The following is a 115,343-nucleotide window of genomic DNA, read 5'->3' on the forward strand; positions in this document are numbered from 1 at the left end:
TTGAACCCATTTGCCTTGCTCAGACTGTGTGAACACCATTCGCAGCGCATCGTGGTGGATTGTGATGGCTTTTAACGTTTTGCGCAGCGCGTCTTCTTGAACGGAGGTGCTCCGATGCAGCATAACAGATTGATTAAAATGGTGTTTCTCTTTTATATCTTGAGAAAGGAACCATTTCTGAACAGGTGACCACTGTACTTCTCCCTCAACCGGAGCTTGGCTGGCACTAGTATTGGAATCACGGATATATGCTGCCAGTTCTTTAATTGTCGGATGACTGAATAAATCTTTAACTGACATTTGTTTCCCGATTCGATGAAGCCGTGCTGACACCTGTAACGCTTTAATGGAATCTCCTCCGAGCTCAAAGAACGAATCATCAATTCCGATTTTCTCTGCACCGAGCACTTCACCCCATATATCTGCCAGTTTTTGTTCCATCTCGCTGTTCGGTGCATGAAATGTACGTACTTGATTGAATGCCGGTTCTGGAAGTGCCCGGCGATCCAGCTTGCCATTTGGTGACAAAGGAAGCGAGTCCAGCGTTTGAATAAACGCCGGCATCATATATAAAGGCAGCTGTTTTTTTAATTCGGCACGCAGCATTTCTGTATTAAAGTCTTGCTCTGCCACAATGTAAGCACATATTTCGGTTTGAGCAGGCGCTGTTTCGCGAGCAAGGACAACAGCCCCTTTTACTCCGCTTATACGGCGGATAACCGATTCAATTTCTTTCGTTTCTACACGGTGGCCCCTGATTTTTACTTGATCGTCCATTCGTCCTAAGTATTCGATTGTACCGTCTGCCATCCATCTGGCTGCGTCACCTGTTCGGTACATGCGTTTTTCGGGCTGGAATGGGTGCTGAACGAACGTTTTTGCTGTCAGTTCCGGAAGATTGACGTACCCTCTCGCAAGCCCTGTTCCTGCTATACAAAGCTCGCCGGCAACGCCGATTGGCTGAAGCTGATCCCCGTTTAAAATCAGCACTTCAGTATTGTCGATCGGCCGGCCGATGCATACGTTTTTCTGCCGTTCCATATGTCTCATGGCTGTGGTTGCCACACTGTTTTCTGTCGGCCCATATTCATTTGCTAGCTCTGTATTCGGGCATATTTCCATGCTGCGGTCTATCAATTCCCGGTCAGCTGCTTCTCCTGCAAGCGTGACTACTCTAAGCGTCTTCACATCTTCCGGCTGTATGACGTCCAAAAGTGCCCGATATAAAACAGGGACGATAATCATATGTGTAATCCGATGATGAGATAGATCATGCTTAATGGACAAAATATCTTTCGCTTCGTTTTCATCAGGCAGCACTGTCTTTGCACCTGACAAAAGCGGTGTGAACATACTTGTTAAAAAGCCGTCAAACGAAAAAGAAAAGAGCTGAAGGACTGTGTCTGTCTCATTCAAAGCATAAGCATTTCGCCGCCACTGCAGGGTGTTGGCTATTCCTTTATGCTCGACCATCACGCCTTTTGGCTGGCCTGTCGTTCCTGAAGTATAAATGATATAAGCCAAATGCTGAGGGCGTGACACTTGCGGAAGCGGTGATCCGTCGTATGTCTCCGCGGTCTCTATAGCGAATATCTCACCTTCAAAATCTTCAAGTGCTTCTTGCTCCGCAGCAGGTAAAGTGATGAGCAGTTTGGTTCGGCTGTCGTCGAGTATATAGCGTTTCCGTTCCGCCGGGTATTCCGGATCAATCGGGACATAACAGCCGCCGGCTTTCCAAACGCCCAGAATGGCTGCAATCATGCTGAATGAACGAGGCATCATAATTCCGACTGGTGTGTCCGGCTTAACCCCGCGGTCTCGCAGGGCCCATGCAATGCCATTGGACCATTCGTCCAGTTCCTGATAGGTGAGCGTGTTTTCTTTGCTGACGAGTGCAGGAGCATTCGGAGTCAGCGTTGCTTGTTTTTCAAACAGCTGATCGATTGTTTGCACTTTATGTTCATTTTCTTGCCCGCTGTTAAACTCATTCAGCAGTTTGTTTCGCTCTTCATGAGTCAGAATGTCGATATTGTTAAGAAGTGTGTTCGGATTTTTGACAATATGACTCAGCAAATTTGTCAGGTGATATGTCCATTGTTTTATCGTTGCTTTTTGAAAAAGTGCAGTCGAATATTCAAATTGCAAATGAATTTGCTCGTCACCCTCAGAAGCCTGCAATGTGATATCAAACTTAGAAACATGATGAGAAACGCCGGCCGGCTGGAGTTGTATGTCATCCAGCTCCAAAGACTGTTGCTCTGTATTTTGAACGACTAACATGGCATCAAACACTGGATTTCGGCTCATATCCCTTGTTACGCCGAGCTTATCGACAAGCTCTTCGAACGGATAATCCTGGTGTTCGTAAGCTTCCAATGCGGTCTCACGCACTTCCTGCAAAAATTGCGCAAATGGCTTCCCGCCCTCCGGGCGTGTCCGAAGCGCCAGGGTGTTGACGAACATTCCAAGTATCGGCTCAAGGTCTTTGTGAGGACGTCCGGCAATTGGTGACCCGACGATGATGTCTTCCTGTCCGCTTAAGCGCGACAATAACGCTGTGTAAGCTGCCAGGAGCACCATGTACAGGGTGCTTCCGTTCTCGCGTGCGAGTTTGTGAAGCCCGGCTGTGAGTTCTTGATCGAGCGTAAATGAAACTTGATCACCCGCGAAGCTTCGCACCGGCGGCCGGGCGTAATCAGCCGGCAGGTCCAGTACGGGCAGCTCGCCTTCGAGCTGCTTCAGCCAGTATGCCTCCTGCGTCTTGTACGTGTCTCCTTTTTTAAAGGCCTCCTGCCATACGGCATAGTCTTTATATTGAATGTGAAGCGCAGGTAGCTCCTGATTGGCGTACAGCTCCCCGAATTCCCGAATGAGCGTATTGACTGACACACCGTCTGAAATAATGTGATGCATATCGACCAGTAATAGATGCCGCCCGTCTGATACCTTGACGATCCCCGCCCGGAACAGCGGAGCTTGGCTGAGGTCAAACGGCTGAATAAAAGCTGCCGCGGCTTCCTGTTCAGTTTGTCCGCCGAGCACAGAGGTGTGGAATGTAAACGGCACTTCGTCATGGATGCGCTGAACCGGCTCGCCGCCTGTGTCCGTTGTAAAGGACGTCCGCAGTGACTCGTGGCGTTTGATCAGCTTTTTGAATACGGCCTCCATTCTTGTAAGATCCAGCTTTCCTTCCAGCTCCAAGACTGCCGGCATATTGTAGCCTGTGCCTCCATCCTCCAGCTGCTGGAGCACATACATCCGCTTTTGGGCGGAGGAAACCGGGTAGGTCTCGCGTTTTTCAGCCGGCTTAATGGCTTCATACGGACTTTCCGTTCCTTCGCTGATGACAGAAGCCAAACCTTCTACCGTCGGATGGGCAAACACATCCTTCAGCGGCACTTGGACGCCGAATTCCTTAGCGATCCGGGAAACAAGCGCGGTGGCTTTTAAGGAATGGCCGCCCCGGTCAAAAAAGTTGTCGTGAATGCCGACAGGTCCGCTTTTCAGCACTTCCTCCCACAGCTGGGAAAGCTTCATCTCTGTCAGATTTCTCGGCGCTGTGTAGGTTTCCCGATCTGCCGCTCCGTCAGGAGCAGGCAGCGCTTTTCGGTCGAGCTTTCCGCTCGGGGTAACCGGCCATTGTTCCATTTCAATAATATGAGCAGGAATCATATAGCCCGGCAGCAATGCCTCAAGCTGCTTGCGCACTTCATTTCTTCCGAGCCCTTCCGCATATGCACATAATTCCGCCTCGCCGCTTTCTGTACGAACAGTTACAGCCGCTTCCCGCACGCCTTCTATGCTTCTGAGCACCGCTTCGATTTCTCCCGGCTCAATACGATAGCCGCGGATTTTCACCTGGTCATCCAGACGGCCGAGGAATTCAACCTGTCCGTCTGGCAGCCAGCGTGCTAAATCCCCTGTTTTGTACATGCGCTCTCCCGGATAAAATGGATCATCAAGAAAACGTTCTTCTGTTAATTCCGGCCGATTCAAGTAGCCTCTGGCAACCCCGGCCCCGGCGATGTACAATTCTCCGATACATCCAGCAGGCAGCATCCTCTGCTTCTGGTTCAGAATATACAATCTGACATGATGAATAGGTTTGCCAATGGGAATGCGGTCAAGTTTTTCATCCAGCGGGCAATCAAAGAATGCCGCTTCTACAGTAGCTTCGGTAGGCCCATAGGAATTGGTTAATGTAACATCTGGCAGCAATTCACAGAACCGAGAGACAAGATGTGCCCCCAGCTGTTCGCCTCCAGAAAACACCCTCTTCAGCCTGTTCGTTTTGATCGGTGCTGGGCCATTTTTTAGATATTCTAAAAACGCATGAAGCATAGAAGGCACAAAATGCATCGCTGTAATCTGCTGTTCTTCTATGACCTTCAATATCATGTCCGGTTCTTTTTCGCCTCCTTGAGGAAGCAGATAAACAGAGGCGCCAGCATACGGCCACCAAAACAGCTCCCATATCGAAGCATCGAAGGAATACGACGTTTTATGCAAAATGACGTCCGATTGGTTCAAAGGATAGCGGAACTGAAGGGAATTTAAAAAATTCACTGCAGATTGATGTTCAACCTGTACACCCTTAGGTCTTCCAGTAGAGCCGGATGTATAAATCACATAGGCTAAAGAATCCGGATAGACTTCAACATTTGGATTGGACAGACGACGTTTCAGCCCGCTGTTTAATTGACTGAGATGAACGATTTCTCCATCAAAAGCTGGAATTTCTAGATTGTCAGATTGAATAAGGAGAATGCCAGAATCGCTGTCCTTCAGCAAAAAGCGGATCCGTTCCTCTGGATAATCCGGGTCAATAGGAAGATAAGCGCCGCCTGCTTTTAGAATCGCATAAATCCCGATCAGCATTTCAGGGGAACGCCTACCCATAATGGCAACAGTCGTTTCGGCTTTTACTCCGCGGTCGATCAGCTCCCAGGCTACACGGTTAGCCTGTTCGTTCAATTCCTTGTAGGTTATCTCTCCGTCTTCAACGATCACGGCCGGTTGGTCAGGTGTTTTTGCCGCTTGCTGTTCGAGTGCATGGTGCAGGGTCTGTTTCAACGGATAGCCTGTCTCCTCAAGCGGATGGCACGAGTCAATGAAAGACCTTTCTTCTTCTATTGTCAGGATCGGGATATTGTCCAATTCCATGTCAGGACTGGAAGCTGTGTTTTCCACAAGTGTCATAAAAAGGTCGGCCCATCTTTGAACGGTATCTTTTTCAAACAAAGCGGTACTGTATTCAAACTGACAGTACAGCTCAGCCTCATGCTCTGTGACATACAGGGAAATATCGAACTTAGATATCGGATGCTGCAAATCGTTCCATCTAAGCAGCAAATCATTCATTTTCAGCGTTTGCTTTTCCATATTTTGCAGCACAAGTGTTGTATCAAACAGCGGATTCCGGCTCATTTCCCGCTGCACACCGAGTTGATCAACCAGCTCTTCAAACGGATAATCCTGATGCTCATAGGCTTCCAGTGCAGTCTGCTTGACTTCCTTGAGAAAATTTGTAAATGTCTTATTGCCGGCTGGGTGCGTCCGGAGCGCTAATGTATTGACGAACATGCCAAGGACCGATTCAAGATCGGCATGCGGGCGTCCGGCAATAGGCGAACCGATCACGATGTCTTCCTGACCGCTTAACCGCGACAAAAAAGCTGAATACAATGCGAGTAGCGTCATGTACAGCGTGCTCCCATTTTTGCGGGCTAGCTGTTTCAGGCGGGACGTGATTTCTTCATTCATTTGAAATAAAACTTTTCCGCCTGAGAAATTCCGTTCTGCCGGTCGGCGCTTGTCTGTTGGGAGCTCGAGCACCGGCAGCTCACCGCTAAACTGTCTCAGCCAGTAAGTCTCCTGCTTTTTGTATGTGTCTTGCTTTTGAAATTCCTGCTGCCAAACGGCATAATCTTTATATTGGATTCGTAACGGCTTAAGCGTCCGATCTGCATAGCGCTCAGTGAATTCGCGGATTAAAAGCTGAACGGATACACCATCGGAAATGATATGATGCATGTCCACCAGCAACAAATGCTTCTCGTTCGCCAGTTTCACAAGGCCAGCTCTGAATAACGGCGCTTGACTGAGGTCAAATGGACGGACAAATCCAGCAGCAGAGGCTTCTTCACTTAACGTAAACGGAACCTCATTGTGAATACGCTGTACGGGCTCGGCATCTTCTCCCGGCACAAAGGACGTTCGAAGCGGTTCATGCCGGCTGATCAGTTCCTTGAATACAGCAGCCAGTTTTTCGCGATCAAGCTTCCCTTCCAGTTCTAAAACTGCCGGCATGTTGTAGCCGACACCGCCATTATCTAGATGCTGGAGCACGTACATCCGCTTTTGAGCTGATGATACTGGGTACGTCGGTTGTTCTTTTGCCTGTGCAACCGATGCAAAGGGATTTTCCTCTGCATTTCGGACAATGAGAGCCAATCCTTCCACTGTCGGATGGGCAAATACGTCCTTCAGCGGGACTTGAACATGAAATACCTTGGCGATTCGCGACACAAGCACCGTTGCTTTTAACGAGTGTCCGCCGCGGTCAAAAAAGTTATCGTGAATGCCGATCGGGGTTTCCTTCAGCACATCTTCAAACAGCTGCGAAAGCTTTACCTCTAACAGGTTCCGCGGAGCAGCGTATGTATTACTGCTGATTGAAGCTTCCGGTTCTGGAAGAGCTGATTGATCGACTTTTCCGTTCGGCGTCAAAGGAATGCTGTTAACCCAGACCCATTTGGCCGGAATCATATATTCTGGGAGCTCATTTGCCAGATATTGTCGCAAAGCCGAGGCATCCAGCCTGTGCATACTGCAATAATAAGCGCATAACTCATGTTCTTCACCTTGATTTGGCCGGATAAGAATAGCAGCTTCTTTGACCTCTGGATGATTCATTAACGCGATTTCTATTTCTTGCGGCTCGATTCGATAACCTCTGATTTTCACTTGATCGTCGGCTCGACCGATATATTCAAAGCTGCCGTCTTCACGAATTCTCGCTACATCTCCCGTTCGGTACATGACCGCTCCGGGCCTGAAGGGATCGGGTAAAAATTTCTCTCGCGTCAGTTTATCGTTATTGATATAACCTCTGGCCACGCTTGAACCGGAAATATAAAGTTCTCCTGATACTCCCCGAGGCTGCAGCTGTTTTTGGCGATTTAAAATATACAGATCAGTACAATCAATCGGTTTTCCGATCGGAGGAAACTCCGGAATTTGGTCACCCGGATGTATGGTATATGCCGACACTACATGAGTTTCTGAAGGTCCATAATGATTGTGCAAGTACATGCTGCGCTGACGCAAAACATCTTTGAGGAGACTGGAAACGATTAATTGCTCCCCGGCTGTAATCAGGTGTTTTACATCATGAGGAAACGCGTTCGCAAATTCCTGTTCGCTGAAAATCATTTTGATAAAAGCCGTTGGGAGAAACACAATAGTCGTCTGATGCTCTTTTATAAATGCAAACAGCTGCGGCACGTCTCTTTTTATAGCTTCAGGCACGATATGAAGTGTGCCGCCTCCTAGCAATGTTGAAAATATTTCTTGATAGCAGACGTCAAAAGCAGGAGTTGCAAATTGCAAAACATCATTTTCAAAGTCAATGCCAGAGCGAGTGAATTCGAACTGCAGCAAGTTAGCCATATTTCGATGTTCAAATTGAACGCCTTTTGGTTTTCCCGTTGTGCCTGATGTGTAAATCATATAGAGCAGGTCGTCCGCACTATTCACTGAATGTAAGCAGCTGCCGTCTTCGATTTGAATATCTTCTATATAGGTAACATTCAGGCCAGTCTCAAGCAAAGGTGCAAAATGCGCTTGTGAAACGACATGAGAGCAGCCGCAGTCATTTAGAATATAATTTATTCTGTCAGACGGATAATGGGGATCGATTGGAACAATGGCGCCTCCAGCCTTCAATATACCGAGAATACCTGTAATGAACTCAGTTGAGCGTTCCATCATGATTGCGACAGGTTCCTGCCTCATAACGCCTTTTTTCCGCAAATGCTGTGCCAATCTGTTGGCGGATTCGTTCAATTCTTTATAGGTCAGAGAATGCGCTTGATCAATCACAGCCCGCGCGTCAGGCGTTCTTTCTGCCTGTTTTTCAAACATGGCATGGATGGTTTCATAAACTGGTTTGTGATCTTTGATTTCCCCAATCAGCTGCAGCTTTTCAGTGTCTGTTGTGATATCGATGTCTTCGGGTGAGAGGTGCGGATGATCTAAGATTTGGGAAACAGTGTTCAAAAGATGCTCCTTAACAGAAAGCACAAAGGATCGGTCGTGCAGTGCTGCATCATAGCTCATTTTTATATGGATTTCTTCCGCTGGCGCCACCATAAGATAAAAGCTGTAATTGGTTTCATCCGCTACTGTAAAGTTATGAATCTGAAAAAGATCTGAATCAGGCTCCTGGCTGTTCAGCATTTCTATTTCTTTCTGCACCGGATAGTTTTCGAATACAAGAATGTGATCAATCAAACCTTGCTTGACTGCTGAACGGGACTGTATCTCGTATAGAGGATGGTAGCTGTATGCTTCTGCAGCAAGGCGATCCTTTTGCATGTCTTTTACGAGCTGTAAAAATGGCGTTTTTGATCCATGCATCCGTATGGGAATCGTGTTGATGAAAAGCCCGACCATTTGTTCAATTCCTTCAATGTCTGAGGGCCTTCCTGAAATGACAGAACCGAATACCGCGTCATCACTATTGTTATATTTTTGAAGAAGAATTCCCCATAGGGTATGGAAAATTGTACTGAGTGTGACTTCTTCTCTTACGGCAAGCTCTGACAGCCTGCTGCTGTCTTCTTTTGAAAATGAAAATGTAATTTGCTCCTGCCTGCTTGTGCTCTTTGTTTTTTTCTGCTTCGGGAGCAAGGTTTGCTGCTTAATGCCGGAAAGATAATTGTCCCAATAGGAAACAGCTTTCTCTTTGTCTTGCTCCATCAGCCAATTGATATAAGTTCCGTATGGCTGAACGGGCTCCAATGATAATGGAGCCCCTTTTATTTTTGATGCATAAATCTGAAGGAATTCTTTTAGTACAATGCCGAGGCACCAGCCGTCCATCATGATGTGATGAAAGGTCCAAATACAAGTATATTGCCGCTTTCCGGTTCGAATAAGTGTGATGCGCATGAGCATATCTTTTTGCAGATGAAACCCTTTGGCGCGGTCCTTTTCTTTTATTTGTTCGACAAACGCAGATTGGCCCGCTTCATCTAAATGAGCAATGTCCTCCTCCAGTACACTGACAGTCCGTTCCCTCAGGACAACCTGCTGAGGTGAAGAGACATTTTGGCTGATGAAAATCGTTCTGAAAATGTCATGTCTTGCTACTAAAGCATTGATGCTCTCTTGGAAAAACTGCAAATTGACTTCTCCCTCTATTGTAAAAGAGGCTTGTTCAACATATGCCCGTGAATCTTTTTGCAGGAGGGAATGAAAAAGCATTCCTTCCTGCATATAAGACAGCGGATAAATATCCTGTATTGAATTCGCTTTTGTCATGTTCATATCTCCCTGTCACGATTTTCTACAAATCTTCCACCAAGCTGGATATACTGTCCAAATCCTCTGCCGTTAATGATTGGCTGCTGAAATCGCTCAGCGTCTTTTCTGTGTTCTGTTTTTCAGCACAGTGTTTCATAATATCCTGCAAATAGCATTCAATCATGGTGATGAGCCGCTCCATTGTACCCCTGTGAAACCGTGCCGGCGGATAGCTGAGCTGAAAATGAAGCTGATTTTCTGCTGCCATCGCACTCATCTCAATAAGCTGCTCCCGCTTCCAAGTAGGAGTGATGTCCTTACCGCTCCCAAGACCGGATGGGCGGAAACGGTCTTGACTTTCTATGTCGTTGAACTGCCCTAAATAGTTAAAGCCGATTTCAGGTGTTTTTGACAACACCATGCTTTTATGTTCGGGATGTGTAAGATATTTCAACATGCCGTACCCTACCCCTTTGTTCGGTATCCGGCCCAATGTATCTTTCACGGTTTTAACTGCGGTTCCAAGCTCATCCGCTTGATTTTCAAAGTCAATAAGGACGGGGTAAATGGATGTAAACCAGCCAACCGTCCGGCTGATGTCTAAATCCGGCAGAATGTGTTCTCTCCCGTGTCCCTCCATTGCCATACGGAGCTTGCTGCCCCCTGTCCAGTCACAAATCGCTAAGGAAGCCGCCGTCAATAGAATATCTTGTGTATCTGTGCCATAAGCGTGGTTTACCTTTTGCAGCAAGACCGCGGTGTCTGCTTCAGTGAGTGAAAAGCGCAATGTTTCCCTTACACTGCTGTTCATATTCTCCATATAAGGCATTTCGTATGGCAGTTCCGCTGCTTTTTCCTCTTCAACCGTCCGCCAGTACGTTTCCTCGCGAATCAGCTTGCTGCTTTGGGCATAATCTTGAATTCGCCGTGCGTATTCCTGATAGGAATCTGTTTTAGGCGGAAGCTGTATAGCCTGTCCTGAAGCTGCTTGATGATATGCCGCTGACAGGTCCTCCAGTAAAATTCTCCATGATACCCCATCAACGACCAAATGATGAATCGTGAGAAATAAATAATCTCCGGACAGCGTTTTAAACCAAGCGGCATGCAGTAATGGTCCTTGTTGGAGATTGATACTTTGCTGAAGATTTGCCACTTCTTCTTTAATGCTCGTTTCCCAATCGATTCCCGGATCTGAAAAATCAGAAATCCTTAAGCTGTACAGTTTGGATTCATGAATATCTTGGTTGATTTGTATCTGTTGTCCGCTATCATCCCGATAAATCATCCGCAGGGCATCATGATGCTCTGCCAGTTTTTTTAATGATGCGCGCAGTGCATTTTCCGACAAACAATCAGGACTAAACAGCATGACAGACTGGTTAAAATGGTGTCTATCTTCTATATCCTGAGAGAGGAACCAATGCTGAATAGGTGTCCATGGGACAGCTCCCTGAACAGATCCTTGGTCTATTACTCTTTCTGTCTTCCGGATGACTGCTGATAAATCTTTTATGTTCGGATGGCGGAATAAATCGCTTGCATGCAAGCTCCAACCATAACGTCCGAGGCGCGCGGATACTTGAAGAGCCTTAATTGAATCTCCGCCTAGTTCAAAAAACGAATCTTCTATTCCGATCCTCTGTGTCCCGAGAACCTCCTGCCATATGATCGCAAGCTGTTCTTCAAGGTCATTTCGAGGCGGGACGTACGTTTGTTTAGATGTAATATCTGGTTCAGGCAGTGCTTTTCGGTTCAATTTTCCGTTGGCAGTGAGCGGGAGAGCATCCATTTCTATCACATAGGCCGGCATCATATAGCCTGGCAGCATTTGAGAAAGGTGAGTACGCACTTGTTCAGCATCTGTCCCCTCTTTTACGCTTATATAGGCGTAAAGCTCCTTGCTGCCTAATTGTCCTGTTCGCGCCAATACAGCTGCTTCTTTGACACCGTCTATATGACGAAGCGCTGATTCAATCTCACCGAGCTCAACCCGGTACCCCCTTATTTTTACCTGATCATCGACACGGCCTACATATTCAATTGTGCCGTCCGGTAGCCAGCGTGCCAGATCACCGGTACGGTACATTTGTTCGCCGGGCGCAAATGGATTTGGCACAAATTTCTCTTTCGTCAGGTCTGGTCGACCAAGATAGCCTCTTGCCACACCATCTCCGCCGACACACAGTTCACCGACAGCTCCGATCGGCTGCAGCATTCCCCATTTATTTAAGATAAATGCGGTTGAATTACCAATCGGCCGGCCGATCGGAATGGAATGTTCATACAGTTTTTCAATGTGAAAACAAGTCGAAAATGTTGTATTCTCAGTCGGCCCATATCCGTTCCAGATTGACAATTCCGGGCATGCTTGCTTGATTCGATTGACATGACTGGCTGACAGAGCTTCTCCGCCAATAATCAGATTTATGAGCCGGGAAAATATTTTCTCATTCTGTTCTGTTAAATGGTTGAAAAGAGATGCAGTCAGCCACATTGTGGTGATTCCGTTTTGTTCTATGTATCTCTTAAGCTGATGAGAATCCAGAAATGTTTCTTTATCTGTGAGATGCAAAGCAGCGCCATTTAGCAGCGGCCCGAGTATTTCAAATGTAACGACATCAAAACCGAGTGAAGAAGTCAGCAGAAGCCGGTCTCCAGGTGTAAATTCAATGTAATTGCTGTTTTTGACAAGACGGATCACACTTCGCTGCTCAATCATGACACCCTTCGGTTTGCCGGTTGATCCTGAGGTATAGATGATATAAGCGAGTGAATGTGGCCCTGCTGGAGATTCAAAGTTCTTCGTTTCTCCTTGTCCTTGAATCTCTTCGATGACGATTTGCTCACATGTAAGCTCTAAGTCTAATCGTTGATTGTTTGCTTTTTCAGATTGAAGGAGTATTTTTGCACCGCTGTCTGACAGCATATATGATATTCGGTCAGCGGGAAGATCCTTAGCAATAGGCAGATAGGCTCCTCCAGCTTTCAAAATGCCGAGCATTCCTGCTGCAAGTTCTGGAGTTCGTGTTGTCAATAATGCAACTACAGTTTCAGGTCCGACTCCTTTTCTCCGAAGAACAGCAGCAATCCTGTTTGCCCGGGTGTTCAGCTCCTTATACGTTAATGTTTGTTCATCGCCGGCCACAGCTATGGCATCAGGCGTTTGTGCAGCCTGTAACTCAAACAGCCTGCTGATGGTTTCATGTCTCGGATACTCTCTTTTTGTGCAGTTGAGTTCATGGATAAGGAAATGGGTTTCATTCTCGTCCAATACATGTATTGTTCCAAGTGCTGCTTCGCTGTCTTGGATGATGGCGCGTAGCATATTCATTAAATAGTGAAGCCACATTTCAATCGTATTTTTCTGATAGAGATCAGTGCTATATTCCATTTGAAACATCATAGATCCATTGGCTTCCTCGTACGCATACAGGGTTAAATCGAACTTTGATACTTGATGTTCCACATTTGTTGCGGGCCGGAGACACAGGTCCTTCAGCTGCATGGATTCTTGGTCCATATTCTGAAGCACAAACATCACATCAAACAGCGGATTTCGGCTCATATCCCTCGTCATGCCGAGCTTGTCGACAAGCTCTTCGAACGGATAATCCTGATGTTCGTAAGCTTCCAATGCGGTCTCACGCACTTCCTGCAAAAATTGCGCAAATGGCTTCCCGCCCTCCGGGCGTGTCCGAAGCGCCAGGGTGTTGACGAACATTCCAAGTATCGGCTCAAGGTCTTTGTGAGGACGTCCGGCAATTGGTGACCCGACGATGATGTCTTCCTGTCCGCTTAAGCGCGACAATAACGCTGTGTAAGCTGCCAGGAGCACCATGTACAGGGTGCTTCCGTTCTCGCGTGCGAGTTTGTGAAGCCCGGCTGTGAGTTCTTGATCGAGCGTAAATGAAACTTGATCACCCGCGAAGCTTCGCACCGGCGGCCGGGCGTAATCAGCCGGCAGGTCCAGTACGGGCAGCTCGCCTTCGAGCTGCTTCAGCCAGTATGCCTCCTGCGTCTTGTACGTGTCTCCTTTTTTAAAGGCCTCCTGCCATACGGCATAGTCTTTATATTGAATGTGAAGCGCAGGTAGCTCCTGATTGGCGTACAGCTCCCCGAATTCCCGAATGAGCGTATTGACTGACACACCGTCTGAAATAATGTGATGCATATCGACCAGTAATAGATGCCGCCCGTCTGATACCTTGACGATCCCCGCTCGGAACAGCGGAGCTTGGCTGAGGTCAAACGGCTGGATAAAAGCTGCCGCGGCTTCCTGTTCAGTTTGTCCGCCGAGCACAGAGGTGTGGAATGTAAACGGCACTTCGTCATGGATGCGCTGAACCGGCTCGCCGCCTGTGTCCGTTGTAAAGGACGTCCGCAGTGACTCGTGGCGTTTGATCAGCTTTTTGAATACGGCCTCCATTCTTGTAAGATCCAGCTTTCCTTCCAGCTCCAAGACTGCCGGCATATTGTAGCCTGTGCCTCCATCCTCCAGCTGCTGGAGCACATACATCCGCTTTTGGGCGGAGGAAACCGGGTAGGTCTCGCGTTTTTCAGCCGGCTTAATGGCTTCATACGGACTTTCCGTTCCTTCGCTGATGACAGAAGCCAAACCTTCTACCGTCGGATGGGCAAACACATCCTTCAGCGGCACTTGGACGCCGAATTCCTTAGCGATCCGGGAAACAAGCGCGGTGGCTTTTAAGGAATGGCCGCCCCGGTCAAAAAAGTTGTCGTGAATGCCGACAGGTCCGCTTTTCAGCACTTCCTCCCACAGCTGGGAAAGCTTCATCTCTGTCAGATTGCTCGGCGCTGTGTAGGTTTCCCGATCTGCCGCTCCGTCAGGAGCAGGCAGCGCTTTTCGGTCGAGCTTTCCGCTCGGGGTAACCGGCCATTGTTCCATTTCAATGATATGAGCAGGAATCATATAGCCCGGCAGCAATGCCTCAAGCTGCTTGCGCACTTCATTTCTTCCGAGCCCTTCCGCATATGCACATAATTCCGCCTCGCCGCTTTCTGTACGAACAGTTACAGCCGCTTCCCGCACGCCTTCTATGCTTCTGAGCACCGCTTCGATTTCTCCCGGCTCAATACGATAGCCGCGGATTTTCACCTGGTCATCCAGACGGCCAAGGAATTCAACCTGTCCGTCTGGGAGCCAGCGCGCCAGATCACCCGTTTTGTACATGCGTTCATCCGGATAAAATGGATCATCAAGAAAACGTTCTTCTGTTAATTCCGGACGATTCAAGTAGCCTCTGGCGACCCCGGCTCCGGCGATATACAATTCTCCCGCTACGCCGACAGGCTGTACGGCTAAATGAGGATCTAATACATACAGACGCGCGCCAGGCACGGGTTTTCCGATCGGAAGGCGCAAGCGATCCTTGTCCAGCTCAGGATCACACGCGTAAAATGCGGCATCAACGGTTGCTTCTGTCGGCCCGTAGCCGTGAACCAGCGATGTCTCCGGCAGCAAAGAAGCGAATCGGGCTGCCGTATGGGGAGCAAGCGGTTCACCTCCGGCGAATACGCGCTTCAGGCTTCTCGGTGCTTCTATTTCCGCTTGATCCAAAAAGCTGTTCAGCATGGCCGGAATAAAATGGGCCGTTGTAACGCCTTCCTCTCGAATGGCTTTTACCATCAATGCCGGATCTTTTTCCCAGCCGGACGGAAGCAGATAGGCCGAAGCACCTGAAAGCGTCCACCAAAACAGCTGCCAGACAGATGCATCAAAGGAAAAAGACGTTTTCATCATAATGATGTCGTCTTCCTCTAAAGGAAACTGCATCTGCATGCCGGTCAGAAAGGAAACAGCCTGGCGTTGCTCAACGGCGACCCCTTTCGGCTGTCCAGTGGAGCCCGACGTATAGATCACATAGGCAAGAGAATCGCTGTCCGCTTGATGAAGAGAGTGATATTCAGATTCTTCATTCGCAAGAGCCGTCATATCCACTTCAAGTGTCTTTCCGGAAAAATCAGGTGCCTTTAATCCCGGCTGCGTCAGCAACAATGCTGCCCCGCTGTCTTTCAGCATATAGCTCAGCCGCTCCTCTGGATATGCAGGATCAAGAGGCACATAAGCACCGCCTGCCTTTAATACGGCGAGAACGGCTGTCAGCATGTCCGGCGAACGTTCGCTTAGAACACCGACAATGCTTTCCTTCGTGACACCATGCGCCGTAAGGCGCGCTGCCAGCCTGTTGGCGTACATGTCAAGCTGCGCGTAAGTCAGCGAGCCGCTAGAAAAGCGCAAGGCCGTCCGATCCGGCGTCAAAGCCGCCTGACGTTCAAACAGCCCGTGCAGCGTCGGAGCTAACGCTGAAACAGCTCCCGTCGTATTATATTCAGCAACCATTTTCTGTGTTTTGTCTTTATCTAGTAACGTCATCTTTGAAACAGGAAGAGAAGGATCAGAGATGACAGCTGAAATCATATGCTGTAAATAATCTTTTATCTCAGCAATTATGCCAGGCTCATATAAACCTGTATGAAAATTGATGCGCACGAACAATGTGCGGCCTGGAATCACTTTGACGCTGCAGCCATAATTAGTCTCCTCCGCCATCGCAAAGTTTTCCACTGAGAAACCGAACGATCCAGTCTGGTTTAGTCCTTCAATTTCTTGCTGGGTCGGCACGTTTTCAAACACGATAATATGATCAATGAGCTCTTGTTTAAGAGCACTCTGTGCTTGAATGTCATATAGAGGGAAATAACTGTATGCTTCTGCTTCAGTCATTTCCTTTTGTATCCGGCTGACCAGGCCAGAGAAAGAAAGAGCTTTGCTTTGGACCCGGATGGGAATGGTATTGATAAAAAGGCCGACTATATTTTCTACATCCTCCAGCTCAGAGGGCCTGCCTGAGACGACTGATCCGAACACGGCATCGTCACAGCGATTGAATTTTTGCAGCAAAATCCCCCACAAAGCTTGGAAAACGGTGTTAAGCGTTGAACCGGATGCTGCTGCGATTTTCTGCAAATCGGACGTTTCTTTTTCAGAGATGGTAAACGTGACCTGCTGTAATTCACCTTCTGATACTTGCTCGTTTCTTTTTGGCAAAGAAGAAGCTTTCTCAAAATGCTGCAGCCGCTTTTTCCAATACGCAGCTGCCTCTTCACGATCCTGCTGCATTAGCCATTTAATATACGTTCCGTACGGCTGAACTGGCTGCAAATATGGAAGCCGCCCTTCTCCCAGCGCTTGATAAATGTGGAGAAAGTCTTTAATGATGATGCCTAAGCACCATCCGTCCATTAAAATATGGTGATGGCTCCAGATGCACACGTAACGCTCAGGCGCCCATTTTAAAACGGATATTCTCATCAGTACATCCGACTGAAGATCAAAGCCCCTTTTTTTATCTTGTTCCTTGAATGCTTCTGTACAATGTTCTTTCTCTCTCTCATTAAGATGAGAAATATCTTCAAAATGAACATGGCAAGGACGGTTTTTAAGCACCACCTGACGAGGTTTGGCTACATTTTTGTAGATAAAAGTTGTTCGAAAGATTTCATACCTGTCAAAAACAGCGTCCATACTTTTCTGGAAACGGTCTAAGTCAAGCTGCCCATTGATTGTAAAAGACGCCTGTTCAAAATAAGCTCTCGACTGTTCATCATACAGCGAATGAAAAAGCATCCCCTCCTGCATAAAAGACAAGGGATATATATCCTGTATTTCGGGTTGCTGCGGCATCAATGAATCTCCTCTCCTATAGTTTGTTGACGGCCCCCATAATCTCACTTAAATCCTCCAGCGTTAAATCCTCATCAGTAAAATCAGCGGCACTCCATTCGCGGTTTTCTTTGCCCGCGCAATGCTGAATCATGTTTTCAAGCGCATGTTTAAGATGATCGGCTAATGCTTGTATGGTTTGTTTCTTAAATTGAAGACGGTTATAAATAATGTGCATGTGCAGGCATCCTGATGAAACGGCTCCGCTGATATCTAACACATAAGGCCGCTCCCAATCCGGGCTGATTTCATTCCCTGTCTTAATATCAGAAATCTCAAAAGCTTTTGATTGAACATCCTGATCAAACTGGCCTAAGTAATTAAAGCTGATTTCCGGGTCGCTGTACTCAGAATCCCAAATTTTGTTGATATATTTCAGCACTCCATAGCCTGCGCCTTTATGAGGTATGCGGTGCAGCATGTCTTTTGTCTGTTTAATGTGTCGTCCTAGCCGCTCACCTTCATCCGTATGGTCAGAATCACTCATATCAAGCCATACAGGATAAATAGAAGTGAACCAGCCTACTGTTCTGTTCATGTCAATATTGTCAAGATAATCTTCTCTGCCGTGGCCCTCCATACTGATTTTGAAATGGTCAAGTCCCGTCCATTCCTGCAAAGCTAGGCCTAAAGCAGTCAGAAGGATATCATTCGTTTCCGTGTTGTATGCATTGTTTGCACCAGTTAACAGCAATTCTGTATCTTCACGAGACAGCTCGAAATCAATTACTTCTGTATCTTTGAATGAGTTCGATGTGATCGAATGATCTTTGGGAATACGCTCAATATGCCGGTCCTCCCGCTCATTCCAATACGCGATTTCACGCTGCAGACGACGGCTTTTTGAATAGTCAGCCAATGTTTGTGCATAGGTGAAATATGAATCCGTTTTTTCCGGCAGTACGATGGGTTTTCCTGAGACTGCCTGTTCGTAAGCAATTGAAAAATCCTCAAATAAAATGCGCCATGAAACGGCATCAATGACTAAGTGATGGATCGTCAGAAACAAATGGTCTCCATCATCGGCTTTAAACAAACCAGCATGAAACAAAGGGCCAGTCTCCAATCGAATGGTTTGCTGAATTTGGTTTGCCATTTCTTCAATCTGTTTGTGTGCTTCGGCTGACAAGCCCTGTGCATTTCCGGCTGTATTTGAACGATGATCTCTTATATCAAACAGATCGAAGGCATATAGCTCCTCATCCGGAAGATCTGCTCCTCTGTTAACCTGTACAGGCTTGCCATCTTTGTAACGGCATATGATTCTCAGTGCGTCATGATGAGTCACCAAGCTTCTCAGCACATTTCTGAGTGCAATGTCATCAAATCGTTCAGCCCGGTAGAGCATGACAGATTGATTAAAATGATGGGCTTCCAATGATTGTGAAAAAAACCATTGCTGTACAGGTGTCCAAGGCAGCTCGCCTTCGACTGGCGTTTGGTCAATTACGCGTACGGCTTTTCGAACGCGGGCGGACAGTTCACCAAGCGTCTGATGCTCAAACATCTCACGCACTGTCGTTTCATAGCCTCGCTGCTTCAGCCGTGCACACACCTGCAACGCTTTTATTGAATCCCCTCCAAGCTCAAAGAAATTCGCGCTGACACCTATCTCCTCCGCTTCGAGCAGTTCCTCCCAAATGTCAGCCATCGCCTTTTCAATCTCATTTCTAGGGCTGATATCATTCTCAGTTTGAGCGCGCTTATCTGGTTCCGGCAGGGCTTTCTGGTCGAGCTTGCCGTTAACCGTCAGCGGGATGCTGTCAATCTGGATCAAGCGGGCAGGCACCATAAAATCAGGCAGAACGGCTCTCAGGGCAGCCCTGATATCTGCTTCATTTACGACCTGTCCATCTTCCGCAACCAAGTAAGCATATACAGCGGATTGGCCTTGTTCATCATCTCTTGTGATGACAGCAGCCTCTTTGATTATTGGAAGCTGAAGCAGAGACGCCTGGATTTCGCCGAGCTCGATGCGGTGTCCTCTCACCTTTACTTGATCATCAATGCGGCCCATATATTCCAGATCTCCACTTGCCAGACGCTTTGCAAGGTCTCCGGTTCGGTATAATCTGTCTCCCGGAAGATAAGGATTAGGTACAAATCGGGCCGCGGTCAGATCATCTCTGTTCAAATATCCCCGGGCTACCCCTTCTCCGCCAATATACAGCTCTCCTGGAACTCCTGTAGGCTGAAGATTCATATGAGCATCCATCACATAAGCCTGAAGGGTTGCCAGCGGTTTTCCGATATTGCTCTTATTTTTTTCTATATCAGCTGAGGACAATTTCTTATATGTCACATGTACAGTTGTTTCAGTAATGCCGTACATATTGATCAGATCAGTATCAGGGTATTTCTCGTTCCAGGTTACAAGCATGCCGGGCTGTAAAGCTTCTCCGCCGAAAATAACGTATCGCACATGTAATCGGTCCGTATGGTTTTCTTCTTCATGAATGAGTCCGTAAAAAGCAGTTGGAGTCTGATTGAGTACTGTGACGCCTTCGTTTTTTAACAATAAGCGGAATGCGTTTGGATCGCGGGCTGTTTCTCTGGAGACAAGAACCAGCGTACTTCCATTCAGCAATGCTCCGAACATTTCCCATACTGAGAAATCAAAGCAATATGAATGAAATAAAGTCCAAACGTCCTCACTTCCAAAATCAAAAGGCAGATCCTGATGCTTCAATAGACTAATCACATTGCGGTGCTCGACAACGACGCCCTTTGGCTGCCCAGTGGTTCCAGATGTATAAATCACATAAGCTGGCTGGTCTGCTAATGTTTCTTGCGCTTTCAAATCAGGCGAAATCAATTCGTTTTCGGCGTCATTCAGGTATAAAATTTGCCCATAGTAATCCGCCGGCTTGTTGTGTCCGTGCTCTGTCAGGAGAATTCTTGCCCCGCTGTCATTCAGCATAAAGCTGATGCGTTCTTGAGGATATTCAGGGTCAATCGGCAAGTATGCCCCTCCGGCCTTTAGAATAGATAAAACGCCAATCACCATATCAGGCGATCGATCAAACAATAAACCGATGATATCCCCGGATCGGACTCCTTGTTTCATCAGCATAGCCGCTGTCCGTTCTGCTTTTTCATTCAGGTCGCGATAAGTCAGCCGTATATGATCGCATACGACTGCGGTATGTTCGGGATGTTCAGCTGCTTGTTTTTCAAATAAACGAACGATGCTTTCATCTCTTGGATAGTCAGCATACTGACCCATCGTTTCAAGAAGCAATTCGCGCGCTGGAGCAGAAAGCAATTGCATTTCCGAAAGCTTCATATGGATATCAGACGTTATTCCTTTCACCAGCTCAATAAAATGGGAAGCCCATCTTGCAATGGTCTCTTCTTCAAACAGCGCGGTACTGTATTCGAAGCGGCAGCGAATGCCATCGGAATGCTCCTCAGCGTGTAATGTCAAATCGAATTTAGATACATTGTGTGACGGGGTTACAGACGAGATAGATAAACCAGGCACTTCAAACCGGAAATCTTCGCTGTTTTGAAGCACGAGCATCGCGTCAAACAGCGGATTGCGATTTACCTCCCGTTTCGTTTCAAGTTTATTGACGAGCTCTTCAAAAGGATAATCCTGATGCTCGTATGCAGTCAGAGCAAGTTCGCGAATTTCCTGCAAATAAGAGCTGAACGTTTTGCGGCCCTCAGGCTGGCATCGCATAGCTAATGTATTGACAAACATCCCGATGACTCGCTCCAGATCAGCGTGCGGTCTCCCGGCAGCAGGCGAGCCGACAACGATATCCTCCTGCCCGCTCAGTTTGGAAAGCATGATGGAATAGACAGACAGAAGGAGCATATACATCGTCGTTCCCGTTTCAAACATCAAGCGGTGCAGTTCTTCCGCCGTTCTTTTATCAATGTTTACTTCAAATGTTCCGCCGCTGAAATCAGGCAGAAGCGGCCTCGTTTTATCAAGCGGCAAATCCAATACTGGAAGGCTGCCGCCAAGCTGCTTCAGCCAGTAGGCCTCCTGTTTGCTGTAATTCGTTTTCGGAAACTTCTCTTGCTGCCAAACCGCAAAATCCTTATAATGCAGGTTTAAAGCTGGAAGCTCTTTTCCGCAATAAAGATCAGTGAATTCTTGGACGAGTGTACTCATAGAGATTCCGTCAGCAATGATGTGATGCATATCAAGCAACAAATAGGCTCTTTCTTTTTCGAGAGATATCAAGCTTGCTCTAAAAAGCGGTCCCGCGGTAAGATCAAACGGTTTGATAAAGGACGAGATCACAGACTGCAGCATTTGCTCTGATCCAATTTCAAGCTCTTTTAGATCAGCTGCCAGCGCCGGATGAATCTTTTGCACTGGCTCTCCGTTGTTCAGTTCAAATGCCGTACGCAATGATTCATGCCGATTCACAAGCTCTGTGAGAACTTTTCTCAATCTCCCGCGATCCAAATGTCCTCGCAGTTCCAGTACCGCCGGCATGTTGTAGCCTGTGCTGTCATCTGCCAACTGGTAAAGAGCGTATAATCTTTTTTGCGAGAAAGACAGCGGATAAACATCTCTAAAATCCGCAGGTTCAATCTGCGTAAAAGCATTCTCACGTAAACTCATCAGTTTGGCTGCCATACTTTCCACGGTCGGATAAGAAAAAACGTCACTGAGCGGCAGCTCGATATTCAGCCGTTTATGTATTCTTGATACGAGTGTGGCTGCTTTTAAGGACTGTCCGCCTAATTGAAAGAAATCATCGCGTATACCGATTTGATTTTTGTTCAGCACCTCTTCCCAAATGCGTGCCAGTTCAGTTTCCATTAAGGTTTGTGGCGGCATGTACGTTAAGCTAGTTGTGTTTTCTGGTTCCGGAAGTGCGGAACGGTCGAGCTTCCCGCTGGATGTTAACGGCATTTGAGTGATTTTGATGATGCTTGCGGGAATCATATAGGACGGCAATGTACCGGCAAGATACTGGTGCAGATTCGGAAGGCCGTTTCCTTTTTCCGGAACGATATAAGCAACGAGTTCCTTTTCCTCATCAGAAACATCACGGGCCAGCACTGCAGATTCCTTCACTCCAGATGCTTGCCGAAGAACAGTTTCAATCTCACTTAATTCAATGCGATATCCCCTGATTTTTACCTGATCATCAAAACGTCCAATATATTCAATCGTGCCATCAGGCAGGAAGCGCCCTGCATCTCCGGTTCGATATAAGCGTTCCCCTTTGAGGAATGGATGGTCTGTGAATGCTTTCTCAGTTAGCTCTGTCCGCTTATAGTACCCCCGTGCGAGACCCGCGCCGGAAATACACAGTTCACCCGCCGCGCCTATCGGCTGCAGTTGCTCTCCTTGTAAAATATATACTTTTGTATTGGCGATCGGGTGTCCGATCGTGATTCTCTCTTTTTCGTTCAGATGACGAAGGATTGTTGTTGCCACACTGTTTTCTGTCGGTCCATATTCATTTGCAAGTTCAGCGGAGGGACAAATCTTTCTGCTGCTCTCAAGCAGGTCGGGAGTCACTGCCTCGCCCGCAAATGTCACGATACGAAGACTTTGTGCATCTTCAGCAGTCAGCACTTCTAATAACACCCGGTACAGGGAAGGAACAATAAGCATATGACTAACCTTGTATTGAGCTATTTTCCGTCTGAGGGCGAGCACGTCCTTCGCTTCGTTATCTGTTGTCAGCAGCACGCATGCGCCGGACAGAAGCGGAGTAAACAAGCTCGTCACGCAGCCGTCGAAAACATAGGAAAACAGATGAAGTGCTGTATCCCCTTCGCTCATGCCGTACTCTTCCCGTCTCCACTGCAAGGTATTTGCAATTCCTTGATGGTCAACGAGCACTCCTTTTGGCCGTCCTGTCGTTCCTGACGTATAGATCAGGTAGGCAAGCTCACCAATCGATGCATCAGGAGAATCCGTTCTGTAATGTGTTGTATGTCCTGATGTCACAATACTGCCTTTATAGCCTGACGGGATGGATGAAATAATTTCTTCTTCTGTCAGTAAGAGAGCTGCTTGACTGTCATGCAGCAGAAAAGAAAGCCGCTCTTTCGGATAACTTGGATCAAGAGGCAGATAAGCGCCTCCGGCTTTCCAAATTCCAAGCAGGGCAGCAGCCATGTCCATTGACCGTTCCATCATCACAGCGACAATCCCGCCAGATCCAGCTCCCTTTTCTATCAGGGCGTGTGCAATCTGATTGGCTCTTTCATCTAATTGCCGATATGTCTGGCACTCATCTCCCATTCTCAAAGCATTCGCGTCAGGTGTTTTGAGAGCCTGTTCCTCAAACAATTGGGATAGCGTTTTGCTTGGATAATGGCGCTCCGTTTCGTTAAACGATTGAATGAGCTTACGTTCTTCAGGAGGCACAATGTTGATGCTGTCGACAGCAATATCGGGATTTGACAAAATACAATCCATTGCCTGCATGAGGTGCCCCTGAATCCGAAGCACCTCTTCACGTTCATAAACGGCGGCATTGTAGCTGAATTTAATATAAAATGATTCACCTGGAACGATGACAACGTTAAGGTCATAGCTGGTTTGTTCTGACATAGAAATGTCATCTAGCTTCAATGCGTTTTCGTCATTTTCGCTTTGCCTATTGACTGCCTGCTGAAGCTGTACAGGATAATTTTCAAAGACAAGAATATGATCGATCAATCCTTGCTTCAAAGCACTGCGGTTTTGAATCTCATAAAGCGGATAATAACCATGCTGCTCAGAACGTAAAGTATCCTCCTGCACGGATTTGACAAGCGTAGAAAATGCCATTTTCTCTGCAGATCGAATACGCACCGGAACAGTGTTAATAAACAAGCCGACCATTGACTCGATCCCGTCAATCGCTGACGGACGTCCGGAAACAACAGAGCCGAAGACCGCGTCATCCGTACCGTTGTAACGATGGAGAAGAACACCCCATAGACTCATAAATAAAGTGTTTAATGTAACTCCCCAATTTTGAGCAGCTGCTGTCAATTTCTGAACGATAGCCGGCTCTAAAGAAAAACGGATATTTGCGGCTTCATATTCCCCATTCGCTGAGCGGCTTTTTAGTTTAGGAATAGAAGCGGTATTGCCGTACTCCTGCAGGTAATCTCTCCAGTATGCAGCGGTTTCTTCTTTATCTTGTTCTCCGAGCCATTCAATATAACGGCTGTACGGCACCGTGCTGCCGAGCTGTACAGGCCTGTTATTTTTAAGTGAGTCATACATGCTGAAGAATTCTTTGAGGATGATGCCCAGGCACCAGCCATCCATGATGATATGGTGATGCGTCCAGACACATGTATATGTGCTGTCTCCTCTATCAAAAAGCATGAGCCGCATTAACGGATCTTTTTGCAAGTGAAACCCTTTTTCCCGGTCCTGCTGCATAAAGTCTTCTATCAGAGCAAGCTGCTCATCATCTTTCAGGTGAGAAAGATCTTCCCTTTGTACGGTCAATTCACGGTTTGTCAGCACAACTTGCTGCGGCCCAGTGAGGTCTGGAACCTCCTTAAGGAATATGGTTCTGAAAATATCGTATCGGGAAACAAGAAGATTTAAGCTCTTTTGAAACGAATCGATACACAGGCTGCCTGTAATGGTAAACGAGGTTTGTTCCACATAGGCTTTAGAGCTGAAATCAAGCAGTGAATGAAACAGCATCCCTTCCTGCATGTACGATAACGGATAAATATCTTGGATCTGCGTTGCTTGCGTCATCAATTCCACACACCTTTTCCAAAAGTTAAATATCTTTAATGAGATTTTCGATGCTAGATAATGCGGATGGCGTTAGTTCTTTGTTGCTGAAATCGCTCAGCGTTTTTTCTCGTTCTTTTTTCTTTGTACAATGCTCAATGATCTCGATAAGATGACTGTGAAAGCTGTCCATCAAACACTGAATTGTGTTTTCGCGGAATACCCGGGTGTATACTGCTTTGACTTGCAGGCGTCCGTCTGTTATCAAAGCATTAATATCGAGCTCGTACTCTCTTTCTCTCTCCCCCGCTATTTCGTAACGAGGCTGATAAGAAGACAGTTGAAACAAATCAGAACCCTGACCTTCGCTGAATTGTCCAAGATAATTGAAGCTGATCTCAGGCTCTTTATGCTGTATGGCTCCCTTTTGTACTAATAAGCCGTAGCCCGTTCCCTTGTGCGGCACTCTTCTCAGCCTGTCCTTTGTCGCTTTGATTCTGTAACCGAGCTGATCTTCAGATGAATGCGGTGCACTCATGTCCAGAAGGATAGGATAAATAGAAGTGAACCAACCTACTGTTCGTGAAATATCAATATTCGGAACATGTCCTTCTCTTCCATGGCCCTCAGCGCTGATCACAATTTGTTCGTGTCCGCTCCATTCATAAAGCGCCATTCCTAAAGCAGTGAGCAAAAGTTCGTTGGCATCAGTACCATAGGCTTGCTGCGTTTCAAACAGCAGTTTTTTAGTCCAGTCACTGGCTAATACAAACGCAGCTGTTTCAGCACTGCTTTGATGCCTGTCCGACTCAGCCATGTCCTTAGGCAGAAAAACATTATGGGCATCTAAAATCGTTTGCCAATATGTTATTTCTGATAACAATTGCCGGCTCCCGGCTATCTGTGCCAGACCGCTGGCATATGATAAATAAGAATCGCTTTTCGGCGGCAGTTTGATCTCTGTTTGCTCCAAAGACTGTTGGTAGGCTGCAGCTAAATCTTCAAGCAGAATCCTCCAAGAAACGCCATCTACAGCGAGATGGTGGATCGTAATCAGCAAATGGTCTCCCTCTGTCGTTTTAAACAATCCCGCTTGCAGCAAAGGTCCTTCTTTTACATTCATATTGCTTTGAAGCACGATTTCCTCAGCAGCAAATTTTTCTTCCAAGAGTGTGCCTTCTGCCTGTTCCTTTGTCCAATCTGCTAGGTGAAATCCGAACAGTTCGTTTTCAGTGATCTGAATTCCGCGATTGTACTGAACGACACGCCCGGTATGATCCTGTGTAAACACCATGCGAAGCGCGTCATGATGCTCAGTCAATTTGCGCAGCGCTTGGCGAAGCGCGTCAGCATGAAACCCCTTTTCGCTGAAAAGCATGACCGATTGGTTGTAATGATCACGAAAAGCATGACGCTGATCGAAAAATTTGCACTGAATCGGTGTAAGATCCGCTTCACCTTCGATAGGCCTTTGTTCTGCCTGAGATATCAATGGAGTGATATGGCTGCTCAGCTCATGAACTGTTGGATAACGGAATAAATCTTGTATAGTCATGCTCCAGCCTTCAGCTGCCAGCCGGGCGGACACTTGCAGTGCTTTAATAGAGTCTCCTCCAAGCTCAAAAAAGGAGTCGTGAATGCCAACTCGAGACACGCTCAGCACGTCCTCCCAAATCTGCGCTGTCATTCCCTGCAATTCGTTGACCGGTGCAGTATACGGCCGCGAGAAAGCTTCATTTGGTGCCGGTAAGGCTCTTCTGTCCAGCTTCCCGTTTAATGTCAGCGGCATAGTTTCCAAAGGAATGATATGCGCAGGGATCATATATGCCGGCAGCATTTTCGATAAAGCGCCGCGGAGAACCGTTGTATCGGCATCTGAAGGCAGAATATACGCTGCCAAACGAGCCTGTCCATTCGTATCACTTTGAACCGCTACAACCGCTTCATTGACAAGTCCGGTTTGGAGAAGCACACTTTCAATTTCTTCTGTTTCGATCCTGTACCCGTTTATTTTTACTTGATGATCTATCCGGCCAAGAAGCCTGAGAGTGCCGTTTGGAAGCCAGCAAGCCAGATCCCCTGTTCTGTAGAGTCTTTCTCCGGATACAAATGGATTTTTTGTAAATTTCTTTTCCGTTAATTCAAATTTTCCGTGATAGCCCTTGGCAACGCCGGCTCCGCCGATACAAAGCTCGCCGGCAATACCGATCGGCTGTATTTGGTCAGTCTGGCTGAGTACATACAGTTTTACATTGGGAAGCGGGATGCCGATCGGTACGCTGTCTCCCGAATACTCTTCACCCATATTCATTTCATAGTAACTTGAATCAATCGTGGCCTCTGTGACCCCGTAACTATTGATTAAGCGCATTTTGTTTCCGAAACGGTCCGCCAATGTTTTGAAATCATGGGCTTTCACCATATCCGAACCAAGAATAAGGATGTCTAAGTCAGGAAGACTGAGCTGGTTGCGGTAAACATATTCCATAAATGGGACAATGAGTGCCGGTGTTGACTCCATGATCGTGATACGCTGGCGGTTCATCAATGCATATAATTCATCAGGCTCAAGCCTTGTTTCATCAGAGCAAATGACTAGAGTCCCTCCATTGGCCAATGTTCTCGCCAAGTCTCCTGAAAAGACATCAAAGGAAAAGCTCGCCATTTGAAGCAGCCTGACAGGCATTTGATCGAGCTGATATATGCTGCGCCATGCAAGAACAGCATGAGCAAAGTTGCGGTGCGTAACGATAACGCCTTTAGGCGCACCGGTTGTTCCTGACGTATAAATGATGTATGCCGAGTCCTCCGGGGCAGGAGATGAAGCAAGGTTGCATCTTTTTGCTTCATAGAAACTTTCATCATCAAGACAGATGCGAGAAATATCACCTATATCTGAGCCTGCAATCAAATGCTTTACTTCATTCTGTAAAAGAAGAATTTCAGCCCCGCTGTCTTTGAGAAGGTATTCAATCCGGGCTTTTGGATAATGAGAATCTATCGGAATATACACGCCGCCGGCTTTCATAACGGCTAAAATACCAACAATAGCATCAATGGATCGCTCCGCTAAAACAGCAACGATTGGCTGCGTCTCTTTTCCTTTTTCTTGCAGTGTGCGCGCCAGACGATTGGCTTTTTCGTTGAGATGGCGATAGCTGATCTGTTTTTCACCGTCCATAACAGCAATATGCTCCGGTGTCTCTTCAGCCCTCTTTTCAAACATGCGATGAAAAACGATATCAGTTTGAGAACATTCAACGTGGGTTTTGTTGAGTTCTATCAAAATCTTTTGTTTTTCTTTTTCGCTGAGTATATTCACTTGTGAAAGAGTTGTATTAGGATTTGACGTGGCAGCACGCAAAAATTCGGTAAAATGAGCCGTCCAGCGTTCAATTGTCGTTCTCATAAATACGTCGGTACTAAATTCCATGTCACATCTGATGACTCCATCTGATTCAGCCGCAATCAACGTCATGTCAAATACAGAAATTTGATGAATAACATTTGCAGGCCGTGCTTTTATGTCTCCAAGATTAATGTCTTGTTTGTCCATATTTTGAAGAATAAACATCGCATCAAACACTGGATTTCGGCTCATATCCCTTGTTACGGCGAGCTTGTCGACAAGCTCTTCGAACGGATAATCCTGATGTTCGTAAGCTTCCAATGCGTTCTCACGCACTTCCTGCAAAAATTGCGCAAACGGCTTCCCGCCCTCCGGGCGTGTCCGGAGCGCCAGGGTGTTGACGAACATTCCAAGTATCGGCTCAAGGTCCTTGTGAGGACGTCCGGCAATTGGTGACCCGACGATGATGTCTTCCTGTCCGCTTAAGCGCGCCAATAACGCTGTGTAAGCTGCCAGGAGCACCATGTACAGGGTGCTTCCGTTCTCGCGTGCGAGTTTGTGAAGCCCGGCTGTGAGTTCTTGATCGAGCGTAAATGAAACTTGATCACCCGCGAAGCTTCGCACCGGCGGCCGGGCGTAATCAGCCGGCAGGTCCAGTACGGGCAGCTCGCCTTCGAGCTGCTTCAGCCAGTATGCCTCCTGCGTCTTGTACGTGTCTCCTTTTTTAAAGGCCTCCTGCCATACGGCATAGTCTTTATATTGAATGTGAAGCGCAGGTAGCTCCTGATTGGCGTACAGCTCCCCGAATTCCCGAATGAGCGTATTGACTGACACACCGTCTGAAATAATGTGATGCATATCGACCAGTAATAGATGCCGCCCGCCTGATACCTTGACGACCCCCGCTCGGAACAGCGGAGCTTGGCTGAGATCAAACGGCTGGATAAACGCTGCCGCGGCTTCCTGTTCAGTTTGTCCGCCGAGCCCAGAGGTGTGGAATGTAAACGGCACTTCTTCATGGATACGCTGAACCGGCTCGCCGTCTGTGTCCGTTGTAAAGGACGTGCGCAGTGACTCGTGGCGTTTGATCAGCTTGTTGAATACGGCCTCCATTCTTGTAAGAACCAGCTTTCCTTCCAGCTCCAAGACTGCCGGCATATTGTAGCCTGTGCCACCATCCTCCAGCTGCTGGAGCACATACATCCGCTTTTGGGCGGAGGAAACCGGGTAGGTCTCGCGTTTTTCAGCCGGCTTAATGGCTTCATACGGACTTTCCGTTCCTTCGCTGATGACAGAAGCCAAACTTTCTACCGTCGGATGGGCAAACACATCCTTCAGCGGCACTTGGACGCCGAATTCCTTGGCGATCCGGGAGACAAGCGCGGTGGCTTTTAAGGAATGGCCGCCCCGGTCAAAAAAGTTGTCGTGAATGCCGACAGGGCCGCTTTTCAGCACTTCCTCCCACAGCTGGGAAAGCTTCATCTCTGTCAGGTTTCTCGGCGCTGTGTAGGTTTCCCGATCTGCCGCTCCGTCAGGAGCAGGCAGCGCTTTTCGGTCGAGCTTTCCGCTCGGGGTAACCGGCCATTGTTCCATCTCAATGATATGAGCAGGAATCATGTAGCCCGGAAGCAATGTCTCAAGCTGCTTGCGCACTTCGTTTCTTTCGCGCCCTTCTGCATACGCACATAATTCCGTCTCGCCGCTTTCTGTACGAACAGTCACAGCCGCTTCCCGCACGCCTTCTATGCTTCTGAGCGCCGCTTCGATTTCTCCCGGCTCAATACGATAGCCGCGGATTTTCACCTGGTCATCCAGACGGCCGAGGAATTCAACCTGTCCGTCTGGCAGCCAGCGTGCTAAATCCCCTGTTTTGTACATGCGTTCACCCGGATAGAATGGATCATCAAGAAAACGTTCTTCTGTTAATTCCGGCCGATTCAAGTAGCCTCTGGCGACACCGGCTCCGGCGATATACAATTCCCCCGCTACGCCGACAGGCTGTACGGCTACATGCGGATCTAACACATACAGACGCGCGCCAGGCACGGGTTTTCCGATCGGAAGGCGCAAGCGATCCTTGTCCAGCTCAGGATCACACGTGTAAAATGCCGCATCAACAGTTGCTTCTGTCGGCCCGTAGCCGTGAACCAGCGATGTCTCGGGCAGCGAAGAAGCGAAACGGGCTGCCGTATGAGGGGCCAGCGGTTCACCTCCGGCGAATACACGCTTCAGGCTTCTCGGTGCTTCGATTTCCGCTTGGTCCAAAAAGCTGTTCAGCATGGCCGGAATAAAATGGGCCGTTGTAACGCCTTCCTCTCGAATGGCTTTTATCATCAATGCCGGATCTTTCTCCCAGCCGGACGGAAGCAGATAGGCCGAAGCACCTGAAAGCGTCCACCAAAACAGCTGCCAGACAGACGCATCAAAGGAAAAAGACGTTTTCATCATAATGATGTCGTCTTCCTCTAAAGGAAACTGCATCTGCATGCCGGTCAGAAAGGAAACCGCCTGGCGGTGCTCCACGGTGACTCCTTTCGGCCGTCCAGTGGAGCCCGACGTATAGATCACATAGGCGAGAGAATCACTGTCCGCTTGATGAAGAGAGTGATATTCAGATTCTTCATTCGCAAGAGCCGTCATATCCACTTCAAGTGTCTTCTTGGAAAAATCAGGTGCCCTTAATCCCGGCTGCGTCAGCAACAATGCTGCCCCGCTGTCTTTCAGCATATAGCTCAGCCGCTCCTCTGGATATGCAGGATCAAGCGGCAAATAAGCTCCGCCTGCCTTTAATACGGCGAGAACGGCTGTCAGCATGTCCGGCGAACGCTCGCTTAGAACACCGACAATGCTTTCCTTCGTGACACCATGCGCCGTAAGGCGCGCTGCCAGCCTGTTGGCGTACATGTCAAGCTGCGCGTAAGTCAGCGAACCGCCAGAAAAGCGTAAGGCCGTCCGATCCGGCGTCAAAGCTGCCTGACGTTCAAACAGCCCGTGCAGCGTCGAAGCTGCAGGCGAAACAGCTTTCGTTCTGTTAAATTCATACAAAACTTTTTCTTTCTCATGTTTTTCTGCCATATCTAATTCTTTTATAGTGCTATGCGGATTTTGAAGCGCGTTTTCCAGCAACGTAAGCAGGTGGTGCTGAATCCGTTTAACGTCCTCAAGAGAAAATAAGATATTTTGATAGTCGAAATTTAATTGAATGGCTCCAGTATCTATCCGCTCCTGTATTTGAACAGAAAGCTCATTCGCGGTGTATCCGCTGAAATAAAGCGCCGTCTCATAGTTCAAATCATCCGCTTTTTGCCACTGAAGCGGATGGTACTGCATTGATATACCGATCAGGTTGTGTAAATCCTTGTGTTCTTTTCTTAATTCATTCACCAGCAAATTATAAGGAAATCTTTGGTGACGCATGACTGAAAGCTGTTCTCTGCCGACACTGCGTACAAAGGAAAGAAAATCGGCGTCAGAATCAACCGTTTTTCTGATTGGAAGAGAGCTGACAAACATGCCAAGCATTTCTTTCTCCGCCTTTGACCCCCTGTTTCCATAGTAGGTTCCGATCGCAAGGTCCGTTTTAGAGGTGATGCGGCTGATACATATGTAAAATGAAGCCATAAATAAGGAAATCATACTGATTTTCTGTTCTTCGCAAAAAGCTTGGATGGTATGTGCTAGGTAAGGTGAAAGTGTGATAGTATCTCTCGATGCGGAGGTACTCTGCTTTTGTGAAGTGCTCTGTCCGGTTAGTGAGTGGTATACCGGCGGCTGTTGGTAGGTTTGCGTCCAAAACAAATGGTCTTTTTCAAAACGTGAAGATTGTAAGTACTGCCTCTCTTTTTCTATGTAGCTAATGTAGGAAGGCTCTTGCTCATCGGGTATAGGCTCCCCTTTTTTGATTTTTTGATACAGATTAATAATTTGATTTCCCATCAAATTTAAAGAGATGCCGTCCATGATAATATGATGGAATTTCGCATATAGCCAAATTTCATGGGGGTGGATTCTAAGGAGATAAAATTGATACAGAGGCGAATCAAGCAGCTTAAACGGAATTCTGGCTTGATCATGAATCCATTGCTCTGTTTCAGTCATTTCAGCATTTGTAAAATCTATTATTTCAAGTGATAATCCTTTGTATTCTGCAAGATACAGACGAGGCTCTGACTCCGATTCAATTCCTTCTGTCAGCTGGAACCTGATTGCATCATTACGGGAGATTGAAAGGTTCAGAGCCAACTGAAGAGCATCAAGATCAACATCACCCCTGAATTTTACACAGGCGGTCAGATTACAGATGCTTGTACCAGGCTCCAACAGTTCAGTAAACCAAACTCTCCTTTGGGCATGAGTTAAACCATAAGTATTTTCTTTCAACGAATTCCCTCCAATTCTAATTTATAAGAGGATAAGAAACTGAAAAAATTACAATAAAAAGAAATTATATGACTATATAATCCATATATGCATTATATTAACCGAATTTTTTTAAAGTACAATAAAAAATATAAAATTTTTATAACATTTTTTTGAATATAGTATTAATTATTTATTTTTCTTGATTAATTTTATTAGGATTTCGAATGTAAAGTTATGAAAGTATCGATTTTTAATAGTTCTTCATCACTAGATTTTTTCTTCATTTATTTAATTTCATATGAGGATAGTGTTGAACCGTTTATAAGATATTCTCCGCCTCAGTATCAGTTACATTTCTACAATATTTAGATGGATGTTTTAAAAACAAGCGCAATAATGTAAAAAAAAATATAAAAAAACCTGTTTTCGCGGAAAACAGGTTTAGCGTTTTTATTGATTTGCCAAAATAACAGCAATTTGATCCTCAATGTCTTTGCCATCCGAGTCATCAATCAAACCGTTTAGAAGAATAGAGAAAACGAGCGTTTTTCCGCTCTTTGTTTCTGCATAGCCAGACAGAGAGCTGACAGTGCTTAAGGACCCGGTCTTTGCCCTTATTTTTCCTTCTGCCGGAGTGTCTTTCATGCGGTTTCTTAGCGTCCCGCCTACCAGTCTGTCACTGTTCCCCGCTTCCGGCAGAGCATGCAGATAAGGTTGAAACCACTTTTCATCTTGGATGTCATATAACAGCTTTGTGATTTGGTCTGATGATACGGCGTTGATATGAGAGACCCCGGAACCGTCCCTCAAAATAAGTGTTTTGGGATCAACGCTGAAATTCGGAAGCGTACTGTTTAGCACTTCAAGCCCTTTTTCCCAGCTGCCCTCTCCTTTTTCCACTTTCCCCATCTCTTTTACAAGTACCTCGGCGTGTCCGTTATTGCTTAATTTCATAAAAGGGAGAAATAGCTTAGACAAAGGCATTGAGTGATGAGTGGCCAGTACGTCTGAAGAGTCGGGCGCTGTGCCCATTATGATTTTCCCTTTTACTGTAATGCCTTGTTTTTTAAGAGCCTGCTTAAATAAATCTAAAGCATATCCTGCCGGCTCCCAGACGGAAATCCACTCTTTTGTTTTGCTTGCATCAACCGGTATGCTCCCTTTAATCGTGATAGTATTGGTTCCATGTTCTCTTTCGATAGAAAGATCTTTCTTTTTTCCCGCCTCAACTGTTTTCGCCTCATTCTCAATCGCTACATAATCCGTTTTTGGTGACACTGATATTGCTGGCTTTTGTCCTTCTTTCTTTCCCGGGCTGGCTTCTACTATCACAGCGCCTGCATCATAGTCCTCATTTGGAGACGCTGTCAGTGCGGAAATTTGCGCGCCGTAATAAGTGTACTCATCACTCCATGGCAAATCAGGCGAATAGCGGAGATGATCATACCATGAGTCATCGGCGACAAGATTGCCTTTTATGGACTTGATGCCGGATTTTTTCAGCTTTTCGGCCATTTGATCAAAATCAGATGGTAAAAGTGTCGGATCTCCTTTTCCTTTCAGATAAAGGTTGCCATTCAGTTTTTGTCCTTTAAGGCGGCCGTCTGTCCGCACTTCTGTTGTGAAAGAATAATCCTCACCGAGAACAGAAAGTGCCGCGGCGGCTGTAAAAAGCTTCAAAGAAGAGGCGGGTCTCATCCGGACATCCCCTAAATGGTCGTAAATGACGTCGCCTGTTTCTGCAGAACGGACAGTAATGCCGGCCATTGCACCTTTTAAAGCAGGTTCATTGGCTAAAATGGTTTCAATCTGCCCGGCAAGTGTATCCTGTTCTTCAGCCGCCTGTACAGCATGATGCATATATGGAATGGAAGCAAAGATGAAAAGCAGCAATATTACAAAATAAAGCTTCATGCTTTTTCCCATTTTCTTATCCCGCCTCTCCTGATTGGCTATCGATGATTACGCTCAATCGTGATGCTGCTTTTTACTGTCTTCTCTTCACCAGGCTCTAACACATGTAAGCCAGTGAGTGACGAAGGGAGATCAAGGTTAACTGCGTTTGTCACCCATGTATAAGGCTCCGGACATAAATACCCTTGTGTTCCATCAGCATTATACACAACCCAATGCTTAAATTGTTCATCCGCCTTGTAGATCATATTCAGGTGTGCATGCTGATGGTAAATGACGGCCTGATTTTCTCCTCCTCTCTTCTGATAAGAAGATAAAAAGACATCATCAAGCTGCTGCCGCAAGAGCATTCCTTCGTGCAAAGCTTCCTGATTTGGTATATCGATCAGCTTTCCGGTCGGCAATAAACGTTCATCCAATTCCCATTGCTGATCAGCAGTAAGAGAAAATAAAGAGCTCTCTTCTGGGAAAACGAAGGTCGTATGATAACCAAGCCCCCAAGGAAATGCATCCTTCCCTTTATTCATGATCGTGGCATGCTTATAAAGAGTGTTATCTTTTAAAATGTATGTCATCCGTACAACAGCATGATGCGGAAATTGTTTATAAACATGGGGAATTTCCGATAGATCAATTTCAGTTTCTATGATCACTTCTTCGTCTGTTTGTTTCATCGTTATGATGTCCCACTTTTTGTCATAGAGAAAGCCGTGGAGGTGATGGTGTTTATCTTTTTCATTGATATCAAAATGATACGTTCTGCCCCGGAAAATGAACGTTCCGTCACTTATGCGGTTAGGCGGAAACAAAATGGGAATTCCATACAATGTAGGTGTGTCATGAAAGCTTTCAGTTGTTTCCGGTTCTCGTAAAAGGTGCATCTTTGTTTCTTTGTCTACGAGAGAAATGACGTTGCTGCCCCACTCAGGCACGACTATTATTTCCAAATGCTCATTACCCGCTTTGACAGCTGGTGTTCCTAAATACGTCATCTTTTCAATATAATTTGTCATGTGTACTCAACCTCTCCTTAGTTCAATGCTTATATATAAATTCAATTCAGTGTGCACTATTTCCTCCATTTTATGTTTTCCCTTTTGTCTTTAAGTAAACAAAAAACACCATTCAAAATGAACGGTGTTTTTTGGAGTTTATTGAATCAGACGTGTAATCTGCTTCTTTTTCCAAATGAATTGATAATACCCGTAAATCAAAAGCAAACTTACAGCAAATGCTGCCGGATAGCCTACCCAAATGCCGAGTATTTCAAGATTTGTATAGTGAGACAGAACAAACGCGACCGGCACTTCGATTCCCCAGATGGCAAAAATACTGATAAGGGTCGGCCATAAAACCGTTCCGCTTGCACGCATCGTCGCAGAAATAATTTGGGCATTCCCAAACAGCAAATAGCTCCATAATGTAATCATCAAAAGCCTGTGTGCAATGTAAAGGGTATCTTTCTCGGTCAAAAATAATGCTAAAATCTGATGTGCAAAAAGATAGATAAGGAGGATCAGCACACCGCCAATGATATAATTCAGCCAAATACCGACCCGAATGACTTGCTTTAACCGGTCAAACTCATTCGCTCCAATAGATTGAGCGGCGAAAATAGACACCGCGATCCCCAGACTGACAGCCGGCATTTGCACATAGCTGGCTACCTGATTGACCACGCCATATGCTGCTGTTGCATCAGAGCCATAATGATTGACGAAGGAAATGACTGCTATTTCCGATAGTGAGACGAGAATCATGTTAATGCTTGACGGAATACCAAGACGCAGCAGAAGCGCCAGCAATTCCTTATCCATTTTCAAATAACGCCGTACTGTCTTATCAAATTGCAGCGGGTGTTTCGTTTTCCTCAGATACACCAATAATACGATAAAGGTCACAATTGTAGAAATAACGGTTGCGTAAGCAGAACCGTAAATGCCCAGCTTCGGCAAGCCGAACATGCCGAGAATTAAGATTGGTAAAAGTGCTATATTGATGACTGTGCTTACAATCAATGTATAAAACGGTGTCTTAGAATCTCCTGTCCCCCGCAAGAATGTGGTATAAGCAAAATATAAAAACATAAACGGCATTGCGCAAAATAAGATACGCGCATAGCTGACACTGACATGAATTACATTTTCTGGCGTTCCCATGAGACGCAGAATATCTAAGGTGAATATACTGCCGATCACAGCTAACACAATTCCTAATAAAAAGGTGAATGTCAGCGTTGTTCCGACAACGGCCTTTAACCGTTCCTCATTTTTTGCCCCATAGGCTTGCCCGATAAGAATGGAACTGCCGGAACCGATGCCGATCGTAAATGAAATGAGAAGAAAAAACAGCGGGAAAAAGGATGAGACAGCTGCAAGCGCATCTACGCCAAGCCATCTGCCCACAGCGACCATCCCGACTAATTGGCCCACTGATTGCAGCACATTGCTCAGAAGGAGCGGCACTAAAAATAGTGACATTGACCGCCAAACAGATGGATTGCTCTTCTTCTTAGATACGGGATTTTCTTGTAATGTTTCCATATGAATGACTCCTTTATTTAAACTCGTTTCACTAACGTGCTCCCGTTTCTTTTGAAATGAACACGACATGCAACATGTAACTATTCACCACAGTACTTATAAAACCCTTCCCGATTCTCCTATTTTTACACATTTTTCAATCTGCAAGAATAAACTAGTGCGATACAGCATAGTCTTTTGGTGAGATGAAAGAATAAAAAATAATTTATGCAAAAGTATTGTAATCTAAACGTAACTATTGTAACATTTGTAACATAAGAGAAAGAGATTTTAAAGGAGAGAGCCACATTGAAAAAATATCTTCTATTTCTAACCACTATTGCACTTATTCTGTCATTAAACACAAATGCATTTGCGAAAAACACATCCGGAGATTTATCACAAAAACAAGCATTGCAGCTGGCACTAACAGCAAGAGAGCATTTTTGGAATACAATGAGCGGACACAATCCAAAAGCGAAAAAAGCAGTTTGCCCATCAGGCACATTCGAGCATCAAAATCTTCAGTACGTATACATGTGCAGTGACCTTGGCACAAAAGAAAAAGCTGTGAATTACTTAACACCTATTTTCTCAAAAACAGCGATTGAAAAAGGCTTTAAAGACTATCATTTCATTGTCTCAAAAGGAAAACTGGCTGTTCCGGTCGGTGACGGAGACAATCTCTTAAATTGGAAAAAATCAACCGCTAAACTCATTTCTAAAAAAGGCGGCACAGTCACATATGAATTTACCGTTCCTACTTTGGACGGATCACCTTCAGCAAAACGGAAAGTGACATTTGTAAAAGAGAACAAAAAGTGGAAAGTAAATCGCTTTGACGCAGTTATATAAGAAAAAAACGCCCGAGAAAAACGGGCGTTTTTTATGTTAAGCATAAAAAGGGCAACGGACGTATCATCCATTGCCCTTTTGTTTTATTACGCTCTAGGAGAGATTCGAACTCCCGACCTGCAGTTTAGGAAACTGCTGCACTATCCGCTGTGCTACTAGAGCTTTTTTGATATCTATATAGTAGCTCCGATTGTCACGATTTTCAAGCGATATGATTTACAGCCCTCCAAATACCTTATAAGCAGCTCTTGTTGTATCTTCATCGATTCCAATATAACGCATTGTAATCGAAGGTGATGAATGATTAAGGATCCTCTGCAGCTCAGCGATATCTTTTGTCCGCTGGTAGAAATGATAGCCAAATGTTTTCCGGAGCGTATGGGTCCCTATTTCCTCAAGTCCGCACGCTTCGGCTGCCTCTCTTAAAATTCTGTATGCCTGAATGCGTGAAATTGGCTTTTTGGTTCGGACAGATTTAAAGAGATATTCATTTTCTTTCATATCTTTCGTATACTCGTATATTTCTGCTTTCAAAGATTCTAAAATGAGAATCTTCCTTTTCTTTTTTGTTTTGCTTTCAGTCGCCCATAAATGGTCTTTATTTCTGACATCTTTCACCTGAAGCGACAAAATATCAGAAATTCGGAGCGCGCTGTTAATGCCGAAAATAAACAAAAAATAATCACGCTTGTTTTTGCTGCGTAAATACTGTTTTACATCTTGAATTTTCTCTAAACTGCGGATCGGCTGTACAATATGCATCAAAAAACTCCTTAAAAACCGTTATGTAACGTTTTGAGGTCTATGTTACTATTATAGCGGAAAAACGTTGAATGTCAAAGTTCGGAGGCATTTATGTAACATAATATACATAGTGTTACATAAACAGAAAAGAGATCTCTTGAAACGCCCTATCTTCTGAAATGGCATTTACAGGCTCATATAAAGCTTTTCCGCCTCCTGAGACAAATCACTCTGACCCTTCCCGAAAAAGCCCTTATAACGCAATATGACGCTTTTCTTTTCGAGATGCTCACAAAAAATATGCAAAAAAAAGACACAATTTGAAATTGTGTCCTAGTCTTCATCCTTTACATCAATATCTTCTGGGATCGGTTCATTTAATATTTCCTGCACGAGCGCTTTGTAATTTTCCAGCTGTTCGAGATGCGTTTTGAACTGTCCCTTATAAATCAAAAATTGCTCACCGTCATGAACGGCCCTGATTTTACCTTCGAGCACCAAACTTTTAATATAATCCTCTGAAAGATTTGCATATTCTGCTGTTTCTTTAATCGTTAAATACATATAGCATTCCTTTCTGAATCCGTATGCTGTTTCTACTATAGCACATGACTCACCCCCATATAATCAATTTCACACAGAAATAAGGCCGAATGATATAGATAATATACCATTTGTCACTTGTGAAACCGCTGTATTTTTTTTACGCTAAGATTGTAACATAACAGCTTAATAGGAGGGAGAACATGAAAAAAACGTGGAACGTCTGTTTAGCAGCCATGCTTAGTGTTCTGTTAGTCGCTGGAAGTGCTCCATTTCACGCGGAAGCTAAAAAGCCGCCCAAAGGCTATGACGAGTACAAACAAGTAGATGTAGGCAAAGACGGAATGGTTGCGACTGCGCATCCTCTCGCTTCAGAGATCGGAGCTGACGTCCTGAAAAAAGGCGGAAATGCCATTGACGCGGCGGTTGCCATTCAGTTTGCGCTTAATGTCACAGAACCGATGATGTCAGGTATTGGCGGCGGCGGTTTTATGATGGTGTATGACGGAAAAACAAAAGATACGACGATCATTGACAGCCGTGAACGCGCTCCCGCAGGCGCAACTCCGGATATGTTTCTCGATGAAAACGGCAAAGCGATACCTTTCTCCGAACGTGTCACAAAAGGTACTGCCGTTGGTGTTCCGGGTACACTGAAAGGGCTGGAAAAAGCCTTGGATACATGGGGAACCCGTTCGATGAAACAATTAATTTCCCCCTCTATAAAACTCGCTGATAAAGGCTTTCCGATTGATTCAGTGTTAGCAGATGCGATTTCTGATTATCAGGAAAAATTATCACGGACTGCCGCTAAGGATGTATTTCTGCCGAATGGCGAGCCGCTTAAAGAAGGCGATACGCTCATTCAAAAAGATCTGGCCAAAACCTTTAAGCTCATTCGTTCGAAAGGCATAGACGCCTTTTACGAAGGCAGATTTGCCAAAGCCCTTTCTGATACTGTTCAGGATTTTGGGGGATCAATGACCGAAAAAGATTTAGAAAATTATGACATTACAATTGACGAACCAATTTGGGGAGAATATCAAGGCTATCAAATCGCAACGACTCCTCCTCCAAGCTCTGGCGGCGTTTTCTTGCTGCAAATGCTAAACATTCTCGATGATTTTAACCTTTCACAATATGATATCCGCTCATGGGAAAAATACCATCTGCTCGCTGAAACCATGCATTTGTCTTACGCTGACCGTGCGGCTTATGCAGGCGATCCCGAATTTGTAAATGTTCCTCTCAAAGGTTTGCTTCACCCCGACTATATAAAAGAGCGCCAGCAATTAATCAGTTTAGATGAAGTCAACAAAAAACCAAAAGCCGGTGATCCTTGGAAATACGAAGAAGGAACCGCAAACTATAAGCAAGTCGAACAGCCGAATGATAAAGTAGACGGCCAAACGACACACTTTACCGTCGCGGACCGCTGGGGCAATGTTGTTTCCTATACAACAACAATTGAACAGCTGTTTGGCACAGGCATTATGGTTCCTGATTACGGCGTCATTTTAAACAATGAACTAACAGATTTTGATGCGGTTCCAGGCGGAGCCAACGAAGTTCAGCCGAACAAGCGGCCATTAAGCAGCATGACACCGACGATTTTGTTTAAAGATGACAAACCAGTTCTCACCGTCGGATCTCCTGGAGGGGCAACGATTATTTCTTCCGTGCTGCAAACCATCCTCTATAATATAGAATATGGAATGGAATTAAAAGCAGCGGTTGAAGAGCCGAGAATTTACACAAACAGTATGAGCTCCTACAGATACGAAGACGGAGTTCCAGAGAATGTACTCAGCAAATTAAAAGACATGGGCCATAAATTCGGCACAAGTCCAGTGGACATCGGAAACGTGCAAAGCATTTTTATCGACCGTGAAAACGGCACCTTCAAAGGAGTAGCCGATTCAAGCAGAAACGGCGCAGCGATCGGAATTAATTTAAAACATAAATAAAAAAGAAAAACTGTACTCATTTTTGCCGAGTACAGTTTTTTGCTGTGAACGATTAATCTTGCCTATGGTACCCGCAAACTCCTTAACGGTCGGTACGAATACCTTTCAATATAACATCCAGACATGTGCCAGATAACAATTCGAAACACATAAAGGTTTGATCAGCTAATCAATTCATAGACCTTAAAGCTTCTTTGTTTTTTTGAAAACCGTCTCTCCAGCTTACGAAACCAAAAATCTATCCAGCATCCCCTGCTATTGTTGAATCTTCTCTTCTTGATTAGACTGATTGGATAAATTTGGCCTCATTCAATTCTGCAATAAACCGCTGAAATGCACTGGTCATAAAAAAGTCTTTCCTGTAAATAAACACAATCGTCATATCCTGATATGATGCGGGAAGCTGGTGAACGTACACCCTTTGGCGATGGACAGAGCAGGCAATAGCCGACTTTGGCAGCAGCGCCGTTCCCAAACCAGCGGAAACACCTCTGATAACGGCTTCCAATGTGCCAAATTCTATGATTTTTTGCTGTTGAATACCTGCTTCCTCCAATAATCTTTTGACCCTATCGCGATGAGAGCAGCCGGTTCCAAAAAAGAGCATCGGCAGCCGTAGCATGTCCTCTATCGCCCCTTCCTCCGGTGAAATCAACACCAATTCCTCATAGGAAACAGGAATTTGTTTGATATCCATGTATTCAACAGGACCGTACACAAAAGCGCCATCCACCTTATGATCTAGAACTTGCCGAACCAAGCTGTGCGTATCACCTGTGTTCACTGATAAATCAACTTCAGGAAAACGTCTGAGGAATGAAGCTGCATGTTCAGGCAGGTGAGTGACCGCTGTTGTTTCCAATGCTCCAAGCCGCAACGGCCCTTTCGGATGCTGACTTAACTGCGCTGATTTCTCAGCTTCGTCTAATAATGATAAAACTTGATCTGCGTATTGTAATAGGTTTTCCCCCGCAGCCGTTAACGTCATTCCACGATTTGTCCGGTGAAATAACTTGATATTCAGATCTGTCTCAAGCTTATGGATTCTGGCTGTTACATTAGATTGAACATAATTCAGCTGCCGGGCTGCTTTTGTTATACTTCCTTCACGGGCAACAGCCCGGAATATCTTTAATTCTCCGCTTTCCACACGCTGTCACCTTCTTGCTATGATTAAAAGTGATACCGGCAATCATTTTTGTTCATTTTACTTGAAGAAAACCGCTGTGTAAAATATGTGAAGATCATAGATTACGAGGAATATAGGAGGCAGACGGCATGAAAGCGGTTATTCATAACGGAAAAAGCGGACTTCGGGGGTTAGCGTATCAGGACATCCCTTCTCAAAATCCCGGAAACGGAGAAGTGAAAGTAAAGTTGAAAACGGCGGGATTAAATCACCGGGACCTGTTTCTCATGAAAAATAAAACTGAACAAGATCCTGAGTTTATTCTGGGCTCTGACGGTGCTGGTATTATTGAAGCGGTCGGTGAAGGTGTAGATCATCTGGCTGTTCAAACAGAAGTGGTGATTTTACCGACTTTGAATTGGGAAGTAACAGATGATGTACCTCCTGTTCCGGATATTTTGGGAGGCCTTTCAAACGGAACACTTGCTGAATATGTGATCATTCCTTCACAAAACGCAGTGAAAAAACCTTCTTATCTATCCTGGGAGGAAGCAGGCGTGTTGCCATTATCAGCTCTGACCGCATATCGAGCACTTTTTACAAAGGCCCAATTAAAAAAAGGCGAGCATATTTTGATACCCGGAATTGGAAGCGGCGTTGCAACTTACGCACTATTAATGGCTAAAGCGATTGGAGCAACTGTAAGCGTGACTTCTCGAAGCGAGGAAAAAAGAAAAAGAGCAATACAATTAGGCGCTGACCACGCTTTTGAAAGTTACAGCAATTGGTCTGAACATCTTCAAGGACAAAAAGCTGATGTCATTCTCGATAGCATAGGGCCGGCCCTCTTTTCAGAATACTTTGATCATGTTAAACCGAACGGCCGTATTGTCAGCTTTGGTGCAAGTTCGGGTGATAATCTCAGTTTTCCGCTGCGTTCTTTATTCTTTCCGCAAATCAATATATTGGGAACGTCAATGGGAAGCCGTGATGAATTCCGTGAAATGCTGCATTTCATGGAAAAACATAAACTTCGGCCCGTGCTTGACCGGACATATCCTATAGAACAAGCACATGAAGCATATACCAGTATGCTGGAAGGCAGCCAGTTTGGGAACATCGGAATCACAATAGATTAAAAAAGAAACCGGCTGACAAACAGTCCGGTTTCTTTTTTTATATAATCCCCTTTATTTACGGCAGAACTGAACTCCCCATCAAATATCGGTCAACTTCACGCGCCACTTCACGGCCTTCATTAATCGCCCATACGATTAAGCTTTGGCCTCTTCTTGCATCCCCTGCGGCGAAAACACCATCGATATTTGTTTTATAATCCCCATATGCTGCGCTGATTTTGTTGTTATTAGAATCAACACCAAATTGTTTTAAAAGCGGCTGTTCTGTGCCTTCAAAGCCGATAGCGATAAAGACGAGCTGAGCAGGCCATACTTTTTCAGTTCCAGGCAGTTCACGGAACTCGTATTTTCCATGCTCATTTTTCATTTTCTCCATTTGAATCGTATGGAGCTCTTTCAATTTGCCGTTTTTATCGGCAACCAATTTTTTTGTTTGGATCGAATATTCTCTCGGATCTCTTCCGAATTTTGCTTCTGCTTCTTCATATGCATATTCAAGCGTAAAGACGTGCGGCTGTTCAGGCCACATATTATCATTCGTGCGAGCCGGAGGAAGTTTCGGGTGTTTGCCGAATTGGTGCACGCTTTTGGCTTTTTGGCGCAAAGCGGTAGCCACACAGTCAGCTCCTGTGTCTCCGCCTCCGATCACGATAACGTCTTTCCCCTTCGCATCAATGAATCGCTTGTCTTTAAAGTTAGAATCTAAATAGCTTTTTGTAGCAAGCGTCAAGTAATCCATCGCGTAGTGAACACCTTTTGATTCGCGTCCCTCGATTAACAGATCCCGCTGTTTTTGAGCACCTGTGCAAAGGATCACGGAATCAAATTGCTCTTTCAGCTCATCAGCCGTTATATCAACGCCAATTTCCGTATTTGTAACAAAATCGATTCCTTCTTGCGTCAGCAACTTAATGCGGCGTTCGACAATTCCTTTTTCAAGTTTCATGTTTGGAATGCCGTAAGTTAAAAGTCCGCCCGCTCTGTCTGCGCGTTCAAATACAGTGACAGAATGTCCAGCTTGGTTCAGCTGGTCAGCACTCGCCAGTCCGGCTGGGCCCGACCCAACGATGGCAACTTTTTTGCCTGTTCGTTTTTTCGGAATTCTAGGCTGAATCCAGCCATTCTCAAACCCTTTATCAATTATGGTCCGTTCAATATTCTTAATCGATACGGCCGGGTCGGAAATCGCTAGTGTACATGACCCTTCACAAGGAGCGGGACAAACCCGCCCTGTGAATTCAGGAAAGTTGTTTGTTTTTAAAAGCCGTTCTAATGCTTCTTTCCATCTGCCTCGGTAGACAAGATCGTTCCATTCAGGAATTAAGTTGTAAATCGGACAGCCGGATGTAAATCCGTTAATGTCAGCACCGATCTGGCAAAACGGTGTACCGCAATCCATACACCGCGCCCCCTGCCGTTTCGACGCTTCTTCTGAAAAAGGAGCAGAATATTCCTTCCAGTCCTTTAAGCGAGTGAGAGGGTCTCGCTCAGCTGGTTTTTCTCGTTTGATTTCCATAAATCCAGTTGGTTTCCCCATGTTCCTCTCCCCTTCCTTACTGTACTACCGTTTGTTTTTGTCCCGCCGGCGCTTTTTTCTGCTTTGGTTTCGTATTGGCTTCAAACGCGTACATGACGGCTTCTTCCTCAGATAAGCCCGCAGCTTTTTGCTCTTCGATGCTCGCAAGCATTTGTTTATAGTTTTTCGGAATCACTTTAATGAATGTTTTCACGCTGTCTTCCCACTGTTCAAGCAGGTCTGCTGCTTTTTGGCTGTTTGTATACGCGGCATGCTTTTCAAGCATTGCTTTAACTTGTTGAATTTCTTTTTCATCCTCTAATGACTCAAACAAAATCATTTCAAGGTTGCATTTGCGTTTAAATGCTTTTACATCTTCGGCCAATACATACGCGATTCCGCCGGACATACCAGCCGCGAAGTTTTTGCCGACATCACCCAGTACGACAACACTTCCGCCTGTCATGTATTCACAGCCGTGATCACCGATGCCTTCAACAACAACATTCACACCGCTGTTCCGAACGGCAAAGCGTTCACCTGCACGGCCGTTAATATATGCTTCTCCGCTCGTCGCGCCATAGAATGCCACGTTGCCGATAATTACATTTTCATGTGATTCGGAGTTGAATCCTTCCGGTGATTTGACAATGATTTTTCCGCCAGACAGACCTTTTCCGACATAGTCATTTGAATCTCCGTCTAAATAAAGCGTCATGCCTTTTGGAACGAACGCTCCAAAGCTTTGGCCGGCTGAACCTGTGAATTGCAGCTTAATCGTATCTTCCGGAAGTCCTTCTTCTCCGTAACGTTTCGAAATTTCACTGCCTGTTACAGTGCCTGCTACACGGTTTGTGTTATTGATTTCGACTGAAATATCAGCTTCTTTTCCCGATTCAATGGCATCTTTTACAGCAGGTAGAATTGTTGTGATATCGAGCGATTGATCAATTTTATGGTTTTGCGGCGTTTGGAATGTCCGTATCCCTTCCGGCTGATAAAGAAGTGTGGACAAATCAAGCTGACTCGCTTTCCAATGCGCCTTTGCCCGCTCACTCACGTTAAGTGCGTCAGTGCGGCCGATCATTTCATCGAACGTTTTAAAACCTAATGCAGCCATGTATTCACGGACTTCTTCAGCAATAAACAACATGTAGTTCACAATATGATCAGGATCTCCCATGAACTTTTTGCGAAGTTCAGGATTTTGAGTCGCTACCCCGACAGGACATGTATCCAAATGGCAGGCGCGCATCATAACACAGCCGAGAACAACTAACGGAGCAGTTGCGAAACCGAATTCTTCGGCGCCGAGCAATGCGGCCATGACGACGTCGCGGCCTGTCATAAGCTTTCCGTCTGTTTCTAATACAACACGATCACGGAGTCCGTTCAGCATTAAGGTTTGGTGCGCTTCTGCAAGGCCAAGCTCCCACGGAAGCCCTGTATGTTTAATGCTTGTTTTAGGTGAAGCACCTGTACCTCCGTCGTAACCGCTGATAACGATGACATCTGCAGTTGCTTTAGCAACACCCGCAGCGATCGTTCCGACACCAGCTTTTGAGACCAGCTTCACGCTGATTCTTGCATCACGGTTCGCATTTTTTAAATCGTGAATCAGCTGGGCTAAATCCTCGATTGAATAAATGTCATGGTGAGGAGGCGGTGAAATCAATCCGACCCCAGGTGTTGATCCGCGGACATCGGCAACCCAAGGATACACTTTATTGCCTGGCAGCTGTCCGCCTTCTCCCGGTTTTGCGCCTTGCGCCATTTTAATCTGCAGCTCATCGGCGTTGACTAAGTAATGGCTTTTCACACCGAATCGTCCGGAAGCAATTTGTTTGATCGCGCTTCTTCTGTCATCGCCGTTTTCATCAGGCACAAAGCGTTTTGGATCTTCTCCGCCTTCACCGCTGTTGCTTTTTCCGCCCAAGCGGTTCATCGCAATCGCTAATGCTTCGTGGGCTTCCTTGCTTAATGATCCAAATGACATCGCACCTGTTTTAAACCGTTTGACAATCGATTCAGCAGATTCTACTTCCTCCACTTTTAGAGGCTTGCGGTTTTCGTCAAATGAGAACAAGTTTCGCAGGAATCCGATTCGTTCTTCATCTGCCGCTTTCGTATATTGTTTAAACAGATTGTAATCATTTCTGCGGCACGCCCATTGCAAGGTATGAATCGTTTTCGGGTTAAATGCGTGATGCTCTCCGCCGTTTCTCCATTGGAAGTCACTTCCCGGTTCAAGCGTTTTGCTGTAGTCATCCTTATAGGCTTCCTGGTGGCGGCGCTGTGCCTCTGCCGCAATGGTATTTAAGTCAATGCCGCCGAGCTGTGATGCTGTTCCTGTAAAATAAAGGTCAATCACGTCACGGCTGATTCCTACCGCTTCAAAGATTTGGGCGCCCCTGTAGCTCTGTACCGTAGAAATCCCCATCTTCGACATCACTTTTACGACACCTTCGGTAATGCTTTTTCCATACTTGCTGACTGCTTCTTCATAGCTGATATCCAAGCGGCCTTCGTCAATTTCCTGCTTATAGGTCGCATATGCCAGATAAGGATTGACAGCATCGGCTCCATAGCCGATTAGAGCTGCAAAGTGATGAACTTCACGTGCTTCTCCCGATTCAACGATAATGCTGACTTTCGTGCGCAATCCTTTTCGGATTAAATGCTGGTGCAGTGCGCTGACTGCTAACAGCGGCGGAATTGGCGTTAACTGCTCATTCATTGCTCGATCGGACAAAATCAAAAGACTGACGCCTTGACTGATTGCTTTCTCAGCTTGGGTGAACATGTCTTTTAACCCGCGTTCAAGATCTTCTGAAAACAGCATATTCATTTTTTGGCTTCTTAAATCAGGATGGACGATTGTTTTCAGCGCATAAAACTGCTCATTTGATAACACGGGTGTATACAGCTTGATTCGGCGGACGTTTCGTTCATTCGGATGAAGGAGGTCGCCTTCTGCTCCGAGCCAAGTCATTGTTGAAGTCACGAGCTGCTCACGAATTGCGTCAATCGGCGGGTTGGTAACCTGTGCAAACAATTGCTTAAAATAGTTAAACAGCGATTGCGGGCGATCAGACAAAACAGCAAGCGGCGAATCGTTCCCCATTGAGCCGAGAGGGTCTTTTCCTTCTTTAATAACAGGAATTAAATATTTTTGAATATCCTCATATGTGTATCCAAACGCTTTCTGACGCGTAAGAAGATCCGTGAACTGCTCTTCCTCTCTTGTTTCCGGATCAGGATTCACTTGCACAAGCTCTTCCTCAAGCCATTTTTGGTACGGATATTCAGTTGCGATTTGTGTTTTTACTTCTTCATCAGAAATGATGCGGCCTTCTTCCAGGTCAATTAAAAGCATTTTTCCTGGTTCAAGGCGGTTTTTATATAAAACGTTTTCCTGTTCAACCTCAATAACGCCGACCTCAGATGAGAAAATAATATAATCATCCTTTGTCACATAATAACGGGCCGGACGTAAACCATTTCGGTCGAGTATTGCGCCGATCTGTTTTCCGTCAGTAAATGAAATGGCCGTCGGACCATCCCAAGGCTCCATTAATGAGCTGTGATACTCATAAAACGCTCTTTTTTCTTTAGACATGTGCGTATTTTCTGTCCATGGCTCAGGAATCAGCATCATCGCCGTATGTGCCGGCTTGCGTCCAGCCATAACGAAAAACTCAAATGCGTTATCTAAAATGGAAGAGTCACTGCCGTCAGCATTCAGAATCGGAAGAATTTTATTGAGATCCTCACCAAAACTTTCAGACACAAATTGCTGTTCACGTGCTCTCATCCAGTTGATATTTCCTCGAAGGGTGTTAATCTCACCATTGTGAACCAAATAACGGTTTGGGTGTGCTCTTTCCCATGTAGGGAAGGTATTCGTGCTGAAGCGTGAATGAACTAGTGCAAAAGCGGATACGAATGCCTCATCTTGCAGATCGGAATAAAACGCATCAACCTGTTCAGGTGTTAAAAGGCCTTTATAAACAATAGTTTGGCTTGAAAGACTGGCAAAATAAAAATCTAGGCCTTCCGTTACTCCCCAGTTTTCAGCCTGTTTACGAATGACATACAATTTTCGCTCAAAGGACAAATCATCCTTCAGGTCAGAACTTGCGCCAATGAATACTTGACGGACAAACGGACAGCTTTTTTGTGCTACTGTTCCGATTTTTCCGACATTTACAGGTGCAGTTCTCCATCCAAGCACAACTTGGCCTTCCTGTTCAATCAGTGCATTGATTTGCTTTTCGATTTTTTTTCTTTCATCTTCCTTCTGCGAGAAAAAGACCATTCCTACCCCGTAACGTCCTTTTTCCGGCAGATTGATGTCTTTGCACTCTTTCTTAAAGAAAGCATCAGGGATTTGAACCAGTAAGCCGGCGCCGTCTCCCGTATCCGGATCACTGCCTTGACCTCCTCTGTGGTCGAGCTGGCAAAGCATCTGCAGCCCCTGTTTGACGATGTCATGTGTCGCCTTGCCTTTTAAGTGCGCATATAGGCCGATTCCGCATGCATCATGTTCAAATTCAGGACGGTAGAGACCTTGAGCTTTTGGCATTTGATTGTAAGTCATAATTCCTCTCCCCCGATCAGATTCCGATAATACCGGTCATAAAATCTAACAACTCTAATATTATTGTAGGTTTTCAAAACGATATAAACAATATATAATTTAGATCAAAAGAATCTCAAAATGAGATAGATGGATGTGAAACTTACATGGAGCTGCGCCAACTGCGTTATTTTATGGAGGTTGCAGAACGGGAACACGTTTCAGAAGCCGCTGATTATCTGCATGTGGCCCAATCAGCAATCAGCAGACAAATTGCAAACCTTGAAGAAGAATTAAATGTTACTTTATTTGAGCGTGAAGGGAGAAATATCAAACTCACTCCGATTGGAAAAGAATTTTTAATTCATGTCAAAACAGCGATGAAAGCCATCGATTATGCAAAAGAACAAATTGATGAGTACCTTGACCCGCATCGCGGAACCGTAAAAATCGGCTTTCCTACAAGCCTCGCCAGTCAGCTTCTGCCGACTGTCGTTTCGGCATTTAAAGAAGAATATCCGCACGTAGAGTTTTTGCTGCGCCAAGGCTCTTATAAGTTTCTGATTGAAGCTGTCAGAAACCGCGATATCGATTTAGCGTTATTAGGCCCGGTGCCGACGAATTTTCCAGACATAGCAGGAAATATTTTATTCACGGAAAAAATTTACGCGCTTGTACCTTTAAATCATCCGCTCGCCAAACAAAAAACGGTGCATTTAATCGATTTGCGCAACGATCAATTTGTGTTGTTTCCGGAAGGATTTGTGCTCAGAAAAATGGCGATTGACTCTTGCAAACAAGCCGGGTTTGCCCCTCTTGTCTCTACAGAGGGTGAGGATTTGGACGCTATCAAAGGATTGGTGTCCGCAGGTATGGGTGTCACCCTTCTGCCGGAGAGCACTTTTGCTGAAACGACACCCCGATTTACTGTGAAAATTCCAATTGAGTTTCCTCAAGTGAAACGGACTGTCGGGATTATTAAGCCGAAAAACAGAGAGCTTGCACCTTCAGCGCAGGATTTTTATGAGTTTGTCATTCAGTTTTTCTCGAAATTGGAACAGTATCAATAAAAAAGAACCCGAGCTTCTCTGGAGAAGTTCGGTTTTTTTGTTCCCGTGTATTTCTTCTATTTAATATACAGGCAAAGATAAATCCACATGGCATACAAACGCTTCTGGATCAATCACAGCTTTGTTTTTCATGCCTTTATTTTTTTCGGGTGTCTCAAGCTGCGAGGAAGAATAATTGACGATCCCGAGGCCGATGTCTTCACCATGAGAATCAGTCAGGCGGACAACAGCGCCGCTTTTAAATTTTCCTTTAATCTCCCTTACACCATCTGGGTATATACACGATTGACCGTCAGCTATTTGGCCGGAACAGTCATCTGATAACACAATTTCACCTTCTGGTCCGGAATTAAAAGCGATCCACTGCTCTTTTTGATTCAACGGAAGCGTTCCCTCAGCTTCAAAATAGGTGCCTTCCGCCTCTCCATGAACAGCTTGATATAATATATCTGCAGCGTCTGCCTGGCCAAGAAATCCTTTTATGCCGGATGCCATCACAATTTTAAACGCATCCAGTTTGGACCGCATGCCTCCGGTGCCGACCTCGCTGTCTGTATCGCCTGCACACGCTTCAATTTCCGGTGTAATCTCACTGACCCGCTGCACCCTTTTCGCTTTTGGATTATTTCGCGGATTGCCGTCATATAAACCGTCGATATCCGATAAAATCACAAGCAAATCTGCATCGATTAATCCGGCGACTTTGGCCGCGAGTGTATCATTATCGCCAAACTTAAGCCGATTGACGGTCACTGTGTCATTTTCGTTAATTATCGGGATAATACCGCGTTCGAGCAGTACATTCATTGTGTTCCGAACATTGTGATATCGGTATTCATCAGAAAAGTCGCTTCTTGTAATTAAAATTTGGGAAGCCACATAACCGTGCGCCAAAAACAGCTTTGAATAAGCCTCCATCAGCAACCCTTGACCGATTGAAGCAGACGCTTGTTTTTCAGGCAGATTATCTGGTCGCTGAAGAAACCCGAGCTTGCGATATCCTGCAGCTACTGCGCCGGAAGAAACCAGGATGACTTCATATCCGGCGTCTTTTAGTTTGGCGACCTGGTCCACTAAAGCTTCCAGTTTGCGAATGCTGATTTCCCCATGAAGACTTGTTAATGAACTGCTGCCGATCTTCACGACAACTCTTTTCATTTCTGTTTCAGACGTCACTTTATCACTCCTGTTTTATAGCGGTGCCGCTGTTTTTTCGATATCATCGCTGATTTCCTTTGAACGCTTAGCCGCATGTTTAATGGCTTGAGAAATGGCTTCTCCTCCGCCGCTCTTCTTCAAGGCCTGCAATCCGGCAGCAGTCGTTCCATTTGGCGAGGTGATATTATCTCTCAGCACCTCGGGCTGTTCTCCTGTCTCCATCAGCATTTTTGCAGCACCCAAGAGTGTCTGTGCACCGATGCTTCGTGATAAATGTTTATCAAGGCCCGCTTCCTCGCCTGTCTTTTCGATGAATTCCATTAAATAATAAAAATACGCAGGGCCGCTGCCGGCAATTCCCGTAAAAATATCCATTTGATTTTCCTGGATTGTATACACTTCACCCATACAGCCGAGCAAAGCCGCCGTCAGTTTTTCTAAATCATCTGTCACATGCCTGCCAAGTGCGATGGCAGTTGCAGAAGCGCCGATCATACTTGATGTGTTAGGCATTACTCTGACAACCGGCTGTTGATTATGCAATGATTGTTCAATATAAGAGGTGGTTATGCCGGCTAGCACCGACAAAATTAATTGATGGGGTTGGATGCGTGTTTTTAATGATGACAGAGCGCTTTCAGCATCTTTTGGCTTCATCGCCAAAATGAGCACATCCATGTCTTCAATACATAAGTGATCCGGCGCCACGCCTTTGATTCCATATTGAAGTTCAAGCTCAGCTAATCGCTCTGTATTGCTGCGGTTTGTAACGCAGATGTTTTGTTTTGGGATTTTATTGGCACGAACGATACCTGATATCATTCCTTCCGCCATAGATCCGGCTCCGATAAAAGCTACTTTTTTTTGATCAAAGATCGGTAACATCTCCTTTGTTCGCTTTTTTGTTCGTATTTTCACACGTTTAAAATGTTACCACGTGAGGAAATGATGTCAAGTTTGAAGGCCACTATTGATTTGTATTGTTTCATTTCGACAAATATGTATAATGAAAAACAGAAAACACCCGATACTCGTGACTATGCCGGGTGTTTTCTATGTTAAAAATTATCTGACAGTGCTTTTTCAATCAGTTTCTTGCAGCGATCCAGCTCTACTTTCAGCTGTTTTTTATACAGCTTGGCTGCCTCGTAATCTTTAAATTGATAGAGGACCACTTCTTGGAGCTTAGCCCCTTCTTTCTTTACTTTGATTTGTTTTAATATCCCATCATCAAGAAGCTCATGCAAAGACCGGTAAACCTCTGTATGGTTTGGTTTAAAACCAATCTCTTTAAATTCTGATCGAAGCACTTCCAGAAGCTTTAACCCGTAAAGTCTTTTCTGCTCAGTCATGGTAATCATATAAAGCTTCAAAAACGTGCGCTGCTTGACTAAAAATCCAGTGGAACTTCTTTTTTCTTCTTTCATCGGTCTGCACCCCTTCTCTGTAAACTGAGAACACCATGTACTAAATATTCAATTTTTTCCTGTTGTTCTCCTTCTTCTATTCATAACATGATAATCAAGTTATTTTGTGTTTGGTGTTTGTATGGCTGGTGGGAATAGAAAAAGATAAAATGAACATTTGGTACATAGTTTGTTTGGTTCATTATAACTTGTTTTCACTATGATCTTCAATTTAAAACTATTGTCCGGTTTACATTTTCTTCAATATATGTCCGTTGAATTGAAAAACAGCCTTTGATAACGTAGCGATAAAGGAGATGATAAAATGACAAAGCAAACAGCGCGCCCTGCCAAAGAAGAACGTTACGCCAACTTGATTCCCATGAAAGAATTGCAATTCGAAAAGGATCGTCTTTTCCCCTTCCCGATTTATGAAAAGCTTCGGAAATCGTCTCCTGTCCGCTATGACAAACAGCGTGATTGCTGGGATGTTTTTAAGTATGATGACGTTCAATTCGTCCTGAAAAATCCCAAACTTTTTTCATCCAAACGCGGCATACAGGCAGAAAGCATTTTAACAATGGACCCTCCGAAACATACCAAATTACGTGCACTCGTCAACAAATCGTTTACTCCAAAGGCAGTGAAACAAATCGAAACCCGCATAAAAGACGTTACAGCATTCCTCTTACAGGAGGCGCGGCAAAAAGACACAATCGATATGATAGATGATATAGCAGGCCCCCTTCCTGTTATTATCATTGCTGAAATGCTTGGAGCACCGATTGAAGACCGGCACATCATCAAAACATACTCCGACGTGCTCGTTGCCGGAGCGAAGGACAGTTCAGACAAATCTGTCGCTGACATGGTTCAAAAACGCCGGGACGGCCACGCTTTCTTAAGTAACTATTTTAGAGACATTCTATTAAAACGACGAGCCCAGCCAAAAGAAGATTTGATTACGATGCTTTTGCAGTCAGAAGTCGATGGAGAATATCTAACAGAAGAGCAGCTGCTCGGTTTTTGCATTCTACTTCTTGTCGCGGGAAACGAAACGACTACTAATTTGATCGCGAATGCTGTTCGCTATATCACGGAAGACACAGCCATGCAACAACAGATAAGACAGAATACAGACTATGTGCCTAATATAATAGAAGAAACACTCCGCTATTATCCGCCTGTTCAAGCCATCGGACGAGTTGCAGCAGAAGATATAGCGCTTGGCAGAGCATTTATAAAGAAAGGATCTTCCGTTATCAGCTGGGTCGCGTCAGCCAATCGGGATGAAGCTAAATTTTCTGAACCTGATCGTTTTATCATTAACCGCCCCTCCTATCCCCATCTCAGCTTTGGGTTCGGAATTCACTTTTGCCTCGGCGCACCATTGGCCAGGCTCGAAGCAAAAATCGCTCTTTCCTCCCTCTTGTCTATGTCAGCTTATATTAAAAAAGCTGATGATGAACAGAAACTCGAAGCGGTACCAAGTCCTTTCGTGTTTGGCGTTAAACATTTACCTGTGCGGATTGAATTCAAATAAAAAAAGCCTGTCGCTAGACAGGCTTTCGTTTTACGGATTTGTTGACCACAATCCTGCAGATTTAATGAAAATACGCGGATCTAATTTCAATTGAGCTACCATATATTCAGCAAGATCCTCAGGCTGCATAACCTTTTCAGGATTACCGTCTGTCAGGTTCAGTTCAATCGACATATCACTTGCGACAGTGCTCGGCGTTAACGCGCTGACTCTGATATTATGCTTTCTCACTTCTTGCATGAGAGATTCTGTTAACCCAAGAACGGCAAATTTGGATGCGCTGTAAGCGCTTGTGACAGCTGCTCCTCTTTGGCCGGCTGTAGAAGAAATATTAATAATGTCACCAGCTTTGCGTTCAATCATTTCAGGAAGCACCGCACGAGTAACATGGTATACACCCATTAGGTTCACTTGAATGATATTTTCCCACTCATCAGCGGATAGATCTAAGAATCCGCCAAACTTGCTGATTCCCGCATTGTTAATGAGAATATCAATCTCGCCAAGCTCCTCTTTAATAGAAGCCACAGCTTGATCAACATGCGCCGCATCCTTTACATCCGCAGCGGCAAACGCAGCTTTCACACCAAGTGCTTTTACTTCTTCTGCGACTTTCTCAACATTGGCGGCAGTTCGTCCGATTAAACCGATATTTACGCCTTCTTTCGCAAGCGCAAGAGCTGTCGCGCGTCCAATCCCTCTGCCTCCGCCTGTGATAAGAGCAGTTTTATTTTGTAAACTTTGCAATTGAAGCACCCTTTCTTTGTTTACATATGTACGATAACACATTATAAGCACAAGAAAACCAATACGCAAATCATATGAACTGACCAGATAACATTTCACCTGATTATAATAGGCGAAATAGGGTATGACATTAGAAAAGGGGTGAACATATGGTTATCGTTTATATCAGTATCGCAGTAATAGCCATTTCAATCATTTACTTAGGGATAAATGTGATTCAAAACAAGAAGAAAATAGATCCCGCCATGAAGGAACTCACTGCAGTTACGCAATCCATGCAAAAACAAGTTGAAATGGTAAAAACGGAAGCACAGCAGCTGTCTCAAAAACAAAAAATGATTCAGTACGATGTTGAAATGAAAAAAACCGCGTTGCAGCAGACTGCTGCTGAAGTGAAAGAAGCCCCTCAAGCAGTTAAAGAGGTGTGGCACGCAGGACATTTGAATAGAGGTTAAATATGAATGATATCCCGTTGTAACGTTTAAAATGGACAATGGGATATCATTTTTAGGGAGGTTCACCCATGATTGGAAACCGCAGCGGTTTAGCAGCATTTGCAGAGAAATTAAATACTCTTCCGGTATCAAGACCGCTTTCGAAAACGGATTTGCTCACTTCCCCATTTCGCATACACCAAGAAAACGCGCTTGAAATGTACTATTCACCTCATAATGAATATATCAATCAAGATGCTTCAGTTGTGATGTCAGGCATAACGCCGGGTTTTTCACAGATGAAAACAGCTTATGAAACAGCCGCAGAAAGCTTGCGCAAAGGCCGATCTCTAGAACAGATAGCTTTAGACACCAAAAAAGCGGCAGGACTTTCTGGAACTATGAGAGATAACCTGATTACGATGCTGGATCAATGCGGGCTGCCGCAGGTTTTAGGCATTCAAAGCGCCGCACAGCTTTTCGGCGACTTGCGCCATATGCTTCACACCACTTCTGTTATCAAATACCCTGTTTTCATTCAACAGAAAAACTATACAGGACATCGTCCGGCTATCCCCCGCTCATCTATGCTAAGCACTTATGCATATAAGCATTTTCCCGCTGAACTTGAAAAGCTATCGAGCCCTGCTCTTCTTATCCCGCTAGGCAAAGCAGCCGAAACAGTCTGTGAAACACTGATCAGGGAAAACAGCAAATGGCGGCTGACCTGCCTACACGGCTTCCCTCACCCATCGGGCGCGAACGGCCATCGAACGAAACAATTTAATAAAAACAAAGAGGAATTAGAAAAACAAATCCGCTCCTTTGCTTCATCAAATTCGATTTCGTTATAGAAAAGAGGAAATAAAAGGGATATGATAAACCTACATACACCATAAGGGAGGGATTCGGTGTTTCCTGAATTAGAAACCGTCAGGCTTATTCTAAGAGAGTTGACAGAGAAAGATGCGGAAGCCATTTTTACTTGTTTTTCAAACCATGGCGTCACACGCTACTACGGACTTGATCCCTTTGAAAGTATAGATCAAGCAAAAACAATGATTCATCAGTTTGCCGACAATTATCAAGAAAAGCGGGGAATACGGTGGGGAATTGAAAGAAAAGACACCAAAGAACTCATCGGTACGATTGGCTTTCATGCTTTGGCCCCCAAGCATAAACGTGCAGAAATCGGTTATGAAATCAGCCCGGCGAATTGGCGAAACGGCTATGCGTCAGAAGCCATTTTAGAAATTGTGTCTTTCGGCTTTGATATCCTTGAACTAACGAGAATCGGTGCAGTTGTTTTTACGGAAAATGAAGCGTCAAATCGTTTGCTGTTAAAAATGGGATTTCAAAAAGAAGGCGTATTAAGACAATATATGTACCAAAGCGGTGTCCCTTATGATACAAATGTTTATTCTATGATAAATTCATGAAAATCAGAGAATGAGCAGAGATTCTAGCTGCTCTTCTCTAAGTCTCTCGTCTGTTTTCACTCCGCAGGATTGCCTCTCAAAATATCATAGCTAAAATACTCACAGTAGCGGCAATCAAAAAGACCGCATTCCATCGCAGCATTGGCGAAGACGGAGCCTTGTCATATAAAATGTCCGGTTCTGTATTCGTGCCAGCAATGCCACTTCATTCTTAAAAACTCCCTAATAAATAACTCATTATAACGAAACAATAAAAAAGATGCATAGCGTTCTATGCATCTAGTGACATCCATTAAATCCCTTTCTTCATCCTGCTTCTTGTCATAAAGCCACCAAAGAAATAAAATAATGCCGACCAAAGAAAGATATAAAAAAGCTGAAATTTGAATTCCCGCATTGTCTGCCCTATTTCTATCCCATGGATAAAGGTCATGAATGCTTTTTGCGGCAGAATCGCACATAGTGCATCTAAGACGGGAAGATTAGTCGTAAAAGAAATAAAACAGCCTGACAATACAGACGTAACCACACTGATTCCGCTCGTCACCAAGCTTAAGTTTCGATCCATAACTGAGGACATAAAAATAGCGAATGACGCTGCAAGCACTGCGAGAACAGCCAGCAGTTCAGCAAGAATGTCCAAGCGAAAGCCAATATTCACATGAAATAATATTGTTGTCATCACAATGGCCAGATAGGTTGGTATGTATAGACATAAAAATGTAAAGATAAACTGAACACTCAGGTATTTGTTCTCGTTTACGGGTGACACTAAAATCCGCCTGAAGGTTTTAAGCATGCGGTCTTCAGGATACAAGGCAGTGAGCGCGACACCTTGCATAAAAACAAGCATCACGATAAAACCTAAGATATTTGTGCCTGTCCCTCTTTCAGTCCTTATTTTATCCTCTCCTTTATAGCTGTTCGGCATTTTCCCAGTCTCAAAAAGCTCCCGAATCATTTTTTTATTCGCTTCACTCTTCAAAGTGTTTACCTTGTAGTCTTGATGATTTTTTTCTACGACTGCTGCATATTTTCCTAACATAAGATCAGAAAACCTCGGCTTTTGATGGACCATAACCACTCGAAAGGCAGGATCTTTGGGGAGATTTTTCATTTCATCCTGCTCCGTGACAAATGCAATGGTTTCTTTTAAGACCGGTTTACCGGAAAAAAGAATCGCTGCTCCAACCATCAGCGGAATGATAATCACTGCAATGATGATAACGGCTTTCTTCGCCAGTATTCGTTCCCACCTATTTCGGAATAGATTCAGCATACATATCCCTCCGGCTTAAAAACAACATGGGAAACGGCAATACAAACGACTGAAGCCAAGTGAAGAATGGATACCACAGGCAGCAAAATGCTGAAATCATGATCATAAATGAGGCGAAATGAGCATTCCGCTACCCATTTAACCGGAGAAAATACGGAAATTTCATTTACGGTATCTCCAAATCTATGAATTCCGAAAAAAACGCCTCCAAAGAAAACAAAAAAAGCAACTGGAATTTGCATGATACTATTCGCCTGTTCTTCATTTTTAAAAATGCAGCAAAACATGGTGCCGAAACAGCAGCCAAAGAACAAAAAGACATGCAGTAAAAGCAAGATATACGGAAGGTCTTCTCCGCCAAAGTTCAATTTAAAAATCGTTTGGGCCGTCCATACATTCATGCTGTACAATATCACACTGAATATGTAAGTTGATAGTAATTTTGAAAGATAAATACTTGTTTTCGAAACGGGTGCGTATACAAGGCGGATGTTTCCTCTCTTCACCTTTTCTTCCATAAATGTGTTGGACGCGGTCATTGCGATCAGAGCCGCTGAGAAAATGATCATATTCACCCCGTAATAATCGTATGAACTGATACCATCTGCCCCAAAGCTGTTTTTTGTGACAAAACCCATGATCACAATAAGAATGAAAGGAAAAATCGTATTAGCTAAAACGAGAACCGGATTCCTTAAAATATTCATAAAATCAAATGTCATTACTTTTATCAAACTCATGTTGCCTCTCCTAATCTCTTAAATTTCTTCCCGTCAGCTCCAAAAATACCGTTTCTAATGATGCCTCTTGACTGCTCATATGCAGAATGCTGCATCCTTGAACACTTAATTCTGCTATGATTTCACCTAGGAGATCTTGGCTCTTTCGGACTGTAACTTTCAATTCACCCTCTATGGAGTGTACTTTTATAACCCCTTCTATATCCATCAGAATGTTTTTGTTTAATTTATCTGCATTCGCCAGCTGAAAAGAGTAAGTCATTTCTTTATTTACTTTTTTGTACAATTCATCTTTCGTCCCGTTAGCAATGATTTTTCCCTCATTCATAATCATAATCCGATCACTAATAGCCTCCGCTTCTTCCATATAATGAGTTGAGTAAATGATGCTCGCTCCTTTTTCTTTAAGCAATTTAATAGACTCCAATATGTGATTTCTGGATTGAGGGTCTATCCCAACAGTCGGCTCATCCATAATAATCAGTTTCGGCTGATGGGCAATAGCACAGGCAATGTTTAGTCTTCTTTTCATCCCGCCTGAAAAAGTCTTAGGCTTATCATCTTTACGATCATATAGCTGTACAAGCTCCAAGGCCTCCTTAACCCGGGCTTTCAGCTTTTTTCCTTTAAGAGAATATAGACTGGCAAAAAAGCGAACATTTTGCTCAGCAGATATATCCTCATAGATGGCGATATCTTGAGGGACGATTCCGATGCCCTTTTTCATTTTCTTTGCGCTGTTTTTTACATTATGGCCCAATATCGTAACATTTCCGGAAGTGGCCGACAGTACTCCGGATAAAATATGAATCGTTGTGCTTTTTCCTGCTCCGTTTGGGCCAAGAAGCCCAAGGATTTCACTCTCCTTTACTTCAAATGAAATGCCGTCTACTGCAGTTTTGTTCGTGTACTGCTTTTTCAAATTTTCTATTAATGCCACGCTGTTCATACGTATCTCCTTTTTACATTCTCCGTTTTGCGAACTCCTGAAGTATTTTTATTTTCAGATCATCACGTTCTTGTTCAATTTCAAAGTCACGAGCATCTTCTTCGAAACCATCCTGCTCTTCTCCGTCAAAACTGTATAGCTTTTTCAATAAATTCCACAGTGTCTCTAATTCTTCCGTCGAAAACCCCTGAAAAATATCTGCCATAAAGTACACAGCTTTTTCACCGCACTCCTCTAAAACGCGTTTTCCAGAATCGGTAATTTTCACATTAACCGCACGCTTGTCACGTTTACTTGGCACAGTAACGGCATATCCTCTTTTTTCAATACTGCTGACAAGCCTGTTTACGTTCTGTTTCGACGTACCTAATTTTTTGGCAATGTTGTTGAAAGTGGTTTCTTCTTCCGGTAAATGCAGTATGGAGACCATCGTCATAAATTGCCTAGTCGTTAAGCTCTCATAGTACTCATCACCTCGTGATTGAATTTTGTTTAAAACAGAAAAAAGTGTAGCGTAAGACTGCTGCATTAAAAATAAATCTTTTAGTTCTTTAGAAAAGTTCATTATAATCCTCCCAAAAGACAATTTGTTGTCTATATCATCATAGCACTTCGTTTTGGTTTGTCAACATATTGTCTATTTTATTTCAAAAAACTTACGTCCTCGTTTGCAAAACATACAACAATTCCATATTGATCAATATGAAAAAAGGTATATCATGGTTCAGCAACGTATAGTTGTTGAAGAAAAAGCATTGAAATCAGCCTTTTTTGAAGATCTAATTGAAGAGAAATACGGAGACCCTTAAATCGTACTACAATGGTTGAGCCGTGCCCTGCAAAGATACACTTAAAAAAAGGCATACAATCATGAGAGTTAAAAAGCGCTTTAATGCAGAAGCGATCGCCCAAACTATTTTATTGGCGGACTCCTAATGATGAAGTCCCGTCCAGACCAATCATTTGCGCGGCACTCTGTAACTGAAACCATTGCTGAAAAAAATCATAAAAAGCGCCCTGTTTCAGGGCGCTTTTCATCAGGATGCATATTGAGGGGAAGTCTCTTTCTGTACTTCTTTTTCTTCAGGTAGCTTAATACATTTCGTCATGACTGCACTCGCAAGATAAAGCACCGCAAAAATCCAGACAACGCCTTGTGCACCGACGAGTCCGATGAACATCCAAGCTAAAGCAGGTCCGACAAATGCCGATAAGCCGGCTGCGAGGTTCAAAACGGACATGGCGGCTCCTTTGTCTTTTCCGGCAACTGTCGGCACGATCGCACCAATCGGCACGTAGCCTGCCAGCAAACCGCCCCAGATAAAGCCGATGATGCTCACAACAGCTATATTCCCGCCTGAAAAAACAGGCGCATAGTATAATAAAACGGTGAAAATGCCGCAGCCGACACCTCCAAACCAAATGACGGTGTTTTTCCATCCGAATTTATCACCGACAATTCCAAAAATGAGGTTAAATACAATGTTGCCCAGAAAAATCGTTCCCCAAATCTGCAGCCACACATTAGTTGAAATGCCGTGCTGAGCCATGTGCATCGGCAAAAACACAGGGAAACCATATGTGCCGATGCTGTTGATGATTCTAATCATTCCTCCTGTCAGCACCCGCGGATTGGTAACAAGAATGGTAACCCCTTTTAAAAGCTCCTCCGCCGTTTCTGATCTTTTTCTTTTCTTTTTTTCAAACCGGTCTTTATTAATAAACAACGCGAAGACTGCACCGAGGCATACCCAGAAAATAGAACTCCACAGCGTATTTAAATAACCAAACGTTTTAATTGCATAACTTGAATACCAAGCACCGAAAACAAACATGCCCAGACAATACGCAATCCAAAACCAGCCGACAGCTGTGCTGAGCCTGTTCTGCGGTGTTCTGTAGATGACCCATGTCAAGAAGGAATAAGCAAAAAGCGGGTATCCTAAGCCTTTAATAAAGTAAGTCACATACATGACAGGCAGATTTAGCTGTTCAAATCCGAAGACGATAAAAGCCGCTGTACCGATCACATAAAACAACAACCCCATAAACATCGTCCGCTTTGCGCCAAATGCTTCCAGACACACACCCGAAAACCATGAAGCGATGGCCAGTGAAATGCCGTATATACTAAAAATCGAAGCGGATTGCTGAACGGTGAGCCCATTTTCAATCAGAAAAGGACTGAGCCATCCTTGTTCAAGACCGTCTCCCATCATAAACAGCACAACCCCTAAAAACCCCCATGCCAGCCGCTTTGGTATACCAATTTTATCTAACATATCTGTATCCTCCTTAGATGCTTATCTCAATTACCGTATTACCTCATTAAAGTAAGAAAATGTATAATTCCTCAATTAGCGGCAAATTCCGCCTTATACTAATACCTTGTTTCCCGATGACGGCTCTAACCCTGAAAAGAAGCGTTGGACCTGCTTCCACTCCTCGTATAAAGTCATTTCTATCCGGCAATCCTGCGGTTCTATCACCCGAACACTTCCAGACATTTCTTCGGTCAATCTATAGGCCTCATTGCAAACCACCGCAGCACCAACGACTGATGCCTGACTGTACCCTTCTTTGACATAAATTTTTTTCTGAAGAAGATTGGCGATATATTGTGTAAATGCTCTGCTTTGGAATCCGCCTCCGCATCCCCACACATAGTCACGATCAAACGGAGTGATCTCTGTTAAAATGTCAAAATTCCATTTGATTGAACATGCAATCTCCTGTAAGGCTGCACGTACAAAATGCGCTCTGCTTAAATGGGCTGAAAGCGGTACATCAAAGAGAAAGCCGCCTTTCGTCAGGGCGTTTTTTTCTGCCGATAAATACGAACCGAGGGAAGATACACATGCATGATCTTCCTTAGCAAGAGCAGCAATCTCTTCTTCCATCACATCGTACGGTTCATTCGGATAGAAAATATCCTTTAATTTTTGAAAATTCAGACCTGTTACCCCGGGATTTGTCTCCGCAAGCCACTGTCCTTGGTCTGTGTGGCAGTTCAGCCAGGCTTTATTTTGTCTGTCCTCATGAATTTCACCAATAATTTTGGTAATCGGTGTTGTCGTACCTGATACAATGACTGCGTCTCCCAAAGCAGCACCAGTGCTTTTGACAGCAAGCTGTGTATCTCCCCCACCCGCTATAACCTTCGCATGATGTGATAGTCCCAATTCTGCTGCATACTCATCTGTTATCGATCCAATGACTGTTCCCGCTCTTACTAGAGGCGGAAGAATAGATGGCGAGAAACCGAATATATTGCACATCTCTTCTGACCATGTATTTTGTTTTACATCAAACAGCAGCGTTTCCGTCGCCTGTGACGGTTCATATGTCAATACTCCGCTCAACAGATACGTCACCCAATCACTGATGCTTGTGAAGCTTGCAGTTTTTTCCCATAAGGAGGGCTGGCGGTGCTTTAAACCATAAAGCTTGAGCGCTGAAAAAAGCGCAGTCGGCAGACGGCCTGTTCGGCTGTATACTTCTTCCCGATTCGGTATGTTTTCCTCCCACTCCCTGCCCCGATTGTCAATGTTGGGCAGACCGAGGAAAGACTCACCATTTTGATCAAACAGCACGATCCCCTGTCTTTGACTTGTTGAAGTGAGACCAATAATTTCAATATGATGAGAACGAGAAATCGCACGTTTAGCCAGATTCATGATTTGATTCCACAGCGCCTGTGGAGAAAAATAGCGGCTGTCCGGGTAAAGCGGCTCGGTCGTATATACAATGTCCTCCCGTTCAACCGTTTGAACGCTTCCCGACACACTTACGACCGCAACTCTTGCATTGCCAGTGCCAATGTCAAATACGAGATAACCTTTTTGTTTCGTCATCCTGATGCCCTCCTTTTTACACCTCTGCTTTAAGATCGTTTTTGTTATATATAGTCGGAATATTGAGAGTTTTTTCATCCTTCCACTTTTTAAGCGCTTCGTTCAGAATGGTAACGTGATGATCCTCTACTTCAAATGTCGCTCCTGCTAAATGCGGTGTTGCCAGAACATTAGGCAATGAAATAAATTCATAATCCGATTGCTCTGGCGGCTCATGATAAAAAACGTCTAATATCGCACCTCTGATTTTACTTTCTTTCAGTACAGATAAAAGATCCTCTCGGTTTACCACGACAGCTCTTGATGTATTCACGAAAATGGCGCTCTCTTTCATCAAGTCAAAATACGGCCGATCAATGAGGCCAAGCGTATCATCTGTACGCGGCAGATGAACAGAAACGATATCACTATCTGAAAAAACCTTCTCCAGAGATACTTTTTCATATTGCGGATAATCGTGCTGTACGTATGGATCGTAATACAAAACCTTGCAGTCAAACGCAGTCAGCAGTTTTGCAATTCTTTGCCCAACCGCTCCGAATCCGACCATACCCACGGTTTTTCCTGTTATTTCATTACCTTTGAATTTGGCATACGCCTGCAAATAATCGCTGTTCCATTTTCCATCCTTTAGCCATTGATTAGAGGTATTCGTATGCCGGAGAAATGAAATCACATTTCCAATAAACATTTCAGCAACAGCTTGTGCGTTGCGCCCAGGTGTATAGAAAACCGGAATGTCTCTGTTTGACGCTGCTGCCACATCAACATTGGAAGGCATTCCCCTGCATACTCCCACAAATGAAAGTTCCGGCATTGATGCAAACACGTTTTCTGTCACCTGATCAAGCTCAGTAATCAAACCCGTCGCATTTGATCCTTTTAATAGCTGAATCAATTCATCTTCCCTGTATGCCCGGCCGTTTTCTTTCCAAGACTGATAAACAACGGAACCGAACAATTCTTCAAGCTCTTTTCGTCCTTCTTCGTTGTACGGTGCTGTAATCAAAACCGTCATGATGCAAAACATCCTTTTCATCGTTATTTTTCACACAAAAAAATCTCTCTCCAAAGATGGAAAGAGATTCATGTATAGGCGCACTCTGCCACAGACAGAAGCCGATATAAACCTTACTTTCCTATCTTTCAAGCTGACGCTTGCTGGAATTGGCACAATAATGTTGCCGAGGTTTCATAGGGCCAGTCCCTCCACCTCTCTTGATAGAAAATGTTTTGTATGTAATTTTCAGAATTGAGAATACGTTAATCATAAAGAAGACCCAGATTGATGTCAATGTCTTTTTTTTCAGAATTGACGTTATCATTCGAAATGTTATAATTCTTACAATATATCTAACTAGGGAGAGGAACTGGGCTATGAAATCGTTCGCCACTCAACAAAACGGCATTTTTAAATCCGTTTGCTCACTGGACTGCCCGGACCAGTGCGGATTGCTGGTACATAAAAAAGACGGGAAAATTGTGAAAGTGCAGGGTGATCCTGATCACCCCGTGACAGCCGGAAATATATGCAACAAAGTACGAAATATGGCTGAGCGCCTCTATGATGAAAAGCGGCTGACGACTCCGCTGAAACGAACAGGTGTGAAGGGCGAGGCAGAGTTTAAACCAATTTCTTGGGAAGAAGCGATTGACACCATCACATCCCGCTGGAAACAGCTGATTGATCAAGAAGGAGCTGAAAGCATACTGCCTTACAGCTTTTACGGCAATATGGGAAAATTAACGGCTGAAGGAATGGACCGCCGCTTTTTTTACCGCTTGGGCTCAAGCCAGCTTGAGCGGACGATTTGCAGCAAAGCCGGATCAGAGGGCTATAAATATACCATGGGTGTGAGTGCTGGAATCGATCCTGAAGAAACGATCCATACGAAACTGTTTATCTTTTGGGGAATTAACGCAGTCAGCACAAATATGCATCAAATTACAATCGCCCAAAAAGCACGGAAAAAAGGCGCAAAAATTATTGTGATTGATGTGCATAAAAATCAGACAGGGCGTCTAGCAGACTGGTTTATTCCTATAAAACCCGGTACCGACAGCGCGCTTGCCCTCGGCATCATGCACATTTTATTTAAAGAAAATCTTCACGATGAAGCGTTTCTTTCAAAATATACAGTCGGCTATGAAGAACTGCGCGAGCATGCGAAACAGTACCATCCAGAAAAGGTATCCCTGATCACTGGTATCAGTACCGACGATATCTATCAGCTGGCAAAAATGTATGGTGAAACCTCCCCTTCCTTTATCAGAATCGGAAACGGCCTTCAGCATCATGACAACGGCGGAATGATTGTAAGAACGATTGCCTGTCTTCCGGCAATTACCGGTCAATGGATGCATACAGGAGGCGGTGCCATCAAGCATAACAGCGGGATTTTAGAATATAACACCACCGCGCTTCAGCGTCCTGATTTACTGAAAGGCCGCACACCGAGATCGTTTAATATGAACCAGCTGGGCAGAGTTCTTCTGGAAACAGACCCTCCTGTTCGCTCCCTCTTTATTTATGGGACGAATCCAGCCGTTGTGGCGCCAGAAGCGAACAAAGTCAGACAAGGCCTCCTGCGGGATGACTTGTTCACCGTGGTTCATGATTTGTTTTTAACAGAAACGGCCAAATATGCGGACATTGTACTGCCCGCTGCATCTGCTTTTGAAAATACTGATTTTTACACCTCATACTGGCATCATTACATTCAGCTGCAGCAGCCGGTTATTGAGAAATACGGAGAAAGTAAGTCTAATACTGAGGTATTCCGGTTATTGGCTGAAGCAATGGGATTTACGGATCAGGAGCTAAAAGACTCAGATGAAGATTTAATCCGCCAGGCGCTTCACCATCCGGATAATCCTTATTTAGCAGAGATTACTTATGAATCACTTACTGAACGTTCGTTTATGAAGGCGAAGCGTGAAAAGCCGCTATTTCCGGGTAAATTGCCGACACCGAGCAGAAAAATAGAATTATATTCAGAAAAAATGAAACAAGCCGGTTTCCCGCCGTTACCGACACATACGCCGCTTGCGCCGGATCATGAATTTCCGTTTATGTATGTTCCCGGGCCTAATCATAATTTCTTAAACTCAACGTTTTCCAATAATGCAAAACACGTCAAACTTGAAAAGACACCGAAACTCTTTATCAACACGAAAGATGCCGAAAAACACGGCATCACTGATGGTGAAGCCGTACGGATTTGGAACAGCCGAGGTGAGTGTGAACTAACCGCCGCAGTTGGAGAACAAGTGCTGCCCGGTGTTGTCGTCAGTCAAGGATTATGGGCAGATGAACCAGGCAAAAATCAGCTTGTTAACGCCCTGACCCCCGACCGCTTGTCTGATATGGGCGGAGGTGCCACTTTTTTCTCAGGCCGAGTGCAGATTGAAAAAGCATAGAAACCGTCCAGAGCTTGCTCTGGCGGTTTTTTGTGTACACAGTCAACAAAATGAAACCAATGGTATAGATTGACCGTATAACATGACGAGTACATAATGGAGGCATACACATGGACGTTTTTTTAGGAATCGGTATTGCATTGGCTGGATATTTTATCGGAGAAGGATTAAAGCATATTAACAACCCAAAAGCTAACGAAAAAAATGACATCATGCTGATTAAAGAACGAGATATTTACTTTTACATCGGGCATTTTTTAGGAATAACCCAAGCGGAGGCGAAACTCTTAGCAAAGGATCTCACAGACCTCCCTCATATTGATATTGACGGAAAAAGATATGTGCAAAAACATATCTTAAGAGAATGGGTATTAACATTAGGAGAGAAACAACAAGCGAAAGATTAATGCGAATTTTTCAATAAGACGAGCTATGAAATTTCTTTCCCAAACACAACAAAAAGCAGGATTGGAAACGCTTTTTGATCAATTTATTGGTTCTTTAGTTATTTATTTAATTTGAAACCAATCAACACATTAACGAAAGCAGCCCACATATGCAAATATTGATTTTTACTTATCAAGTATAGGTATTGCTGTCTTTGGTGGAGGGGTTGCCAAATGAATACAGAGTCACCATCTAGCATCCAAGTAGCTGAAAGACAAAGACCAGTCGCAGGATTCGTTTAGCCCTTTTTCTTGAGCAGGACTTTTCATTTAAAATGTTCCTCTACCGTTGCTGTGCCAACTTGCATAAGTAAGTCACAACATTCTTATTTCATAATCATTTGCACGTATAAAAAAACGGCGGAAAATTTAGATTTTCCGCCGTTTTTCAAAGGTTTTATTCAGGAAACTGAACATGCCCGGGAACTGTGTACGCCCCAGATGTTCCGTTTGCAGGAAGCTTTGGAATCGTGTCTTTTACAACTTTTCCTCGAATGTCAGTGATTCTGACTTTAAGAGAGCCCGTTCCTAAATTGGTGCTGAGGAAATGATTATAGTCCGTTTTCTCCATGTTGATCCACTTTCCGTCTTTGTAGTATTCCATTTTCATAGCGGGATACTTGTGATTTCTAACTTGGATTGCCGCCCACCACTGGCTGCTGCCTTCTTTAATCCGGTATGTGAAATTGCCAGTGATTGGCGCTTTGATCACACGCCATTTGATTTTGATTTTCCCATCTTTCATAGCACCGATTTTGCTGAAGGCATTGGGTGAAAGATCAAGGGCTCCTGGGGCACCCTCAGGATATAGATCGGTAACATAGACGATCGTCTTCCCCTTTGGCCCTTCCACTTCAAGATAAGAGCCGGCAAGAGCGGCTTTCACACCGCCGTAATTAAGATCCTTTGGGTTAATTGCCGTAATCTCCATGTCAGATGGGATAGGGTCAAGAAGGAAAGCTCCTCCTGAATAGCCTGATCCGGTATAGGTTGCATAGCCTTCGTGCAAATCGTTATAGGCTGCCGAAGCCTGCGGGCAAAAACAAAGAATCATCAACATAACCACGCTAATAACAGCACTGATCTTCTTTTTCATAGACATCCTCCTAATCCAAATTTCGAATGAGAATCATTATCATTGTAATACTCACTCGATATGGATTGAAAGAGGACATAGATTCATAGATTGATTTATGCCTAATTCACTATTCTATATATATCAAAGGGTGCGTTTTATACGACTATGCAATACTTATGTTCAGATGCACATATGAGCCAAAATTCTTGTTTCATTAATATGGATAGAATATGGATAGCTATAGTGAGGATCTGAAGTATATCAGCTCAAAAAATTCCCATCCCCGCTTGAAATCGCAAGCGGGAGAATTTCACTTTACCTTTTGCAACTTGGTCAGAGCAGTAAGTATAATACCTAAAATGAGCACAATCGGAAACCAGATAATAATGTAATGAAAATGTGGATCTGCAAAAGCTACAATAACAGCCCCCACACAATATAATATGATGGCCAGCGCCCTTAACACAGCATCTCTTAAGAATGTTTTATTCTGTTTAGAGAAAAACAACCGGCCGGAAAGATCCTCTAAAAGAGAAGCCAATGTTCCGGTCAAAACTGTAGAAGAAATGCCTGCAATCCCCAGTTGTTTAGCTGCTATTGTTTGTATCCCCATGGCAATACTCAAAAGGATAATAAGGATGTACACCGGAACGAAAGCAGCAGATATTGAAAGACAAGCAAAAACAAATAAAATGAACGCTTCAATTGCCAGAGCTTTTGTTACAGCGGATGGCCAAAATGTTTTCTCTGCCTTTCCAACAATGATCGTGGAAACAATCACTCCCACGATAAAGCCGATTAGCGCAGTTAAAGAATGAAAAACAGTGACTTGAAGAGATTTTCCGATTGCTAATCCCAATAAAACGATATTTCCCGTCATATTAGCAGTGAAGACGTGTCCTAGGCTTAAATAACCGATCACATCCACGATTCCCGCTGTTAAACAAAGAAGAGAAAGCAAAGTGTTTCGATATGCTGCAGCAGTCAATGGTGTATCAATCCTTTCGTGTGGTTCCAACTGTAACTCTTTTATTTGCATCAAAAAACATATAAAATCCCGGTTTTGATCAGGAATATAGACTCTATTCTTACTGTTGTCCAACTGTAATAATAATCCATATGTAAATTATTTAAATTTGAAAGGAAGCTGAGTGGCTTTGAAACGATTTTCTTTATTATTTGCCATGTTAAGTTTATTATTGCTTCTCTTGCCTGAAAAAGCTTTAGGCGCCGTCGATTTTCCAAATACCTCGACGAATGGCATTTTAGGATTTGCCGGAAATGCAAAAAATGAAAAAGGAGTCTCTAAAGCCAGCACAACCGGCGGAAAAAACGGCCAGATCGTTTATATCCAAAGTCTAAATGATTTAAAAACCCATCTGAGCGGATCAACACCTAAAATTTTAGTGCTTCAAAATGATTTAACCGCTTCTTCAAAAACAACGGTAACGATTGGTTCAAATAAAACACTTGTAGGTTCTTACGCTAAAAAAACGCTGAAAAATATTTATTTAACAACATCTTCTTCATCCGGAAACGTCATCTTTCAAAATCTGACCTTTGAACACAGCCCGCAGATTAACGGAAATAACGATATTCAGCTTTATCTCGATTCAGGCTTTAACTACTGGATCGACCATGTTACATTTTCAGGACACAGCTATAGTGCTGGCGGAAGTGACCTGGACAAGCTGTTGTATATCGGTAAATCAGCTGATTATATCACCATCAGCAACTCAAAATTCGCAAATCATAAGTACGGTTTAATTTTAGGATATCCTGATGATTCCCAGCACCAATATGACGGCTATCCGCACATGACCATCGCCAACAACTATTTTGAGAATTTGTATGTAAGAGGCCCGGGGCTGATGAGATATGGCTATTTCCATGTCAAAAACAATTACAGCAACAATTTTAACCAAGCAATTACCATCGCGACAAAAGCAAAAATATACTCTGAATACAATTATTTTGGAAAAGGCAGCGAAAAAGGCGGAATCCTTGATGACAAGGGCACCGGATACTTTAAGGATACAGGAAGCTACCCATCCTTGAACAGACAATCCTCTCCGTTGACAACGTGGAATCCAGGCTCCAATTACAGCTACCGGGTACAAACTCCGCAGTACACAAAAGAATTTGTCACAAAATATGCCGGATCACAAAGTACAACATTGGTTTTTGGCTACTGACACAAAGAGGGCTTGCATAACGCCAAGCCTCTCTTTATGGCTATGTATTGTTCGTCTGGCTTGTGTCTAAAACTCACATGCGCCACGATGTTGCTTGTCCAACATATCATTCCTGCACAAGATGAACATGCTGACGGACCAAATATTTTTTTGCCAAAATGTTCACTCCATTTTCATTGAATGAACACACGGACCTCTGAATTGCTTTTCTTATTATACAACTAGGTCAATATGGTTTCATCTCAAACAAAAAGAATCCATTTCTAAAATGGATTCTTTTATTTTACTGTACATTCTATCATCTATAAACCAGGCCGCCATCAGTTAAAATAGCTTGACCGGTGATATAATCTGAATCATCTGAAGCTAGAAATGAGACTAAATTGGCCACATCTTCAGGAGTTTGATATCTTTTTAGAGCAATGTCTGAAGAGAATTTTTCAAAAGCTTCTCCTGGTTTTAAATCATCGCTATGTTTAACCATTTCCTCATCAATGCGATCCCACATTTTTGTTTTTGCAACACCAGGACAATATGCGTTAACTGTTATTTTATATTTGGCTAACTCTTTAGCAGCTGAATGTGTAAAAGATTTCACTGCGTGCTTCGTTGCGGAATATGTGCCAAGCATTTCAAATGATTCGTGACCTGCTATACTGCATGCGTTAATGATTTTGCCTTTTGTTTCTTGCTTAATGAACTGATCAGCAGCTGCTTGAGTACCAAACACAACGCCATTGACATTAACCTTGAACAATTGATTCAGTTGTTCTTCTGTTATTTCTAAAAATGGCGAAACTGCCTCAATGCCTGCATTGTTTACAAACACATCCAAACGGCCAAATGTATCTGCCGCTGCTTTAACTAAATTGAATTGATCATCACGCTTGGATACATCCCCTTTTACTCCGATAACATGATAGCCTTTTTCTTTGAAGTCTGATACAGTTGCATGCAGCAGTTCTTCGTTAATATCATGCAGAACGACACTAAAACCATCCTTGCACAATCTCTCTGCTATCCCTCTCCCTAATCCGCCTGCGGAACCAGTAACTATCGCTACCTTGGTCATAAATATTCCCCTTTCACAATGAGGTATAGTGACGATATATTTATTTTAACAAATCAGTGTTTATCCACATAATGTAAACTGCTGTCTCAAAAGAAAACTTGTGTTATTTTAATTAATTCAAGTTGAAATCATCATGTGTAAAGTAATAAAGTTCTTCACTTCAGGATTGATCCCTTAATTGAGATGATCTATAGGACATGTGTAACCAAGCCCTCATTATTGTTAAAGATATGGACACCGGGCTCTTATCCATTTTCTTTAGTATTCATGTGCTGTAATACATTGTATTGGATTTCATTAGACCGGTACCCAATGTTTCATTGCTACGGTCTTACCCATAAATGTTCCGCCGAATACACGAAGTCCGCCGATGTAGTTTTCCTTGATTACAATACCTTTGAATTTCGTAAAAGCATAGTGTGTAAATGCCTTTGAGTTTAATTGGTCTTGATTCCAAAGCATGCGTGATGAAGCGTTCTTTAACTGATGAAGAAGATCATCGACCTGGTCAACTTTTTCATCAGTTAACATTCTATTTTCTTAGCAAGCTTAGTAATCATATGTATTGCCGATGCTGCCGTCCTCTTGTTTCCTTTGTAATTCTTTAAGCTGCAAGCTTTTTCTGGCTCCTACTTGGTTTAAATTCTTCAACTGAGATATCATTATTTATAATTGAGATGTATCGTTTAACAAATAGAGTTATCCTAATTTACTTCCTTTTTTATCAGATTCTTAATTTTTAATTTATATTTATGTGGTTTTAAAGAGGAGAAAGTCCCCTCTTTTACACTTGTATTTCTTCATAACATAGTTACCGCCAGTTTGATACATGCAACGTTGATAGCATAGTTGTGGATCATAAGAGATTGTTTGGTATTGAGGCACATGATAATTCAGATAGTAAGGAGTTTGTGTATACCAAACTGGATATTGTCTAAACACATCGAACCCTCCATTCGCTCATCTAGTTTACTGTATTGTATTTACCTCACAGCCAAATGTCATTTGTCCATACGAAATTAGGCATTCTTTAAAAGAACCCCCCCTTTATTAGAGCAATTGATCTTTTCAACACATTTAGTTATTTTTTTATTCTTTAACAATTTATCAATTCACTATCACTCCAATCATTTTCAACTTTGACTCATATGAGCAATAAACTTCTCCTCAACCGTTTCTTAAAAACATGTCAGCAAAATTGGTTTGGAAATCACTGTCGTTATTGAGTTTCACCTTCCCTTTCCTCCTTTTAAATCTAGATAAAAGTCTTTTTTATTTAACCTTAATCTCTTTCCTAATTATGTTAAAATAGATTCAAAAAAGAAATTGTGGTGTATTTATGCTTGACTCAACTTTTCTCTTGCCATTCATGTTTGTACTTTATTTTTGTTTTATTCTTTATAGAATTATTAAGCGATTTATATTTAAGAAAGAACGAATGGCCAATGATAAGCATCTTGTTATTGTTTGTTTAATCGTTTACTTCTTTGAACTGATAAGCGTTACAATATCTCAATTGATTTAACAATCATAAAGCATTCACTAGCGCGAGAGATGATGTTTATTGGAAGATCGCAAGTGAAAGGATATAATCAATATAACTAATCATTTTAAGGTGATACGAAAATGGACAGTATAATGAAATCTCATTTTGAAAATCTAGAAGCAAAGGACAAAAGCCTGCAATTAGAAGCTTTTCAGAATATTATTAACGCCACAAAAGAAAAAGTAGACTGGGCTTATGAAGTATGGGATCAATTAATAGGATGGCTGACCGATCCGGATAACCACAGGCGAGCGAGAGCTGCACAGTTTCTTGCTGGTTTAGCAATCAGTGATCCGGATAAGCGGATGCTGCACGACTTTCCAGCGTTATGGGAAGTGACCAGGGATTCAAAATTTGTAACTGCTCGGCATAGTTTGCAAGCAATCTGGAAGGTTGGCTTAGCTGGGCCAGAACAAAAAGAACTGGTGCTTACTCATATTATTGATCGTTTTAAAAATGGAATGAACGAAAAACATTATACATTGATTCGCTACGATATGATTGTAGGATTAAAAAAATTATACGATGAAGATAAAGATGAGCATATTAGGGAAATAGCAATGGACATGATTGAGATCGAGAAAGATAGCAAATATCGAAAGAAATATTTGTCAGTCTGGAAATAACCACTTTTATGCAATGCTCTGCAAACGTTAAAACAGCACTACATCTTCGTGTGAGTGCTGTTTTTTATGCTAAACTTGCCGCCCTCGCCCATCATGCTGCTTTTATACAGCAACAAGCTGCATTGATTGTGTAAGCGATGTTCATGCCCTTGCGCGTGGTAAAGAGAACATCTGTGTTTATTGATTTTTTTCAGGCATCTTAGCATTTGAATATAGCGCTGTTTATGGCAGTACCATTATTAAAATATAATAATTGTAGAGCTTTCTATTAAGCGATCATATGCGGGGGATGCCAACCTTTATAACCAATTGAATTTTTTAATTGTTGCTTTTGGAGGATCAGATTCTTTAAGAGTGTTGAACCACACCTTCATTTTTTTACCTGCCACAAGGTCTTCTTTGTTTTCAATTTGACTTAATCCCAATATCACAACATGATTTTTATATTTTCTTATTAGTCTATCTTGAGACAATTCAAAGTCCTCTTTTTCAGGAGCATGTTTGCCCTCAAGAAAAACGGCTGACTTGTCATCCTTAAAAAGGATAAAACCAACAAGGTTCTGCATCTTTGGCGTTTTTATTTTATTTTCTTCCTTATCATTGCAGCCTGAAATAAAAGCAAAGAACGCTAAGACCAATATCCCGATTTTACGCATTTATCTCTCCTTTTTGGTGTATGTTTTATAACAGTGCAAATCATTTTAGAGGTAATTTATAATAACGCGACACAAGAGTACTGAACCCGGAAGACAGTACAAGTTTATAGATTTGAAGAACACATTTACCACAGGTAAACTCTCTTCAATTCAGTTTTGCCTTTCCGTTACACATTATTCCCTAGTGCCCGCACATAAAAAACGATTGAATATTTAGTACATGGTACAATAAGATAAAAAAACCTATTTCGTTAACTAATTGATTAATTTACTGCCATCGCATTGTGCCTATTGTGAAAAACTTGTAAACTTTTTGGGTAGCCATAAAATAAGGAGCGATTTTTTGTCTAAAAACTTAGCATTTTTTCTTTTCATCTTATGTATCATCATTGCGAAAGTCATGAAAAATATTGATGTAATAAGCACTGTAGCATCCTTTTGCTCTTTAGTTCTCGTTTTCATTTATTTTAAAGATGAGTTTAAAAAGCTAAAACCAAAAGCAAGGAGCATTCTGTTTTCATGCTTTTTAGTATTAACAGGGATTATAACTTTTATCATTTTAGAAGGACAGGTATTCATTAAAAACCACGATTTTTTTAACGGCTGGGAGATCATAGCAGTGATTATTTTGTTTGCAGTCCCTTTGATATCTGGTACTGTTTGCTTTAGATTGCTTTACGAGCATTTGAAAGAAATGTAAGCATTTTATGTACAGGTAAGGAACTAAACTCGCATGTTTTATTTTTACTTTGAATAAAAACATGCCTTTATCATGACATGTACTTATCAATCAGATGTTTCTGAAAGCAGACCTATATTTTGGACGTTCATCCCTAAACTCGCCATTGCAGATTTATCTTTTATACCATGGTTTCTCTTGTAATCTCATTTGATCTGTATGTTTCTCCTTTCCAGTCTTCCACTCCACCTTAACAACTACATCATGTCCAATTACTTCATCTTCAGGCATAAAATCAAACGTAGCAATGTGGTCTTCCATTTGTCCTCCGCCTGGCATTTCTTCACCTGTGTACTCTGATAAATCATAATCTTCTCTGTCATCGTACTTTTTACCATCTATATACAATATGATTTTTTCAACAATGGTTCTTTTCGCTTCTTTCTTGTTCCCCTGCCAGTATAAATTCAAGAAGTAATTAGGGCCAATCGAAGTTTTATCTGATTTTTCAATGGTAGAAACCCATAATCCGTTCCTGCTGCTTCCCTCATATTTTACTTTGTCTCCTGATATCATTGCGAAGAACGTTACTAAACAAATCAATAATAGAGCTGTAATGATTAGTGATTTTTTGATTTTATTTTTGCTTCTCATGTTTCCCCTCGCTTTCTTCATTTTATTAGTAGAATAAATGGGCAAAATGTTACTTGAAAAAGAATATAAAAAAAGCTGCTCATAAAGCAGCCCAATCATTGTCTTTTCAGTTTTGCAGCCATATAAGACTTTCTTCATTGTTCTCAGCTTTGTGATTCGAAGCGCGTCTATATCTGCCTTTAGACCGACCAGGTGTTGATTACCTGCCTGTTAACCCAAATGGAAACAAGTTTACTTACAAGTATTTTAACTCCTATGTAGGTCACTACATTGTCTAATTCACCTCTTCTAACTGAATGTAAAGGTTTGTTTTAATTGGCGTCCTTCTTTTCCTTTTTGTGTCCAAATAATAACAACCTCTAATTCAGATGCCTTTTCAGACACCATAAAATGGTTAAACTTCAGCGGTGCACCATCGTTTAAACTTTTGGCTAAGCTTATTAAATCCTCCTTCTGTCTCACACAGTTTTCGGGACAGCCAAAAAGTGAAAACCTCGTGGTTGAATCAGGATCATTTCTATACAATTGTACATCCACTGTAGCTGCGGCTTCCCCTATGTTTTTGATCTCCATTGAATATACGTGATATTCCCCCTTTTTTGGACTTGCTAATTCCTTTGCATTTTTTGCTTCAGCTATTTCGACTGACCATTGTTCTGTTTTTTGTTTAATTGGCAATTCTGTAAATGTCAGGGCTTGAGTCTTTGTTTGAACAACAGTCAATGCAAATAATAAAACACATAAGGAAAGTAAATGCTTCTTCACTTCGTATCTCCTTCTTTCTTTTTCATTAGCTTCCCCAATATAAGTGTCCGGTATGACGCATAATAAAAAGCCCTCATAAAGAGAGCTTTAATTACAAATGCAATACTATTAATATGTTCATAGACAGAAGTAAAATTTTCAAGAAGATTAGTCGAAAACAATTACTTGTTATTGTCCACTTGATGAAAGTGGGCTGCTTAACCATTGCATTCAATATCATTTTAATAAGATAATCACGCTTCATGAATTGATTTTTCAGAGTCATAATTTCTATCCATTGAACGGAAATGCTCTTCTAGTTCTTCAAGTGTTCGCCCCTTAGTTTCCGGCATGAATTTGTACACAAAACCGATTGCCAAGATACCCAAAGCGACAAATATAAAGAAAGTAAAGGATAAGCCTGCAGAGCTAAGCATGATTGGAAAAGCAAAACCGATGATAAAGTTTAAAATCCAGAGGAAAAATACACTGATGCCAGAACCAAGCCCTCTTACTTTTTGCGGGAATATTTCTGCAATGACCAGCCATGTTACTGGTCCGACACAGCCCTGCATAAAGGCTAGAAATAAAACGGTCAAAGATAGCACGATATACGGGAGTGCTGCTGATCCATCAAACACGATTGAGAATATGGCAATGAATAAAAGCGCTGTGGTCGTTCCTGATAAACCAATCATCAATATCGGGCGCCGGTTCACCCTGCCAACCAGCCAAATGCCGATGATAACGGCAATGACTGATATCAATCCATTCCCAATATTAGCGATTAAAGCTGCCTTTGTACCAAAACCGGATTCTTGCAGGATTTGAGTGCCGTAATACATAATCGAATTAACGCCTGTGATTTGATTAACGATGGCAACACCGATCCCAATCCATAAAAGACGGCGCAGCCATGGTGTAGAGAACTCTTTGATCGATGCCTTCTCTACATTTGAATCTTTGACTGCCGCTGCTTGTATTTCTTTAAATTCTGCTTCTGCCCTTTTCTCGTCACGTATGAGTTTAAGAACGCGCAGCGCCTCGCTTTTTTTACCTTTAGAAGTTAGCCACCTCGGGCTCTCCGGAACCATGAGCATACTTGCAAATAATAGGAGAGCCGGTATGGCACAAAGGACAAGCATGTATCTCCAAACATGCCCTGTATCAGCCATTGCAACACCAAGAATCGCATTAAAAACGTAGGCTAAAAATTGCCCGCCGACGATCATCAGTTCATTTTGCGTTACCATACGCCCTCTTTTCTCATACGGCGCCATTTCTGCTAAGAAGGCCGGTACCATTGATGATGCCCCACCGACAGCCAGTCCCAGCAAAAACCGAAAGATAACCATCGTTAAAACATTCGGCGCAATTGCTGTTCCGAGTGATGCCAGAAAGAATAAAAAGGAAAGATTAAGGATCATTTTACGTCGGCCATAGCGGTCAGCCAATTTGCCGCACAGCAATGCACCAAACGCTGCTCCTAATAGAAGCATGCTTGTAACCAGCCCTTCTGTGACCGGTGTTAAGTTAAGTTGATCAGATCTTGCCATAAAAGGCAAGGCTCCATTTATAACTCCGGTGTCATATCCAAAGAGAAGCCCGCCAAATGTTGCTGAAATCATTATCAACTGCAAAAACGACCTGGGATTTCGTTGTTCTTTCATACCCTTTCCCCACCTTTATGAAGAATGCTTTATACATTTTTTCATTCTGTCAACCGAGTGTGCTGGATTCACCCTTTCTCTTTTAAAGAGCAATACTCGTTTCAGCCAGTTTTTTTATTTCCCGAGACCTTATCAATCTGAAAATTAGCAATACTCAATGCAGCGAAGAGGCTTTTCGCAAAAACAGCCTAATTGAAATCGCTTTCATTTCCCACGAGAAACATATCCACTTTTTTGTTATGTCCTAGTTATATTTTTGTTACATCCTTGTTAGGTTTGGTATTATCATAATTTTAAAAGCGTTTTCAGTCAATAAAAAACTTCTGAAGTTTTTTAGCAATCATAGGATTTTCCCAGATAAAACGCCTAACACCAGGAATACATACTAATCCCCTTATGCTCCGAATGATTTCAGGAAATTCAGCTGAACATGTTCTATTTTCATTATGTTATGGTTATGTTTTCGAAACCTTTTTGTGATATTTGAATATTGATCAAAAGCTAGTACTCAAATATAAACGTGTTAAGAAAAATTACATTCACAATAAATAGCGATATCATTATAATGAATGTTGGTTGATTGAGATAGAAAGAAACAGAAGAAGGGGAAATGGAATTGAAGAAAGTAATGTTAGGCTTTAGTCTATTAGCTTTGAGTTTTTCTTTGGCAGCCTGCGGATTAAATGATACTGCTGAAAAAAGCCATTCAGATCTTAAACAGCCAGTTGTCAAGAATTCTAACTCTGAAGCAAAAAAAAGCTTGGTGGATGCTGTATTAGAAAGGCCTGTTGACGGAGATACGATCAAAGTTAGCTATAACGGCAATATTGATACGGTTCGCTACTTGCTCATTGATACTCCAGAGACTAAAAAGCCACATTCATGTGTTCAGCCATATGGCGAGGATGCATCTAAACGAAACAAAGAATTGGTTAGCAGCGGCAAGCTGCAATTAGAATTTGATAAAGGAGAGCGCAGAGATAAATTCGGAAGGCTGTTAGCTTACGTTTATGTCGATGGCAAGTCTGTTCAAGAAACACTGTTAAAAGAAGGATTAGCCAGAGTAGCATATGTTTATGAGCCAAATACAAAATACATAGACCAGTTTAGAAAAGATGAACAGGAAGCACAAACGAAAAAACGTTCTATTTGGAGTAAAAACGGTTATGTGAATGCCAGAGGATTTAAAGGCTGTGTTAAGCAGCACTCAACTGAAAAAAAGATATAGTTCGTGATAGACACCCTTTTGAATGAATATAATGCAATAAACCAAAAAAGAGGGTGCCTCACAAAAATGAATTCTCTACTAAAGAACGAAGACATGATTGCGATTATTAGAAATGGTCTTAGCACATCACAATACCCAAAGAACATAATTATTGTTGGCGCCGGGTTGGCCGGGCTTGTTTCTGCATCTTTACTGAAGAATGCGGGACATAAAGTGACGATTCTGGAAGCGAGTGATAGAGTCGGGGGCAGAGTTTGCACGTTGCGATCTCCCTTCAGTGCCGGGCTGTATTTCAATGTTGGACCAATGCGCATTCCGGATATCCATACTCTAACCTTGGAATATATAAAAAGATTCCGCCTGCCAACTAGTGTATTTTTGAACAGAACTCCAATGGACATCATTTACGCCAATGGCATTCAAACACGTCTTCATCATTTTGAAAGCAATCCGGGTATCTTAAGATACCCGGTTACAGCAAATGAACAAGGAAAAACGGCCGAAGAGCTGATGCTTTCTGTATTGCAGCCTATCCTCAATTTTATTTATGTAGATCCTGCGAGAAATTGGCGGATTGTTGAAACACAATACCGGAACCATTCGTTAGGCTCTTACTTGAATACTTATTTTTCATACGGTGCAATCGATATGATCGGCGTACTTTTGGATATGGAAGCATATATGGGGATGTCCCTTGTTGAAGTGTTACGGGAATCCATCTTTTATACGTCGCCAACTCGTTTCTATGAAATAACAGGCGGCATGGATCGGCTTCCTCAAGCATTTCTTCCTCAATTAAAAGAACATATTGTCTTCCATCATAAAATGGTGAAAATATCTCAAAACCAAAACAATGTTACGGTTAACTGCATTCATCAACAGACAGCAAAACATTTGGCAGTGACAGGCGATCTCGCTATCATAACCATTCCATTTTCAACATTGCGTTTTGTACAAGTTGAACCATATGATTCATTTTCCTATTATAAACGGCGGGCTATTCGTGAACTCAACTATATTGCCGCAACAAAAATCGGAATAGAGTTTAAGAGCCGTTTTTGGGAAAAAGCTGGGCAGCGCGGCGGCAAATCGATAACTGATCTTCCGATTAGATTTTCGTATTATCCCAGCATTGACATTGGATCGAATGGACATGCTGTCGTTGTAGCGAGTTACACATGGGCGGATGAGGCACTGATATGGAACAGTCTTTCAGAGGGAGAGCGCCTCCGCTATACGTTAATGAATTTATCGGAAATCTATGGTGATGTTGTATGGTCAGAGTTTGTGACCGGCGCTTCTTTTAGCTGGACCCAAAATCCATATTCAGCCGGGGGTTTCACAGCTTTCGAACCAGGACAGGAATTACAGCTGTATCCATACATCCCTGCCCCTGAAGGGAAAATACATTTCGCTGGAGAACACGCCTCACTTACTCACGGATGGATGCAAGGAGCAATTGAATCCGGAATACGAACGGCGTATGAAGTGAATCGTATAACTTAAATCCTACGTTTTTTATATTCGTTTTAGTGACTCCTATAGATAGATTTGATATTGCTTTTTAATGACGAACATTGATTTTATTGAATACTATAGAAACAGCAATTAGATCGTGTAGCTTATCAAAAACACCCTTCACATTTAATGTGAGGGGTTATTTGTGCGTAGACAATACTTCCGATTTGATCGTAAATCAAGAGTTTGGACTGATACCAAATCAGGATTTGAATCAAAGCTTAAAAGGTTGATTTACTGCTTGAATTCCCTCCCGGATTGAAGGTTGCGTTGTAATGAATTGACATGTTTCCAAGTTATGAGTGAGTCTTGATTATATCAAATTTCTTGCCTTTTCGGAATAAAGCATTCCCAATGCTACTCCACTGGGCACTATATGCGCCGCCGCTATTGAGCGTCATACTGGTGTTCCCATAATCCTTCCATTCATATTCATAGCTAGGGGGCCGATTTGAGCTGTAGTTTTGTCATCAAATGCCTTTGTTGGTGATTAGTCGTTAATTGTTCTTTCGTTGATCCCCTGACAAAAAATACACTCTTTACGAACCACACATATAATTAGTTTTTTCGAAAGCTCTTCAAGGCTATATTTAGACCCTTTGTGTGAGTGTAAATTTTCTTATACACATCGAATAGTGTTTTATATTTTTGAACATTTTGTTCCTTTGGATAAAATGTAGCAGCCTCACGAATGAACTGCTCTGCACACTCTTCAAGAGATTCAAACCACCTACTTCCAAAGGCAGCTAGCATAGCAGCACCCATGGCTGGGCCTTGTTCATTTGCCAACTTTATCACCCTCGCATTGAAAATATCAGCTTGCATTTGAAGCCACGTTTCATTTTTAGCTCCTCCACCAATAGAAACAACGGTATGCACTGATTTTCCCGCTTCTCGAAATAGCTCAATTGATTCATGTAAAGAGAATGTAATGCCTTCCATAACCGCCCTCAAAAAATGCTCTCTTTTATGTGCTCCATTCATTCCAATTAAGCTTCCCCGAATAGAAGAATCAGCATGTGGCGTTCTTTCACCTACCAAATAAGGAGTGTATAGTAGTCCATTTGCTCCTATTGGAATAGATTCCACCCCCTGCAATAATTGCTCAAACGTTTCGTTTGGGGCAAACGTTCTTTTGAACCAGTCCAAGCTGTACCCTGCAGCGAGCGTGACTCCCATCGTATAAAAAGAATCCTTTTTTCCATGATTAAAAAAGTGCACTTTCCCTTTAAAGTCTCTTTCTTCGCCTTCTTCGTATGAAAGTATGACCCCTGATGTTCCAATACTGCATAATGTTTTTCCGGAAGAAAGAATGCCGGCTCCAATCGCACCACAAGCATTATCTGCTCCCCCAGCGTACACTTTTGTTTTTTCCAAGAGCCCTGTCTCAGCCGCAACGTTCGGAAGCAGCGATCCTACACAATCATGAGATTCAACAAGCGGAGGACAAATATCTGCAGAAATGCCAAATCGATTGCAAATATCATCGCTCCACTCCTTGCGAGTAATATGTAAAAGTAACGTTCCTGCTGCATCGGAGTATTCGGTGTGAATGGCACCAGTCATACGAAATCTCACATAGTCTTTTGGAAGCAAAAAAACAGCCGTTTTTTTAAAAAGTTCAGGCTCATGTTCCTTCACCCATAACATTTTAGGTAATGTAAACCCTTCTAAAGCACGGTTTTTTGTGATGTTAAGCAGATTATCACCGAATTTCTCGGTCATCTTAATACATTGAGGCGTGGTTCTAGTGTCATTCCAAAGAATCGCATGACGTAACACCTGCCGATCCTGGTCAAGCAGTACTAACCCATGCATTTGTCCTGAATAACTTATCCCGTCAATATCCTTGGCTTGAACGTTGGATATGGAAACCAATTCAGCCAATGCATCAATTGTTTGCTGCACCCAGTCTTCAGGATTTTGCTCACTATATCCCGCCTTCTCTTGAATGAGCGGATAACTTTTGGATGTTTCTGCACAAACCTTGCCGTTTTGATTGACTAAAATCGTTTTAACAGCACTCGTTCCAAGATCTATTCCAATGACATACTTCATTTTTTCACCTCTTACCCTTATAAAAAAACCATTCACTCTAAATAAATCCCAATTATAGAAATTACCCGTCATAACAATAAGCAAAAGGTAAGGAATCATGACGGGTAGTCTCAGGTATTAGCTATCATGCTATACCTTTTTATAGCGGTTCTCTTTATCTGTTATACTTCTAAAATGTATTGGTTCAATATAGCTTTTAATCGCTCCTGTCTTCCTGATTCGTTTTTGATTGCTGTATTATTTAGCGCATATTGCTCAAGAGTATGGAAATTAGCTCTTCCTTCTGTAATTTCAAGACCTATTCCTTCAGTAAAGCTGCGATAACGATGTTGAATCACATCATCAAACACACGATCTTCGATTAATTTATGTGCTACTCTCAATCCTCTTGCAAATGCATCCATCCCCGCAACATGGGAATATATTAAATCATCAGGCTCAAAAGAAGACCTTCTGACCTTCGCATCGAAGTTTAATCCACCGCTTCCAAGGCCACCATTTTGCAGGATTTCGTACATTGCTAATGTCGTAGAATATAAATCCGTCGGAAATTCATCTGTATCCCAGCCTAAAAGAGGATCACCCTGATTCGCGTCAACAGAGCCAAGAAGACCATGTACTCTTGCCATCCGTAATTCATGTTCAAATGTATGCCCTGCTAATGTGGCATGATTGGCTTCGAGATTTAATTTAAAATGATTGTCTAAGCCATATTGCTTTAAGAAGGCAATGGTTGTTGCTGCATCTGTATCATATTGATGAGTGGTCGGCTCTTTTGGTTTTGGTTCAATCAAAAACTGCCCTGTATATCCGATTTCCTTCGCATAATCCACTGCCATATGCATGAATCTCGCCAAATTATCAAGCTCCAATTTTAAATCGGTATTTAACAATGTTTCATATCCTTCACGGCCGCCCCAAAATACATAGTTCTCGGCGCCAAGCTCTTTTGCTGTTTCTAACCCTTTTTTTACTTGTGCTGCAGCATACGCAAACACATCTGCATTGCAGGAAGTCGCCGCACCATGGACGAAACGAGGATTCGTAAACATGTTTGCAGTATTCCATAATAGCTTAACGTTGCTATTTCTCATATACTCTTTAATCATGCCCACGATGATATCTAAATTTTGATTCGTCTCTTTTAACGTACTTCCTTCTGGTGCAACATCTCGGTCATGAAAAGCAAAGAATGGTGCATCTAGTTTTTCAAACATCTCAAATGCTGCTTCTACTCTCGCCTTAGCCAGATCCATTCCTTTATAATGATCCCATGGCCTTTGCATCGTAGCTGCCCCAAAAACGTCTGTTCCATCAGCGGTAAATGTATGCCAATAGGCAATAGAAAACCGCAAGTGCTCTTTCATCGTTTTTCCGCCGATTACTTCTTGGGAATTATAATATTTAAATGCTAAAGGATTAGTGGAATCTTTCCCTTCGTAAACCACTTTGTTTACGCTTTCAAAATAGTTGACTGAACTAGAATGAGATTGAGCCATGTTATTTCCCCCTTAAAAATCATTTCAAATACATGTGCATTTTATTTCATATTGTAAGTAAGTTGTCTATTAGTTTGTTGTTCGAACAAACTAACTTATTTTAATCTTATATAACCTCATCAGTATTTTCAATATTTTTTTTGTTTTTTATGAACACATTAGATATAGTAAAGGTAAGATTAGCTATGTACTATGTCTCATACTGAAAACAATACATTTCAACTTAATTTAAAGATTATACAAATGGAGTGGATTAAGTGGTTATCGCTGATCAAACCTTTGTCAAAAAAGTAAATCAAAAGTTATTATTAAAAGAAATTCTTAAAAATTCACCTATTTCAAGAGCAAAATTATCTGAAAAGACTGGATTAAATAAATCAACTGTTTCATCACAAGTAAACACGTTAATGAAAGAAAATCTTGTTTTTGAAATAGGTCAGGGACAATCAAGTGGCGGAAGAAGACCTGTCATGCTTGTTTTTAATAAAAAGGCAGGATACTCCGTAGGAATAGATGTTGGTGTGGATTATATTAATGGCATTTTAACAGATCTTGAAGGAACGATCGTTCTTGATCAACACCATCATTTGGAATCGAATTCTCCAGAAAAAACCAAAGACATTTTAATTGATATGATTCATCACTTGATTACGCGTATGCCACAATCTCCATACGGGCTTACTGGTATAGGCATATGCGTGCCTGGACTAGTTGATAAAAATCAAAAAATTGTTTTCACTCCGAACTCCAACTGGAGAGATATTGACTTAAAATCTTTCATACAAGAGAAGTTCAATGTGCCCGTTTTTATTGAAAATGAGGCGAATGCTGGGGCATATGGAGAAAAAGTATTCGGTGCTGCAAAAAATCACGATAACATTATTTATGCAAGTGTCAGTACAGGGATAGGGATCGGTGTTATTATCAACAATGATTTATATAGAGGGGTAAGCGGATTCTCTGGAGAAATGGGACATATGACAATAGACTTTAATGGCCCTAAATGCAGTTGCGGAAACCGAGGCTGCTGGGAATTGTATGCTTCAGAGAAGGCTTTATTAAAATCTCTTCAGACTAAAGAGAAAAAAGTGTCCTATCAAGATATTATAGACCTTGCCCACCGGAATGATATCGGAACTTTAAATGCATTACAGAATTTTGGATTCTATTTAGGAATAGGCCTTACCAATATTCTAAATACATTCAATCCTCAAGCCATCATTTTAAGAAACAGCATAATTGAATCGCATCCTATGGTTTTAAATTCAATTAGAAGTGAAGTGTCGTCCAGGGTTTATTCCCAATTAGGCAATAGCTATGAATTATTACCGTCTTTCTTAGGAAAAAATGCACCGGCATTAGGAATGTCCTCCATTGTTATTGATCATTTTCTGGATATGGTTACAATGTAATTTATGATTAAAATGTACAGATCTCTATGTCCTGCGCTCATCTTTAAAGATGAGCTTTTTGTTTGTTATATTGATGAATGAATAGGAGTATTTTGAAGGGTATGAAAAAAGGAGTTCTAAAATAGAAGTCTCCTTTTTTCATGAAACAAATTATTTTTCTTTATAGCGAAAATATCTAAAGTCGGCCGGAATATGATTACCACTGGTATCTTGGCATTGCATCCCTACAAAGGCTCCCGTGAAAAATCCTCCTCCACGGATGTAATCATCTGATAATTTTTTCGATTCCAATGCAATGTCAATTTTATGCCAATCTTCTTTGTTAAAAGAATAAAAATAATAATAATTTTCCTTTTCAATATTTACTTTTAAATATACATACTTTACTTCATCTGGAATAACAATTTTATTTTTTAATGGTTGTGAAAAAGAAAAGTTATCACATATTGTTAATTCAAGAATACGGCCAAGGTCTTCATCATGCGTGACTTGAAGAGCAGTCCAGTTCTCTGTATTGTAATAGTTCACCAATCCAGCGGCTTGTTGAAAATTCTCCGGATAAAACTCAACAGCCGTTTCCGCTTCAAAATGGAGACTTTGCCAACGCCTGGCTACAAATGCCTGAGTAAATGTCGAGGTTAATGATTCATGGCCGTATAATCGTAAATGATTTGGCACTTGAGTTAATGAACCTAATTCATTCGTAAACGGGATCCTTAAAGTTTGAAAATTTATATTTAATGTTGAGTCCTCAAATTCATCAACTTCCGGGTACGTTGCTTGAAACATTGTATTAGGTATAGAAGGCGCTTCCACCTCCAAGCTTCCTTCTTTTCCACCTACTACATAAGGCCAATCATCTTTCCAATCCAGTTTTTGAATAGCTGTTTCTCTGCCTAAAGGACAATATCCTCTCTGCTGAAAAATTGAATCATCGTCAGGATGAATAGGACGGCCCGTTAAATGAGCTAAATACCACTCATCTGTATGTGTTTGAACAATGGATGCATGACCGCATTTTTGCAATGGATTTCCAGGATCATGCCATGACGTTAAGATTGGATTATCGGGATGAACTTCATATGGACCCTCAATATTTGTAGAACGGGCAATTGTAGCAGCGTGTTCAAACCGTGTTCCTCCTTCTGCAGTCAATAAATAATAATAGTTCCCGATATGATAAAGGTGCGGAGCTTCTGTTAGTTTTCTATCGGTCCCTTTAAAAATAACTTTCGGTTTACCAATTAATTTTTTCTCCTCATCAGAATATTCCTGTATGACAATTCCTCCAAATGAATGCCGATCAATACGCTGATCCCATAACATATTTAATAAATATTTTTTTCCATCCGTATCATGGAACAAAGAAGCATCAAATCCTGAGCTATTTAATTTGATCGGATCCCCCCAATCACCATTAATCGTTTCACAAGTAACTAAATAATTATGACAATCTTTCCAAGCGCCATCTACTACCTTAACATCCGTATAGATCAGCCAAAACTTTCCGTCACTATAACTTAAACATGGTGCCCAAACCCCGCCTGAATTAGGGTTTCCTTTCATATCTAATTGTGAAACTCTTTGTAATGGATGTGCGACTAAGTGCCAATTCACTAAATCTTTTGAATGATGTATCTGGACACCTGGAAACCACTCGAATGTAGATACAGCGATATAATAATCCTCTCCTGCCCTACAAATACTTGGATCGGGATTGAATCCTTTAAGTACTGGATTGATAATCTTCATTTGAACTCCTCTCAGCTATTTTCTTAATAGGCTTCTCTTATTTGGTGCCATTTTCATGCCTTGAATTCCTCAATATTATCCAAATAAATTTTATCTCTATTCTCTAATTCTCGTACCATTTTTTTGTATTTCTCTTCATCTAAGTTATAGAAATTAATATCAATCATGGCTAGAACCAGCAAGAACACGGGAATGATTGTTGCTGTAATTAAAATTCCCGTTAATGCCTCCGGGGTTTGTGTTTGATTTGCCACGTATCCAAACTTATCTAAAACCAACCCAGGAACAATCCCTCCCAGTGCCATACCGAATTTAAAGAAAAATCCGATAATAGCATATATGAGCCCACCCATTCTTTTCCCAGTCCTATACTCTCCATATTCTATTGTTTCAGGAATGAGCGCCCACATATATCCCCCGGCAGTGAGACTTCCGGCAGCAGCAATTAATCGAAAGAAGAGTATTAGATATACATTACTTGGCGGAACAAATAGTAAAGCTAAGAGGCCGATAATATTCAGTAATAATGCATAGTTTAGTAGTTTTTTCTTCCCCAATAATTGATGAAGCCTTGGAATAAACGGTAAAATGACCAAAGCAGGCAAACTTCCAATCAAACCGTACCACTTCACTAAATCCTCTCTTCCTAAGTTATATGTCACATAATAGATGCCAACTGAATTACTTATTGAATTCACTCCAAAAATAATAATAAAGAAAATGCTTAATACAACAAGTGGACGATTCACATGAAATTGCTCAAATATATCCGATAATTTAATTTTCTCCTCAGACTTTTGAAGAGTGACACGCTCTTTTGTGCTTTTAAAACAAAAGATTAAAAGGCACCCGCCTATCATTCCCAAAATACCCATGGTTAGCTGCCAGCCAAGAGATTCGTTGCCGGAAGTATCGCTTAAATAGGCAGCCAATAAGGGAACAAAAAATGCAACGACAAGTCCCCCAAGATTCGCAAATAACATACGAACAGATGTTATACTAACAACTTCTTGATTATTTCTAGTCATTGCAGAAGTTAACGCTCCATATGGAACGTTTATGGTTGTGTATGTAAGCGACAAACCAACATAGGTCATATAGGCATATATTAATTTCCCCATGTCTGAAAAATCTGGAGTTGTAAAACAGAGTAATGCAAGTACTACAAATGGGAAAGCTCCGAATAAAAGATACGGTCTAAAGCGTCCAAACCTGCTATTTGTTCTGTCTACTACTGTTCCAATAAAAGGATCAGCTAGAGCGTCGATGATTCTAACCACTAAGAACATGGTACCGGCTGCTGCTGCCGATAAACCAAATACATCTGTATAGAAGAACAAAAGATAAGTAGACACCGTTGCATAAATTAAATTACATGCAAAATCTCCAGAAGCATAGCCAACTTTTTCAGTCATGCTAATCTTCTTTAAATTTTCACTGACCATGATTTTTCCTCCCTTTTCGATCATTAAATAAGGAACAGTATGAAATGGTATAAAAATTTTCCAAACTCACCTCAGCCGGTAATTGTTTATAAAAGCGCTTTCAAAAAATCACAAAAAATATGAGTGGTTTAACTTCACAGATTATTCTTCATCGTACAAAATGATCTGATCAGCAAGCAGTAAATTCATCTTTTTTCGTTGCACTCGTATACTTGGGAAAGGATTAAAGATACACTCTTTTGTTTTATATATTGTTTAGCTCCATTTAAATCGAGCCTTTTATTCCCCCTTTATATTTAGAAATAACCTTATCTTATGGAACTAATAAAGTCACCTTCATTAGTTTGTTGACTGGACAAACTAACTTGACTTAATATTATAAAATCCTATCAACTTTTTCAATGTTTTTTCAGAAAATTTAAATCAGCCTGCAGCAAGTATTGATTATTGCTTTTTTAACAGTCAGTTTCTCAAATATCCTGATTATTCTCTTCAAAAAGATTTCATTCCTTCTAAGAACCCTGTAAAATTTTAAATTCATATAAACTTCACTTGAATAAAACAAAAAGCAGTCTATTCAGAACTGCTCCTTAGTGTTCTCTTCTTTTAACTTTTTGTTTAGCTTGAAACCAATTAAGACATTGATCATCGCCGCTGGAAAATATAAAATTCCTGCTCTCATTATTCCTAAAGCAGTGCTTGAACCTACTATAAAAGCCTGCATTTCTGTATTTCTTGACTTCAAACTAAGTAATACTAGAATACCCGCTAAAACCCCTATAAACCGAGCAATGCCTGGAATAAAGAAATCGGTTAGGGTTCCAAATATTTGTCCAATAATCGATAACACAATCCCCATAAAACTGGATAATACAACTAATGTTTTGATAGCTTTTCACCCTTTTTAAATCCGTTTCCAATATTAAACCGCTTTTTTTGATACAGGTCTACAAGTATAGCAGCCCGCTCTACAAACCCTCTCAGCTGCCATGCTTTTTGACTCACCATTCTCTTTCCGCTCTATTCCAATACAAATAAACACTCCTTACCCTGCGACAATGGCGATTAGCTTTATTCAAGAACTCTGCAAAGGCGGTGTATTCTTACATGAATGCCGGAGATGTGGAATAGAAAAGAGCATTTAACTTAATACTCTTTCAGAATTCTCACAGTCCGTTTCCAGAAACTTATATACTTTACTTTTCTTGTTTAAGCTCTTTCTTTTTATTCCTTTTGTAACCTGCATAAGAGCCGCCAAAAATAGCTATAAACATGGCAATCCAAATAAAAATGTTCAAGTCAACTCCCCCAATTTTAAATAAAACACTTCTTTTGCTTTTTCCTCTCCAATAAAAGCTCATACCGTGTTATGTTTTAAAAAAACTTTCAAGGAGTGGTTCTTTGCTTAAAGCTTCAAAAATTTTGATCTCATGTGCAGCTTTAATCCTATGCGTATATTCTTTATATCATCAAAGTGAATTCCTCTTGGTTTCTCTCCAAGTATTAGTTGCACTTCTCTTTGTTTTAATGGGAGTGGAGACACTTTCAAAGAAACAAACAAGGTCTGCGTATTTGTTGTTTGGATCAGCGGCTTTTATACTTGTTGTGAACGTTGTGAAATGCATGATTTAAATAGTAAATAAACTAATTCCGCAGGCATATGGAATCCCAGAACCAATAAATTAACGCAGCAACAATGCTCATTATGTAATAATTTAAGCTCCTGAACACTGTAAGAGCACTAGGCGGATAATCAACAAACCAGAACACGAACACAGCCAAAAAAGCTACTGCAGTATAAATTAAAAAATGGATCAAACTGAACTTTCTGGGATTTCTTCTTAGTAATAATTGTAAGGGAAAAGCAAAGATTAAGTAAGTGATAAAAGAGTAGAATGCAATGATGCCTATTGTGATTAAGGCGATCGCCATAAATCCCGAATAAACAAACATATACAAGCCAAAGACTAGACCATATGACAAACTCGAGAATATCAGAGTATAAACATAACTGTTTAACGTCTTTTGATTGAGGCTCAAATCAGCACCCCCTACCATGTATCCTTTTTAACCAGTTATCCAATTGTTCAAAATCTTCATCGATTTTCACGTCTTTTTAAAAATTAGACTCCGAATAACAAAGTTCCACCTATAAAAAAGAAGAAAGGGAATAGTAACAAAATTAAATTTAAAATGATTCCCCATATAGCCCACCGTTTATTTGTCTTGATTGAAACTAACGCGAGCATTATCCCTATAGGTGAGAGTAATAAAGGGAACAATACCGGCATTCCTTGCCACGGCATTGAAATAATCCCAGTCAAAAAATTAATTATTAATATAGCTGAACTAATTGGAAAAGCAAATGAAAAGATGACTGCAGCTTTTTTAAAATTCATATTAAAAGTAAATCTCCGTTCTCTTTAAAATCGTATTTTTATTAAAAAATATTTTAAGACGTCATTGTCTCCGTGCTATTGCTTCAACAACGCTTTATTTAATTTTGAGAGATGCTTCAAACCTTGCCTCAGATCACACTTCGCTTAATTCTTTTCTCATATTCCGAAAAGATGTTTTATCTTAATGGTTTTCTTTTCGTTAGTATCAAGGAAGTGAAGAAGCTTAATGCCATTCTATTCTATGTATTGAGTAGACTTCAATTAAAATTTAAAAAAGATCGGCAGATGCACGAACATCTAACCGATCTGCAATAGATAGCTGATTCTCGTACTTCCACACTCAAACACTCTGTGTTCTCCCGGTTCCGTTACAGTTTCCTTCATTGTACTGTAGACGTTTCACTAGCTGGTGATGGCTTCACAACTATTGGCAGCTGTTAAAACCTCAGCGGTATACACTGTGCCAGATTTGATGGCAATTTTCTGATTAAGCCTCATATTCTTGTTCATTGGGATTAAGATTTGTTCGATGGAGGTTCAACATCATTGTATTAGGTTTACATCAATTACGTTATAAAAGGCATTAGAGGTATCCGCAACGTCCCACACCCCTAAAATGACATGATAACCACTGCGATCAGTTGGTACATAAATCTTATGAGAAAGATTAGTATCTGCCTTTGAACCATCGTGATCTACTGTTCCAATTAATTCAAACTCATCTCTTGTTAATGGTTTGTTTGGATTCCAATCTTTCTTGGTTATATAATAGTGCCACTTTGATGTTGCGTGAGGAGCAGTATAGTGCCAAGTAAAGGTGTTTAGACCTCCATGCATGTTTTGTTTTACCCAATGATCTGCAGTCTGCCTGTCTAACCCAAAGTCAATTTGACCAAAGCCTCCATTTGCCGATGCAATTTTTCCATCTGGCGGACCTCCGGCTGGAAACCCTTTAGGTCCTTCTACCGATTGAGGATTATCAACTACAGAACCATACTTTTGTGTAGCTGCTGTCCAACCAATTATTTGTTTTTCTAATGATCCCATGTACGCTCTACTAGCAGGTTCTTTTATATACCCGTGTGCAGATACATCACCTGCAAATAAAGTAGCACCCACACTTAGAGCAGCAGTTAGAACAGCGCCTTTGATAAAACCCTTCATTACCAACTCAGTCCTCCCTTTGCTGTAAATTTTTTCTCTTTCCTACTATAATAATTCATTATATGTCAGGTAAACTCCTTCTTTATTTTTGATGGCGTTACACTTAAAGAACTTCATACTCCCCAGCTCTTTTGTTCTTCATATAGCTTTTTAATGTAATTACAGATGGCGAACTCTTTTTCAATCTCTGCTTTAACACATATGATCTGCAGTATCATTCAACCCAGCGGTATATTCTTAATCCCCTAATAACTAACAAAAGGATTTATTCAATCTTCTGTGGTAGCTGAAATTCATGTGACTTTGAAATAAAGTCGTGACGTCTATAAGAATGTTGCGATGCCTTCATTTCCTCAGAAAATTCTTGTCTAAAGTTTTGTTCTTTTTAACTAAACGGGCAGGTATAATTAAACTATAAAAAGAAAACAAAACATCAGAAGGAGGATTTTTGTGTTTCAAACCTTAGACCATTTTTTAAAAACTTGGGAGTTCGAAGCCGACGCTACACAGAAACTACTAAATATTCTAACTGATGAATCACTTAAACAAGAAATAACTTCACAAAATTGGACTTTAGGCCGTATTGCGTGGCATACTGTTGCTGCCATTCGCATTATTACCTCAAACACAGACTTAACGTTTCATGCCCCTGCTGAAGATTATCCTGTTCCTACTTCAGCTCAGTTTATTGCAGACAGCTATCATCAAGCCAGTAATGCGTTTGTACAGGCATTAAAAACCCAATGGACTGATCATACACTTCAAGAACGTATTAACTTTATTGGTCAACAATTGCCAAATGGTTCACTTTTGATGTTTTTGATCCAACATCAAAATCACCATCGAGGACAAATGACTGTTCTTATGAGACAAGCAGGATTAACTGTTCCAGGTATTTATGGTCCAGCAAAAGAGGAATGGACAAAATTCGGTTTGGAACCCCCGCAAATGTAAGCAACATTTATAACGAAGTTAACCTATTACAAAATATAAAAGCATGTTTCGATGATTTTTTTTTCAAAACATGCTCTTCCTTTTGTTCATTTAATCAATGTTGATTAACAACAGAAATAATATCTGGCATTTTTCTAATCTCCTTTTTGAATAATGTTTTGATACACATTAAAATGGGTAAAAATTTATCAGGTGATTTCTTTGAATAATGATCAAAAAGTTTCTCAACACTCTTCATTTATTTTTTCAACGATCATCGTGTTGCTGGTCGCAATCTTTCCTCAATACACTTCTTGGTTTGTGACTGTTTTCTTTTTGGGTTTTGCACTTATATATACTTTCCAAAAACATAAAGCAATTTCTTATATTTCATATTTCTTGTTCACCGTTGCGTTGGTTTACACATTAGTAAATATATAGTTTTAATCCTCCTAGAATTGTCTCAAATAAAATGCCCTGCATTTAAGAATGTCTCCTGCCATTTCATTTTATATATCATCGCTTATGTTCTAAATAGGAGATGGTATTTTGTTTGTATCGCCAATGTTTCTGCCTTCAATATAGTTCAATTCCACTCTTCCTCTAAAATAGCGTAATAATATTCATCCCACCATTCATTGCCTTTAGGAATACATTTTTTAAAAAAGCCTTCTCTTCTCATTCCAATCTTCTCCATAACTCGGTATGATGGAATATTCTCAGGTTGACACGTAGCTATAATCCTATGTATGTTCATTTCTTTAAATCCATATTCCAAGATAGCTTGTGCTGCTTCAGAAGCATATCCTCTATTTTGATAATTCGGATTAAACACCCACCCAATCTCATATGTATGTTCACCAAAATACTTATAAAAAACAATATGGCCGATAAGAAAATCTTCATCTTTTAGTATTACAGGAAATTTTTCTGCGTTATCACCTTTGTTTTTATTTACAAATGCTTTTGCATCTTCTTCAGTAAAAACCCCTTCTGGTATATACTTCATAACATTAATATCTGACGTATACTCATATACAGCTTTCCAATCTTTGAATTCAAATTCACGTATCAATAACCTTTTTGTTGTTATATGCATTAAAATAACTCCCATCAAAAATAATTTCACTTAATCTTTATTCGATATTAAGACAATAATAACCTCTTTAAATACTATCCTTATACAACAATCTGGGCCCCTTACAAACAACAAAGGGTAGGCTCCTTGTAGACTTCTGTGTACGCCTTTAATTGGTCACGTAAATCCTTGCTCTAATCGCTTAACTTTCCGGTTTAATGATTCGATAATCGCGTCTTTATTATTTTCATTCATATCCCTTTGCAGCTTTCTTTTTCAATTTTAAAGCTCTTTACACAAAAAAAGAGGCTATCCACAAAATGAAAATTTTAGGGATAACCTCTTTTTTATCAAAATCTAATCAATCATCTAGCTTTCACTCCATAAAAGCTTCTGAATAATGAACGACACCTTGCACATCTTCAAGAGAATGATCTGCTAATTCCAGAGCCATAAATACTTCATCAGGCACCTCAAAGGGGGCTTTTATATTCCATAAGCTAGCTGGCTTAAAACCAAACTTCGGATAATAATCTTTATGTCCTAAAACAATTACTGAACGATAACCAAGCTCTATTGCTTTTTTTAACGCAGCACGAATTAATTCACTCCCGATTCCTTTTTTCTGGTTCTCAGGCGCAACAGAAACTGGAGCAAGTGCCAAAGAATCGACTGCGTTATCGCCATCTATGATTTTGATTTTAGATAAAAGGATATGACCTACGATATCTTTATCTTGATCTAATGCGACCAATGAAAGTTCAGGAATGAATGCATCTGATTTTCTAATTTTATTTACAAGTATGTGTTCTTTCTTGTCGCTATATTCTACATTTGAAAAAGCTCTTTTAATCATTTCTTCAGACGTATGATATTCTTCAGTGAGCTCTTGCCTAATTAAAATTTCCATTCATATCCCCTGTTCTTTTAGTTAATTGCCATAAGCTTTTTCTTCAACAGCCTTAATACTTGTTGTTTAGAACGTTGTAATATTAAATCTTTTCTTGATTCTTTATAAATACTGAATCCCAGAACCAGTACACCGCCGCTGCTACAAAACTCAAATAATAAAAGTTCACATATTGAACCTCAGTAAGCACATAAGTTGGATCACTGGCTAAGGAGAACAAGAATAATGCGATTAGCGCTACTACGATATAAATTAATAAGTACTTCACACTGAATTTCTTTACTTTTTTTCGAAGTAATATTTGCAATGGAATAGCAAATACTGTATATGGGATGAATGCATAAAATGGTATGATGAAAATTGTTATCAGCATCCAAGGTTCGAAATTAGAATAAGCAAAACCATAAAACCCAATAATAATCCCGTATGTAATGCATGAGAGCGCTAGTGTAAGACTATATTTAGCGACATTTTTTTTATTAATACTCAATCTTTCCCCTCCAAAACAAACGCACATTTAAATATTAAATTTTAAAGTGTTTTAATTAACCCAAAAAGCAGGTGGAATATCTATTACCCTAAGTTTTTCATCCAGATATGCATATTTTCTTTCCCAATCACCTTTCTTCCAAGCCTCTTGGTTTGCAAACAATGGGTTAATTGGATGCGGATATTCGCTCTTTGACCAACCGTCCTCTATGTGGTTCAGCTTAGGATCGTTTTGACCATCGTAATACTTATACCAAACAGTAATCATTTTCAACATTATTCACCCACTCTTTTAAATACGATATTTTAACTGTTCAAGATTATTTAAGGTTAATATGTGTTATCCACATCCGTATGTTTTTCTGTTTTATTGACTATTTCACAATTGAGTTTATAATCCGTCTCACCCGTATCAATTTTTATATCATTACGATTGACTCTATATTTCCCTCCATACAAACTACCTGTGACGATTAATTGTGAACCGCTCTTTATCAGGTCAAGAATGTACTTTTTCCCACTCTTAAAATTCTTTTGAGGAACATGTCCGACTTTAAAATTATTCACATATACAGCAATAGCTTCAGGATCATACTCGTTGTCTTCCTCTAAACGCAAATCACAATTTGAGAATATAGAATTATGATGTATAAATATCGGTTCATCGAAAGTAGATTCTAGAATTTCTTTATTACTCATCCCATCATATTTTTCCTCAAAAAATATACTATCCGCTTCAAGTTTTATAGCCTTTTTAATGTCACTTTGGTAATGGTAAGTCCCTGCAACTTTAAAATTTATATATTCAAAGAATGCATTTTTTTCTTCAAACTTCCTTGAAAAACTCGTCTCTTGAATCAAAATTGGATATTCTTTTTTTGGCAGATCTTTTTTGCTTACCTTTATCTCATCTTTGTTATCACTATGAACATTATTAACTTGACTTGTAATGTTTTCAGAAATAGTGTTAACCTCAAATTGTGGTTTCTTGATATTATTCCTCTTGAGAAATCCAAAGATGCCCAAACCTATCCCTCCCAAATTTTCAATAAAAGTACGATTTTATGCAGACCTAGAAAACTTGCAATTCCTTCCTATGTTTGTAACTTTAGTATACCATTTTCATTCTGAGCGATCGATATTAATATCATATTTTGGGAGGTATCAACAACTCTTGCAAACTCGATGTTTAGGTGTTCCCAGACTTTATCTAACAGCTCTCTAGGATACCGCTCCATTTCATATCTGTATAGCTTTCTGACAGTCGCAAAAGCATGATCAATTCACGATTAAAATGTCTAAATCAAATGGTGTTTTTTTATATAAATTCAAAACAAGCATGCAATAAACAAAACTGCACTCAATTGTTATTTTTCGTAATAATAGGATTTGACCCAATGATAATTTCTACCCTTATTTTCACACCATTCAATAAATCCCTTTGATTGTTTTTCTGTAAACAACACCCAGTCATTCAACAGATCTTGATAATAGTTAAGTGCTTCGTTATTGTTATTTCTTGTTTGTTGACATTCTACCTTGTTGTTTAACTGCCGTGACTTAGTAATAAGTGCTGTATCTTCTTTAATATCGCCAAGATACAAATCTTCGGATATATGATGAAATGAATACCAAAGGGCGTTCAAATTAATATCGATTAGCGTTAATAAGGATAATTGTTCATTGCTGCCACCAAGTCTAAGTGCATTGTATAAGTAATCGACACGTTTTTCAGCATTTAAAAACACGCCATACCACCTATGTGGTCTTGGATCTTCGGGGTTACTCTTCATCCATACCTCAAGTAAAGGCTTTAAAAGTTCCTTTTCCAAAGGATGAACGAGTGTATGATGAATATCATCTGATGTTTCAAATAAAGCAAATAGCCAACAAGCAAAATTCTGTTGTGCATTATGATCCCATGTCTTTGCCTCATCAATAAAGGAAGATAATGGTTTAAAGGATTCCTTACGTAACCCTTTTTCTTTGAGAGAGCAGAACTTTTTAAATAATGGATATTCATCCAATCTGTCACTTTTCAATATATTAGTTAAGATATTTACTATTGTTCACATCTCTCTTTGTTTAGAATAAAATACATGTTTTATACAGAATTGATACTAATAAAAATATCCAAAAGGAAGGCTGTCTTTGAATAAGGATTGGTGAACTGCGATTACTTCTGAATCATTTTCTTTCTCTTTTGCCTCTGCTTTAGTTAGAAACATTGTATTTTGATAAATGTAATGAACCTCTGTTTCTGGTATCAGATCAGTGCCACTGTCTACATATTCATAGATCCAATCTAATGCGGAAGCCTCACACTCTATATCCTCTCAAGGTATTTCTGATAGTGAACAAGCAATGGATTATGATTCACCGAGATAAAACCCCTACCCTTCTCTTAATCGAGGAGGGTATTTTTTTCGCTTTTTAAGAAAACGTTAATCTTCCTTAAACACTTAAATGTGATAAAATATTACATATTTAGTCTATTGGATACATAGAGGGAGGGATTTCAATGGAGCAATTAATTCCGTCATCCACGGTTGGAGTTAAAATCAATGAGTGGTATAAATACATACGGATGTTCGCCGTTCCAGATGCTGAGATATTAAAAGCAGAGGTTGAAGAAGAAATAAAACATATGAAGGAAGATCAAGACTTATTGCTGTATTATTCTCTAATGTGTTTTCGTCATCAGCTAATGCTGGATTACCTTGAACCTAAGTCATTGAATGAAGCACGTCCTAAAATTTCAGACTTATTAGAAAAGATCGAAAGCAGCCAAACAAAGCTTAAAGGTGTCCTGGAATACTACTGCAATTTCTTTAGAGGAATGTATGAATTTGATAAGAAGGATTATATAAATGCAATAAGGTCATATAAAATTGCTGAGAAAAAGCTCGCTTTAGTAACAGATGAAATTGAACGAGCTGAGTTTTATTTCAAAATGGCTGAAGTGTATTATCACATGAAACAAACCCATGTATCAATGCACTATGCTGAAGCAGCCCTTAACATTTATAAAGACCAAAAAACTTATACTGTTCGCCGAATACAATGTGCATTTGTTGTAGCAGGCAACTTTGATGATCTGGAAAGTCATGAAAAAGCAGTTCCCCATCTTCAGAGAGCCCTAAAAGACTCAAAAGCCATAAACAAACACAAACTAATTGGTGCATCATTATATAATTTGGGAAACTGTTATTATAAGATGAAAGAGTATGACAAAGCTGCTGAATATATTGAACAAGCAGTTTCATTGTATGAAAGAGATAAAAGCGATCTCCTCCCTCACACGTTATTTACGCTGACACAAATTCACTTTAAAATGAAGGATATTGAAAAAGCCTTGGTTCTTTACAAAAAAGGAATCGAGAAAGCAAAAGCAATAAATGACGATGTCTTAATTGCTGAGTTTAATTACTTAAAGGCTTTATATATCGACTCTATAGATAAACGCACAGTTTTCCGAACTTTTTCTGTACTTAAAGATAATGTTATGTATCCAGATTTAGAGGAATTAGCACTCGACACGGCTAATTATTGTAAGGAGATAGGGCAATTTGAAAACTCAACCACCTTTTTTGACGTCATGGTGGATGCCCGAATCCAAATACAAAGAGGAGAGTGTTTATATGAAATTTAAACTTGCATTAGCCACCTTGTCAGTTGTCGTTGGATTAGCAGTGTTTAGTGGCTTTTCATCCTCGAATGACCAAGAATTCCATGAAGCTAAAAGGAACATTACTTCTATTCAACCAACCAAGTTTTTTGTTTAATGTTTAGCCCTTCTCATTGAGAAGGGTTTTAACTCTTATGTCCACCTGTTAGCCTAGCTCTGTGAAGTGCTGTCCCTGCAGGTGTATAAGAAACTGCTCTCAGAATCGCTTTCGATCCGTATTTGCTTCTAATTCCATCCATAACGAATCCAAGCTTTCTTCTCTTTTTATTATCCACTTCAAATAAACTAACCTGCTGATTAACATCACCCTCAATATTTGATAGCGTGACTGAGATATTACTCACTGTTTTACCCGAGTAAAACTTATAAAAGCGCATCAAGCAACATTCATAAATGTCCATTGTGATATTTGTGGGTAGATCAATTGTTTTGGATCGATGAAAACCACCGCCAAGCTCATCTTTACTATAACCAATTCCTAGGCTAATTGTTCGACCAACTTTATTATGTGCACGTGCCCTTCTTGCGACTTCCTCACAAATCTCCAGAAGAACAGCCTTAATCTCTTCTTTTCTTGTGTAATCCCTCATTAAAATTTGACTCTTACCAAAACTAATCTGACCTTGCATCAACGGAGCACCTATTTCTGATAAATCAATTCCGTGAGAGGTAGTACAACTGGTTTCCCATTATTCCAAACTTCTTTTCAAGCAGCTCTAAAGGAAATTTAGCCAACTGACCTACAGTTGATATTCCCATCCGATTCAGATTTCTTTCCATCCTCCCTCCTATTCCCCACATTTTAGACAACGGGTGAACCTTCCAGAGTTTATTTGGTACATCTTCATATCTCCAACGTGCAATACCACTCTTTGTTTTCTTACTCTCCAGGTCAAGCGCAAGCTTACTGAGTAACATGTTATCTCCAATGCCTACTGTGCACATTGGCCAAATTCTCTCCACATGCTGCTTTGAATTGCTTTGACCATGTCTTCAGGATCTTCTTTCCTGCAATGCGGATTTCCCACGCTAAGCAATTATTACATAAAAAAGCCGGATCCCCACTCTATGGGGATCCGGCTTTGCTTATTGTTAGAGTATTATTTTTTTCATTTTTTTATATTTCATCGATTCTCTAATCTTGTCGAAGAATAGCTAAGGCCTCAATGTGTGTAGCAAGCCATCAAATATTCAACATTCACTAAGTGTCCTTATCTCTGCTCAAGAAGATAAAAGAATGAACAGTATAACCATTCTTTTATCCATTTAAGGCCGTCCATTATGACAAGATCTTAATTGATGAGCCATTACAATATTTCAATGTACCCTTCTGTTCCATTCACACGAATTCGTTGCCCGTCTTTGATTAGTCTGGTAGCATTTTCAACTCCAACAACCGCAGGTAAGCCATATTCACGCGCTATTACTGCTCCATGGGTCATCAGTCCACCAACTTCGGTGACTAGGCCTTTTATGGATACAAACAAAGGTGTCCAGCTAGGGTCAGTAAAGGAAGTGACTAATATATCTCCAGCTTCTAGATCAGCATCTTCCATGTTTAAGATGACACGTGCTCGCCCCTCTATAACTCCGGAGGAAACAGGTAGACCTACAATCGCTCCGGCTGGGAGATTTTCTCGTTTGTACTCGCCTGTAATGATTTCACCATCAGACGTGATAACACGTGGTGGAGATAGTTTTTCATATAATTTATACTCGTCTTTTCGTTTGCTTATGATTTGGTAATCCAGTTTATTTGTGCGTACGACTTCGTGAAGTTCTTCAAAAGTGAGATAGTATATATCTTCTTTTTCATGAATAACGCCCACTTTTACGAGTTGTTCGGCTTCTTTCAGTAAAGCCTGCTTATAAACGAAGTAGCGATTAACCATGCCGTATTTTGGATATTCCCGATAACCGATGAAATTTCGGATTATGTCGATCATTCGTTTGGTTTCTTTGGCTTTTTGTTCACCATCCGGTAATTGTTTCAATCGATCTAATAACTCTTGTTCTTTCTTCAAAGCCTCCTGTCGCCCTTGCTCAAATTTCCGTTGGCTGGCATTAGGCTCAAAGTTTTTGATATTATTAAGAATCATTGGGACGAGTGTAGTTGGTTTTTCGCTCCATCGAGTTCTTGTAATATCAATTTCTCCGGCACATCGCATTCCGTATTTGTTGAGATAAGCATAAATAGCGTCTTGGATTTTCTGTCCATTTTCAAACTCAACCAGCTCATCCAAAAAGTGATCATTTTTTACATGCTGTAAATAAGCAATTACTTCTGGATAAGGACGTATCACGTCTGCGACGTCCAATAGCGCAAGACCCATTTCTGAAGTAATATTATGAGGTACAGATTGAGAAAGCGTATCTGCTGCGTTTTTTTCGCCTAACCACTCGTTCATTTTTTCGTTAATCCATGATGTAGCATTTATAGCAGCCATAAACACAGCCGAACTTTGTGGGTCAAATAAGATCTTCTTTAATTGCTGGATATCTTCGAGAATAAAATCAAACAAATCCGATCCGGATTTCGTTTGGATGTTTTGTTTTAACTCTTCTATCGATGTTTGACTACGCTTAATCAAATCAGAAACGATTGTTGGATCGTTCTCGAATTGTGCCAGCATATCTGTATTGTTACTTCGGTTGGGAATCGTTGCTGTTTTATCATTTGGTATCGACTTAATGAAATCTCGTCGCTCAATTGTGGTCATAAGTGCGTCTTTTAAGAGCGGATCGTGTTGTCCCATGCCATTTAATAAAAATTCTCTGCTGTCAGGTGATGCCAGATTATGTGTGACATCAACAAATAACCTTCCACCAGCTTTATGCATGGGTGCAGAAGTCGTCAACAGAAAAAAAGACAATCCCAGTGGTTTTATGGGATCCGTCATCATTTGTTGATGACCAACAGAGATATAGACGTGATATTCTTGATCACTCGCTTCAGGGATGGGGTATAAAGTTGTGATTGGTCGACTCTGGACAATATAAAAAGTATCGTCAACCAAACACCATTCGATATCTTGCGGGCAACCAAAGTGGGCTTCGATCTGTCTCCCGATGCGTGCCAGTTGTAAAATTTGTTCATCAGTCAGTGTTTGAGTCTTTTGCTGATTAGGATCGATTTGCTGTGTTTCTGTTCCTCCTTCTTTTCGTCCATAGATAGCCAATTTTTTGGTTGCTATCATCTTATCGACGATTTGCTCATCCTGTACTTTATAACAATCGGCAGATACCAAGCCAGAGACCAGTGCTTCACCAAGTCCAAAACCGGCATCGATGGATAACACCTTTCTGTTGGAAGTGATTGGATCAGCGGTAAATAAAATCCCCGAAGTCTGTGGGAAAACCATCCTTTGAATGATAACGGATAAATAAACTTGGGTATGGTCGAATCCATTTTGCATGCGGTAGATTACCGCGCGATCCGTAAATAGGGAAGCCCAGCATTTGCTGATATGCAGCAAGATCGCTTCTTTGCCGATAATATTTAAATAGGTATCTTGCTGACCGGCAAAAGAAGCATGTGGTAAATCTTCAGCAGTCGCACTCGAACGCACAGCATAGGCATGTTCCTCGCCAAATTGGGAGAGATAGTGAGCAACTGCTTTCACAACATCGGAAGGAATTTCTACTTCCATAATGATTTGTCGAATCTTTCTGCTGATTTTACCAATTTGATCTCGATCCTCAACTTTTATCATGGCCAATTGATCCAACAACACTTGTAACGTTTCGTTTTGTTCGACGGCTTTTTGATATCCTACTGTTGTGACACAAAATCCTTCTGGTACATGCAGACCTTGAATTTTTGATAATTCCCCTAAATTTAACCCTTTTCCTCCAACAAGCAAATGCTGTGTTTTTTCAATTTCGTGAAAACCAAGAACCAAAGAACTCATTCTACATCTCCCCTTTAAAAATAATAATTGACAAAGAGCTTTCCAGCATGATATAATAAAAATATAAGATGGATATCTATAACTTTTTACAAAGAAAGCACACGTAGTCTGATTATATCACCGTGTCTATTTTTGTGCAATATAAAAAGAACCTGGGCTATTTCACCAGGTTCTTTTTTAATTTCCCGCTACCATTAGTCACAAAAAACTCGGAACTTTATTCTAGAGAAAGAACATGAAAAGTATTTACAAGAAAAAATGACCAATAAACAAAGCAACATCCAACTTGTATTCTTGTATTGTTTCCATATTTAAATTGAATTTTTATAGACAATATATTCCTGTAAAGTTTGCTCACTCAAGGGAGTCTTGCTCATCCCCTAATGAAAGGGGGTAATGCTATGTCAATATTCCAGGCATTAATGATAATGTCTTGCATTCGCGTCGTTTATAATCGCCCTGTTGACGTATATAAATAAAAAATAGACCTCCCTTGAGCCTCAGAACCTAAAGGGATAGGTCTACCAAGAAACCACATCGGGCAAGCCCTTTGATGGGCAGCTTTTTGTACAGAGCCGGGGTGTTGGCAGTACCCTAGGTCTTTTATGTTAAAAAGAAGATTCAGAAACTAAGCCAAAAAAAATGAAGATATCGATACTAACATTTAATGCCTATTGAGAGTTCCTAGGCATTTTTTTGTGCAATAAAGAAAGACCCAGATCAAAAAGTCTAGGTCATACTGGTTCCTTCTATTCGCTTTGATATTTAGTACGTTTTCGTTGATTTAACTACGTTTATGACAACTCTTAAATGTATACTTCGGGTCACAGTTGGGGTCACACTCAGGTCATAACATGACTTTTACCGGTTTCAAATCATCCAATACAGACTAATCAATGTACAGTAATCTCCCCTATTTCTCTTCATTTCATATTTTCACAGCAAATTCAAACATAAAATAACAAAGTACTCCTTGCATTTCCTCATCCGTCATGCTATATTCATATAGCGATGAGCTGAACTGTGTAAGCCGATGTACATGCCCTTTGCGGCACACACGAATGTGGCGTGTTAAAAGAGGTACTACAAAGCCTTACACAGTGTAGCTCATCGCTTTTTTATTTCCTTCAGATCACAGGTGAGGTCACGATTTTAACAATAAATCCATCTTATCCACTGCTTCTAATTGCATTGATGGAAGAGCGTGACTGTATGTTCCTAATGTTTGCTTAATATCTGAATGTCCTAACCTCTCTTGTACTATTTTTGGACTCACACCAATACTGATTAGATAAGTAGCATGTGTGTGTCTTAATGCATGAGGTTTAATCTTTGGTAATCCTAGCTGTTTGCGTATTGAGTGAAATCCCCTTCTCCAATTACAAGGCGGCAACCAATCCCCCATTTTCGTACATACCACTAAGTCTAGATCATTGTATTTTGCTCCTGCTTCTTTCTTGTCCCTTTCAACCAACCTTTTTCACATAATGACTCAGGTATATTAACATTTCTGTATGAATTAACTTTTTTAACTTCTGGCTCTAACCCATAGTTACCTTTATCATCTACTCTGCATAGTGTTTGGCGTATTGTGATGTACCGTTTTTCCCAATTAATACTCTTCCACTCTAACCCCAGTACCTCACCCATTCTCAAACCAGTCTTAATGGATATTTCATAAGCAATGTAATGTCTTGATGGGCGTTTAAGTTTTGAAGTATCCAGGAAACGTTTTATTTCTTCAGGAGTCCAAGTCTCCACTATGCTCTTTTCTCTTGGTAAGTTCAATTCATCAAAGATGGCCATATCAATTTTTCTTCTTCGTGATGCCTTTTTGAATATACTCCTGGTTACCTGTACTGCTCTTCTTACTGTGTCAGCAGATACTTTTCGTTCAAAGAGGAGTGTATTTATGTGTTGCTGCAATACATCCTCTGTGATCTCATCGAATTTGTATACCGATAAATAAGAAAGAACATTGTATTGAAGTATCTCTCTATAGTTGTTAAATGTACTTGGTCTAAGCTTCACTCTTTTTGATTCTAACCAGGATTCAGCATACGTTCCAAATGATTCAGGTATCTCAGGTAAGTAGTTCTTTTCTTCTTCAACCTCAAGAATTACCTGTCTAAGTACCTCTTGAGCTTCTTTATAAGTCTTAATCCCTTTTCTTTTACGCTGGATCCTCTTTTTTGTTATTGGATGTGTTCCACCTGAATACACAAAATAATATGTTCCTGATTTCTCATCTTTTTTAACTTTTGTCATTCTGCTCACCTTTTTAAGTGAACACAAGGGAAAACGTACTAAAGACAATTATAATGACATGCTTATAAGAAGTCACACAATATATAGAGTGGATAGCAGCACACTAGGTTCGGAAGAATGTTCCGACCCTTTAACGCCCCTCTCTTCCCTTGTGATAACAAGAATACCCATCCATATTTTAACACACTGCATAAAAAAGACCCCCAGTTAAAGGGAGTCTAGTTTTTAATAAACTTCATCTAAAAGTTTCTCGCTTAAATCCTTAAATTTACCTTCATCTTTTAGAGCATTAAGAAGCGCTATCACTTTCTTTTCTTTAATTCCAAGAACTTTAGATAAGATATCACGCACTTCTGCAAAGTCAGGGACTTTCTCATTATGTAACTCCTGACTTGAAATGCCTTCAACCTCTTTTCGATACTGTTCTGGTGGCTGAGGACTATTTAGAACACGATCATTTAAGACTGATAAGATATATTCCAATTCTCTTCTTTTCTCACTATAAATATTATGTTGAATTAACCAATTGGAATAAGGGTATCTTGGATCATTCAGTTTTGCATTACTAAGCTTTAAGATTTGCCATTTAAGCTCTTCAATTTCTTGTTCAAGAAGTTCAACCTTTTCTTCTAATTGATTAGTCATTTATAGCCCTCCTGTGAATTATAGAAGTATCCAAAGTACCCCTTCTCTGCGCAGTGAAATTATACCTGTGCTAGCCCGCCATCTACGAACAATTCAACACCCGTCAAGTAACTGCTTTCGTCTGAAGCAAGGAAAGATACAGCGTTTGCTACTTCTTCAGGTGTCCCAACTTTTCCAACTGGAACAGTATTTCTGGTATTTTCCATTGCTCCTTCAAGTGCATCACCAAAAAGCTCATCGTATGCAGGTGTAAGAATAACTCCTGGACTAACCACATTTACACGGATTTCAGTACCTTTTAGGTCAAGAATCCAGTTGCGAACTAGTGCTCTTAATGCTGCTTTAGATGCTCCATATACACTAAACGCTGGGTTGCCAATTGATCCAGCAGTAGAGCCCGTTACAATAATAGAACCTACTTTGTCCGGGAATAGTGATAACGCTTTTTGAACAGTAAAGATGGTTCCTTTAACGTTAATGTCGAACGTTCTATCAACCTGCTCTTCAGTAATTTCACCTAATGGAAGGAAGTTGCCGGTGCCTGCATTAGCAAAAAGAATGTCCAACTTACCTTTTTCCTGCTTTATAATGTCATATAGTTTGTCTAAGTCTTCAAGCTTAGAAATATCACCTTGAACACCGGTTACGTTCTTGCCAATTTGGTTAACAGCTTTATCAAGTTCGTTTTGTCTACGTCCTGTGATATAAACATATGCACCTTCGTTTACAAACTTTTGTGCTGTAGCAAGACCAATCCCACTTGTTCCACCCGTTACAAGCGCTATTTTACCTTCAAATTTACCCATACTTAACACTCCTTTAGAATTAATTTTATTTTATGTCTAGTACCTTTAAGTACTTGAAGAACAACTTACAAGATATAGTATCCTTCAGTAAGCACATTATCGGAAGTACCCACTTTTTTGTGATATAGTAACCAAAAAGTAATAAATGTGGAATGGAGAGCTTTAGACATGAAAAAATTTAGTTGTGGGTTTGAAGTGACAAAGGAAGTTATTGGCGGAAAATGGAAAGGTCTTGTATTATACTTTTTAATGAATGGACCAAAGAGAACGAGTGAATTAAAGCGCATTATCCCAAATATAACTCAGAAAATGCTGATTCAAACACTTAGAGAGCTTGAAGCCAGTGGACTTGTGAGCAGAAAGATGTATAATCAAGTACCCCCGAAGGTTGAATATTCATCCACTGAACTTGGAGAATCTCTTAAACCTATCTTGCAGGAGCTCTGTCAATGGGGAGGCCATTATGCGGAGCAAGAGTATGCAGAAGGTGAATATGAAATTGTACAACCAGAACAACTAAAGTGAGGATTGATGTAGCTGCTGAAGTAAATGCTAAACAACTTCAGTACCATCACCTGACAGATGAAGAACAGTCAGAAATAAATGAGATATTCAATTATGAAAGTGAAGTTCTAATAAGAAGTATCATGGACTATATTCAGGAGAACTTTGATGAAATTCAAAAAAGAGCTGTTTCAAATGTTAAAAAGAAGGTTCAGAAACTTAGCCAAAAAAATAAATGAAGATATTGATAATAATATTTAATGCCTATCTAGAGATAATAGGCATTTTTTTGTGCATAAAAAAGACCTGAATTAAAAATCCAGGTCACATTACTCCCCTGTATTCACCTTATTATTTAGTATGTTTTTATTGATTTAACAGCATTTATTCACATCCACAAAACGGTGTTTCAGGTCATAATCAGGTCACAGTACGGGTCACAGTTAAGTCAATTTTCTGAGTTTGGACAATAAAACACCAGCTTAATATCGTCATACAATTTAACAATATTACGATTGAATTTTGTGTTTTCGCTTACTTTCGACAACATCATACAAAATAAGACAAGTTTTATTACGTTTTCAATTACAATAACAAAGTACTCCTTGCATTTCCTCACCCGCCATGCTATATTCATATAGCGATGAGCTGAATTGTGTAAGCCGATGTACATGCCCTTTGCGGCACACACGAATGTGGCGTGTGGTGCATCGCCTCAATACGCAAAGACGTTTGCCTCTTAGGCAAACGTCTTTTTTGTGTTATCCGATTTTTGTTCCGTTTGGTAATGGCTGTTCAGGCTGAAGCAGGACGACATCGCCTTGGCCGGGAATGCCGCCGAGGACTAAGACTTCGGATTTAAAACCTGCGATTCGGCGCGGCGGGAAGTTCACGACAGCGATAATTTGTGTGCTGGTCAGTTCTTCTGGGCAATAGCGCTTTGTGATTTGCGCGCTTGATTGTTTAATGCCGATATCTTCTCCAAAATCAATGAACAATTTAATCGCCGGGACTCTTGCTTCAGGGAACTCTTCCGCTTTAATAATGGTGCCAGTTCTGATATCCAGTTTTTCAAAATCTTCAATTACAGCCATCATTATATCTCCTTTTTCTTACTATTTTAAAAGAGACACCTGCTAAATGTTTAACCAAAAGCTCATATTTTTTTATCCGAATGAAAGGTGTTCCGGTATATTCGGGGTGATACACCTGTACTTTTTGCAAACCATCTTGTAAAAGAAGAAAGGTTTTGAAAGCCGAGCGCTTGACTCACGACAGTCAGCGCAACATTTTTCTCAATCAGCATCCGTTTCGCTTCCTCAAGACGGAGGTCAGCTATATAGGCTTTAGGGGACTTACCGGTCTGTTTCTTAAACCAGCTTGAATAGTAAGCTGGGTGATAATGTTCAATTTTCGCCAGCTTTTGTATTGTCAGCGGCTCAGACAAATGACTATGGATGTATGCGATTGACGCATGAGTATGGGTTTGCAGTTTTTCTTTTATGTATTGAACAAGCAAATGGAGCGTGTGCGCTGAGCGTGTGTTTGCTTCCTCTATTAATAAGTGCCTGATCGAAGACCAAAAAGGATCGATTGCAGCTTCAATCCCTGCGGCTGCATGATGCTCCTCAATTTTCATCGCCTGAAGCGGCACATCCAGCACAAGACATTCATTTCTGCCAATAGAGCGGAACCGATGCTCGCACTCTGGCGGAATATATAAAAATTGATCCGGCTTTAATTTGACCTGCCGATCCTCTGTTTCAAGATCGATATTCCCTTCAAGGGGAAAAAGAAATTGGCTGTATGCGTGCTTATGTGAGGAATAAAGGCGTGTATATGTCCGTTTTTCACAGATAATCTCTTGAAGCGAATTCATCAGCCATCCTCCTTTTTGATCCGGTAATGGTGTTCCGATATAGGCAAGAACCCGATTTTTTCATACAAAGAAACGGCGGCTGAGTTTTCTTTCATCACTTGCAAGTACATATACTTGGCTCCATTGTTCATTGACCATTCAGTCAGAGCCCTGATGACTTGGGTCCCTGCCCCTTTCCCTCTATGTTCCTTTGCTACTACAACGTTGCTGAGTCCGCCATAGCCATCGATAACGGAAGCCGTGCCCACTGCTGTCAGGCTGCCTTGGTCATACATAGTGAAAAAGGTTTTACACGGCTGCATTCGTTTGAAAATGCTTGCATAGCCGCAATGCCGTTCGGCTGAAAATTCTTCCAATCGGATAAAATCATCAATCCATGAAGACGATGACTCCTGCTCCCACTTATATGTAAATCGGCTGTTGTCAAAAGTACGATCTAAAATATCGCAGCATGTTGCTGTCATTCGAAAACATTCATCAATCTTTTCATATCCGCTGTCTGCCAGCGCATCATCCAGTCCTTCCGGAGATGCGTCACTGATTTGAACACAAACGGGCAGGCCTAAACTTTTATAGAAATGCTCGATCTCTTTTTGGTAATCTCCTTCTGGCATGTCCGCCGATGTCCATACGCTGTTCGCCCGTTTGGTTACGCCAAAATTCGCTCTAAGAAGCCATTTCCCCATTCTTTTTTGAATATAAGACGGCCATGATGCTGCCGCTAATTGCTCAATTTTGTAAAAATCATGCATCGCCTCTTGCCTCTCCCTTATATATACTGCATGATATATTATACAATATTCAGAAATATAAGACATATATTATTTAGTTTACATAATACTTTTATTGTTTGTTGACAGACCCGATAGAAATAATCGAATTGAAAATGCTAAGCTGTCTGAAATATCTTCCTTTAATTCAAACGCTTCTTTTCCGATTAAAGTTGCGAATCCGTGCAGTAAGCTTCGTAGCCCTCTTGTTGCATGGATTACAGTCTGTTCGTTTGCATAACCGCTGTCAATTAGCAGTTTCGTGACAAGCCGGACAATCTGGTTTGACAGGCTTTCAGCTCTTTCATCTTGAATTTTAAGCAAAGTCGCTTCATAATAACCCGGATTTTCAACTGCAAACCCAACATATGCATCGCCTAAAGATAGCAAGGCGGACTCCCCCTTCTGTTCTTTGACGGAATCAGCCATCTGATCAAAAAGCCTTGTCAAACCGCTAACGGCAAGCTCTGTTCTGATTCCCTGCAGCCCGCTTATGTGATTATACAGAGACGGGGGCCGTACATTCATTTTTTTAGAGAGTGCGGCTAGTGTCACGCCGTTTATTCCTTCCTGATCAGCAATCTCTGCCGCCGCCTCTATAATCATCTTTTGATGTAATCCTGCTCTCGGTGACATGGTCAGACCCCCTTCTTTGCTTTTTGAATTGCTAATTTCATCAATTGTTCTGGTGAAGCAAGGAAATTCCCATGTCCGACCGCGAGACAGCTCGGCGCCTTGTCAACAAGCCATTCCGCGCTTCTTACAGCAGCCTCCTTATTCCAAGTGGCGAAGGCAGGAAAAGGAAATGTCCATCTCATCTGGCCGGAGACAGCTATTCCCCCGCGTAGTTGAAATGCATCCCCAGCTATTACAATTCCGTTTCTTGTGTCCAGAAACGACATGCTTCCCGGGGTATGACCTGGGGTTGAAATCGCAAGGAGAGAACCAATTGTTTCGCCCCCCGCCAGCAAAACGTCAGGCTTTGTTTTGATATTTTTTGGAATTCCTCCTTTTATAGGCGTCTGCGGTTCCTCTTTCCGCAAAGAAACATCACCTTTTAACAAAAATGAATCACGCTCGGATATGACAACCTATGCATGAGGAAAGGCTTGGGACAGTGCATCCAGCGAACCGACATGATCACCGTGCGCATGAGTCAGTAAAATGTGTTGTAACGGTTTTCCCAGCTGATTCACTGCTTGGATAATCCCTTTATAGCTGTTCGGAAGACCAGTATCAACTAAGGTTACTTCATTTTCTTCCTCTACAAGATAACAATTGACCGGAAATAATGTCGGATAAAACGTCAGCTGCCGCACAGTTTGATTCTGAATCATTCTCATATGATAACTCCTCCTGAATAAAAAACTAATGGTGTTAGTTTTATTATTAACTAATACCATTAGTTTTTCAAGAGTGTTATACCAAGTTTATGGCGACAAATATTTTAACCTGCGCCCGCTGCGGTGAAAGCGCACTTTGATCATACTGCTCAAAGTCTCCTGAAAACGTACGCAAATGGCGCTTATCCCAAGACCAGATTTCCTTCCATGTGTCGAGTACAATGTCTTCAATAGGACCGATTCTTGAAGTGAAAACAGCATAAGCGGAAGCCGGTAAATATATATCCTCATAAGGTTCCGGAAGCATGTCGCTATGCTCGGTAAAAGCGCCGACAGAAAATGTGTAAAACCCATTCTCCTGCTGTTCGTAATGAGAGTATAAAGCGATAATGCTCTGATCCTTTTTATTAGGCGGGAGTAACATGCTCGTATCCTGCTGCCAAAATCGATTCCATAAGAGCGGGATTTGTCTTTTTTCCGTCATTTCCAATGCATTGCTTGTTCTCTGTGACAGCCCTGAAAAGCGCTTTTGTTCTAAATGTGTCATATGTGAATAGCTCATATGATACCTCCTTTTTACCTAGATTATAAAAGAAGAAACCTGACAGCATTGTGTCAGGTTTCATATATTTTTTGCATATGAAAAATCGTATCTTTTACCTTTTCCCGGATATGAAGGGGTTCCAGGACCTCAATATCCTTGCCAAATTGCAGCAAGAAACCGATCAGCCATTGATCCTCAGGCAGAGATATCACCGCTCGGCAGGCTTTATTTTCATCCAATTGAAGGACATCATTTCCAAACCATTCACTTATACGCTGATGCGCACCGGGCTGGACAAGAATGACCAGTTCAGTTAAACGATCCTTTCGATACCAATTCGCATCCCAAGGCAGAGTCTCCAGCTGTATGTCTTTTCTCTTAAATGATTGATGTAAAACAGTCAGATCTTTCATCCGGCTTAATTTAAAAAAACGGAAATCGTTTCTAACCAGACAGTAGGCGTATAAATACCAGCGGCCTGTCTTGCACACCAACGTGTAAGGCTCTGTTTCACGGAGAAGTGTTTCCCCGTTTGCATTTGTATATGTAAATGATATGGTTGACGACCGATCGATTGCATCACTGATGTTTTCTCGAAGCGCCTTTTGGTCCTCTGTTTGTCCCCATGCCGTCATGTCAATAAACCATTTTTCCGTTTCTCGCTTAAATGCCTCTGCGGCCTGGTCAGGTATGAGATGTTTTATTTTTTGATAAGCCGCGCTGTGAGAAGCGGGTTCATACATCGATGAGACGCTCTGCAAAGCGGAAGCAATAGCAAATAGCTCCTCTTCTTTCAGCCACTCTCTTTCAAGCCGATACGTTTCCATCACACTGATCCCGCCCCCGGCGCCTTGTGAGGTTACAATCGGAATGCCCGCTCTGCTGATCGTATCAATATCTCGGTAAACCGTTCTGACTGATACTTCAAACAAATCAGCTAGCTCAGCAGCCTGCACTTGTTTTTTGCTGATTAATAACATCACCATCGCTAACATACGTTCCAGTTTCATTTTTCGCACCTTGTCTCCTGCTTTTATTTTCCAATATTATCATACCATTTTATGAGGCTTGGGCATATCTATTATGCAGCCTAAAGGCATCGTGCATATGTTATGAAAACAGGGGCCTCCCCTTCTTTTTTTATGGGCATTGTTTATTTAGACTACTATTTCAAAACGGATAAGCATACACTTCTCAACGGAGGGGATATCACATCATGCATCTTACACTTCAAAGCGTTTATCCTGTCGTGATTATCGTCTTTTTTCTGTATAAAAAAATCAAGCGATCCATCGGATATCAGCCGCTGAAGCCTCGCTGGCTTTTTACTCGTATGATTCTTTTTTCAATGTTTGCATTCGGTCTCACCATCTTCAGTCTCATTCATCCTTTTTTATACGGATATTTCATTATCGGCATTCTCGGCGGATGTCTGCTGGTTTTTTTCGCCAGGAAAAATCTCTCCTTTGAAAAACGCAGAGGAAAAATTTATTTTCGGACTCATATTTGGGTAGAGCTTATTCTGCTAACCCTATTTCTATCGAGATTTCTTTATCGTGTAACAGAGCTGTACCTTGCCGCGCCTGATTTACACAGCCTGGGATCTTACAGCCAGTCTATCGGTACTGATCCTTTCACGATTGGCGTCTGTTTTCTGATCGCCGTCTATTATATCGGTTTTTCCTCTATTGTAATCAAAATCAGCAGAAACGGACTGGAACAAAATGGGCACAGTAAAGAAAAAGACATCCTTGCTTAATCGCGACATGCGGCAGCAAGGATGTCTTTTTTAATCGTGTCTTGTATGATGGATCATTTGCTGAAGCACATCTAAAACATGCTCATCCTCGGGAGAATAGTAGATTGATGTTCCTTCTCTGCGCGATTTCACAAGCCGGAGATTTTTTAAAAACCTGAGCTGATGGGATACTGTTGATTGCAGTAAATTCAGTTTCTCCGCGATTCCGTTCACAGCATGTTCACCCTGAGAAAGCAAATGGAGAATTCTGATTCTCGTAGGATCAGAAAGCGCTTTGAAGGTTTGTGCGACTAGAAATAAAGTTTCTTCGTCCAAATCGGTCACCGTTTCATTCGCACGGTCCGTTTCTCGAAATTCAGTCATGTGTCTC

The 115,343-nt window shown here is 41.8% G+C and carries 79 protein-coding genes, 1 tRNA gene, 7 pseudogenes and 1 riboswitch (1 of these 88 running past the window's edge); of the genes and pseudogenes, 25 read left to right on the forward strand and 62 right to left on the reverse strand.

The window, feature by feature from the left end; all coding sequences use genetic code 11:
* The 7 genes from fenA to NYE43_RS10010 form a co-directional block, all read right to left on the reverse strand.
* On the reverse strand, positions 1 to 9,546 hold the 5' portion of the coding sequence (gene fenA, locus NYE43_RS09980; RefSeq protein ID WP_341061734.1) for a fengycin non-ribosomal peptide synthetase FenA. 1,251 nt of this gene lie to the left of the window's left edge; 9,546 of the gene's 10,797 nt are visible here — the first part of the coding sequence; the start codon lies at positions 9,544 to 9,546; its stop codon lies beyond the left edge, outside the window.
* A gap of 25 nt (positions 9,547 to 9,571) precedes the next feature.
* Positions 9,572 to 17,236, reverse strand: coding sequence for a fengycin non-ribosomal peptide synthetase FenE (fenE, locus tag NYE43_RS09985; protein WP_341061735.1), 7,665 nt, complete (start codon positions 17,234 to 17,236; stop codon positions 9,572 to 9,574).
* 16 nt (positions 17,237 to 17,252) lie between these two features.
* Positions 17,253 to 24,968 carry a fengycin non-ribosomal peptide synthetase FenD gene (gene fenD / locus NYE43_RS09990; protein WP_341061736.1) on the reverse strand — a complete coding sequence of 2,572 codons (7,716 nt, stop codon included), beginning with the start codon at positions 24,966 to 24,968 and terminating at the stop codon, positions 17,253 to 17,255.
* Positions 24,969 to 24,993: 25 nt separating this feature from the next.
* Positions 24,994 to 32,676, reverse strand: a complete 7,683-nt coding sequence (fenC, locus tag NYE43_RS09995) for a fengycin non-ribosomal peptide synthetase FenC (protein ID WP_341061737.1) — start codon at positions 32,674 to 32,676, stop codon at positions 24,994 to 24,996.
* Between the two features lie 432 nt (positions 32,677 to 33,108).
* A complete protein-coding gene (gene dacB, locus NYE43_RS10000) occupies positions 33,109 to 34,584 on the reverse strand; it encodes a D-alanyl-D-alanine carboxypeptidase/D-alanyl-D-alanine endopeptidase (protein WP_341061739.1) in 1,476 nt (491 codons plus the stop codon).
* 26 nt (positions 34,585 to 34,610) lie between these two features.
* Positions 34,611 to 35,585, reverse strand: coding sequence for an aldose 1-epimerase (gene galM / locus NYE43_RS10005; RefSeq protein ID WP_101861452.1), 975 nt, complete (start codon positions 35,583 to 35,585; stop codon positions 34,611 to 34,613).
* A gap of 138 nt (positions 35,586 to 35,723) precedes the next feature.
* Positions 35,724 to 37,115 (reverse strand): MATE family efflux transporter, encoded by a 1,392-nt coding sequence (locus tag NYE43_RS10010; protein WP_059336512.1) that lies wholly within the window; start codon positions 37,113 to 37,115, stop codon positions 35,724 to 35,726.
* A 288-nt stretch (positions 37,116 to 37,403) separates the two neighbouring features.
* Between NYE43_RS10010 and NYE43_RS10015 the strand changes: the two genes are divergently transcribed.
* Entirely contained in the window at positions 37,404 to 37,949 is a 546-nt protein-coding gene (locus tag NYE43_RS10015) for an IseA DL-endopeptidase inhibitor family protein (RefSeq protein ID WP_095713035.1), read from the forward strand.
* An 89-nt stretch (positions 37,950 to 38,038) separates the two neighbouring features.
* Here NYE43_RS10015 and NYE43_RS10020 read toward each other — a convergent pair.
* From NYE43_RS10020 to NYE43_RS10030, 3 genes are all read right to left on the reverse strand, one after another.
* A tRNA-Arg gene (locus NYE43_RS10020) sits at positions 38,039 to 38,111 on the reverse strand.
* Positions 38,112 to 38,165: 54 nt separating this feature from the next.
* The gene (locus tag NYE43_RS10025; protein WP_341061744.1) at positions 38,166 to 38,711 is read right to left on the reverse strand and encodes a site-specific integrase; all 546 of its coding nucleotides are present in this window, start codon (positions 38,709 to 38,711) and stop codon (positions 38,166 to 38,168) included.
* 315 nt (positions 38,712 to 39,026) lie between these two features.
* Entirely contained in the window at positions 39,027 to 39,257 is a 231-nt protein-coding gene (locus NYE43_RS10030) for an excisionase family DNA-binding protein (RefSeq protein ID WP_024121629.1), read from the reverse strand.
* Positions 39,258 to 39,439: 182 nt separating this feature from the next.
* On the opposite strand from NYE43_RS10030, the gene ggt reads away from it, so the two are divergent.
* A complete protein-coding gene (gene ggt, locus NYE43_RS10035) occupies positions 39,440 to 41,203 on the forward strand; it encodes a gamma-glutamyltransferase (RefSeq protein WP_095713037.1) in 1,764 nt (587 codons plus the stop codon).
* 280 nt (positions 41,204 to 41,483) lie between these two features.
* Here ggt and NYE43_RS10040 read toward each other — a convergent pair whose 3' ends face one another.
* Positions 41,484 to 42,353: a LysR family transcriptional regulator gene (locus NYE43_RS10040; protein WP_101861449.1), complete on the reverse strand. Its 870-nt coding sequence runs from the start codon at positions 42,351 to 42,353 to the stop codon at positions 41,484 to 41,486.
* Positions 42,354 to 42,481: 128 nt separating this feature from the next.
* On the opposite strand from NYE43_RS10040, the gene NYE43_RS10045 reads away from it, so the two are divergent.
* The gene (locus NYE43_RS10045; protein ID WP_326323876.1) at positions 42,482 to 43,471 is read left to right on the forward strand and encodes a zinc-binding dehydrogenase; all 990 of its coding nucleotides are present in this window, start codon (positions 42,482 to 42,484) and stop codon (positions 43,469 to 43,471) included.
* 55 nt (positions 43,472 to 43,526) lie between these two features.
* Here the strand turns inward: NYE43_RS10045 and gltD are convergent, their stop codons facing one another.
* Positions 43,527 to 45,008: a glutamate synthase small subunit gene (gene gltD, locus NYE43_RS10050; protein WP_326323877.1), complete on the reverse strand. Its 1,482-nt coding sequence runs from the start codon at positions 45,006 to 45,008 to the stop codon at positions 43,527 to 43,529.
* A gap of 16 nt (positions 45,009 to 45,024) precedes the next feature.
* Positions 45,025 to 49,587 (reverse strand): glutamate synthase large subunit, encoded by a 4,563-nt coding sequence (gene gltB / locus NYE43_RS10055; RefSeq protein ID WP_326323878.1) that lies wholly within the window; start codon positions 49,585 to 49,587, stop codon positions 45,025 to 45,027.
* A gap of 146 nt (positions 49,588 to 49,733) precedes the next feature.
* Here gltB and gltC point away from each other — a divergent pair, with 146 nt between their 5' ends.
* Positions 49,734 to 50,636, forward strand: coding sequence for a glutamate biosynthesis transcriptional regulator GltC (gltC, locus tag NYE43_RS10060; protein WP_024121635.1), 903 nt, complete (start codon positions 49,734 to 49,736; stop codon positions 50,634 to 50,636).
* A 60-nt stretch (positions 50,637 to 50,696) separates the two neighbouring features.
* Here the strand turns inward: gltC and proB are convergent, their stop codons facing one another.
* From proB to rtp, 3 genes are all read right to left on the reverse strand, one after another.
* Positions 50,697 to 51,812, reverse strand: coding sequence for a glutamate 5-kinase (gene proB / locus NYE43_RS10065; protein ID WP_326323879.1), 1,116 nt, complete (start codon positions 51,810 to 51,812; stop codon positions 50,697 to 50,699).
* Between the two features lie 15 nt (positions 51,813 to 51,827).
* Entirely contained in the window at positions 51,828 to 52,706 is an 879-nt protein-coding gene (proC, locus tag NYE43_RS10070) for a pyrroline-5-carboxylate reductase (RefSeq protein ID WP_101863279.1), read from the reverse strand.
* Positions 52,707 to 52,852: 146 nt separating this feature from the next.
* Positions 52,853 to 53,221, reverse strand: coding sequence for a replication termination protein (rtp, locus tag NYE43_RS10075; protein ID WP_326323880.1), 369 nt, complete (start codon positions 53,219 to 53,221; stop codon positions 52,853 to 52,855).
* A 304-nt stretch (positions 53,222 to 53,525) separates the two neighbouring features.
* On the opposite strand from rtp, the gene NYE43_RS10080 reads away from it, so the two are divergent.
* A complete protein-coding gene (locus tag NYE43_RS10080; RefSeq protein ID WP_213418683.1) occupies positions 53,526 to 54,743 on the forward strand; it encodes a cytochrome P450 in 1,218 nt (405 codons plus the stop codon).
* 30 nt (positions 54,744 to 54,773) lie between these two features.
* On the opposite strand, the gene NYE43_RS10085 is transcribed toward NYE43_RS10080, so the two are convergent.
* Entirely contained in the window at positions 54,774 to 55,490 is a 717-nt protein-coding gene (locus tag NYE43_RS10085) for a 3-ketoacyl-ACP reductase (RefSeq protein WP_059293344.1), read from the reverse strand.
* Between the two features lie 149 nt (positions 55,491 to 55,639).
* On the opposite strand from NYE43_RS10085, the gene NYE43_RS10090 reads away from it, so the two are divergent.
* The 3 genes and pseudogenes from NYE43_RS10090 to NYE43_RS10100 all read left to right on the forward strand — a co-directional run bounded on the left by NYE43_RS10090 (position 55,640) and on the right by NYE43_RS10100 (position 57,363).
* Entirely contained in the window at positions 55,640 to 55,945 is a 306-nt protein-coding gene (locus NYE43_RS10090) for a DUF948 domain-containing protein (RefSeq protein WP_059336520.1), read from the forward strand.
* Between the two features lie 68 nt (positions 55,946 to 56,013).
* Positions 56,014 to 56,792: pseudogene (locus NYE43_RS10095) on the forward strand (hypothetical protein).
* 43 nt (positions 56,793 to 56,835) lie between these two features.
* The gene (locus tag NYE43_RS10100; protein WP_326323881.1) at positions 56,836 to 57,363 is read left to right on the forward strand and encodes a GNAT family N-acetyltransferase; all 528 of its coding nucleotides are present in this window, start codon (positions 56,836 to 56,838) and stop codon (positions 57,361 to 57,363) included.
* 292 nt (positions 57,364 to 57,655) lie between these two features.
* On the opposite strand, the gene NYE43_RS10105 is transcribed toward NYE43_RS10100, so the two are convergent.
* The 7 genes from NYE43_RS10105 to NYE43_RS10135 form a co-directional block, all read right to left on the reverse strand.
* Positions 57,656 to 58,642, reverse strand: coding sequence for an ABC transporter permease (locus NYE43_RS10105; protein ID WP_341061753.1), 987 nt, complete (start codon positions 58,640 to 58,642; stop codon positions 57,656 to 57,658).
* Positions 58,636 to 59,382: an ABC transporter permease gene (locus tag NYE43_RS10110; protein ID WP_341061755.1), complete on the reverse strand. Its 747-nt coding sequence runs from the start codon at positions 59,380 to 59,382 to the stop codon at positions 58,636 to 58,638. The genes NYE43_RS10105 and NYE43_RS10110 overlap by 7 nt, the downstream gene beginning before the upstream one ends.
* A gap of 10 nt (positions 59,383 to 59,392) precedes the next feature.
* Positions 59,393 to 60,331 carry an ABC transporter ATP-binding protein gene (locus tag NYE43_RS10115; RefSeq protein ID WP_318752042.1) on the reverse strand — a complete coding sequence of 313 codons (939 nt, stop codon included), beginning with the start codon at positions 60,329 to 60,331 and terminating at the stop codon, positions 59,393 to 59,395.
* 13 nt (positions 60,332 to 60,344) lie between these two features.
* The gene (locus NYE43_RS10120; RefSeq protein WP_024121646.1) at positions 60,345 to 60,896 is read right to left on the reverse strand and encodes a MarR family winged helix-turn-helix transcriptional regulator; all 552 of its coding nucleotides are present in this window, start codon (positions 60,894 to 60,896) and stop codon (positions 60,345 to 60,347) included.
* Between the two features lie 472 nt (positions 60,897 to 61,368).
* Complete coding sequence (locus NYE43_RS10125) at positions 61,369 to 62,613, reverse strand: MFS transporter (protein ID WP_185847891.1); 1,245 nt, start codon at positions 62,611 to 62,613, stop codon at positions 61,369 to 61,371.
* Between the two features lie 93 nt (positions 62,614 to 62,706).
* On the reverse strand, positions 62,707 to 64,185 hold the full coding sequence (locus NYE43_RS10130) for an FGGY-family carbohydrate kinase (RefSeq protein ID WP_326323884.1): 1,479 nt from the start codon (positions 64,183 to 64,185) through the stop codon (positions 62,707 to 62,709).
* 16 nt (positions 64,186 to 64,201) lie between these two features.
* Positions 64,202 to 65,224 carry a 2-hydroxyacid dehydrogenase gene (locus NYE43_RS10135; RefSeq protein ID WP_254518275.1) on the reverse strand — a complete coding sequence of 341 codons (1,023 nt, stop codon included), beginning with the start codon at positions 65,222 to 65,224 and terminating at the stop codon, positions 64,202 to 64,204.
* A 97-nt stretch (positions 65,225 to 65,321) separates the two neighbouring features.
* A riboswitch (SAM riboswitch) is annotated at positions 65,322 to 65,413 on the reverse strand.
* A 149-nt stretch (positions 65,414 to 65,562) separates the two neighbouring features.
* On the opposite strand from NYE43_RS10135, the gene NYE43_RS10140 reads away from it, so the two are divergent.
* Together NYE43_RS10140 and NYE43_RS10145 are read left to right on the forward strand one after the other, a co-directional pair.
* Positions 65,563 to 67,605: a molybdopterin oxidoreductase family protein gene (locus NYE43_RS10140; RefSeq protein ID WP_326323885.1), complete on the forward strand. Its 2,043-nt coding sequence runs from the start codon at positions 65,563 to 65,565 to the stop codon at positions 67,603 to 67,605.
* A 110-nt stretch (positions 67,606 to 67,715) separates the two neighbouring features.
* Complete coding sequence (locus NYE43_RS10145) at positions 67,716 to 68,012, forward strand: hypothetical protein (RefSeq protein WP_185847887.1); 297 nt, start codon at positions 67,716 to 67,718, stop codon at positions 68,010 to 68,012.
* A gap of 436 nt (positions 68,013 to 68,448) precedes the next feature.
* On the opposite strand, the gene NYE43_RS10150 is transcribed toward NYE43_RS10145, so the two are convergent.
* On the reverse strand, positions 68,449 to 69,147 hold the full coding sequence (locus tag NYE43_RS10150; RefSeq protein ID WP_216394235.1) for an expansin EXLX1 family cellulose-binding protein: 699 nt from the start codon (positions 69,145 to 69,147) through the stop codon (positions 68,449 to 68,451).
* Positions 69,148 to 69,439: 292 nt separating this feature from the next.
* On the reverse strand, positions 69,440 to 70,117 hold the full coding sequence (locus NYE43_RS10155) for a YoaK family protein (protein ID WP_106021707.1): 678 nt from the start codon (positions 70,115 to 70,117) through the stop codon (positions 69,440 to 69,442).
* A gap of 196 nt (positions 70,118 to 70,313) precedes the next feature.
* Between NYE43_RS10155 and NYE43_RS10160 the strand changes: the two genes are divergently transcribed.
* Complete coding sequence (locus NYE43_RS10160; RefSeq protein WP_395958042.1) at positions 70,314 to 71,324, forward strand: polysaccharide lyase family 1 protein; 1,011 nt, start codon at positions 70,314 to 70,316, stop codon at positions 71,322 to 71,324.
* A gap of 298 nt (positions 71,325 to 71,622) precedes the next feature.
* Here the strand turns inward: NYE43_RS10160 and NYE43_RS10165 are convergent, their stop codons facing one another.
* On the reverse strand, positions 71,623 to 72,396 hold the full coding sequence (locus NYE43_RS10165; protein WP_101861438.1) for an acetoin reductase: 774 nt from the start codon (positions 72,394 to 72,396) through the stop codon (positions 71,623 to 71,625).
* A gap of 370 nt (positions 72,397 to 72,766) precedes the next feature.
* Positions 72,767 to 72,993: pseudogene (locus tag NYE43_RS10170) on the reverse strand (thymidylate synthase); the annotation flags it as partial.
* 1,029 nt (positions 72,994 to 74,022) lie between these two features.
* On the opposite strand from NYE43_RS10170, the gene NYE43_RS10175 reads away from it, so the two are divergent.
* Positions 74,023 to 74,568 carry a hypothetical protein gene (locus NYE43_RS10175; protein ID WP_024121661.1) on the forward strand — a complete coding sequence of 182 codons (546 nt, stop codon included), beginning with the start codon at positions 74,023 to 74,025 and terminating at the stop codon, positions 74,566 to 74,568.
* Positions 74,569 to 74,867: 299 nt separating this feature from the next.
* Here NYE43_RS10175 and NYE43_RS10180 read toward each other — a convergent pair whose 3' ends face one another.
* On the reverse strand, positions 74,868 to 75,224 hold the full coding sequence (locus NYE43_RS10180) for a DUF3221 domain-containing protein (RefSeq protein WP_101861436.1): 357 nt from the start codon (positions 75,222 to 75,224) through the stop codon (positions 74,868 to 74,870).
* Between the two features lie 343 nt (positions 75,225 to 75,567).
* Between NYE43_RS10180 and NYE43_RS10185 the strand changes: the two genes are divergently transcribed.
* The gene (locus NYE43_RS10185; RefSeq protein ID WP_216394230.1) at positions 75,568 to 75,924 is read left to right on the forward strand and encodes a YoqO family protein; all 357 of its coding nucleotides are present in this window, start codon (positions 75,568 to 75,570) and stop codon (positions 75,922 to 75,924) included.
* 153 nt (positions 75,925 to 76,077) lie between these two features.
* On the opposite strand, the gene NYE43_RS10190 is transcribed toward NYE43_RS10185, so the two are convergent.
* The 3 genes from NYE43_RS10190 to NYE43_RS10200 all read right to left on the reverse strand — a co-directional run bounded on the left by NYE43_RS10190 (position 76,078) and on the right by NYE43_RS10200 (position 78,971).
* Entirely contained in the window at positions 76,078 to 76,557 is a 480-nt protein-coding gene (locus tag NYE43_RS10190; RefSeq protein WP_268545097.1) for a DUF4944 domain-containing protein, read from the reverse strand.
* Positions 76,558 to 76,845: 288 nt separating this feature from the next.
* A complete protein-coding gene (locus NYE43_RS10195) occupies positions 76,846 to 77,322 on the reverse strand; it encodes a hypothetical protein (RefSeq protein ID WP_326323886.1) in 477 nt (158 codons plus the stop codon).
* 233 nt (positions 77,323 to 77,555) lie between these two features.
* On the reverse strand, positions 77,556 to 78,971 hold the full coding sequence (locus NYE43_RS10200) for a sugar porter family MFS transporter (RefSeq protein ID WP_198098443.1): 1,416 nt from the start codon (positions 78,969 to 78,971) through the stop codon (positions 77,556 to 77,558).
* A 616-nt stretch (positions 78,972 to 79,587) separates the two neighbouring features.
* Between NYE43_RS10200 and NYE43_RS10205 the strand changes: the two genes are divergently transcribed.
* Both NYE43_RS10205 and NYE43_RS10210 read left to right on the forward strand, forming a co-directional pair.
* Positions 79,588 to 80,199, forward strand: a complete 612-nt coding sequence (locus NYE43_RS10205) for a thermonuclease family protein (protein ID WP_198098442.1) — start codon at positions 79,588 to 79,590, stop codon at positions 80,197 to 80,199.
* 66 nt (positions 80,200 to 80,265) lie between these two features.
* Entirely contained in the window at positions 80,266 to 81,705 is a 1,440-nt protein-coding gene (locus tag NYE43_RS10210; RefSeq protein ID WP_326323887.1) for a flavin monoamine oxidase family protein, read from the forward strand.
* Between the two features lie 311 nt (positions 81,706 to 82,016).
* On the opposite strand, the pseudogene NYE43_RS10215 reads toward NYE43_RS10210, so the two are convergent.
* From NYE43_RS10215 to xylA, 3 genes and pseudogenes are all read right to left on the reverse strand, one after another.
* Positions 82,017 to 82,154 (reverse strand): annotated as a pseudogene (locus NYE43_RS10215) (glycoside hydrolase family 11 protein); the annotation flags it as partial.
* A gap of 121 nt (positions 82,155 to 82,275) precedes the next feature.
* A complete protein-coding gene (gene xylB, locus NYE43_RS10220; protein WP_326323888.1) occupies positions 82,276 to 83,775 on the reverse strand; it encodes a xylulokinase in 1,500 nt (499 codons plus the stop codon).
* A gap of 161 nt (positions 83,776 to 83,936) precedes the next feature.
* Positions 83,937 to 85,274, reverse strand: coding sequence for a xylose isomerase (gene xylA / locus NYE43_RS10225; protein ID WP_095713060.1), 1,338 nt, complete (start codon positions 85,272 to 85,274; stop codon positions 83,937 to 83,939).
* 257 nt (positions 85,275 to 85,531) lie between these two features.
* On the opposite strand from xylA, the gene xylR reads away from it, so the two are divergent.
* The gene (xylR, locus tag NYE43_RS10230; RefSeq protein WP_095713061.1) at positions 85,532 to 86,686 is read left to right on the forward strand and encodes a transcriptional repressor XylR; all 1,155 of its coding nucleotides are present in this window, start codon (positions 85,532 to 85,534) and stop codon (positions 86,684 to 86,686) included.
* Positions 86,687 to 86,836: 150 nt separating this feature from the next.
* Here xylR and xynB read toward each other — a convergent pair whose 3' ends face one another.
* The 3 genes from xynB to NYE43_RS10245 all read right to left on the reverse strand — a co-directional run bounded on the left by xynB (position 86,837) and on the right by NYE43_RS10245 (position 90,742).
* Positions 86,837 to 88,438: a xylan 1,4-beta-xylosidase gene (gene xynB, locus NYE43_RS10235; RefSeq protein WP_185847880.1), complete on the reverse strand. Its 1,602-nt coding sequence runs from the start codon at positions 88,436 to 88,438 to the stop codon at positions 86,837 to 86,839.
* Between the two features lie 53 nt (positions 88,439 to 88,491).
* Entirely contained in the window at positions 88,492 to 89,883 is a 1,392-nt protein-coding gene (locus NYE43_RS10240; protein WP_103672498.1) for an MFS transporter, read from the reverse strand.
* Positions 89,884 to 90,460: 577 nt separating this feature from the next.
* Positions 90,461 to 90,742, reverse strand: coding sequence for a hypothetical protein (locus tag NYE43_RS10245; protein WP_326323889.1), 282 nt, complete (start codon positions 90,740 to 90,742; stop codon positions 90,461 to 90,463).
* A gap of 542 nt (positions 90,743 to 91,284) precedes the next feature.
* Here NYE43_RS10245 and NYE43_RS10250 point away from each other — a divergent pair.
* On the forward strand, positions 91,285 to 91,515 hold the full coding sequence (locus NYE43_RS10250; protein ID WP_024121679.1) for a membrane protein: 231 nt from the start codon (positions 91,285 to 91,287) through the stop codon (positions 91,513 to 91,515).
* 12 nt (positions 91,516 to 91,527) lie between these two features.
* On the opposite strand, the gene NYE43_RS10255 is transcribed toward NYE43_RS10250, so the two are convergent.
* The 3 genes from NYE43_RS10255 to NYE43_RS10265 all read right to left on the reverse strand — a co-directional run bounded on the left by NYE43_RS10255 (position 91,528) and on the right by NYE43_RS10265 (position 93,446).
* A complete protein-coding gene (locus NYE43_RS10255) occupies positions 91,528 to 91,923 on the reverse strand; it encodes a UPF0715 family protein (protein WP_268545080.1) in 396 nt (131 codons plus the stop codon).
* A gap of 83 nt (positions 91,924 to 92,006) precedes the next feature.
* Positions 92,007 to 92,282, reverse strand: coding sequence for a hypothetical protein (locus NYE43_RS10260; protein ID WP_326230028.1), 276 nt, complete (start codon positions 92,280 to 92,282; stop codon positions 92,007 to 92,009).
* A gap of 543 nt (positions 92,283 to 92,825) precedes the next feature.
* Positions 92,826 to 93,446, reverse strand: a complete 621-nt coding sequence (locus tag NYE43_RS10265; RefSeq protein WP_095713076.1) for a lytic polysaccharide monooxygenase auxiliary activity family 9 protein — start codon at positions 93,444 to 93,446, stop codon at positions 92,826 to 92,828.
* Positions 93,447 to 93,896: 450 nt separating this feature from the next.
* On the opposite strand from NYE43_RS10265, the gene NYE43_RS10270 reads away from it, so the two are divergent.
* Positions 93,897 to 94,400, forward strand: a complete 504-nt coding sequence (locus NYE43_RS10270) for a DinB family protein (protein WP_326323890.1) — start codon at positions 93,897 to 93,899, stop codon at positions 94,398 to 94,400.
* A gap of 201 nt (positions 94,401 to 94,601) precedes the next feature.
* Positions 94,602 to 94,820 carry a hypothetical protein gene (locus NYE43_RS10275; RefSeq protein WP_095713068.1) on the forward strand — a complete coding sequence of 73 codons (219 nt, stop codon included), beginning with the start codon at positions 94,602 to 94,604 and terminating at the stop codon, positions 94,818 to 94,820.
* A 145-nt stretch (positions 94,821 to 94,965) separates the two neighbouring features.
* Here NYE43_RS10275 and NYE43_RS10280 read toward each other — a convergent pair whose 3' ends face one another.
* From NYE43_RS10280 to NYE43_RS10310, 7 genes and pseudogenes are all read right to left on the reverse strand, one after another.
* Positions 94,966 to 95,478 (reverse strand): GNAT family N-acetyltransferase, encoded by a 513-nt coding sequence (locus NYE43_RS10280; RefSeq protein ID WP_095713069.1) that lies wholly within the window; start codon positions 95,476 to 95,478, stop codon positions 94,966 to 94,968.
* A 355-nt stretch (positions 95,479 to 95,833) separates the two neighbouring features.
* Positions 95,834 to 96,367 carry a GNAT family N-acetyltransferase gene (locus NYE43_RS10285; protein ID WP_095713070.1) on the reverse strand — a complete coding sequence of 178 codons (534 nt, stop codon included), beginning with the start codon at positions 96,365 to 96,367 and terminating at the stop codon, positions 95,834 to 95,836.
* An 82-nt stretch (positions 96,368 to 96,449) separates the two neighbouring features.
* Positions 96,450 to 96,857: a UPF0715 family protein gene (locus NYE43_RS10290; protein ID WP_326323891.1), complete on the reverse strand. Its 408-nt coding sequence runs from the start codon at positions 96,855 to 96,857 to the stop codon at positions 96,450 to 96,452.
* 51 nt (positions 96,858 to 96,908) lie between these two features.
* Complete coding sequence (locus NYE43_RS10295; RefSeq protein WP_326323892.1) at positions 96,909 to 97,133, reverse strand: hypothetical protein; 225 nt, start codon at positions 97,131 to 97,133, stop codon at positions 96,909 to 96,911.
* 53 nt (positions 97,134 to 97,186) lie between these two features.
* Positions 97,187 to 97,882 (reverse strand): HIRAN domain-containing protein, encoded by a 696-nt coding sequence (locus NYE43_RS10300; protein WP_326323893.1) that lies wholly within the window; start codon positions 97,880 to 97,882, stop codon positions 97,187 to 97,189.
* A 121-nt stretch (positions 97,883 to 98,003) separates the two neighbouring features.
* Positions 98,004 to 98,139: pseudogene (locus tag NYE43_RS10305) on the reverse strand (helix-turn-helix domain-containing protein); the annotation flags it as partial.
* An 84-nt stretch (positions 98,140 to 98,223) separates the two neighbouring features.
* Positions 98,224 to 98,883, reverse strand: a complete 660-nt coding sequence (locus NYE43_RS10310; protein ID WP_326230034.1) for a hypothetical protein — start codon at positions 98,881 to 98,883, stop codon at positions 98,224 to 98,226.
* A 494-nt stretch (positions 98,884 to 99,377) separates the two neighbouring features.
* Between NYE43_RS10310 and NYE43_RS10315 the strand changes: the two genes are divergently transcribed.
* Both NYE43_RS10315 and NYE43_RS10320 read left to right on the forward strand, forming a co-directional pair.
* Positions 99,378 to 100,508 (forward strand): response regulator aspartate phosphatase, encoded by a 1,131-nt coding sequence (locus NYE43_RS10315; RefSeq protein ID WP_101863240.1) that lies wholly within the window; start codon positions 99,378 to 99,380, stop codon positions 100,506 to 100,508.
* Positions 100,498 to 100,641 (forward strand): hypothetical protein, encoded by a 144-nt coding sequence (locus NYE43_RS10320; protein ID WP_024121692.1) that lies wholly within the window; start codon positions 100,498 to 100,500, stop codon positions 100,639 to 100,641. Before NYE43_RS10315 ends, NYE43_RS10320 begins: the two co-directional genes overlap by 11 nt.
* A gap of 28 nt (positions 100,642 to 100,669) precedes the next feature.
* On the opposite strand, the pseudogene NYE43_RS10325 reads toward NYE43_RS10320, so the two are convergent.
* Both NYE43_RS10325 and ppsA read right to left on the reverse strand, forming a co-directional pair.
* Positions 100,670 to 101,551: pseudogene (locus NYE43_RS10325) on the reverse strand (DinB/UmuC family translesion DNA polymerase); the annotation flags it as partial.
* Between the two features lie 300 nt (positions 101,552 to 101,851).
* Positions 101,852 to 104,455: a phosphoenolpyruvate synthase gene (gene ppsA, locus NYE43_RS10330; protein WP_268496560.1), complete on the reverse strand. Its 2,604-nt coding sequence runs from the start codon at positions 104,453 to 104,455 to the stop codon at positions 101,852 to 101,854.
* 401 nt (positions 104,456 to 104,856) lie between these two features.
* Here ppsA and NYE43_RS10335 point away from each other — a divergent pair.
* Positions 104,857 to 104,941, forward strand: a pseudogene (locus NYE43_RS10335) (putative holin-like toxin).
* A 658-nt stretch (positions 104,942 to 105,599) separates the two neighbouring features.
* Here NYE43_RS10335 and NYE43_RS10340 read toward each other — a convergent pair.
* The 4 genes from NYE43_RS10340 to NYE43_RS10355 form a co-directional block, all read right to left on the reverse strand.
* Positions 105,600 to 105,860, reverse strand: a complete 261-nt coding sequence (locus NYE43_RS10340; RefSeq protein ID WP_251191693.1) for a tyrosine-type recombinase/integrase — start codon at positions 105,858 to 105,860, stop codon at positions 105,600 to 105,602.
* Between the two features lie 20 nt (positions 105,861 to 105,880).
* Positions 105,881 to 106,723: a site-specific integrase gene (locus NYE43_RS10345; RefSeq protein WP_251191694.1), complete on the reverse strand. Its 843-nt coding sequence runs from the start codon at positions 106,721 to 106,723 to the stop codon at positions 105,881 to 105,883.
* Positions 106,724 to 106,948: 225 nt separating this feature from the next.
* A complete protein-coding gene (locus NYE43_RS10350; RefSeq protein ID WP_024121695.1) occupies positions 106,949 to 107,368 on the reverse strand; it encodes a hypothetical protein in 420 nt (139 codons plus the stop codon).
* A gap of 59 nt (positions 107,369 to 107,427) precedes the next feature.
* Positions 107,428 to 108,174 (reverse strand): SDR family NAD(P)-dependent oxidoreductase, encoded by a 747-nt coding sequence (locus tag NYE43_RS10355; protein WP_268496561.1) that lies wholly within the window; start codon positions 108,172 to 108,174, stop codon positions 107,428 to 107,430.
* A 168-nt stretch (positions 108,175 to 108,342) separates the two neighbouring features.
* Between NYE43_RS10355 and NYE43_RS10360 the strand changes: the two genes are divergently transcribed.
* Together NYE43_RS10360 and NYE43_RS10365 are read left to right on the forward strand one after the other, a co-directional pair.
* Complete coding sequence (locus NYE43_RS10360; protein ID WP_024121697.1) at positions 108,343 to 108,699, forward strand: winged helix-turn-helix transcriptional regulator; 357 nt, start codon at positions 108,343 to 108,345, stop codon at positions 108,697 to 108,699.
* Complete coding sequence (locus NYE43_RS10365; protein WP_180948924.1) at positions 108,696 to 108,917, forward strand: hypothetical protein; 222 nt, start codon at positions 108,696 to 108,698, stop codon at positions 108,915 to 108,917. The genes NYE43_RS10360 and NYE43_RS10365 overlap by 4 nt, the downstream gene beginning before the upstream one ends.
* Positions 108,918 to 109,439: 522 nt before the next feature.
* Here NYE43_RS10365 and csaA read toward each other — a convergent pair.
* The 7 genes and pseudogenes from csaA to NYE43_RS10400 all read right to left on the reverse strand — a co-directional run bounded on the left by csaA (position 109,440) and on the right by NYE43_RS10400 (position 114,224).
* Positions 109,440 to 109,772, reverse strand: coding sequence for a chaperone CsaA (gene csaA / locus NYE43_RS10370; protein ID WP_095713082.1), 333 nt, complete (start codon positions 109,770 to 109,772; stop codon positions 109,440 to 109,442).
* Positions 109,773 to 109,834: 62 nt separating this feature from the next.
* A complete protein-coding gene (locus tag NYE43_RS10375; protein ID WP_101860568.1) occupies positions 109,835 to 110,557 on the reverse strand; it encodes a helix-turn-helix domain-containing protein in 723 nt (240 codons plus the stop codon).
* Positions 110,557 to 111,309 (reverse strand): GNAT family N-acetyltransferase, encoded by a 753-nt coding sequence (locus NYE43_RS10380; protein ID WP_341061788.1) that lies wholly within the window; start codon positions 111,307 to 111,309, stop codon positions 110,557 to 110,559. Before NYE43_RS10380 ends, NYE43_RS10375 begins: the two co-directional genes overlap by 1 nt.
* Positions 111,310 to 111,387: 78 nt before the next feature.
* Positions 111,388 to 111,963, reverse strand: a complete 576-nt coding sequence (locus tag NYE43_RS10385) for a TetR/AcrR family transcriptional regulator (protein ID WP_095713085.1) — start codon at positions 111,961 to 111,963, stop codon at positions 111,388 to 111,390.
* A 2-nt stretch (positions 111,964 to 111,965) separates the two neighbouring features.
* Positions 111,966 to 112,670: pseudogene (locus NYE43_RS10390) on the reverse strand (MBL fold metallo-hydrolase).
* Positions 112,671 to 112,746: 76 nt separating this feature from the next.
* Entirely contained in the window at positions 112,747 to 113,232 is a 486-nt protein-coding gene (locus NYE43_RS10395; RefSeq protein ID WP_024121704.1) for a GyrI-like domain-containing protein, read from the reverse strand.
* Between the two features lie 53 nt (positions 113,233 to 113,285).
* Positions 113,286 to 114,224: a helix-turn-helix transcriptional regulator gene (locus NYE43_RS10400; protein WP_101860565.1), complete on the reverse strand. Its 939-nt coding sequence runs from the start codon at positions 114,222 to 114,224 to the stop codon at positions 113,286 to 113,288.
* A 206-nt stretch (positions 114,225 to 114,430) separates the two neighbouring features.
* Here NYE43_RS10400 and csk22 point away from each other — a divergent pair, with 206 nt between their 5' ends.
* Positions 114,431 to 114,973: a mother cell-specific sporulation protein Csk22 gene (gene csk22, locus NYE43_RS10405; RefSeq protein WP_095713089.1), complete on the forward strand. Its 543-nt coding sequence runs from the start codon at positions 114,431 to 114,433 to the stop codon at positions 114,971 to 114,973.
* Positions 114,974 to 115,003: 30 nt separating this feature from the next.
* On the opposite strand, the gene czrA is transcribed toward csk22, so the two are convergent.
* The gene (gene czrA, locus NYE43_RS10410) at positions 115,004 to 115,336 is read right to left on the reverse strand and encodes a Zn(II)-responsive metalloregulatory transcriptional repressor CzrA (protein ID WP_024121707.1); all 333 of its coding nucleotides are present in this window, start codon (positions 115,334 to 115,336) and stop codon (positions 115,004 to 115,006) included.
* Positions 115,337 to 115,343 lie beyond the last annotated feature (7 nt).

It is taken from the genome of Bacillus sp. FSL R5-0434, from assembly GCF_038004745.1.
GTDB classification, from domain to species: domain Bacteria; phylum Bacillota; class Bacilli; order Bacillales; family Bacillaceae; genus Bacillus; species Bacillus halotolerans.

What these genes read in the sequence shown, in the direction of transcription:
- fenE (WP_341061735.1), bottom strand. Translation starts at nt 17,236, where the DNA reads ATGCCGCAGCAACCCGAAATACAGGATATATATCCCTTGTCTTTTATG.
- fenD (WP_341061736.1), bottom strand. Translation starts at nt 24,968, where the DNA reads ATGACGCAAGCAACGCAGATCCAAGATATTTATCCGTTATCGTACATG.
- dacB (WP_341061739.1), bottom strand. Translation starts at nt 34,584, where the DNA reads ATGGGAAAAAGCATGAAGCTTTATTTTGTAATATTGCTGCTTTTCATC.
- galM (WP_101861452.1), bottom strand. Translation starts at nt 35,585, where the DNA reads ATGACAAATTATATTGAAAAGATGACGTATTTAGGAACACCAGCTGTC.
- NYE43_RS10010 (WP_059336512.1), bottom strand. Translation starts at nt 37,115, where the DNA reads ATGGAAACATTACAAGAAAATCCCGTATCTAAGAAGAAGAGCAATCCA.
- NYE43_RS10025 (WP_341061744.1), bottom strand. Translation starts at nt 38,711, where the DNA reads ATGCATATTGTACAGCCGATCCGCAGTTTAGAGAAAATTCAAGATGTA.
- NYE43_RS10030 (WP_024121629.1), bottom strand. Translation starts at nt 39,257, where the DNA reads ATGTATTTAACGATTAAAGAAACAGCAGAATATGCAAATCTTTCAGAG.
- ggt (WP_095713037.1), top strand. Translation starts at nt 39,440, where the DNA reads ATGAAAAAAACGTGGAACGTCTGTTTAGCAGCCATGCTTAGTGTTCTG.
- NYE43_RS10045 (WP_326323876.1), top strand. Translation starts at nt 42,482, where the DNA reads ATGAAAGCGGTTATTCATAACGGAAAAAGCGGACTTCGGGGGTTAGCG.
- gltD (WP_326323877.1), bottom strand. Translation starts at nt 45,008, where the DNA reads ATGGGGAAACCAACTGGATTTATGGAAATCAAACGAGAAAAACCAGCT.
- gltB (WP_326323878.1), bottom strand. Translation starts at nt 49,587, where the DNA reads ATGACTTACAATCAAATGCCAAAAGCTCAAGGTCTCTACCGTCCTGAA.
- gltC (WP_024121635.1), top strand. Translation starts at nt 49,734, where the DNA reads ATGGAGCTGCGCCAACTGCGTTATTTTATGGAGGTTGCAGAACGGGAA.
- rtp (WP_326323880.1), bottom strand. Translation starts at nt 53,221, where the DNA reads ATGAAAGAAGAAAAAAGAAGTTCCACTGGATTTTTAGTCAAGCAGCGC.
- NYE43_RS10080 (WP_213418683.1), top strand. Translation starts at nt 53,526, where the DNA reads ATGACAAAGCAAACAGCGCGCCCTGCCAAAGAAGAACGTTACGCCAAC.
- NYE43_RS10090 (WP_059336520.1), top strand. Translation starts at nt 55,640, where the DNA reads ATGGTTATCGTTTATATCAGTATCGCAGTAATAGCCATTTCAATCATT.
- NYE43_RS10105 (WP_341061753.1), bottom strand. Translation starts at nt 58,642, where the DNA reads ATGCTGAATCTATTCCGAAATAGGTGGGAACGAATACTGGCGAAGAAA.
- NYE43_RS10110 (WP_341061755.1), bottom strand. Translation starts at nt 59,382, where the DNA reads ATGAGTTTGATAAAAGTAATGACATTTGATTTTATGAATATTTTAAGG.
- NYE43_RS10115 (WP_318752042.1), bottom strand. Translation starts at nt 60,331, where the DNA reads ATGAACAGCGTGGCATTAATAGAAAATTTGAAAAAGCAGTACACGAAC.
- NYE43_RS10120 (WP_024121646.1), bottom strand. Translation starts at nt 60,896, where the DNA reads ATGAACTTTTCTAAAGAACTAAAAGATTTATTTTTAATGCAGCAGTCT.
- NYE43_RS10125 (WP_185847891.1), bottom strand. Translation starts at nt 62,613, where the DNA reads ATGTTAGATAAAATTGGTATACCAAAGCGGCTGGCATGGGGGTTTTTA.
- NYE43_RS10130 (WP_326323884.1), bottom strand. Translation starts at nt 64,185, where the DNA reads ATGACGAAACAAAAAGGTTATCTCGTATTTGACATTGGCACTGGCAAT.
- NYE43_RS10135 (WP_254518275.1), bottom strand. Translation starts at nt 65,224, where the DNA reads ATGAAAAGGATGTTTTGCATCATGACGGTTTTGATTACAGCACCGTAC.
- NYE43_RS10140 (WP_326323885.1), top strand. Translation starts at nt 65,563, where the DNA reads ATGAAATCGTTCGCCACTCAACAAAACGGCATTTTTAAATCCGTTTGC.
- NYE43_RS10145 (WP_185847887.1), top strand. Translation starts at nt 67,716, where the DNA reads ATGGACGTTTTTTTAGGAATCGGTATTGCATTGGCTGGATATTTTATC.
- NYE43_RS10150 (WP_216394235.1), bottom strand. Translation starts at nt 69,147, where the DNA reads ATGAAAAAGAAGATCAGTGCTGTTATTAGCGTGGTTATGTTGATGATT.
- NYE43_RS10160 (WP_395958042.1), top strand. Translation starts at nt 70,314, where the DNA reads ATGTTAAGTTTATTATTGCTTCTCTTGCCTGAAAAAGCTTTAGGCGCC.
- NYE43_RS10165 (WP_101861438.1), bottom strand. Translation starts at nt 72,396, where the DNA reads ATGACCAAGGTAGCGATAGTTACTGGTTCCGCAGGCGGATTAGGGAGA.
- NYE43_RS10175 (WP_024121661.1), top strand. Translation starts at nt 74,023, where the DNA reads ATGGACAGTATAATGAAATCTCATTTTGAAAATCTAGAAGCAAAGGAC.
- NYE43_RS10180 (WP_101861436.1), bottom strand. Translation starts at nt 75,224, where the DNA reads ATGCGTAAAATCGGGATATTGGTCTTAGCGTTCTTTGCTTTTATTTCA.
- NYE43_RS10190 (WP_268545097.1), bottom strand. Translation starts at nt 76,557, where the DNA reads ATGAGAAGCAAAAATAAAATCAAAAAATCACTAATCATTACAGCTCTA.
- NYE43_RS10200 (WP_198098443.1), bottom strand. Translation starts at nt 78,971, where the DNA reads ATGAAAGAACAACGAAATCCCAGGTCGTTTTTGCAGTTGATAATGATT.
- NYE43_RS10210 (WP_326323887.1), top strand. Translation starts at nt 80,266, where the DNA reads ATGAATTCTCTACTAAAGAACGAAGACATGATTGCGATTATTAGAAAT.
- xylB (WP_326323888.1), bottom strand. Translation starts at nt 83,775, where the DNA reads ATGAAGTATGTCATTGGAATAGATCTTGGAACGAGTGCTGTTAAAACG.
- xylA (WP_095713060.1), bottom strand. Translation starts at nt 85,274, where the DNA reads ATGGCTCAATCTCATTCTAGTTCAGTCAACTATTTTGAAAGCGTAAAC.
- xynB (WP_185847880.1), bottom strand. Translation starts at nt 88,438, where the DNA reads ATGAAGATTATCAATCCAGTACTTAAAGGATTCAATCCCGATCCAAGT.
- NYE43_RS10240 (WP_103672498.1), bottom strand. Translation starts at nt 89,883, where the DNA reads ATGGTCAGTGAAAATTTAAAGAAGATTAGCATGACTGAAAAAGTTGGC.
- NYE43_RS10245 (WP_326323889.1), bottom strand. Translation starts at nt 90,742, where the DNA reads ATGGGGATTGTGTTATCGATTATTGGACAAATATTTGGAACCCTAACC.
- NYE43_RS10260 (WP_326230028.1), bottom strand. Translation starts at nt 92,282, where the DNA reads ATGAATTTTAAAAAAGCTGCAGTCATCTTTTCATTTGCTTTTCCAATT.
- NYE43_RS10265 (WP_095713076.1), bottom strand. Translation starts at nt 93,446, where the DNA reads ATGAAGGGTTTTATCAAAGGCGCTGTTCTAACTGCTGCTCTAAGTGTG.
- NYE43_RS10280 (WP_095713069.1), bottom strand. Translation starts at nt 95,478, where the DNA reads ATGCATATAACAACAAAAAGGTTATTGATACGTGAATTTGAATTCAAA.
- NYE43_RS10285 (WP_095713070.1), bottom strand. Translation starts at nt 96,367, where the DNA reads ATGGAAATTTTAATTAGGCAAGAGCTCACTGAAGAATATCATACGTCT.
- NYE43_RS10295 (WP_326323892.1), bottom strand. Translation starts at nt 97,133, where the DNA reads ATGTTGAAAATGATTACTGTTTGGTATAAGTATTACGATGGTCAAAAC.
- NYE43_RS10315 (WP_101863240.1), top strand. Translation starts at nt 99,378, where the DNA reads ATGGAGCAATTAATTCCGTCATCCACGGTTGGAGTTAAAATCAATGAG.
- NYE43_RS10320 (WP_024121692.1), top strand. Translation starts at nt 100,498, where the DNA reads ATGAAATTTAAACTTGCATTAGCCACCTTGTCAGTTGTCGTTGGATTA.
- ppsA (WP_268496560.1), bottom strand. Translation starts at nt 104,455, where the DNA reads ATGAGTTCTTTGGTTCTTGGTTTTCACGAAATTGAAAAAACACAGCAT.
- NYE43_RS10340 (WP_251191693.1), bottom strand. Translation starts at nt 105,860, where the DNA reads ATGGGGGATTGGTTGCCGCCTTGTAATTGGAGAAGGGGATTTCACTCA.
- NYE43_RS10345 (WP_251191694.1), bottom strand. Translation starts at nt 106,723, where the DNA reads ATGACAAAAGTTAAAAAAGATGAGAAATCAGGAACATATTATTTTGTG.
- NYE43_RS10350 (WP_024121695.1), bottom strand. Translation starts at nt 107,368, where the DNA reads ATGACTAATCAATTAGAAGAAAAGGTTGAACTTCTTGAACAAGAAATT.
- NYE43_RS10355 (WP_268496561.1), bottom strand. Translation starts at nt 108,174, where the DNA reads ATGGGTAAATTTGAAGGTAAAATAGCGCTTGTAACGGGTGGAACAAGT.
- NYE43_RS10360 (WP_024121697.1), top strand. Translation starts at nt 108,343, where the DNA reads ATGAAAAAATTTAGTTGTGGGTTTGAAGTGACAAAGGAAGTTATTGGC.
- csaA (WP_095713082.1), bottom strand. Translation starts at nt 109,772, where the DNA reads ATGGCTGTAATTGAAGATTTTGAAAAACTGGATATCAGAACTGGCACC.
- NYE43_RS10375 (WP_101860568.1), bottom strand. Translation starts at nt 110,557, where the DNA reads ATGAATTCGCTTCAAGAGATTATCTGTGAAAAACGGACATATACACGC.
- NYE43_RS10380 (WP_341061788.1), bottom strand. Translation starts at nt 111,309, where the DNA reads ATGCATGATTTTTACAAAATTGAGCAATTAGCGGCAGCATCATGGCCG.
- NYE43_RS10385 (WP_095713085.1), bottom strand. Translation starts at nt 111,963, where the DNA reads ATGTCACCGAGAGCAGGATTACATCAAAAGATGATTATAGAGGCGGCG.
- NYE43_RS10395 (WP_024121704.1), bottom strand. Translation starts at nt 113,232, where the DNA reads ATGAGCTATTCACATATGACACATTTAGAACAAAAGCGCTTTTCAGGG.
- NYE43_RS10400 (WP_101860565.1), bottom strand. Translation starts at nt 114,224, where the DNA reads ATGAAACTGGAACGTATGTTAGCGATGGTGATGTTATTAATCAGCAAA.
- csk22 (WP_095713089.1), top strand. Translation starts at nt 114,431, where the DNA reads ATGCATCTTACACTTCAAAGCGTTTATCCTGTCGTGATTATCGTCTTT.
- czrA (WP_024121707.1), bottom strand. Translation starts at nt 115,336, where the DNA reads ATGACTGAATTTCGAGAAACGGACCGTGCGAATGAAACGGTGACCGAT.